We start from the raw sequence: 112,115 nt of genomic DNA on the forward strand, positions 1-112,115 counted from the left end.
GTGGGCCTCATGAGGAACTTGTACGCGCGGATCATCAGCCCACCCCCCTTCGGTCGAGTTCGGAGATCACCTTACCATCTGTCAGACTTGGCGGATGTCACCACGCTGGGAGCCGGACCTCGATATTCGCCGAGGAAACCATGTCATCTACCACCTGCACGTGCACTTGGTGTTCGTCACCAAATACCGCCGTGGCGTCTTCGATGACGAGATGCTGACGCGCTGCGAAGCGATCATGCGGGACGTGTGCCAATCCTTCGAGGCCGAGCTTCGCGAGTTCAACGGGGAGGGCGACCGCGTCCACCTGCTCGTGCACTACCCGCCGAAGGTCGCCCTCTCCAAGCTGGTGAACAGTCTCAAGGGCGTCAGCTCCCGGTACCTGCGGGCGGAGTACACCGGCCGGATCAACCCGATCGGCACCGGGTCCGTCCTCTGGTCGCCCTCGTACTTCGCGGGCTCCTGCGGTGGCGCACCGTTGAGCATCGTCAAGGAGTACATCGAGAACCAGAAGCGCCCGGTCTAGCGCTTCGCGCCAGTCGTCGCAGGGAACTCCGCCGCTTCGCGGCTTCGGGCCAAGGATCGCATTCCCGCCCGGCCTGAAGGCCGGGATTCCCTGCGAAGATCAGGGGATGGACACCGCAACGCGCCGGCTCGGACTGGCGGCAGGCCAGGTGCCGTTCGTCCCGCGTGTGGAAGGGGCCGGCCGCGTCAGCGCACTGGGCGAGGGCGTGACAGAGCTCGCCGTCGGCGACCGGGTCGCCTGGGCGTACGCGGCCACCGTGCCGTTTGCGCCGGCCGGCTGTATTGCGGGGAGACCAACTTCGTCCCCGGCCCATCCGTGCGGCAGTGGACCAGATACCCGGCCAAGGCCGCACGACCAGCCGATAGCGCAGAAGCCGGTGGAGAATGGTCACCGGTCCGGACGACTGAGCCGGCGGCGCGGTGTTCTCAGGCGACCCAGTGCGGTCGTCGGGTAGCGGACGAGAGTGGGAGGCCATCGGCGAGCGCTGCGGCCATCCGGTGCACAGCCTCGCGCAGGGTGTCGGGGGGCGTTGTGTAGGGCATGCGGAGGCGCTGTTCGAAGATGCCCGGGTCGGTGGCGAAGTAGGCACCGCCCTCGATCCGCACGCCGTAGTCCAGTGCCCGCTCGGCCAGCGCCGAGGCGATGGGCTCGCCCAGGTCGACCCACAGTGACAGACCGCCGGGTGGCAGCTGCCAGGTCCACTGCGGGATGCGCTCGGACAGAGCGGCGGCCAGGGCCGCACGCTGCACGCGCATCTGTTCCAGGCGTGGCGGCAACAGTTCTGCGGCCCGAGCCAGGAGGGCGAGGGCCAGGAGTTGGTCGAGGACCGAGCCGCCCAAGTCGGTGGCGATCCGCTGGCCGGCGAGTTCGGTCACGAGCCGCGAGGGGGCGCGGAGCCAGCCAATGCGCAGACCACCCCAGTAGGTCTTGCTCATCGAGCCGATGGTGATGACCTGGCCGGTTCCACCGGGCGTGGCATGGGAGGCGAAGGGCGGCGGGGCGGGGACGTCGAGGGCGAGGTCGGCCAGGGTCTCGTCGATGACCAGCCAGGTGCCGGAGCGTTGAGCGGCGCCCAGGACGCGGACGCGGTCTTGCTCGGGCATGAGGCAGCCGGTCGGATTGTGGAAGTCGGGGATCAGACAGGCTAGTTGGGGCACCACCTGGCGCAAGGTCGATTCGACGATCTCGATATCCCAGCCGGTATCGGTCACGGGGACCGACACGGTGCGCAGCCGGGCGCGGCGCATGGCCTCCAGGGCGTTCGGGTAGGACGGATTCTCCACCATGACCCGGTCGCCGGGGCGGCACAGCAGCCCTATGACAAGCGAGAGTGCGTGCTGAGCGCCGGAGGTCACCAGGATCTGTTCGGGCATGGTGGCCAGTCCCCGCTGGGTGAAACGCTCGGCGATGGCGGCGCGCAGTTCCGGAAGGCCGTAAGGGTGGTAGCCGGGAGTGTGCGCGTGCTCGGCCAGCCGAGGGGTGACCTGGACGAGAGCATCGGTTAGCGTCTGCCCTGGCAGTCCGGGGGCGGCCCTGGCCAGGTCGATCGCGGTGTCCTGGGGCCCGAGGAGCCGCGTGATGCCGCTGGGAGTACGGCCCTCGGGCAGGGCCGTCCAGGTACCGGAACCCTGGCGGCTGTGCGCGTAGCCGCTCTCGCGCAGCAGGTCGTACACGGCGGTGATGGTGGCCCTGCTGGTGTTCAGGGCTGCGGCCAGCTCCCTCTCGGCGGGGAGTCTGACGTGCAACGCGATCCGCCCGTCCAGCACCAGCGCGCTGATCGCCTGGGCCAGGTGGCGGTAGGCCGGTCTCCTTCCCACCGGGTCGGGCAGCAAAGCGGCGAGCTGCCGGCCCCCCAGCGTCCGCTCCGCGCGGTCCACCCTGTCCACGGGCCGGAACGGAATCGAGTAGGCCATACCACTCTCCCGGGATTGGCCATGCTATCGAAGCCAATCACTGTACAGACTCGCTGCCAATGGCATTGAGGCATGAGCACACCGGAGGCGACTGGCATGGAGCCGGAGATCACGGATCGCTACGAGCGCGAACTTCACCACGGCGACGAGGAACGCGCCGCAGCGGCACTGGCACCGATATATGGCGACCGGGTGAAGATCGCGCTCATGGACGCCGGAATCGGACTGCTGGCGGCCGCCGCCGCGGTACGCCGTCTGCGCCCGGACGCCGCTCTCGTCCTCTCCTCGGACCCCGACGGCATGCCCTGGGGACCGCGCACCCCGGAGGACGTCACGGCCCGCGCCCTCGCCGCCGCCGAAGCGGCCGCCGCGCACCGCCCGGACGCGCTGATCGTCGCCTGCAACACCGCCTCCGTGCACGCTCTGCCCGCCCTGCGCGCCCGGCTGGAACCGGACCTGCCGGTCATCGGCACGGTCCCGGCGATCAAGCCGGCCGCCGCGGGCGGCGGACCCGTCGCCATTTGGGCGACCCCCGCCACCACCGGCAGCCCCTACCAGCGCGGTCTCATCCGGGAGTTCGCCGACGGCGTGGCCGTCACCGAGGTGCCGTGCCCCGGCCTGGCCGACGCCGTCGAGTACGCGGACGAGGCGGCCGTCGCCCTAGCGGTCGCCGCCGCAGCGGAGCGCACTCCGGACGATGTAAGGGCCATCGTCCTGGGCTGCACCCATTACGAACTCGTCGCGGAGCGCATCCGCGCGGCCGTGCAGCGGCCCGGTCTGCCGCCGCTCGTGCTGCACGGCTCGGCCGGTGCGGTCGCCGCCCAGGCACTGCGCCGGATCGGCGAGCCGCCCGCCCCCGAGGCACCCGCTGAGGGCACCCTGACCGTGATCCTCAGCGGGCGTGAGGCGCCGCTTCCGGCACCGGCGTTGGCGTACGCCGAGGGCCGGCTGCTGCAGGCCGTCAGCCCCGCGCGCTGAACGTCCGCCGTGGCGGGTGAGGTCGATGTCGGCCGGTGGCCCCCCGCTCCGTACCTCGGCGATGATGCGCGCCTGGCGGATCTCTTCGGGAGTCTCGCCGCCGCTGTCCTGCTCGCACCAGGCGACGGGGCAAGCCAGGTAGGTCCCCTCAGCTGCCCCGGTCGGCCCTTGCTGCGACCATGTCCACACCGACAGGCTCCCCACAAATTGGACACGATCACGGCTGGTCAGCACCTCGCCGCGGCCACCGCCCTGCCGAAGGCCATGGCAAGACGGAGCGGCTGCGCCGAACAGCTTCGCGAGTGCGGCCTGCGGCCGTCCGACACCGCGCTGCATGCCATGTCCGCATCTGTGGGCCACACGACCTTAGGGCTATGGCCAGGCGGGCACCAAGCGGCCGAAACTGGACCCAGTGGCCGGCGGACCTGCGGATCGTCCCCTGCCCATCACCTACAGCGCCTCGCCGCTGTGGACCTGCGCCCGATCGCCGAGTACAAGCCCAAGGCCCCGAGGAAGACCACGTGAGCGACACCGCCGAGATCCCGTACGGCCGCTGCGCCCGCTGCAACCGCGTCGTGCCCCTCCGGGACGGCACCTCCGCCCCGCACGACTCCCAGCCGCCGCTGCGCACCTACTGCTACGGCTCCAACGAGGTTTTCGCGGAGGTAGAGCAACCCGACCCCGGCGGGCAGGGCTGTCCACGACACGGGGACTGGTACCTGGAGACGATGCCCTGCACCTGCACCCCCAGGCCTGCGGCCCAAGCCCCGCAGTCGCCTCTCGCTGAGCCGTGGGTACTGATCGGCTCCACCGAGACCGACAGGGCCGCTTGATCTTGTTCAGTGCATGCCCAGCGCCGACTGGCCCGCCTACATGCAGGGCCTCATCGACCGCGGCGCGATCCGCCCCCAGTAGCTGGCCGTGCACGGCATGACGAGCCTCATGCCGGCACTCCAACTCCCCGCGACAGACTGGGACGGCAAGACCGTCGATGCGCCGCCCCTTCATCGGACGCTCGCGAACGCCCGTTACGACCGGATCGTCGGCGAGGCGGCCCGGTGCGCCTGGGCGCGCACACCAGCAAGGGACTGGGCTCGCTGATGCGCGAGCCGGCGCAGGTCAGTACAGGACAGTGGCGTAGGCCAGTGGCGACGGCAGGTGCGCGAGCCGACGCCAGAGCCACCCCCGGCGACGGCTGCTGCGGTCCGCCGGGCTTGCCCGAAGCCGGTTCACGCGAATCTGACGCTGCGCTCCTGCCAGCCGCTGAAACTGCCGTCGGATGCCAACTGGTTGAAGAGGATCCGTGCGTCGGGGGCCCTGGCGAACAGCAGCAGTCCCTCTCCCTGCCGGGTGGCCGATGGTGCGGCGTCAACGGTGAGTTCTCCCGGTATCTCCTGCCAGCCGCTGAACGACCGATCGGGCGCGACCCGGTTGACGAGGATCCGGCCCTCGGGCGAGGTCGCGAACACCACCGCCTCGTCGCCCAGCGTGGCCGCCGCCGGTGCGGTCCGGGTGAGCAGGCCACCAGGGACCTCCTGCCAGCCGGTGAAGCCGCCGTCGGCCGCCACCTCGTTGAAGACGATCCGGCGGTCCTCCGCCACGGCGAAGACGAAGAGGACCTCCCCGGCCTCCGCAGCCGTCGGCGGGGAGCTGCTCACCAGTGAGAAGGTCTCGACCATCGACACGGACGGCACGGTGCTGGGCAGCGGCCTGACGGCGATGATGTCCCAGTCCCCGAGTGTCAGCGCCTGGACGTCGAACACCACCTCCACGCCGTGCCCCCCGTCGGTCCGCACAAGCTCCTCCTTGCGCAAGGCGATGGCCTCGGCGATGGATGACGCGGCCTCGGTCATGGTCGGGCCAGCGGCCGGCACGATCACGGCGGCTTTGACGACCTTCTCCTGGATCACCGGGACCGGCTCAGCCGCGTCCTTGATCTGCTCCACGTCCGAGTGGGAGAAGTCGACGGCGATTCCGGGATCTTTCGTCGCTCTGATCTGGGCCATGGGAACCCCCGATAGGGAGTCGATGGAGCCATATGTCGATATGGCATCGAAGGCCAGTCCTACCGGACTGGCGTGGTACCGGGCCTGCCTCCGGGGCCGTTCCTCGCGGGCCCCAGGGAAGGCAGGACGCTCGGCTGTTGCAGCCCGGGGGCGTCGTCGTGCCCGCCCGGGCTCCGTGGCTGCGGGTAAGCCCGAGGCATCCCCGGGCCGTCCCCGACCTCGGGCCTGCCCGTCGGCTGTTCTCTGCCCCTCACGGAGGGTGATGACGGTGGTTCGCCTTGTGCTTGCGCCGCATGCGCCTCTTACGTGTGCGTTTGGACATCGGTACTACCCTCCGTCCCGCCGTACCGGCTGGGAAGCCGGGCCCGGGTCGGGCCCGATCTACACCCCTTGTACCCGGGAGTCGCCCGCTGTCACCCCGTGGCGTGCCCCTTGTGCCTGACCGGCCAGGGTCTGGGAGCACTGAGCCATGTCTCCCCGGTCATCTGACTCGTTAGCTCTACCTCGGATCCGGCCCGGCTGGACCTGCGCAGTCGCCAGACAGTGGCATGGAAGGCGGTGGCGATCCGCGTGTGGGCGGCGGGTGGGGGGAGAGCCGCTGACGATGTTGCCCCGACTCGGTCCGGATGCGCCAGGCGTTTGCGCGTGCCGTCGGTGCCCGCCGGAGGCGAACTACATAGCGGTAGTACCTCGCACCCGCACATTCAGTGAGCGCCGGGATAGGACGGGTCCGGGGGAGTCGCCAGGAGGGGCGTCCAGTGGGGATCGCCGACGATGCGCGGGTTGTAGTGCGCACCACCGAGCCGGATGGCCGTGACGGGCCGCCACTGACGGTAGTGGTATTTGGCCTCGTACAGCGCGATCGCGGTGTCGGCGAGGGAGAGGTCGAGGTCGGCGAAGACCTTCACCGTCTTTCCCAGGCTTGCGTTCTGGGAGGTGACCAGGCCCTGCGCGACCTGGTTCCAGACGTTCCAGACGGGGGGCCGCGTACCAGAACTTCGCGGCCGCGCTCTGATCGGAAGCGCGGATGGTACTGGTGTTTGCCCCAACCTCTCGACCTCGTTCAGGGCGGTGGCGTAGGCGGGGCTGCTGACCGGCGGGGGCGCCGGCGGGCGGAACTGCTGTCCGCTTGCCAGGGTGAACGGCGTGACCGAGCCCCAGCGGGTGAACACCGGCGGCGGAAAGCGGGGCGGGGCGGGCCGGTAGTCGCCCGGTTGGGTGCCTGGGACGAACGGCCGGGGCTCGGCCGGGGATCTGTGAGCGGACCGCAGGGCGGTCAGCCGCCGGGCGACGGCGGCTCCCGCTGCGGCCGTCCTGCTTGCCCTGTCCGTCGGGCGATACGCGCAGGGAGGCGGCATGGCTCCGCGAGAGCCGAGGTGATGCGCGACGCGGTCTGTGGTCAGGCGGGCCCGCGGGCGGACGCCGGCCGGTGCGGTCGGGGACGTGCGCCGAAGGGACGGTCGTGGGCGGGATCCTGATCGGTCAGTGCCCCGTGATGGTGCCGGGCCGCAGCCGGCGGGGGGCGTCCTTCTGCGGCCGGGCATGGCGGCGTTGTCGGATCGCGGCTGCCTGCCAGACCACAACGAGCAGCAGGGTGCCGGTCTCGGCCACCATGCTGAGCAGGGCCTGTGGGGCCGGCTGCAGACCGTGTTCGGTAAACCCGAACACGCCGACGGTGCGTGAGGCGGTGAATCCGGCGAGCGCGCCGAGCGCCACGCCGGCGGCAGCGGCCCTCAGCAGCAGCGGTGCGGCGATCAGGATCAGGACGGCGACCGCGAAGGAGGCGCTTGCCTGGAGCAGGAACAGCGCGCCGACGACGTGGACGAAGCGGTACTCATCGAGGTAGAGCCGGGCGTGGATGTACCCGCTTGCGGCGAGCGTGACGGCGATCGCCAGACGCAGCGCCGGGGCGAGAGCCCTGTGAGTGTTCATGCCAGCCTCTCATCCTTGACCGCCAGCGCCCGGGTGCCCCGCCGGTAGCCGACGGTGCGGATGCCGAGTGCGCCCTTGAGCTGCCTGGCGGGCACGACCTGCGGGGTCGGGGCAGGGCCATGACCTGGTTTGGGCAGTGGGTAGGCGGTGGGAGCGGCGGAGTGGAAGGTGATGTTGCCCTCGGTCTTGGTGAACAACTGGTGGACGTGCCCGTTGAGGCAGGTGACCGAGGAGAAGCGGCGCAGGAGCGCGAGGACCTGCAGAGCGTCATCCGTGCTCCAGCCCCACTTCGGATACATGGCGAACAGCGGGATGTGGCTGAACACCACGACGGGGGTGTCGGACGACAGTCCCGCGACGTCCTTGCGGACGAATTCGATCTGTTCCTTGCCCAGGTGTCCGAGCCTCTCCAGGCTCAGGGTGTTGACCAGTGCGATGAAATGCACGCCGTGGGTGTCGAAGCTGTACCAGCCGTCGCCCAGCGTGCCCTCGCCGAACGTCCGCCGGTAGGCGCGGCCGACGTCGCCGATGGAGTCGTGCTCGCCGGGCACGGTGAACACCCGGTCCGTGCGCAGGCCGGTCATCATCTGCCTGACCTGGTCGAACTGGCCCGCCGTGGACAGGTGGGTCAGGTCACCGCTGTGCATGACGAAGTCGGGCCTGAATCCTAGGGAGTTGACCTGGTTGATCGCCTCGGTGAACGACCCGGCCACATCCATGTTCGCCGGACCCTGGAAGCCGATGTGGCTGTCGGAGACCTGCACGAACCGCAGCGCGCCGCTGCCTTCCGCGGCTGCCGCCCCGAAAGCGGCGTTGCGGTTGTCGGCGACATGGCTGATCACCTCTCCCCCGGCCACGGTCAGGACCACGGCCCCGCCGAACCATCCTGCGTGCCTGATGAGTTGACGCCTGGTCATCCCGTGTTCGTCGGTCGCCTGCTCGAAGTCGGCGCCCGGTGCCTCGTCGCGCCCGTCGGGGTGGTCGGTCATCGGGACACCTCCACGGTCGCGGTCATGAACGGATGGATGGTGCAGAGGTAGGCGTAGGTGCCGGGCTTGGTGAACGTGTAGCGGTAGGTGGCGCGGGTGGCCAGCGCGGCGGACTTCAAGGGCCCTCCCGATCCGGTGCTGGTGACGGTGTGGGCATCGGTGTCCTGATTGGTCCAGGTCACCGTCGTGCCCGCCTTGACCTTCAGCACGGCCGGAGAGAACGCGAAGTTCTTGATCGCCACGGCGTCCCCGGCCACCGGCGCGGTCGGCGCACGGGTGGCCGGAGGACTCATGGGCATGCTCATGCTGGGCATCGCCGAGGCGCCCGGGGCGGAGCTCGCCGCACCCCCCGCCCCAGCGGCGCCGGGCGTTCCGGCCAGGCTCTGGCCCGGAGCGGGCGTGATGGCGCCGGCCCCCGTAGCGGCGGGATGCGACGATCCGTCGCACGCGCTCAGGAGCCCCAGCGTGCCGGCGGCGGCGACGGCGAGGCCTGCCACGAGGCGCGACCGCCGGGCCGTCGGACGAAAATGCAGGTACATAGTTCTCGTTCCTTACTGATCAGGTTGCGATTGCGACATGTGCCGACCGGTCAGGGGCGGCTGGAGTGACGCACGGTGGACCTTTTTCGGCCGCCGGCACCTCACCGGGACCCGCCCACGGACCAGAGGTGTTGCCGGCGCCCGGGCCGCTCGTGTGGACGCGTCCCAACGACGCCCGCAAGGACCGCTGCTTCCTCCGGGTGGAGCATCTTGGTCATCTCAGCTCGCTCCCTGCGGGGTGGGTGGGAAGAGGTGGATCCGGTGAATACCAGCGCTTGTCCAGTTCCACGGGTGATGGGCACCGGACGGTTCGGTAGATCCGCACCTTTTGTGAAATTTCTTGCCAGGTGCGCCAATCACCCGGACCCGCCCCTTTCCGGCCCGCGGCGGCACGACCCCGCCGATGACGCGGCGGCGGGTCCGGGACCACACCCGCCACCGGGGCCGCCTTGCTCCCGGGAACCGCTCACAGAGCCCCGCCACGGGCCAGACAGCCCACCCCCGCGCCCGGCATCACCGGCCACCGCAGACCACAGCCATCCCCACGGGCCGTCCGCACCGCAACCCCCGCCCGAGCCGGTGACGTGGCCTACAGGAACGGAGCCGAGGGCAGTGGCGTACGCCGGCCGCCGGCCGTGCCGCGACCTCCCCGGGGACCGCCGCCAGGGCAACGATGGGGCCGCCTTCTTCGCACGTCCGGATCTACGGCGCGTAGCCAGCGACATACGGTAGGTAATGCGACAAAACAATAAAAATGCGGGATGATCGCCCTATGCCATGGAGTTTCCGTAAACGCGGTCCATTGGCTGAGCCGGATCGCTCCGGGCGCCGTGTCTCTGATAAAGAGACTGTTTCGAGTGCAGACGAGGAACTGCTCCGCACGCTCTACGCCGAGCACGCCGGGCCCCTGTTCCACTACGCGCTGCGATTGACCTCAGGAGACCGGCAATGGGCCGAGGACATCGTGCAGGAGACACTGCTACGGGCGTGGCAGCACCCCGCCGCGTTCGAGCCCGCACGCGGTCCGGCCCGGGCTTGGCTGTGTACGGTGGCCCGGCATCTGGTCGTCGACGCCCGCCGGGCCCGGCGGGCCCGGCCGGCCGAGGCCGATGGGGAGGCCCTGGAGCAGATCGCCGAGCGGACGCCCGGCGAGGACGAGATCGAACAGGCGCTGCAGAGCTGGGCGGTGGCCGATGCCATCCGGACACTGTCCCAGGACCACCGCGTCGTGCTGCTGGAGACGTACTACCGGGGCCGGACGATGGCCGAGGCCGCGAAAGTGCTCGGCATCCCGCTGGGCACCGTGAAGTCGCGGACGTACTACGCCCTGCAGGCGCTGCGGCTGGCGCTCCAGGAACGGGGCATCGAGCCGTGACGGCGGCACAGAGGAGGTGCAGACCATGACCGCGGACCGTGAGATCATCCGGCTGTCACTGGGCGGATACGTCCTGGGGACGCTGTCCCCGGCGGAGGCGGAGCACATACGCGCCCACCTCGCGGAATGCGCCCGGTGCCGGGCGGAGTACGCCGAACTGGCAGGACTGCCCGCGCTGCTCGCGACTATCACCGAGGCCGAAGCCGCCGGCCGGGCCGCGCCCGCACCCAGCGAGGACCTGGCCGACCGACTCGTGCAACGGGCCGCGGAAAGCGGGCAACCCAGCCCGCAGCCACCCTCGCGGCCCACTGTGCCGGCTGCGGCGCGGGTACCCCAGGAGGGTCTGCTCGACCGGCTGCTCCAACAGGCCGGGGCCCGACGCCGTACGGCCTGGCGGCGGCAATTGGCCGGCGCCGCCGCCACCCTGACGCTCATGGCCGCAGCGGCCGGCGGCACGTGGCTGGCGGCCAGCGGGTCGGTGGGCAGTCAAGCGGCACGGCCCGGACCGACCTCTCCGGCCCCGGTCCGCACCTTCTCCGGACGCGACCCCACGACCGGTGTCTCCGTCTCGGTGAAGGTCTCGCCCGCCGCCTGGGGCAGCGTCCTGCAGGTCTCGGCCAAGGGGGCGCCCGCCGGAATCACCTGCACCCTGCAAGTGGTCGGGCTGGACGGGGTCAAGGCGGTCGGCGCTAGCTGGCGGGCCGGCGAGTACCCCGGCGGTACCACGATCCCCGGAGCGGTCCCCATGCCCCCCGGGGCCATCGGGCACTTCGACATCTTCGCCGGCAACGGCCAGAAGCTGATCACGATCCCGGCGTGAGGCGGGTGGCGCCCGCCCACGGTGTTCGGACGGGTTCATGCCACCCACCCGGCCAGTGGCCGCCGCGCGGGAGCGGACGGCCGATCAGATGCTCGGCCGCGGAGTCCACGGCTGTGTCCCGGCACCGGCACCGGGCCGGGACGGAGCGTCACCCGAACCACCCGCACGGCATGGCCGCCCGGCAGTGGGGGCAGGCCGCCGTCCCCCGCGCTCGCAAAGCCCCCGGAGGGATGGGGCCTTGCGAGCCGTTGTCACGACCCCGCCCTGCCGGCCTCCGGCAGGGCGGGGTCGCAGCGGTCACGGTCGACAGGGACGATCCTCGTACCGGGCTTGACGCATGCCCTGGGCCTGCCCACCGGGGTCCGCGTCGTCCTCCCCAGACCACCGGTCACGACTGCGCGAGCATCGTGATCGGACGGCGCGCCCACGGACATTCGGCCCGGCGTCGGACGCCACCGCCCCCGCACCACCAGAGCGATGGTGCCGGGCATCGGAGCGCCCAGGCCAGACCGGACACCCTCGGGCGCGAGGAAACCCGCCCACCTCGGACCGGACCACCCGCACGACGGGTGCCACCACCAGGTACGCGAACACGGGCAACCAGCGCACCCAACACCGTTCGGGACGCGCGCACCGAGCCAGGACACACTCCCGCTCAGTGCTGAGGAACGGTTCCTTGGCCTACGTCCACCGCGGTGACCGGGGCGCGTGGGCGCACAGCCGCGGAAACCCCTCTCCTGGCAACGCGGCGCCGCACGCCCAGGAGGTGGGTCCGGCCAATCTGCACATCTTTGAAGAAATCGAGCAAACGGCGCGAATATACCGAACCGCACGGCGTCCGCCACCCGTGGAACTGGATAAGCGCTGGTATTCACCAGATCACCCTCCCTCTCCTCCCACCTCGCAAGGAGTCAACCGAGATGACCGAGATACCCCACCCGCAGGAAACACCCGTGGCGCTCGCGATGCCCGCCTCAACGCCACATGCCGAAGCCTCGACTCCCCGCCCACACGTGCGCCGAGCGAACTACCGCGGCCCATCGGCGGCACCCGTCTCCAGACCGCCCACCGCGTGGGCATCACCAGCTATACGGCGAACACCTACCTGCGCCGTATCCGGTCCACGTTCGGCATCGGCAACAACGCCGGGCTAACCCGGCTCGCCATCAGCCTCGGGCTGTGGCACCCCGGCCGCGCCCCCCGCGTTCTTCTGCGGCCCTCCCCCCGCCTCCGCACCTCCACAGAAGAGCAACAAGACCATGTTTGTAACCGACTCAACCATCGCGAGCTCACTGCTCCCGCGGCCCTGCCGCCACCAGGCACTGCTCACCCTGCCCGCGCAGGAGACACATGTCTCCGCCGCCCGCCACTTCACGGCCGACCTGCTGGAGTGCTGGAGTGTTCCCGAGAACGAGCGGGATTCCGCCGTCCTCATCGTCGACGAACTCACGGCCAACGCCGCCCGGTACGGCCACGAGTGCATGACCCTGCTGCTGGCCCTCGACCGCCACACCCTCCACATCGTGGTCAGCGACTCCGGAACTGCCCTGGAACACCCCCACGATGCCGTCGCCCCGGACGAACACGGCCGCGGCACCGGCATCGTGGAGTACCTCGCGCAATCGACCGAGGTCCACCAGACTCCCGGCGGCCGCGAAGTCCGCGCCTGCCTTCAGTGCCCGGCAGCATGACCGAACCCGGTGAGGCCCCGGTTGCCGGGCGGGGGCTTCACCCGCATGCCGACCCGCGACGGCCGGCACATCCCGGCTTCCTCCGCCCCTGTAGGGCAAGGCCATGGGGTCTGCCAGAAATGAGGCTCCACCCAGGATTCCGGTGGATCCACCACCGGCACGGCATTACTCAGTCCCGGGATGCCTTTGCCCTCAGCTTTCGGCAAGAGTGGGCGTGGAGCCAATTTCTTCGGCCGCCCAGATCACCTCGTCCGGTCTCGGTCAGGCGTCCCCACAGTCTGGGACCTGAGGCGGGAGTGGACCGCGAGGTGGTGAAGAGGCGCCCGGAGGTGGCATGTGCGGTGGAGGCCGTCTCATCCACGCAGCCGTCGCGCTGAGGGCGGTCCTTGAGACGACCTCGTGGTGCGCAGCCGCCTCTGCCGCACTGCACGGGTCTGCGGAGGCGATCACGTTTGCGCCGCGGTCGGCTCCGGCTTCAAGCGGAGAAGGTCCTCGCTGTTCAGGAAGAGAGGGCCGCGTGATCGCACTGCCCATCGATGACGCTGATGCCGCGCCGCCCAAGCCAGTGCCAGCCCCGGCCGTGTGCCCCACCGGGGCGTAGCCCACACGCCCAGGGGCAATGCGCCGCCGCCCCTCGTGATGCCGCGCACGACTGGGCAGAGTCACGGAGCTGGCTCGCAGCGTCCAAGCAGGCTCACCGGACGGACCGGCCTACGTCAGCCGGTGGACGGTCTTTGTCACTCCGCCTCTCCGTCCTCCACCGGGTACGTCTTGGTCCATGTGGCCCCGCATTTGCAGCGGGACTGCTCGACCAGCTGCCCTTCCTCCGACACGCCCATGCCTTGGCTGAGGCGGACGTGAACATGTTCACCCATGAGGAGCCGCTTTCCATAGTCGATAAATCGATCCTCAACGTATGTCGGCAGTGGGTCAATGACCCGCGTCACAACGCCCACCCTGACCCGCGCGTCGCACGGCATCCCGGTCCGGTGCGCGCGGGGATGCGCACGGGGCGCGCTCGGTGGGCACGCTGATCAGGGAGGGTCCAAGCCGCACGAGTTCCTGGCCCGGCTCACCGCGCGCCTCGAAGCGGACGGCGCGGCCGTAATTGGTAGCGCCCGCGACGCGGGAATCGCCCGAAGCTGGATCAGCTGGATCAGCTGGAGGAAAACCGGCTGCTGCTGCGGTTCGCGCCCCGCGAGATCCCGTGATGGTCGCGGAATGGGTTTCCTTCAACCTGATCGGCACCGAAGGGCAGGACTGGGCACGCGGCTACGCCGCGGCACGCAAGTACGCCCAACGCGAGGGGCACCTTCGAGTGCCGTTCGATCACAAGGAAGGCCCGGCGAGGGACACGGTATAGCCGCTGGGGCACTGGATCAGCAAACAGCGCAAGGCCTCGGGGCGGGCGCCATGGACGGCGCCCGCGGACCAGGCCGGGGTCCAGCTTCTCTCCTGTGCGGCGCCTGCGTCACCGCGGTGCGATACAGCGCCAGCGTCCTGCCCGTGCCCACGAGAAGCACGGCGAGCGTTCCGGTGAGGAGCCTGCCGGGGCGGCGGGCTCGGTCTGATCATCATGGCCTCGCCCGTCAGGAACGGTTGTGTTCCCGGGTTGCCGCCGGGCGCGGGAAGGTTGCCGGGTCGGCAAGGTGGGCAGCCTTGGCCAACTCTTCGGCACAGCAAGCCAGTTCGATGAGATACGTTGCCCCATCCGCCCCGCCTCCGAAAGGAACTTGCCCCCGTGTCCTCCACCCCCCTCGCCCTCACCCTGGCCAATCTGCTGCTCCGGCCGGGCTTCGGCTCCCGTCGCATCCCTGACCGGACCTTCGACCGGCTCGTCGCCACGTCCGGGCAGGCAGACGGGGACCAGCGGTTCGTCGATGACTTCCGGTTCCTGCTGCGCCACTGGGCGGGGGACGAGAACCTCACTCCGGTCGGCTGGCTGTCCGCGCGGGGTCACGTCCGCAGGCATCTCACCAACCGGGCCCGGATCCGGCGGCTGATCGCCGAGCACCCCGCGATCGAGCGGGAGCCCGTCGAGAAGCCTGTGTTCGTGGTGGGCCTGCCGCGCACGGCCACCACGCTCACCCACGGCGTGCTGTCCCTCTCGGACGAGCACCGATGTCCCCTGCTGTGGGAGCTGCTCACACCCGACCTGGACTTACCGCCTGAGCAGCGGCAGAAGGCAATCACCGCCGCGCGTCGGATGGTCGGCGGAATCAATCTGTTCGCCCCGGGCTTCCGCGACGTCCACCCGCTGCGCGCCGAGGGCCCCGATGAGTGCACCTTCGCCCTTCCGCACACCGTTATGCCGCTGTCCCAGGCCCGCATGCCCGAGTACCAGGCCCGGCACTACGAACGGGATTTCGTCCCCGACTACCGCCACCTCAAGCAGGTTTTCCAGGTGCTCCAGTACGGCCGTCCCCGCCGCCGCTGGGTGCTGAAGTCCCCCATGCACATCGAGAACCTCGACGCGCTGCGCACCGTCTTCCCCGACGCCACGAGCGTGTGGACCCACCGCGACCCGGTCGCCGTCGTGCCGTCGTTCTGCAGCCTGGTCGAGCACGGCATGGCCATCACCGTCCGCCCCCTGGACCTGCACGGCATCGGCGCCACCTGGCTCGAACTGCTGAGCCGCTCCATGGCGCGGGGCCTCGCGGCCCGTGCCGCGATCCCCCGGGAGGCGCTGGTGGACGTCCCGTACTCCTGGCTCGGGTCCAATCCGGCCACGGGCGCCCCGAAGCTCTACGAGTCCATCGGCGCCCGGTGGACCGACGCCGACGCCGCCCGGCTCCCCGAGGTCGCCGCCCGCCCCAAGGACACCCGCCCCCACAGCTACGATCTGTCCCGCTACGGTCTGACCCGCGCCGACGTCGAGTCGGCCTTCGCCGACTACAACGCCCTGCGGGCCGAGGTCGACCGGGCCTGACGGCACGGGCCGGCCCTGCTGGATCGCGGAGCCGGCCCGGTCACCCGGCCGGCCGGTCAGAAGCCCTCAGGGAGGCAGTGCACGGCTTCCAGGGAGAGAACTGGGTGGCGGAGCAGGAACAGCGCCTCGCTGATCTTCGGGGACTTGCGGCGCCAGGGCGGCAGGATCACCTTCAGCGCGACGGCCAACGTCCGCATGGCGCCCTCGCGGACGTTCAGGCGACGGCGTACCTGAACCTGTTGCGGATCATTTTCTGCAGTGCTTCTCGGTCGGGTGGAACAACGCTGACGGCCGGTTTCCTCTGAAGGATCTTCATCCGGCCATGCGGCCGAGGAAGAGGGCCACATTGTTGCGGATGAACGGTGTGCCGGGAATTACATGACCGCCGGAATGCTCAAGGACGACGGGAGAGGTGAAGTGATCGGAGAGGTCGCGGGAATCTTCGATCGGCACAATCGAATCGGAGCGACCCATGATGTGGAGAGACGGGAGCGTATAGCTGTCCAGGGATGCGTAGAGATTGGCGTGCTTGGAAGAGTCGCTGCGGAATCCGCCGACCATCATCGCGAATTCAAAACTGAGAGGTTTCCGGCCGCCCGCCTGCCCGTCCGAGCCGCGCATCCCTACCAGCAGCGAGACGAGGGCGGCCCCCTGACTGAATCCGAAGACCCCGTCGAAGTGCCGTTGTTGGGCGAACAGGTCGGCCATCCAGTCCCGGGTGCGCTCCCAGCCGCGGAATTCATGGTGCCACCATCCGAAATCACCCGTGGACAGTGACGGGGCATCCACGTAGACGAATTCAACGGTCTCCTCCAGATCTTCGGCGAGCGGTTTCATCTGCTCGCGCAGGATGGGACCACTCCCGTGATAGCCGTGGAGGCACAGCACCCGGATACGACTCATACGAACTCCCCATTCTTATGCGGTGAGTACGGTGACCAGCCGCCCGTTCAGGCCGTTTTTCCCTTACGGATAGCGGTACGCCCGCGAGTGGGAATCCGGATGTGCCGGTCGACTGGGCATAAGCTTGCCCTCAGTTCCGGCATATGTCCAACAAATAGATATTCTCGCAGCGATAAGCTGAGCGCATGCGTGTCGCCCTGCATCGGCTCGAATACTTCGTCGCGGTGGTCGACGAGGGGGTCCTTCACTGCCGCGGCCCAACTGCTCCATGTCGCCCAGGCCCGGATGGCCTGGCGGCCGTGGCAGTGGAGTCCCTCTTCGGCTACCGGGGCGTCGACGGCGCGCGGCGTTCGCGCGATCCGGGCTTCCAGGTCGCGCGAACCCCACTGGGTGTGCCCCCGCCATGCCTACGGTCAGGCCGTCGCCATCGCGAAGACGTGGATCGTCCCGCCGCTCACCGTATCCGGCAGCGTGACGCTCTGAAGCTGCTCGCCGGATGCCAACACGATGGGCGCCGTGGAGAAGAGGTCTGTTTCCACAGTCTGGGTGCCGCCGCCGGAGACGTCGCGATGGTCGGTGCGTACGACGACCGAGTTGCCGTACGAGGGTTGCCGGCTGCCACCGCCGAGGGTCCAGTCGCTGAAGCCGATCTGCTCCTCCTGAGTCGTTCCGTCGGTGTACGTGAGTGTCACGGTGCCGCTGGCGGCGCCGTTACTGGCGCTGCCCAGCAGGCTCAGCCTCGAGGCGCCCGCAGGGGCCGCCGGGGCGTCGAGCACCTGTCCGCCCCCGCCGACCGCGATGTTGTCCGGGTCACCGGCGTTGACCTTCGGCCAGGTGAAACGGAAGTCCCCGGACGACACCGTGCTCCCGGAAGTGACCCCGGCGGCCGCGAGCGCCTTGGCCGAGTAGCTGTAGCCGCCTCCGTCGAAGTTGGCCGCCGGACTGTCGTCGTCGGACGAGACGCCGTTGTTGTTGAGATACCACAGCATGCTGCCCGGCGTTCCGATCGTGACGGCGACGGCTGTCTTCGGCAGCGCCGTGCCGTCCGGCAAGGTCAGCGTCAGCGGAATGGAGTAGAAGCCCGGTTCCGCCCCGGCGGCAGCCGACACCGACAGTTTGTCGGTGCCCGTACCGCTCGCCGGCACGGTGAAGTCGCCGTCGGAGGGAGTCACCGTGACGCCGTCCAGCGGTGCGGCCGTCCAGTGGACCGTGGTTCCCGCGGCCCGCAGGGAGCGTACGGTGACGGTCGCGTCCTGGGCCTCTCCCCCGGGCTGGACCTTGACCCGGCCCGGATCGGTGCTGGTGAAGAACGGTTCCTCCCCCTGGCGGAAGGAGGGCGGGGCGTCGGCGGGAGCGCTGCCCCAGGTGGTGTTGGGGCTGCTGCCCAGGAAGTAGTCGAGCGTGCCACCCTTGGCGACGAAGGACTCCGGAAGCCACGCCCGGTCGCTGGCGCTGCCGTTCACCTTGAGCGACTGCACATAATAGGTGTCGGCAGAGGCGCCGGGGGCCTTGATGGTGATGCTCTGCCCGCTGGCCCGGTGCACAGTGATCTGCGGGAACAGCGGGCTCGCCAGAGCCAGTTCGGCCCGGCCGGGCACCTCCGGATACATGCCCATCGCCGCCCAGACGTACCAGGACGACATCGCGCCCAGGTCGTCATTGCCGACCTCGCCCTCGGGGACGGCGGAGTAGAGGGTGTTGACCGCCCTGTGTACGACGTCCTGGGCGCGATAGGGAGCACCCACGTAGTCGTACTCCCACGGGGTTTCCAGCGAGGGCTCGTTGCCGAGGAAGGCGTACGGATTGTGCGGGCCGCCGTTGAGGTCGGTGAAGAAAGTGTTGAGCCGGTCGAGGGCCTTGGCGTTGCCGCCTATCGCATCGAACAGCCCCGCGAGGTCGTACGGCACCATCCAGCTGTACTGCGCGCCGTTGCCCTCCACATACAGGCTGGAGTCCGCCGGGTCGAAGGGGTAGACGAAGGAACCGTCGCCGTTGCGCGGCTGGATCCACGAGTTGACCGGGTTGAACAGCTTCTGCCAGTTCTGGGCCCGACCCATGAACGTGGCCCGCGTGGAGGTGTCGTCGAGCCGTCCGGCCAGTGCCGCGATGCCGAAGTCCGCGCTGGTGTACTCCAGCGTGGTCGAGACGTCATCGGGCAGGTAGCCGATCGTCTGGTAGTCCGTCAGCCCGGGACGTTCGACATAGCGGGCCTTGGAGGACTGGACGGTGGTCGCGCCCTTGACCATCGAGGCGAGCGCGTTGCCGGCGTCGAATCCGGTGGCGCCGAAGGCGTACATGGTGGCGAGGATCGAGTGGTAGGGGTCGCCGTTCATGACGCCCTCGAAGTCGTTGTTCACCGACCAGCGGTCCCACACATCACCCGCCTGGTGTGCCTGGTTGTACATCGACTGAGCGATATCACCCGCCTCGTCCGGTGCCAGGAGGGCCAGCAGTTGCGCCTCGGAGCGGTAGATGTCCCATCCGGAGAAGTTGGCGTACTGCGCGTGTCCCCTCGCCGCCTTGTGGATCTGCCCGTCGAAGCCGATGTACTCGCCATTCACGTCGCTGAAGACATTCGGCTGGAGCAGCGAGTGGTACAGCGCGGTGTAGAAGGTCGTGCGCTGTGCGGTGGTGCCGCCGCCGACCTGGATCTGGTTCAGCCGCTGGTTCCAGGCTGCGCGGGCGCTTTTGACAACGTTATCGAACGATGAGTGGCCCTGCTCTGCCGAGGCGTTCGCGGCGGCGTTGGCAATGCTCACGTAACTGAGCCCGACCTTCACGCCCACGGCGGCCTGTTTCGCCGTGGGCGTGAAGGTGACGTACGCTCCGGAGCCGGGCCCCGAGACGCTGACCGACGGGTGGGTCGCCCGTGCCGACTTCGTCCCGGACACCGCCGAGGTGGTGGCGCTCGTGGACTTGGCCTGTGCCCGGGTGTCCACCTTGGCGCGGGCTCCGCCGCGCACACTCTGGTCGCCCGGCGTGACGATGTCGTTGTGCCAGGTGCCGACGGAAGCGAAGGGCTGGTCAAAGGTGGCTGAGAAGTACAACCTGTAAAGGTTGTCGCCGCCGCAGAAGTGGCCGCTGGCCACGTAGCCGGTGATGGTGCGGTCGCCGGTAATCGTCGCCTGCGCGTCCGAGGCGCCGCCGATCGAGCCGGAGACGTTCACCAACAGGGAGGCGGTACTGGCCGCCGGAAAGGTGAAGCGCCCGGCGCCGGAACGCTGGGTGGCCGTCAGTTCGACCTTGTTGCCGGAGGCCAGCTTCACGCCGTAGTAGCCGGCGGTGGCCGATTCGTCATTGTGGGAGAAGCTGTCCAGGTAGCGCGCCGGATCGCTGGCGGGCGAGGTGGTCACCGCTCCGGCATAGGGCATGAACGGCAGGTCCTCGTCACCGTCGCAGCCGGCGCCGGACAGATGGGTCAGACTGAAGCCTCTGATCTGGCTGTCGTCGTAGTAGTAGCCGCCGGGCTGGTCGCGTTTGGTGTCCGGGCTCCACTGCACCATGCCGAACGGCACGTCAGCGCCGGGGAAGGTGTTGCCCGCCCCGCCGCCGGTCCCGAAGTCGGGGCCGCCGGGCTTCGTACCGACGAACGGGTTGACGTACTGGGCGAGGTCCTGCGAACCGCCGCCGTCGGCCCTGGCAGATGCCTGAACGGGTCCGGCCGCGGCCAGCGTACTGACAGCCACGACAGCCGCTGACAGGAGTAGTCGGACGCGTCTGCCGGATCGGAGTGCCGCCATGCGTGCCTCCTTGTGTGTTGTGGGGATCACCGGAGGCAGACGTCACGCAACCCCCGGCGCCCGAGAGTTTGGATGTACATGACAGACGGCGTCAACGGTGCCACTGGGAACAGAGGGGCGAAAAGGACGGCCGCGATCACATTCAGGCCACACCGTCAACCGACCGGACGTGCTCCCTTGGACGGCGTCAAGTCCGAAATCCGGGACGTCGGGCGGCAGGCGCAGGGCAGCCCGAGCTACCCGGCGAGTCCGGCCAGCGCCACTACCTTGTCGATACGGGCGCGGACCAGCAACTCACCGGGGACGGCGTTGCGTGCGCCGAACTCCTCCGCGACCTCATCCCCCATATAGCGGGCAGCGATCCTGGTGGCCCAGAGCCGGACCTCGTCCAGATCGCGGCTCAACTCGGCCCGGCCTTGCACGGTGACAAATGAGAACGGCGGCCTGTCGTCGTCGACACAGAGCGCGATCCGGCCGTCCCGCGCGAGATTGCGGCCCTTGACCGTGTTCTCCCCAGTGTTGAACACCAGATGGTCCTCATCGAGCAGGAACCAGATGGGGGCGATGTGCGGGCTGCCGTCCGCCCGCACCGTGGACAGTTTTCCGGTGCGGGTCCCTTCCAGGAGGAACGCCTGCCACTCGTGTTTGCTCATTTTCTGCGCCATGCCCAAATCTTGTACCAGACAGCCGGCCAGGGACGTTCCGACGGGCCGGGCGGGGTCCGACAGCGCCCGCGGCCGATCTGCCGTCCGGCGTCGCCAACGGCCCCCTGCCGTCCGGCCACGGCTCCGGGCGGGGCGCGGGTCGAGAGCCACTACGGTGATCGGGTGAGGAGGCCGTTCCTACGGGGCAGCCGGGTACGCCGACGCCGCCGTGGACCGCCACCTCGATCAGATACGCCGCAAGCTCACCGACTGGCCGGCCGGGACCACCAGCAGCCCGCTCGGGCCTGGGCCGAGCGTCCCTGCCGCGAACTACCGGGCACGCCGGGGGCGACGGGCGGGCGGGGCGGCGGCCCGCAGCGGGAGGGCGAGCAGCGCGCCGACCGCAAAGCCCACCACATGGGCGACGTAGGCCACCGTGCCCGCCTGCGTGGTGCCGTACCCGGCGGAGAAGAACGCCTGCAGCACGAACCATGACCCCAGCACCAGCCAGGCCGGCAGTCGCAGCGGCAGGAAGAACAGCGCCGGTACCAGGCCCCACACCCGCACACGGGGGTAAAGGACCAGGTAGGCCCCGAGTACCCCGGCGATCGCCCCCGACGCCCCGATCAGCGGCTGCGTCGAACCCGGGTCGACGGCCGCGAAACCGTACGCCGCGGCGTACCCGCAGACCAGGTAGAACAGCAGAAAACGCACCCGCCCGAAGCGGTCCTCGACGTTGTCGCCGAAGATCCACAGGAAGAGCATGTTTCCCAGCAGGTGCAGCCAGCTGCCGTGCACGAACATCGCGGTGAGTACCGACAGCACCGGCGTCTTGCTGTATGACGGCGGCCCGAGCAGGCAGCCCGCCCCGCCCGGGCCGACCGCCACCACGCCGGTCGGCACCAGCCGCGGCCGCCAGCCCTCCAACAACTCGCGCGGTACCGCACCCCAGTGCTGCACGAAGGCCTGCAGATCGCACAGCTGCCCCAGCGGGACGCTACCCGTCAGCGAGGACGCCACCACCGGCATCCTCAAGAACACCACCACGTTGGCGGCGATCAGCGCGTACGTCACCCACGGCGTTCTACGCACCGGATTCACGTCATGGACCGGAATCACCACACCCCCCTTTCTGCCCACCCCCGGCGCCACCATCCCCCCGGCCGCCGACCGGGGGCGACAAGCCGCGCAGATATCCCTGAGCCATGGGTATCAGCCATTTATGGGTACTTTTGTTCGGCGGCCGGTCGTGCTCGCACTGACCGTCCTCCTGGCCCTGGCGACCGCGCTGCTCTCGGCCGGCGGCATCCGCGGCAGCGGCCTGCCCGGATAACGGTCCTTGGGCCGGCGGCTACTTCGGCGGATACGGCTCGATCCTGCTGCCCCGGCTGCTGATCGGCACCATGCTGGGCGGATCCATGGATCCCGGCTACAGCGGCGGCGGGGAAGATCTCGTCGGCGGCTTCGGCGGCAACGACGGCGGCGGCGATGGGGGCTTCGGGGGCGGCGGGGACTTCGGGGGCGGTTTCGGCGACGGAGGCGGCGGTTTCTGACCCGCTTGCCCACGCGTGGCTGTGTGGGCGAACCGCCGGACCCCGGTCGTCGCGTCGTCCTGCTTCGCCCTTCACCGGGTCGGAGGAAGCGGCGCCTGCCTCAGCCATGGGTAGGAGGATGGCGAAGTGCCGGTGCCCCGAGCCGGACAACCGACAGCTGGGAGCCGGAAATGGATCGTTGGGCCGTCGTGGGGATCGCGCTTGCCGTAGCGGCTGTGGTCGCCATGCTCATCGGCATAGTGGTCCTGCTGGCCAAGCTGGTGCGGGTGCGTTCGCTCCTGCGGAGCGCCGACGTACCCGGGGCGAGCAAATTGGCTTTCTGGGGCTCTATCATTTATCTGGTCTGCCCGGTCGACCTGTTGCCGGACCCGATTTACCTCGACGACATCGGCTTCCTGCTCCTGGCGCTGCGGTCGCTGAAGAGCACTGCCCGGCAGGCCGGTCTCATCGTCGGCCCGCAGGACGAACTCCTCCGTCCCGAGGGGCCGGGCTCCGGGTCCGTCCGGCGAAAGCACTGACCAACCAGCTCCCGTGGAGCGGCCTTGAGCGGGGCCGCGTCCGGGCGAACGAGGATCCCTATGACAGCAAACACAATCGCCGAACTGGACGAGCAGGTGTGCCACTGCCGCGCCTGCCCGCGTCTGGTCCAATGGCGGGAGGAGGCCGCCCGGGTCAAGCGCAGGGCATACGCCGACCAGGAGTACTGGGCACGGCCGGTGCCCGGCTTCGGGCCGCCGGACGCCGCGATGCTGATCGTGGGGCTGGCCCCAGCCGCGCACGGCGGCAACCGCACGGGCCGGATGTTCACCGGCGACCGGTCCGGCGACTTCCTGTACGCCGCGCTGCACAGCCTCGGCCTGGCCAGTCAGGCGGTCTCCACCCACCGGGGCGACGGCCTGGAGCTGCGCGGTGTCAGAGTCACCCAACCGGTGCGGTGCGCGCCGCCCGCCAACAAGCCCACGCCGGAGGAACGGGACACCTGCCGGCCGTGGCTGGTCCAGGAGTTGCGTCTGCTCCGGCCGACCCTGCGCTCGGTGGTGGTGCTGGGCGCGTTCGGCTGGCAGGCCGCGCTGCCCGCGCTGGCCGCCGCCGGATGGGCCGTGCCCCGGCCACGCCCGGCGTTCGGGCACGGCGCCAGGGTCACGCTGCGCGCCGCCGACGCGGGCGCCCCGCTGGACCTGTTCGGCTGCTACCACGTCAGTCAGCAGAACACCTTCACCGGCCGTCTCACCACGGACATGCTGCGGGAGGTGCTCGCCTCGGCGGCGGAGGCCGCCGGACTGCGGCAGCCCGGGTGGTCAGGCGCGCCGGGGTGAGGCCAGCAGGAACAGGCCGGTCCGGTGGCGGTCGCAGTGGTGGCTCACCTGCCAGCCCGCGCTCTCCAGTGCCGCGCGGCAGGATTCCAGACCGGCGGGCGGCTGCTGCGGGGGGACGGCAGCCGTGGCCCAGATCACCTGGACGGCCTCTGGCTGCCCCGTGGCACTGACTTGGAAGCCGTCGGCCGTGCAGCGTCCTTGTGCGTCGGCCAGCGCTGGGCGGCAGCCTGCGGCTTCCAGTGCGATGGCGGCTGCCGGTACCAGGTGGGCGCGCTCCCAGGGACAGGGCAGTTCGGCGCTGTGGCCCAGCAGCCGGCGCTGCTCTAGCAGGCCCTGCCATGCGGTAAGGACGTCGTGGGCCCGGGCATGGCCGGCGGCGCATGGCGCGCTCTCATGACCCGTCCTGGCCGCGAAGACCCCGGCTTCCGCCGCCGGGACCGCCGGTGCGGGACCGGGCGCCGGGGCGACGGTGAGGCCGGCGCGCAGGGACCGTCCGGCCGGCGTCAGGTAGAAGCGGTGCGGGGGCCGTGGATGCCGTACGGCCAGCCCCAGCCCGGCGAGGGCCTCCAGGACCGCCGGGGAGGCACGGAGCAGCCCGGTCGCGGGGTCCGCGGCGGCGACCGCGCGGCGTTGGGCGGCGGTCGGCTGCTTGCTCATGTCAGTCCCCCGAGGCCGGATCCGCGCACATGACAGGCCCGACGGACGGAAACGAGCACCCGGGCGGCCAGGTACGCGGTGCCGCGCACCGCTGTCACACTCCCACCCTACCGACGCCATGTTCTGTGGCCGGGGGTCTGTGGCCCGGGGCGCTCACCGGTCCGCTACTGGGGCGGCGGCGCGCAGCCGCCGGGACGCTGCGGAGACGGGGCGGGGCCGCCCTCGGTGTCCAGGTGCGGCAGCACGCGGTCCAGCCACCGTGGCGTCCACCAGGCGTGCCTGCCGAGCAGGGTCAGCACCGCCGGGACGAGCAGCAGCCGCACGACGGTGGCGTCGATGAGCACACTGACGGCCAGTCCCAGCCCGACCATCTTGACGACGATGTTGTTGCTGAGGACGAAGGCGGCGAAGACGCTGACCATGATGAGGGCCGCGCAGGTGATGACGAGTGCGGTGATCTCCAGGCCATGGGTGACGCTGCCTCTGCTGTCGTTGGTGCGCAGCCATGCCTCGCGTACCCGGGCGAGCAGGAAGACCTCGTAGTCCATGCTCAGGCCGAAGACGATGGCGAACATCATCATGGGTACGTAGCTCTCGATCGGCACCTTTTCCGATACCCCCAGCGCGGGGCCGCCCCAGCCCCACTGGAAGACCGCGACCACGACGCCGTAGGAGGCCGCGATGGACAGCAGGTTGAGCACGGCCGCCTTGACGGCGATCAGGACGCCGCGGAAGACCGCGAGAATAATCACGGAGGCCAGGCCGACGACCACCGCGATGATCAGCGGGAGCCGGCTCGAGATGATGTCGAGGAAGTCGACCTGCGCGGCGGTTGTCCCGGTGACGTATCCCCTGGCGGCCGTGCCGGCCACGCCCTGCGGCACGACGCTGTCCTTGAGGTGATTGACCAGGCGGGTGGTGTCCGCGGCCTGCGGAACGCCGGCGGGGATGACCGTCGCGATCAGCACCTTCCCGTCGCCGGCGGGCTGCAGCGGGCCGACGCTCGCCGCGCCCGGGACGCCGGCCAGGGATTTCCGGAGCTCGGAGGCGAGCGCCGCGTGATCGGCCGAGGGCACCCGGCTCTGGTCGATGACGATGGTCAGCGGGGCGTTCGCGCCGGGTCCGAAGCCTTTGGCGATGAGGTCGTAGGCGCGCCGGTCGGTGAAGCTGGTGGGGTCGGCGCCGTCGTCGATATGCCCCAGCCGGATGGACAGCAGCGGGATCGCCAGTACCACGGCCACGACCACGCCGGCGGCCAGGAACCACCAGGGACGGTCGTGGACGCGCCGGGCGTAACGGTGCCATGCGCCCGGCTCTGCGCCCGGAGGTCCGGCGGACCTTTCGGCGACGGGAGTACGGACCCGGTAGCGGTCGATGCGCCGCCCGGTCAGGCCCAGGAGCGCGGGGACCAGCGTGAGCGATCCGAGGACCGCGGTGACCACGGTGATAGCGGCGGCGGCGCCCAGCTTGCCGATGAAACCGATCCGCGAGACGTACAGGCCCGCGAGGGCGACGATCACCGTGCAGCCGGAGACCAGGACGGCGCGTCCGCTGGTGGCGACCGCGCGGCCGGCGCTGACGGCCGGGTCCATGCCGTCCATGATCTGCTGCCGGTGCCGGGTGAGCAGGAACAGGGCGTAGTCGATGCCCACCCCGAGCCCGATCATGGTCGCCAGGGTGGGTGAGACGCTCGCGAAAGTGAAGGCGTTGGCGAGCAGGCTCAGGCAGCTCAGCCCGACGATGACACTGAGCAGGGCGGTGATCAGCGGGATGGTGGCGGCGATGACACTTCCGAAGCCGATCAGCAGGACCACGATCGCTACCGCGAAGCCGATCGCCTCGCTCGTCAGGTCGGCCGGCTGGGGCCGGGCGAGCTCGCCGAGCGACCCCCCGTATTCGACCTGTACGCCCGCGGAGCGCAACGGGGCGACCGCCTTGTCGACGCCGCTCAGATAGGCCTGCTCCAGCGAAGCGGGATTGGTGTCGAAGCGCACGGTGATGTACGCCGTTCTGCCGTCCGCCGACACGGGCGTTGGGGACTGCGTCGGGGACCCGGAGGACGACGGGTTCTGCGGGGAGGGAGCGAGCGGGTTGACCGCGGCCAGCACATGCGGGAGGTGCTGGAGCGAGGCGACCGTCCGGCCGATCTGGTCCCGGACTGTCGTCAGCGGCGCCTTGGCGTCATGCAGCACCACTTGGGCGCTCAGTCCTCCCGCCCCGGGCGCGTGCGCGTTGAGTACGTCCAGCCCTTCGTAGGACTGAGTGCCGGAAAGCGAGAAGTCGTCGGAGTAGGTGCCGCCGACGGTGCTCTGGGCCGCGTGCAGTCCCCCGAGCGCGACCAGCCACACCACGATGACGACGGCGTAGTGACGACCGCACCACTCGCCGAGCCTGCTCAGTGCGCCCGCAGGAGCCCTGGGCGCGGGCGGGCCGGACCCGCGCTGGCTCGGCGACGACGTCATGCGCCCTCCTGGGGACATCACTTCAGACAGTAGGTCCCGGGGCGCTGACCTGGTCGCTCATGGGCGTCCGACCGGGTGTCCGGACTGCCGGGAGGTGGCGCCGGGGGCTGGTTCGGCGGCTGCGCGCCGGGTACCCGGGCAATCCGGTACCGGCGGAGCGCGAAGAGGGTGGCCCAGCATTCGGTGGGCCTGCTCCCCCGGCGCAGCGACGAGATCCCTCCGCTGCTGACCCGGCCGGGACCCGCTGGGGGTGGACGGTTTCGCCACCCACTCACCTGCCGCCGGCGGGATGCGTCCCTGACCGGGCAGCGGGGTGGTCAGGCGGCTGCCGGGACGCAGAGGTCCTGGCGCAGCCGGGTGAAGGTGCGTTGGAGGATGCGGCACACCTGCATCTGGGAGACTCCCAGGAGGGTGCCGATCTGCTGCTGGCTGAGGCTCTCGAAGAAGCGCCAGTACAGGACGCGCTTCTCCTGCTCGGGCAGGGCGGCCAGCAGCGGTTTGAGGGATTCGCGGTCCACGACGCGTTCCAGCGCGTCGTCGGGGCCGCCGATGACGTCGGCGAGCAGCAGGTCGTCGCTGCCGCCCAGCGGCCGGTCCAGGGCCAGCGTCTGGTGGACGCCTTCGGCCTGGAGGCCGAGAAGCACCTCGTTCTCGCACAGCCCGGTCTCCGCCGCCAGCTCGCCGGCCGACGGCGGCTCATGCCGTCCGGTCTGCTGCAGACGATCCTGCGCGAAGCGGACCTGTGCCCGCAGTTCCTGGATCCTCCGTGGAATGTGTACGGCCCACGCGTGGTCCCGGATGTGGCGTTTGAGCTCGCCTGTGACGGTGGGGATGGCGAACGCCTCGAACGGGCCGCGGTACGGGTCGTACCGGTCGGCGGCCTTCACCAGGGCCAGGGCCGCGACCTGGCGAAGATCCGCCGCTGATTCGCCGCTGGAGCGGAACCGGCGCGAGATCCGGTGCACGACCGGCAGCCACGCGGAGATCACGTCCGCCCGCAGCCGGTCCCGTTCAGGTCCCGCCGGCATGGCCGCGAGGCGCTCGAATCCGACGGTGGTGTCCGGCGCGTCATGCTCGCGACGCCGCTTCACGGACGGGGTCGGTGTTGTCATGGCTGTCCCCTCGCTCGCGATCAGGGTTGCCTGCCGGCCTGTGCGCACCATTCGTGGCGCCGACATCCGGCCACGCCGCGGGTACCGGCGGCCGGTGTGAACCGCAGCAGATGCCGCGTCACCAGCCTCGCCCACCGGACGGCAACCCGCCATCGGAGGAGACCTGCCACGCCCGGTGGACGTCGTGGCCCTAGGCCGTCACGGCCCGGGCTTCGGGAGCGGCGCGATCAGTTCGACGACAGAGTCGAGGCCTCCGCGGCTCATGGCCTCGCGCTGCAGAGCGGCACCGGTCCCCTGGTCGAGGAGGCGGTGGACGGAGGACGTCACTCTGACGGTGTCGCCGGCCTCGTCCAGCGCGGGGGTGAGGTGTTCCAGCAACGACTCCACGACTTCACGAGCCGGGCGTGGGCGGCCACTGTGCGGGTCGACCAGGACGTCGTTGAGGCCGTGCCGGGCGGCGTGCCAGCCGGCGGCGTGCACCATCTCCTGCTCGGGACTGACGAAGGGGGCAGCGCCCCCGCTCTCGCGCAACGCCGTTACCACCAGCGCGCGCACAATTCCGGCGAACATTACGGCAGTGCCGGCGCTCAGCTGGACGTCGAGCGCGCGGACCTCAAGGGTCGGGTACCGCTCGGAGAGGCGGGCCTGCCAGTACAGCTGGCCGCGGTCGCGGATGACGCCGGTGGCGAGCAGTGCCCGGACGCGCGCCTCGTAGTCGGCGGCGTCCCGGAAGCCGGGGGGCGGCCCGCTCACCGGCCAGCGGCCGAACACCACGGTGCGCCAGCTGGCGAAGCCAGTGTCACCGCCCTCCCAGAGCGGGGAGTTGGCGCCCATGGCGACCAGGACCGGAAGCCACGGCCGGATCCTGCCGAGGGCGAGCACTCCGGCAGCCCGGTCGGGAATGGCGACGTGGATGTGCATACCGCAGATCAGCTGTTCTTCCACGAGGTGGGCCGCATCGGCGAGCATCATCCGGTAACGCGGCTTGTCAGTCACCGGCACCGGACGCCGGCCGGCCACCGGCGCGGCTCCCGCGGCCGCGACCCGGCAGTCGGCCCCGTCCGCCGCGGCGGCCAGGGCCAGCCGGAAGCGGCGCACATGGTCCTCCACCTCGTCCAGCTCCGCGCAGACTGGGGTGGCCACCTCCACCTGCGCCTGGAGGAGCTCGTTCTGGACTTCGTCGCAGCTCAGCATGGGATTCAGACCTGCGGCGGCCAGAATTTGCGGTGCCTTCGGGACCGGCAGGGCCGTCTCCGCGTCGAGCAGCAGATACTCCTCTTCCACGCCCAACGTCACCATACGAGCGACCGGCCCCCGGCCGTCCTCCATTCCCGGTGCGCGGTAAGGCGCTCCCGTGCCGCGTCACCGTGGCAGCGCCGGCGATTCCCCGCCCGCGTCCCGCGCGGTGCGTGGCGTTCGCGCCCGGACGGCCCGGACAATTGGTCGGTCATCAGTTCCTCCGTTGTCACCCGTGAGCCGTGCCGGACCATCAGTCGGTGCTGTAGTCGTCCGGCGGGTGCTCCTCGGGCCTCCCGCCTTCCGCAGGCGGCGCCGGAGGGCGCGGGCTCCGGGACTTTTCGCGTGGCGCCGCACGCGGCGGATCAGGGACCTCGACGCGAGGTGGAAGGTCCGGTGTCAGACGGGTGGGCTTGCGGCTGCTCATGAGGTTCCTCGCAGCTGTCGGAAACTACGGGCCGGAAAGCGCCGGCGTACCGGATAAACGGGTATTGCCATGACTGTCTCCTCGCTGGAAGTGAGGAGTACCCGCGGAGCCGGGCACCGCCATTACGCGGTTGCCCCCGGGCTCCCGCCACAAACCCGCCCGGGCGGCCACGGAGGCCGTCTCCAGTGGGCGGTGCCGCGATTCGCCGGATACCGTACGGCATATGGAGAGCCGGAGTCTGAGCGCTGTGCTGTTCGATGTGGACGGCACCTTGATGGACACCAATTACCTGCACTCCGTTGCCTGGTGGGAAGCCTTCCGCCAAATGGGGCACACGGTGGCAACGGCCTCGATCCACCGGGCCATCGGCATGGGAGCGGACCGCCTCCTGGAGCATCTGCTCGGAAAGAACCGTGACCGGGACGAGGACGCGGCTATCTCAACGGCTCATCAGGTTCTCTACGCCCAGTACTTTTCCCGCCTGACTCCGCTGGAAGGCGCCGCCGACCTTCTTCGGGAGTGCGCCTCCCGGGGCTGGAAGGTCGTACTGGCAAGTTCCGCGCAGAGCAAGGAACTGGGTGCGATGCGCGAGGCCCTCGGGGCTGATGACGCGATCACGGCGGTCACCTGCGCGGACGATGTCAAGGCGAGCAAGCCCGCTCCCGATCTGGTGGAGACCGCCCTGAAGCGGGCCGCGGTCCCGGCGGACCGCGCGGTCTTCATCGGCGACACGGTCTGGGATGTGCAGGCCTGCCGGCTCGGGGCGGGCGCGACCGCGGTGTACCAGGGGCCTTCGGATCTGCCTTCACATATCGACGACAGCCTGCTGGCGTCCCCCGGCCAGTAGCCGGGGGACGCCAGCAGGGGGCCGCCCCGGGGCGGCCCTAAGCGTCCGGATTCCGGTGGGAGCGGGCCGGGCGGGTGGGGCGTCAGTCCTTGGCACGGCTGGGCTGCACGCGCTTGGGCTCGCCGGCCATCTTGGGATGGTCGGGCGGGTACGGGAGATCACCGAGGGCGTGATCTCGTTCGTCGCGGTCGGCGGCTTCGAGGGCGGCCCGCAGGCTCCCGGCGCTGGTGCCCATACCGGCATGCAGGTCTCCGACCGCGGCGTAGCGCCCGGGCATGGTCGCGAGGTCGAAGTCCTCCGGGCGGGCCTCGCCGAGCTCCTCCCAGCGCAGCGGCGCGGAGACTGGGGCGCGCGGGTGCGGCCGCACCGAGTAGGCGGAGGCGATGGTGCGGTCGCGCGCGGTCTGGTTGTAGTCGAAAAAGATCTTGGCGCCGCGTTCTTCCTTCCACCAGGAGGTGGTGACCTGGTCCGGCATCCGCCGCTCCAGCTCGCGGCCGATGGCGATGGCGCAGCGGCGGACCTGGGTGAAGGTCCACTGCGGCTCGATGGGTACGAAGACATGCAGTCCGCGTCCGCCGGAGGTCTTGGGCCAGCCCTCGAGGCCCAGCTCTTCCAGCAGCGGCCGCAGTTCGCGTGCCGCGCGGACGGCGTCGTCGTAGTCCGTGCCCGGCTGGGGATCGAGGTCGATGCGCAGCTCGTCGGGACGGTCCACGTCGGAGCGGCGGACCGGCCAGGGGTGGAAGGTCAGGCAGCCGAGGTTGGCGGCCCAGATGACCGCGCCGGTCTCGGTGGGGCAGATCTCGTCGGCGTAGCGTCCGCTGGGGAATGCGATGCGGGCGGTGGGGATCCAGTCGGGGTGGTTCTTCGGCGCCCGTTTCTGGAAGAACGATTCTCCGGTCACCCCGTCGGGGTAGCGCTCCAGGGTCGTCGGCCGCTCCCGCAGGGCGCGGAGAATACCGTCGCCGACGGTGAGGTAGTACCGGGCGACGTCCAGCTTGGTGAAGCCGCGCTCGGGGAAGTACACCTTGTCGGGGTTGGACAGCCGTACCGTCCGCTCCCCCACCGTGAGCTGGAGTGCCTCTCCCATGCCGCCACCGTAGGACGAGCTGGGCACCACCGCCTCCCGGCGCGCGCCGGCGAGCGCCGGGCCGCACCATCGGGAGCATGGACCTCCCGGTGATGCCACCCGTGAAGCCGATGCTCGCCAGGACAGCGGCGAGGATTCCGCCGGGCATGCTCTACGAGGCCAAGTGGGACGGCTTCCGGGCCATCGTGCACCGTGACGGCGACGAGATATACATCGGCAGCCGTAATACGAAACCGCTCGGCCGCTATTTCCCCGAACTCGTTGACGCCCTGCTGGCCAATCTGCCCGAGCGCTGTGTGGTGGACGGCGAGATCGTCATCGCCCGGGAGGGCCGGCTGGACTTCGACGCACTGCTGGAACGCATTCATCCGGCCGCGTCACGGGTGCGGATGCTGGCGGAGAGCACCCCGGCGTCCTTTGTCGCCTTCGACATCCTGGCCCTGGAAGACTCCTCGCTGGTGGACACCCCGATGCTCCGGCGGCGCGAGTTGCTGGTCCAGGCGCTGGGGACCGCGTCCGCCCCGGTCCATGTGGCGCCCGCGACCACGGACACCGGCCGAGCCCAGCAGTGGTTCAGCCAGTTCGAGGGGGCGGGGCTGGACGGCGTGGTGGCCAAGCCCCTCGACATCCCCTACCGGCCCGACGAGCGGCTGATGGTCAAGGTCAAGCACGAGCGCACCGCCGACTGTGTGCTGGCGGGGTTCCGCTTCCACAGCAGCGGTCCGGTCGTCGGATCGCTGCTGCTCGGTCTGTACGACCCGGCCGGCCGTCTCCAGCATGTCGGGGTCTGCGCCTCCTTCCCGATGCGGCGCCGGCAGGAGCTGCTCACCGAGCTGGAGCCGCTGCGGATGCCCTCCGCCGAGGGCCATCCCTGGGCCGAGTGGGCCAGCGAGGAAGCACACGCGACCGACCGCATGCCGGGGGCGCCCAGCAGATGGACGGGGAAGAAGGACCTGTCCTGGGTACCGCTCCGCCCCGAGCTGGTGTGCGAAGTGGCCTATGACCACATGCAGAGCGGCCGTTTCCGGCACACCGCGCAATTCCGCCGCTGGCGCCCGGACCGGGACCCGCTGAGCTGTACGTACGCCCAGCTGGAGGAGCCTGTCGGCTATGACCTCGGCCAGGTCCTGGCTCCGCCGGGCGCTTGACCCGGGGGCCTGTCGCCTGACGGGCCGCCGGGGGCTCAGCGGCCGCCGTGTCCGGGCTGGTGGTGGTCGAACTTCAGGACCTGGGGCGGCATGACGGCGAAGGGCCGCATCATCCCCATGTCCTCGTGCTCCAGCAGATGGCTGGTACATGAACCGCCCGTAGGCGCCGGCGAACTGGCCTGCCGCTGAGGATCTGACCGGACGGCCGTAGGCGACCGCGTTCTCCGGGTAGTCGCCGGTGATGCGGTGTCGGCGGCATCTGCGAGCGCAGACGGCACCGCGTCGCGGACCGGTTGACCACGATGCCCTCGCGGGCGGCGTCGCGGGCCGGGCGGAGCGTCGGCGGGATACGCAGCGGGTCGGGCTACGCGGTGAGTCCGCGCACTGTCTCCTGGTTTTCGGCCGGGACAGCTTCGACGGCCCTTTCAACGATGATGTCGGACAAGATCGTGCCCCCGGGATGTTCCCCCGTGCCACCGCATCACGAATGACTGAGAATCTTCCCGTCAGCGCCCGGCCACGCCCGCCTGCGGCCGTACGGCCGACCGGGTGCGCGCCTGGCCTCCGGGGTGGCATGCTCACAGCTGTCATACACCCGTGAGTGCGGGGAGACAGCGTGGACTCGGCAGGTATCTACCGTTCCTGGACCACCGCTGTCGCGGTGCGGTGGACCGGGGGCAACCTTCCCGAGCTACGCGCGGCCGTAGGGCGCGGCATCGCGGTGAGCCAGGCGCCGGATCTGACGAGTGTGCTGCTGCTGATCTTTCTTGGCCGTGGCGCCGTGGCGCAGGTGGCGGTCGGGCAGTGGATTGTCCGGAGCAGTGACTTCGTACAGATCCTTGACCCGGGTGACTTCTCCACGGCCTGGGAGCTGCTCAGCTGAGCGCGGCGGACACGACCGCCCTGGCCTCCTCCTGGACGCGGCGCAGATGGTCGGGGCCGAGGAAGGACTCGGCGTAGATCTTGTAGACGTCCTCGGTGCCCGAGGGGCGGGCGGCGAACCAGGCGTTCTCGGTGGTCACCTTGATCCCGCCGATCGGGGCGCCATTGCCGGGCGCCTCGGTGAGGACGGCGGTGACCGGATCACCGGCGAGCTCCCGCGTGGTCACCTGGTCCGGGGAGAGCCTGGCGAGTACGGCCTTCTCTTCCCGGGAGGCGGGGGCGTCGATCCGGGCGTAGGCGGGGTCGCCGAAGCGGCCGGTGAGCGCGGCATAGTGCTCGGACGGCGAGGAGCCGGTGACCGCGGTGATCTCGGAGGCCAGCAGGGCCAGGACGATGCCGTCCTTGTCGGTGGTCCACACGGAGCCGTCGCGGCGGAGGAAGGACGCCCCCGCGGACTCCTCGCCGCCGAAGCCGAGCGAGCCGTCGAGCAGGCCGTCCACGAACCACTTGAAGCCGACGGGGACCTCGACCAGCCTGCGGCCCAGGTCCGCCGCCACCCGGTCGATCACGGCCGATGAGACGAGTGTCTTGCCGACGGCGGCATCCGGTGGCCAGCCGTCGCGGTGCGTGTAGAGGTAGGAGATGGCTACGGCGAGATAGTGATTGGGATTCATCAGGCCGGCGTCCGGGGTGACGATGCCGTGCCGGTCGGCGTCGGCGTCGTTTCCGGTGGCGATCTGGTAGGAGTCCCGCTGCGCGATCAGTGAGGCCATCGCGTACGGCGAGGAGCAGTCCATCCGGATCTTGCCGTCCCAGTCGAGCGTCATGAACCGCCAGGTGGGATCGGTATGCGGGTTGACGACGGTGAGGTCCAGGCGGTACTGCTCGGCGATACGGCCCCAGTAGCCGACCGAGGCGCCACCGAGCGGGTCCGCGCCGATGCGCACTCCGGCGGAGCGTACGGCGTCGAGGTCGAGTACCGCGGGCAGGTCGTCGACGTAACGGCCCAGGAAGTCGTACCGCCCGGTCGTCGCGGCGGCCAGGGCGCGGGTGTACGGCAGCCGTTGGACGCCTTTCAGGCCGGCGGTGATGAGTTCGTTGGCGCGGTCCTGGATCCAGCTGGTCACCGAGGCGGCCGCCGGGCCGCCGGTGGGCGGGTTGTACTTGAAGCCGCCGTCGGCGGGCGGGTTGTGGGACGGGGTGACCACCACGCCGTCCGCAATTCCGGTCGTACGACCGCGGTTATGGGCGAGGATGGCGTGGGAAACGGCCGGGGTGGGGGTGTAGCCGTCCGTGCTGTCGATCAGGACGGTGACGTCGTTCGCCGCGAAGACCTCCAGCGCGGTCGCCCGGGCCGGTTCGGACAGCGCGTGGGTGTCGGCGCCCATGAACAGCGGCCCGTCGGTTCCCTGGTCGGCCCGGTAGTCGCAGATGGCCTGGCTGGTCGCGGCGATGTGATCCTCGTTGAACGACACGGCCAGCGAGGAACCCCGGTGCCCGGAGGTGCCGAAGGAGACACGCTGGTCCGGTTCCGCCGGGTCGGGACGCAGCGTGTAGTACGCGGTCACCAGCCGGGCGACATCGACCAAATCCGCCGGTTGCGCCGGCTGTCCTGCCCGTTCGTGCACCATCTCCGACTCCTCGTCACTCCTCGTGCGTGCGCAGTCCAACAAGGTCATCATGCACCCCCGCGCACGGGTCCGCCCGCGTGCCACCGCCAGGTCCCGGGACCTGGCTTCAGGACGCCAACAGCGGAGTGCGGATGTGCTAGTGTCCGGCACCACTTCCCTGGCCCCGGCCCGGCGAACCCAGCGCCGCACCGGGCGCGGGCCGATCCGGGCCACGGCCCCCCCACCTTCACTGCCTCGCTCCTGACGCCCCACCAGTACGATCGAACACCAGAACGCCGGGACCTACCGGAACCCCCGCAGCGGGCCGCCTCAACGGCTCCCCGACTGCCCCGGGACCGTCCCAAGCGCACCCCGAAAGGATCCGACCCTGATGCGCCATGCCAGAGCCGCCCAACTGCGGACCACCACGGCAGTTGTTACCGTCCTCGTCCTGGCCGCCACCGCCACCGCCTGCGGTGGATCCAGCAGCAGCAGCAGCGCCGGCGGCAAAGGCTCCACCATCGGTATCGACCTCCCGACAAAGACCTCCGACCGGTGGATCGTCGATGGCAATGCCATGGTCAAGGGGTTCACGGCCAAGGGGTATAAAACCGACCTGCGTTTCGGCAACAACGACGTAGACACCCAGGTCTCGCAGATCCACAAAATGATAGCCCAGGGCGACAAAGTCCTGATCATTGCGTCGATCGACGGCGAGGCCCTGGGCGAGGTCCTGCTGGAAGCCAGGGACGCGGGGGTCAAGGTCATCGCCTATGACCGCTTAATTCTGGCCAGCAATGACGTGAGCTACTACGCGAGTTTCGACAACTTCAAGGTCGGCCAGCTCCAGGCCGAGTACATTGTCGACAAGCTCGGCCTCAAGAACGGTAACAGGGGCCCGTTCAACATCGAGCTGTTCGCCGGCTCCCCCGATGACAACAACACCCAGTACTTCTACAACGGTTCGCTGAGCATCCTCCAGAAGTACATCGACAGTCACGAGCTGGTGGTCGGGAGCGGCCAGAAGCGTCTCACCCAAGTCAACACCCTCCGCTGGGACGGCGCCATCGCCGAGGCCCGTACGAAGGATATTCTCAGCACCTCCTACGGCTCCGGGCGCATCGATGCCATCCTGTCTCCTTACGACGGCATCTCCCGTGGCGTCATCACCGCTCTCAAGCACGCCGGTTACGGCACCGCGGCCAAGCCGCTTCCGGTCATCACCGGCCAGGACGCCGAGGCTGCCTCGGTCAAATTGATCCTCTCCGGCGAACAGTCCGAGACCGTCTACAAGGACACCCGTATGCTCGCCCGCGTCGCGGTGCAGATGGGCGACGCGATCCTCACCGGCGGCAAGGTGAAGATCAACGACACCAAGCAGTACGACAACGGCAACAAGATCGTGCCCGCCTATCTGCTGCCGCCGGTCAGCGTCGACAAGACCAACTACAAGCAAAAGCTCATCGACACCGGCTACCTCACGGAAGCCGATCTGAGGTAGCCCCGTCGGAGTCGAGCAGCACGGGCGGCCGGCGGACGGTCACCGGCGGCGGGTCGCCCTCGTACCGTTCGACCTCGACGAGCGCGTGCTGGCCGACGCATCCCTGGGAGAGCCGCGAGCTGGGGATGTCGGCGGTCAGCACGTTGGGGTTGCCGTGCGCGCACAGCGGCGGCTCATGGCCGGGTACGGGGTCGAACCAGGCGCCGGTCGGCAGCCGGACGACCCCGGGCCGGACCCGGCCGGTGAGAACGGCACCGGCCAGGCAGGCGCCACGGTCGTTGAAGACCCGCACCAGGTCGCCGTCGGAGATGGAACGCGCGGCGGCGTCGGCGGGGTGGAGCTGCAACGCCTCACGGCCCGCGACCTTGGCGGCCAGGCTGACGGCTCCGGTGTCGAGCTGGCTGTGCAGACGAGTGGCGGGCTGATTGGCGATCAGCAGCAGCGGCAGCCGGGCGGCGTCGGGCGCACCGGGCCATTCATCGGGTTCGAGCCAGGCCGGGTGGCCGGGGCAGTCGGGCAGGCCCAGGGCGGCGATGCGCGCGCTGGCGAGCTCGATACGGCCGCTGGGGGTGGTCAGCGGCGCGGCGCCCGGGTCGGCGCGGAAGTCCGCGAGCAGGGTGCGGGTCTGCTGAGCGGGCTGTTCGGGCAACTGCCACTCCCCCGCCGCCCAGAAGTCCTCGAAGGACGGTGCCCCCTCGGTCCGCGCCGCCCACTCCCCGTACAGATGCTCCAGCCACTGACGCGGGGTGCGGCCCTCGGTGAAGCGCTCCCCGAAGCCGAGCCGGCCGGCGAGAGCGGCGAGCACCGCGTGGTCGTCGCGGGCCTCACCGACCGGGTCGGCCGATCGGTGCATGGCGATCAGATGGGTGTCGTGCCGCCCGCCCCCGAAGTCCTCGCGCTCCAGCGCCGTGGTCGCCGGAAAAACGATGTCCGCGTGCCGGGCGGTGGCCGTCCAGTGCGTCTCGTGGACGATGACGGTGTCGGGGCGGCCGAAGGCGCGGCGCAGCCGTCCCAGGTCCTGGTGGTGGTGGAAGGGGTTGCCGCCGGCCCAGTGCACCAGGCGGATGTCGGGATAGCGCAGCCGGGCGCCGTCGTAGTCGTAACTCTCACCGGGGTGCAGCAGCAGGTCGGCGATCCGGGCGCAGGGGATGAAGTCCGGGACCGGGTTGGGCCCCTGCGGAAGGTGCGGCAGGCGGGTCTGGGGGCCGGTGTCGCCGGTGTCGCCCATCGAGCCGTAGCCGTGGCCGAAGCCGCCGCCGGGCAGGCCGATCTGGCCGAGCAGTGCGGCGAGCGCGAGGCCGGCCCATACGGGCTGCTCGCCGTGCTGTGCCCGCTGCAGGGACCAGGTGACGGTGACCAGGGTGCGGGCGTCCGCCATCCGGCGGGCGAGGGCGCGGATGCGGTCGGCGGGTATGCCGCAGATGGCGGAGGCCCAGTCGGCGTCCTTGGCGGTGCCGTCGGTCTTGCCCAGGACGTAGGCGGCGAAGACATCGGATCCGGCGGTGTACCGGTCGAGGAACGCCTGGTCGTGCAGACCCTCGTGCAGCAGGGTATGGGCGAGGCCGAGCATGAGGGCGGTGTCGGTGGCGGGGCGTACGGGGTACCAGTCCGTGGCGGGGCCGTCGGGCAGGTCGTCACGCAGCGGGCTGACGAGCGCCACGCGGGTGCCCCGGGCGGCGAGCGCCGCCAGGTGTCCGGGGGTGGTGTGGCGGGTGACTCCGCCGGGTGTGACATGCACGTTCTTGGCCGGGATGCCGCCGAAGGCGACGATCAGCTCGGTGTGCGCGGTGATGGTGGGCCAGGAGGAGGCGCCCCGCAGCACCATTTCCGGGTCGCCGACGATGTACGGCAGCAAAACGTAGGAAGTGCCGTTGCTGTAGGAGTTCCGGGAGGAGGTAAAGCCGCCGAACTGCCCCAGGAAGCGGTGCAGCTGACTCTGGGCGTGGTGGAAGCGGCCCGCGCTGGCCCAGCCGTACGAGCCGCCGAAGACCGCCCGGTTTCCGTGCTCCCGGCGGACCCGGTCCAGCTCGGCGGCGGCCAGGTCGAGTGCTTCGTCCCAGGGGACCTCGACGAAGGGTTCGTCCGCGCGCCGCTCCCTCGGCCCGGAGCCGTGTTCCAGCCAGCCGCGTCGCACAGCGGGCCGGTGGATCCGGGTGACGTGCCGCAGGGCGCCCGGCACGCCCCCCAGCAGCGGCGACGGGGACGGATCGGCCGGGTGCGGCACGGGCTCGATGCCCCCGCCGGGCAGATGTCGCACGCCGAACGCGCCCCAGTGCGAGGTCGTCGGTGAGGCATCGGCATAGGAATCCGCATCGGCGGGAGGGGAGGCGGGGGCGGACGGTATCCAGGGGACCGGCATGAGGTGGGCCACCTTTCCCGGCCTCGGACCGCACGCCGCGATGGACGGCTTGGGAGCGGGGCCGTACAGCGCACGGGCGAGGACACGGCGGGACACCGGGACGGAGACAGTCAGGACTGGACTGGACTGCTCAGGCAGGCTCTCTCGGCACCGTCTGACACATCCCGCCTGCCCCGCGACAGCCGGCACGCGCCGGCCGCCGCCGGGCCCGCCCTCCCGGGCGGCCGGCGCTATTCGTCAGACAGTGCCCAGCGACAGAGCGCGCCCGGAGTACACCGGCAGGCCGTGTATCGGCACCGGGACCGGGAACGTGTCGGGACCATGCCCACATCGTCGCGGCGCGGTTGATCGCGTGTCAATGGACACCCCGGGGTGTCTCGCTCCCCGGGATGCGGTGCGTGCCGGACGGCTTGTTCCGGCGCCCCGTCCGGGCAAGCCCGGTTCAGCCCAGGCGGCGGCGCCAGGCAATGGCGGCGATGGTGACCGCGGCGGCGATCAGCACCACACCGCCGACCGCGAGGACCGGGGCGCTGGAGCTGTTGCTTTCTGCGGCCACCGGCTGCGGCTGCAACGGCGATCCGGAAGCGTCGGCGGCGCTGGGCGTGGGGGTGCCCGGGACGGCGGAGGACGGGGCGGGGGTGAGCGAGGCTGGTGCGCTCGTGGTGGCCGGGGCGGCGGTGGCGGGCAGCGGCGTGGCCGCGGCGGGAGCGGTCCGCTGCGCCGCGGCGGTGGGGGTCCGGGTGGGGAAGACGACGTCGGAGCAGGAGTAGTAGGTGTCCTGAACGAAGTTCTGCCAGATCGTGTAGATCAGTTGGCGGCCGGTCCGGTCGGACGGCAGTCGGCCGGTGAGGTGGTAGGCGCCGTTCGTCAGCTTCGGGTTCACGACCGTCAGGAACGGCTTCTCCGGCAGGTCGGACCAGGTCAGCGGCTGGGACGGGTCATAGTCACGCTTCGTCAGATAGACCTTGAAGGTGCCCTCATGAGCGATGGTCGACCGGTAGGTGAGGGTGAAGGCCGCACCGGGGGTCAGCGCGGTCGCGGGCCAGTCGGTGCGCGCCAGGTCCAGGCCCTTGAAGGTGTCGAGGCCTCCGCTGCACAGCTTGCCGTCGGGGATCATCTGACGGTCCCGGCCCGCGACGCCGGCGACCCGCAGGTTGTCCCAGTCGGTGAACTGCCTGTTGTCGTTCGCCGCGACAGCCGCCCGGCAGACCGCTGTCCCGGTGAACTGCCCGAACCCCTGGGAACACGCCACCACCCGGCTCACCGGATCTGTGGGCGCGCCGTGGGCGGCGGCCGGGCCTGCCGTGAGCCAGGTGAGCGCGAGCGCGGCGCCGAGGGCCTTTCGCAGTGACGTCATCCGGTGGTCTCCCTCGTGGTACCGGCGGCGCGCGCCGCCCGACTGGTACTACGGGCGGTTCGCCCGGGACGTTCACGGCTTCCCAGTTCTTACGCATGCATGACACGACACCCAAGTCGGTGGCCCACCATGGCCTGCCGGGATCAGTGTGGGTGCGCCGGACATCCCCTGGTTCCGAAAAGTGAGAGCCCACCATGCAGACTCAGACTCAGACTCAGCACAGGCGCAATCGCACACGACGCAACGGCATTCTGGTGGTCATGGCCCTGGTCGTGGGCGGCGGCAGCGCGGCCCTGATCAATGCCGCCGCGAACGCCGCGAATTCCAGTCCCGGCGCCGGGGCCGGGACCGCCATCAGCTGCCCGGATGTGAAGGGCAGCCTGCCGGCCGTACCGTCGCAGGCCCAGGCCGAGATCGACCGCGATCTGCGGTTGTTGCAGACCCAGATCGACGAGGCCACCCAGCGTCTCGCCGCGGCCCAGGGCCAGGGGGGTACCGGCTTCGTGAACAACTCGGTCCTCGGCCCGCTCAAGGACAAGCGGACCGCCACCCTCGACCGCATCGCGACCGCCACCGGCCGCAACGCGGCCCGCCCGCAGGGCCTCGACGCGTTCGCCGCCTGCACGCTCTCCGGCTCCGGCGCGGGGCAGCAGTCCGGGGCATCCGCATCCGCATCCGCATCCGCATCCGCCGGCAGCGGCGGGAGCGCCGCCGCTGCCGCGAACGGGCCATCGCCCGACGACTTCGTCGACATCACCAAGGTGCAGCCCAACGTGAAGAAGGTGCGCAACCAGACCGGGGCCTCCACCGGGACCTTCGCCTCCCGCTGTGGCGTCAACAAGGAAGGCCAGCACAACTCCGACAACGTCATCGTGGCTCCCGGCGTCGTCGACGGCGCCCACCATGTCCACGACTACGTCGGCAACAAGCAGGTCGACGGCAACTCCACCAACGAGTCCCTCGCCGCCCAGGGCACCACCTGCACCAACGGCGACCAGTCCGCCTACTACTGGCCCGTGCTGCGCGACCTGACCAAGCAGGGCCCGGACGCCGGCGCCCAGGGCGGTGGCGCGGAGGGCAACGTAGGCGCGATCCTCGTGCCCAGGACCTCCAGCATCGTCTTCGCGGGCAGCCCCACCGGCAAGGTCGTGGCCATGCCGCGCTTCCTGCGGATCATCACCGGCGACGCCAAGGCGGTCACCAACGGCACCGCCAACGCCAACGCACACTGGAGCTGCACCGGATTCGAGAACAAGGTGCAGCTGACCGACAAGTACCCGCTCTGCCCCAGCGGAAGCAAGGTGGTGCGCAGCTTCGCCTTCCAGAGCTGCTGGGACGGTGTCAACACCGACAGTGCCAACCACCGCGACCACGTGGCCTTCGCCGATGCGAGCGGCAACTGCCCGAGCGGCTTCAAGGCCATCCCGCAGCTGACCGCGCGGCTCACCTACTCCGTGCCGGCCGGGACAACCTACGCCGTCGACGGCTTCCAGGACCAGCAGCACAAGGCGATCACCGACCACGACGACTTCATCAACGCGATGACCGACCAGCTCATGGCCCAGGCTGTGGACTGCATCAACAGCGGCCGCCGCTGCGGCTGACCTGCGCGCTCGAGCGGACCGCTCATGTGTACCAGGGTAGCCCCAAAAGAGCAGCCCGACCGGAATTGGCTGGTGGTGCGCCTCCGCCGGGTTTAGGGTTGGGTGGGAGAGACGGCCCCGTGGGGAAGCACCAAGCCCCTGCGAGTCCAAGCCCGTCCCGGGAAGCGCCAGCCACCATGGCCGCCGGCCCGGTTCCGCATTCGGCGCCACCGCGTCCGCAGAGCCCATTCCACCAGCCCCACCGGGCGCCCGGCGTCCGGTTGAGCCGTGGCACCGGTCGTACGGCTCACCCGACACCGAAGGAGCGCGCGGTGACACCCGAGAAGACCAAGCTGAACGATCTCCCGCAGGAGCCCGCCGAACAGCCCGCCCCAGCACAGCCGGAGGTGCGTAATCTGGACGTCTGGGCCAGGTCCGCACCGATCCGGCTAGCCGGCTACGAGGACGACCCCGCCGAGACCCACATCCTGCGCGGAATCGACTGACCACAGCCGACCGCTGTGACGGTCCGGGCGCTACGCCCCCGTAGGGCCCGGACCGGCGTCATCCCGCCAGCGTGATCCGTACCCCGACCGTGCCCTCGCGGCCACGCCTCAGCCGGCTGCCGAGCAGCCCCAGCCGCGCGAGGATGCCGTACTTGCGGGCGAGCAGCGCCCGGTAGCGCGCGGTGTCCCGGGGACCGAGGATTTCAGCGTGGCCCGGCACCTCTTCGCCGGAAGGATTGCCGCGGACATCGCACTCGGACAGCAGTACGTCGCCCCGGTTGCGGATCCGCTTGACCTTGCCGGAACCGGCCACCGTCCAAATCCCCAGGGCGTCCCCGTCGCGGAACCCCCAAACGGGGGTGGGGACCGCACGACCGTCCCGTCGGAAGGTGGTCACCAACAGGTACTTCGCAGCGGCGAGCCGTTCTATGGCACTGTCGTCAGCTGTCACCGGACCAGACTACGCGCCGCCGACCAGCGGCTTGCCGAGGCACACGCTGAGCGGGTCCTCGCGGTAGAGGCCGAACTTGGGTATCGGCGTGTATCCGCAGGAGGAGTACAACGCGATCGCCTCGGGCTGCAGGGTGCCGGTCTCCAGGACCATCCGGATCCGGCCCTCGGCGGCAGCAGTGGCCTCCAGCTCGGCGAGGATGCGGCGGGCGAGACCGCGGCCGCGGGCCTGCGGTACGACATACATCCGCTTCAGCTCGGCGTCGCCGTCGCTGAAGCCTTCGGGTGAGGTCTCCCGGGCCCGCCAGCCGCCGGTCACCACGGGACCCCCGTCGAGGTAGCCGATGAGGAAGCGGCCCCTCGGCGGGTCGAAGTGCGCGGGGTCCATCGGGGTGGCGTCGCCGTCGCCGTATCGCTCTGCGTACTCCTGCTGGACCTGCGCGGTCAGCTTGGCGGCGTGCGGGTGGTCGTAGCCGGTGTTCCGTATTTCCACCCCTACACCGTACTGGCCTGCGAGAACCGGTCCGATCCCAGGCCCGTTCCGGGACAGGTATCGTCCCGGGCATGCTCACCGTGACTTCCGTGAACGTGAACGGGCTGCGTGCCGCCGCCAAGAAAGGCTTCGTGCCGTGGCTGGCGGCGACCGCCGCCGATGTGGTGTGCCTGCAAGAGGTGCGGGCGGAACCCGGGCAGCTGCCTGGGGAGGTCCGGGAGCCGGAGGGGTGGCACGCGGTGCACGCCCCCGCCGCCGCGAAGGGCCGGGCGGGCGTATCGATCCTCACCCGGCAGAAGCCAGAGGAGGTGCGGATCGGCTTCGGCTCGGAGGAGTTCGACACCTCTGGACGGTATGTGGAGGCCGACCTGCCAGGGGTCACGATCGCCAGCCTGTATCTGCCCTCCGGGGAGGTCGGCACTCAGCGGCAGGAGGAGAAGCTCCGCTTCATGGGCGAGTTCCTGATCCACCTGGACAAGCTGCGGGTCCAGGCCGGCGCGGCCGGCCGGGAGGTGCTGGTGTGCGGCGACTGGAACATCGCGCACCATGAGGCGGACCTGAAGAACTGGAAGGCCAACACCCGCAGCGCCGGCTTCCTGCCGGAGGAACGCGCCTGGCTGTCAAGGGTGTTCGACGAGAGCGGGTACACCGACGTGGTGCGCGAGCTCCACCCGGACGTGACAGGGCCGTACTCATGGTGGTCCTACCGCGGCAGGGCCTTCGACGCGGACACGGGGTGGCGTATCGACTACCACGTGGCGACGCGCGGGCTGGCCCGGCGGGCGGTGTCGGCGGTGGTAGAACGCGCCGAGACCCACGACCTGCGCTGGTCGGACCACGCGCCGGTGACGGTCCGGTACGACTACGAGGAATACGGGGCCTGACCGACCGCCGCCGTGGTCCCTGCGCTCAGCCGGGGCCCAGTCGCCGGGTGAGGGGGTTGGTGCCGCTGGCATTGCGGACGCTGAAGGCGACGGTGCCGGAGCGGTAGCGGTCGTCGGACCATTCCACGGGGCGGCCGTCACGGGTGGTGGTGACGCGCTGGATCCGCAGGAGGGGGCTGCCGCGGCGGATGTCGAGCAGGCCGGCGTCGCGGGTGCCGGCGGCGACGGCGTCGAGGACGTGCTCGCCGTAGGCGAAGACCAGCCCGACGTCGTCGTAAAGGCGTTGGGTGACGGATTCGCAGTCGGGCTCTATGTGCTCGACGGCCTCGGCGATCCAGTCGGCGTAGACGGTGCGCTCGACGAGTACGGGGGCGCCGTCGAGGCTGCGTACCCGCAGGACGTAGAGCACTTCGGTGCCCGGGGGGAGCTGGAGCCGCAGGACGTCCTCGGCGGTGGCGGGACGGCGGGCGGTGGAGATGACGTGGCCGGTCGGGCGGCGGCCCTCGGCGCGGGCCCACTGGGCGAAGCTGCGCAGCTCCTCGAAGCTCTGCCGGGCTCCGCTGCCGATCACCACCCGGCGGGCGCCCTGACGGGAGCCGATGAGCCCTTCTGCGCCAAGGGCGGCGACCGCCTGCCGGACGGTGCCGCGCGCGACGCCGTAGCGGGCCGCCAGCTCACTCTCCGAGGGCAGCCGGGACCCGGCCGGGAACTGCCCGCGGTTGATGCCGTCCCTCAGCTCGTCGGCGATCTGCTCATGCCGTGCGGCCACTTCGCCTGACCCTCCCCCTGTGCACACTTCGGTTTCCGACGCGATTCTAGGCGAACGCCGGTCGCACTGTGCCGCAGGTCTTGCGCAACGCGGCGCACGGACCTTGAATGCCTTGGTGAAACCCTGTGCTTACGCTTGCCGGATCGCACTTCAGGGTTTGCACGCCGTTCACACGGCCGACACGAACGTCGGGCGTACTGGGCGCAACTTGTTCGGACAAGTCTTCAGGAGATCCAGTGCCCGTGCTCCCCTCCAGAGCGGTTGGCCTCGCCGGCTGTATCGCTGCCGCCTCCCTCCTCCTCAGCGCCTGCGGCGCGGCTCCCACCGCCTCCAGCAGCGCCAAGAGCGCTGCCGCCGCCACCTCTGCCAAGGGATTCGGCGGAATGGCCGCCCTGGTCACCGCCGCGAAGAAGGAGGGCACGCTCAACGCGATCGCGCTCCCCCGCGACTGGGCCAACTACGGCGCCCTCATCGACGGTTTCACCAAGAAGTACGGCATCAAGGTCAAGGACGAGACGCCGGACGCCGCCAGCCAGGACGAGATCAACGCCATCACCTCGCGCAAGGGCCAGGACCGCGCCCCTGACGTGGTCGACCTCGGCGCCTCCTTCGCCGTCTCCGGCGCCCAGCAGGCCCTGTTCGCCCCGTACAAGGTCGCCTCGTACACCGACATCCCCTCGGGCATGACCGACCCCAAGGCGAGCTGGTACTACGACTACGGCGGTTACATCTCCATCGGCTGCGACGCCAAGCGGGTGACGGTGTGCCCGACGACCTTCGCCGACCTGCTGAAGCCCGAGTACAAGGGGAAGGTCGCGCTCAACGGCAACCCGACGAAGTCCGGTTCGGCCTTCGGCGGGGTGTACGCGGCGGCGCTCGCAGGCGGAGGCTCCTTCGACAACATCCAGCCGGGCCTGGACTTCTTCGCCAAGCTGAAGAAGAGCGGCAACTACAACCCCGTCGAGTCCACCCCGGCCACGGTCGAGAAGGGCGAGACACCGATCAGCATCGACTGGGACTACCTCAACGCGGGCTACGCCGCCGAGTTCAAGACCAAGGGTGTGAACTGGACGGTCGCCGTGCCCTCGGACGGCAAGTACGCCCAGTACTACGCGCAGGCGATCAACAAGGACGCCCCGCACCCGGCCGCGGCCCGGCTGTGGGAGGAGTACCTGTACAGCGCCGAGGGCCAGAACCTGTGGCTCAAGGGGTTTGCCCGTCCGGTCCTGATGGCCGCCATGGAAACGGCGGGCACCATTGACAAGACGGCCGCCGCCAAGCTGCCCTCGGTCTCCGGTACCCCGACCTTCCCCACCGACGCCCAGCAGGCCAAGGCCAAGACGGCGCTGGCCTCGGGCTGGAGCAAGGCCGTGGGTGGGTGACCACACCATGACCACGGTTCCCGCCGTCTCCCCCGCGCCCAGTGCGGCGCCGGCTGCGGGCAGCCCGGCGGAAGCGGCGGCGCCCCGGCGCCGCCGCTTCCCCGCCTGGCTCGCGGTCGTACCGCTGCTCGCGTTCACCGCTCTGTCCTTCGGCGTACCGGCCCTGGCCATGCTGAACGGTGCCTTCACCGCCAAGGACCCGTCCGGAGGGGCGTCCCACTACACCACCGCCAACATGACCGCGTCCCTGGGCGGCGCCTACCTCACCGCCCTGACCGGCAGCGTCAAGCTCTCGGCGGTGTCCGCCGTCATCGCGGCCGTGCTCGGGCTGCTGCTCGGCCAGGCAGTCGTCACCTCCCGGCACCAGACACTGCGCGAGGCCGTGCTCACCGCTTCCGGAGTGCTGGCCAACTTCGGCGGCGTACCGCTCGCCTTCGCCTTCGTGGCCACCCTGGGCAATGCCGGTGTCCTCACCACGCATCTGCACCTGGCCGACCACGGCTGGAGCCTCTACAGCTTCTGGGGGCTGGTGATCACCTATCTGTACTTCCTCATCCCCCTCATGGTGCTGACGGTGGTCCCGGCACTGGACGGCCTGCGCGCGCAGTGGCGCGAGGCCGCGCAGAACAACGGCGCCACCACCTTCCAGTACTGGCGCCATGTGGCCCTGCCGGTGCTCACCCCGTCGCTGCTGGGCGGCTTTGTGCTGCTGTTCGGCAGCGCCTTCGCCGCCTACGCGACGGCGGCGGCCATGGTGGGCAGCTCGGTGCCGCTGGTCACCCTGCAGATCGCGGACGCGATCTCCGGGAACGTCCTGATCGGCCAGGAGAACGTGGCGCTGGCCCTCAGCCTCGACATGGTCCTGGTGGCCGGCCTGGTGATGGCCGTGTACCTGCCCCTGCAACGACGGAGCGCCCGATGGCTGGACTGACCACGGCCGGTACGGGCCGGCGCCGCCCCCGCCTGTGGCGCGGGACCGTACTCGCCGGCGCGGCGGTGTACTTCCTGGTTCCGCTGCTGGCGTCGCTGCTGTTCACCGTAGACGTCCCGGGCCAGGGGCTGACCGCGGACTCGTACACGCAGATCCTGGGCTCCCCCGGATTCACCTCCAGTCTGCTGCTCTCCCTGGAGATGTCCGCCGCGACCATCGTGCTCGTGCTGCTGCTGATGGTGCCCGCGCTGGTCGCGGTGCGGCTGGCGGTGCCCCGGCTGGGGCCGGTGGTCGAAGTGATCTGCTCGCTGCCGCTGGTGGTGCCCGCCATCGCGTTCGCGGCCGGACTGCGCACGGTGCTGCTGTGGGGGCCGGAGTACCTCTCCACCACGCCGTTCTTCGAGACGTTCGTGGCGTTGCAGAACCAGTCCTTCCCGGTGGTGCTGGTCCTGGCGTACGTGGTGATGGCGCTGCCGTTCGCACACCGGGTGCTGGACACGGGGCTGCGCGCCATCGACGTCCGAACCCTCATGGAGGCGGCCCGCAACTGCGGGGCGAGCTGGCCGAAGGCGCTGTGGCGGGTGCTGCTCCCCAATCTGCGGGTGCCGCTGCTCAACGCCGCTTTCCTCACCCTGGCGCTGGTGCTCGGCGAGTTCACGGTCGCCTCGCTGCTGGGCTTCGCGCCGTTCGCCGTGTGGATCTACACCATCGGCGGTTCCCAGGCGCAGCTCTCGGTCGCCGTCTCGGTGCTGAGCCTGGTCCTCACCTGGCTGCTGCTGGTGCTGCTGACCCGCACCGCCGGCCGCGGCCCCGCTTCCCGTACCTCTTCCCGGAAGGGATGAACGCATGACGATTACGGCCACTGACGCGGCCACCATCGAATTCCGCGGCCTGCGCCGTGCCTTCGGTGCCACCGTCGCCCTGGACGGCCTGGACCTTACGGTCCGCCCCGGCGAGCTGCTCGCCCTGCTGGGCCCCTCGGGGTGCGGCAAGACCACCGCGCTGCGCATGCTGGCCGGCTTCGAGCATCCCGACTCCGGCCAGGTCCTGGTGGACGGCGAGGACGTCACCGGAGTTCCGGCGCACCGCCGGGACGCCGGGATGGTCTTCCAGTCGTACAGCCTCTTCCCGCATCTGAGCGCCCGCGACAATGTGGCCTTCGGCCTGCGGATGCGTGGTAGGGGCACAGCCGAGCGGCGGGAGCGCGCCGCCGAGCTGCTGGAGCTGGTGGGTCTGCCGGAGCACGGCGACCGTTATCCGCACCAGCTGTCGGGCGGGCAGCAGCAGCGGATCGCTCTGGCGCGGGCGCTGGCGTTGCGGCCGAGGGTGCTGCTGCTGGACGAGCCGCTGTCGGCGCTGGACGCGAAGGTGCGGCTCTCACTGCGGGAGGAGATCCGGCGGCTCCAGCAGGAGCTGGGCATCACGACGCTGTTCGTCACGCACGACCAGGAGGAGGCGTTGTCCATGGCCGACCGGGTCGCGGTGATGCACGGCGGGCGGCTGGAGCAGTGCGCGCCGCCGGCCGAGCTGTACGCGCGCCCGGCCACGGCCTTCGTCGCGGAGTTCGTCGGCACCATGAACCGGCTGGGCGGGCGGATGACCGGGGCGGGCACGGTGGAGGTGCTGGGGCGGCGGATGGCTGTCCTCGAGGACGCGCCGCAGGGCGCCGGTGAGGTGGACGTACTGGTGCGGCCGGAGGCGGTGGTGGTGACGGCGGACGCCGAAGGAGCAGGGCAGGTCATCGCCACGAGCTTCCTGGGCGCCGTCACCCGGCTGACCGTGCGGCTGGCGGACGGCAGCGAGGCCAAGGCGGATGTCGCGACCCATGACGCCGCCGCTCTCGGGGCGGGCGCCAGGGTGACCCTGACGCTCCCGGACCGGCCGGTGCTCGTCGACGCCCGTACCGCGTGAGCCGGGATCCGTACGGCCTGGCTGCCGTGCTGTTCGACATGGACGGCACCCTCGTGGATACCGAGGGGCTGTGGTGGCAGGCCGCCGAGTCCGTCGCCGCCGGGCTCGGGTACCGGCTGGGCGAGGCCGACGTCGACGATGTGCTGGGGCGTCCGGTGCCGCACACCGCCGCCCATCTGCACGCCGTCACCGGCGCCGACCGGTCGCCGGGCGCCCTCTGCGTCGAACTCGACCGCCGGTTCGCGGAGCTGGTCGGCAGGGACAGCAGCGGCGACGGGGGCGGCGGGATCAGGCCGCAGCCGGGGGCGTTGCGGCTGCTCGACGGGCTGAACGAGGCCGGGGTGCCGCTCGCGCTGGTGTCGGCGTCGCCCCGGGGGGTGGTGGACATGGTGCTGCGTTCACTCGGCGGATGGCGGTTCGCGCTCTCCGTCTCGGCGGACGACACCCTACGCAGCAAGCCCGCCCCTGACCCCTATCTGGCCGCGGTCGGCGCTCTGGAAGCGCCGGCGGCCGCCTGTGTGGCGGTGGAGGACACGCCCACGGGGGTGTCCTCTGCCGAGGCGGCGGGCTGTGCGGTGCTCGCCGTACCGTCACGGCTGCCCATTCAGCAAGGACCGGGCCGTACCGTCGTGGCGAGCCTGGAAGAGGTGGACGTCGCGCTGCTGCGCTCCCTCGCCTGATGCGGGGAGATCAGACGTGCGCGGGAGCCTCGTCCTTGAGGAAACGGCGAATGTCCTCGCGGAGCTGCGGGCTGTCGGTGTGGCCGTGCACGGAGATGGCGTGCTCGGTGGCGGCCCGCAGCACTTCGTCCTCTTCGCCGGAGATGGTGAGCGTGCAGTTCATTTCGCTGGGGAACTGACGGCAGTCTGCGACCTTGCGCATGAGACCTCCTGGTCCAGGACGGCTCTTCCGAGTCGTTACTGCCCTGATTCTACGCTTTTCTACCCATCGGCCCCGAAGAGCTTCAGCAGCTCTTCCTTGCCGAACATGCGTGCGGTTTCAATGGCGGAGGGGGTGCCGGCCGCCGGGTTGGCACCGCCGTCGAGGAGAGCCCGGATGACAGCGTCCTCGCCCTTGAAAACGGCACCGGCGAGCGGGGTCTGGCCTTTGTCGTTGGCCCGGTCGGGGTCGGCGCCCCGGCTCAGGAGGGCGGTGACCGCCTCGGCGTGGCCGTGGTAGGCCGCGAGCATCACCAGGGAGTCACCACGGTCGTTGGTGAGGTTGGCCGGGACGCCCGCATCGACATACGCGGCGAGCGTCGAGGTGCCGCCCTGACGGGCGAGGTCGAAGACCTTGGCGGCGAGTTGCAGCACTTCGGGGTCGTGCGCGGGCTCGGTTTCCGGGGTCGGCTCGCTCATCGTTCCTCACTCCGTCGGCCATGCACTGGAATCATACGGTTCCACCTTACGCAGCGTCAGCGGGGCGCGCCGCACGCGGGGACAATCAGGGCATTAATCAGCCAATCGGGTTAAATTATCGACTTTTCACCCATTTGCCACTATCCACGATCTATCACCTTCTGTGAGCCTGGAAGAACTCATGGTGACCGTCCCCATCACACAGGAGTACCCCCATGATTCTCTCCTGCTCAGCCATCGTCCTGCTCGCCACCATCGTCCTGCTCTTCAACCGAAAGGACGGCCTCAAGGGACACCACAGCCTTGTCTGCATCCTCCTGGGCTTCTATCTCGCCGGTACCGCGATCGCCCCGAGCATCAAGGCCGGCGGCGCCAGCCTGGCCAGCCTGCTCGGCGGGATCAGGTTCTAGTCCGGGAGCCCGGCCGTATGGCCGTCACCGCTGGGCCCGGACGCGGCCTCACCGCTCCGGGCCCATCCCGTCGTCCAACGATCGATCTCCTGGAGCACCTGTGGCCCGGCGCCCCCTCCCCAGAGTTGTGAGCAGTCACCCCTCGTTCGTCCGCGGCCGCGACTTCACCCGGACCGTCACCGACGGCGCCGCCGACGTCCTCTACCCGCTCATCAACATCGTGCGCGGACTGCGCCGGCAGGCCGCCTGGGCGCGCGGCTGGTGGGCGAAGACCCCCAAGGACCGGCGCAACCCCGCGCTGTTGCTGGTCGCGACCGCGGTACTGGTGATCGCGCTGCTCCCGTACGGGCCGGTGCTCGGCGTGATCGCCGTCATGGGCTCCGCCGCCTGGGCGGGGCGCGACCGCGCACCGGCAACGAAGGGCCCCAGTGAGCCGGAGACCGGCCGGCTCCAGTCGCTCTACGAGGCGCTGGTCCCCTACTTGTCCGACCCGGACGACCCGCGGCCGCTCTACGCCCACGACAGCAGCTGGGAGGGCGCCTTCAGCGAGTACGAGTTCGACGACGGGCGGTTGGTCCGGCTGCACCTGAAGTACCCCGCGTACTTCACCGACGGCGAGCCGGAGTCCAGGGCCCGCGTCGAACAGGTGCTGCACACCAAAGCCGGGCGGGGTCGCGAGTACCGGTTCGACTGGAACGAGGAGGAGAACCATCTCACCCTCACCGCGCTGCCGCCGCTCGCCACCGGCATCGCCGCCCAGCGCTTCGTCGCCTCCCCCGGAGAGACCGTGCTCGGCTTCACCGACGCCGGAGCCGTCCAGCGCACCGTCCCCGTCGCCGACGGCGAGGAGGTCCGCGATGCCCCGCCCATCGTCTGGCGCACCGGTCCCCGCTCCACCGAGCCGCATCTGCTGGCCCTGGGCCAGCCCGGCACCGGCATCACCACCCTGCTTCGCTGCTTCGCCCTGCAGGCACTCGCCCACGGAGATGTGCTGGTCGTCGACGGCAGCGGTACCGGCGAGTACGCCTGCCTCACCGGGCACCCCGGCGTGCTGGCCGTCGAGAGCGGGCTCGCCGGGACGCTCGCCACCCTGGAGTGGGCGGCGCACGAGACCGAACGGCGGCTCATCGCCGTCAACCGCGCCCGCCAGGCCGGGCGCCCGGCGCCGGAGGACGTCCGCCGCCCGCTGTGGATCCTGGTCGACCGGCCCACCGCCCTCACACAGCTCGCGCACGCCGAGGGCCGGACGGACCCGCAGTCGCTTCTCGACGTACCGCTGCGGCACGGGCGGGCCGCGAGCGTCACCGTCGCCGTCGGCGACCAGCTCGACGCCGCCGACACCCTCGCCCCCGCCGTCATCGCCCACACCCGGGCCCGCGTCGTACTCGGCCCCCTCTCTCCCGAGCACACGAGTGCTGTCCTCGGTGCCCCCCCGTGCACCACCCAGAGCGACCACATGCCGCCCGGCCGCGGCTATGCCCGGCTCGGCTCCGGCCCGGTCCTCCGGGTCCAGGTGCCGGCCACGCCCGATCCGTACGACGAGGAGACCAGCGAGATCCACCGGCAGGCGGTGCTGGCGCTGCTGCCCGCGGCAGGCGGCAGCGCCTGTGACGGCGATCGCCCCGAGCCTGTTCGCCTGGCCAAGTGCGGCCCGGTGGCAGCCACCGCCCCCGCGCCCGCGGCCCGGGAGGTCTTCCTCCCGCCCACCCGCTGAGCCCCGGGACCGCCCGCCCCTGGTCAAGCCACGAAGAGGCCGGCGCCCTCCCCTTCGGTGCCGCCCCCGGAGCGGACGGCCCGGGCGGCGGCGGCCAGCCGCGTGACGGCATCGAGGGCGGTGGGGCCGCCGACAGTGAAGGGGAGGCGGACGTAGGACTCGAAGGCGCCGTCGACGCCGAAGCGGGGGCCGGAGGGAACACGGACGCCGAGGCGTTCACCGGCCACGGCGAGGCGGGAACCGGAGATGTCGCCGGTGCGTACCCACATGGTCATACCGCCGGACGGGACGGCGAACTCCCAGTCGGGGAGCTGGTCGCGGAGGGCGCCCGCGAGGTCGTCACGGTGGTCGCGGGCGCGTTCGCAGCGGGCGGCGACGGCTTCGTCCCACCCGGTGTCGCGGAGCAGCCAGGCGACCGCGAGCTGGTCGACCACGGGTGAGCCGAGGTCCAGGTAGGCGCGGGCGGTGACCAGGCGGCGTACGACGTCCGGGGCGGCCCGCACCCAGCCGATGCGCAGGCCCCCCCAGATGGCCTTGCTGGCGGAGCCGATGCTGATGACGGTGCCGCCGCCGGGGTCGAAGGCGGCCATGGGGCGGGGCAGGACGGGCTGTGGATCGAGGACGAGTTCGGCCATGGTCTCGTCGGCGACGACCACCGTCCCGGCGGCGCGGGCCGCCTCGACCAGCGCTCGGCGCTGGTCGTCGCCGATGAGGGTGCCTGTGGGGTTCTGGAAGTCGGGCATGACGTAGGCCATGCGGGGCGCGGCGTCGCGCAGGACGCGCCGCCAGGCGTCGAGATCCCAGCCGGCGAGTCCTTCGCGCATGGCGACGGGGACGAGCCGGGAGCCGCACTCGCGGAAGAGTTCGAGGACATTGGCGTAGCTGGGGGATTCGACGGCGACGCGCTCGCCGGGCCCTACGAGCCGCCGGGCGGCGGAGCCGATGGCGCCCATCGCGCCGGCGGTCACCATGATCTGCTCGGGCATGGTGGGTATGCCGCGGGCGGTGTAGCGCTCGGCGATGGCGTGCCGCAGGACGGGGAGTCCGGCCGGGAAGTCGCCGTGGGTGCCGGCATAGGCCGGCAGGTCGGCGAGCCCGCCGTGCATGGCGCGGGAGAGCCAGGGTTCCGGGGCGGGGAGGGAGGCGGTGCCGAGATCGATGACGGTGCCGGAGGCCTCGGGTGGCAGGGGTACGAGGCTGCCGGTGGGGAGGGTGTGGCCGTCGGGGATGGCGGTCCAGCTGCCGGCGCCGCGCCGGGAGTGGGCGTAGCCCTCGGCGCGCAGCGCCTCGTAGGCGGCGGCGACGGTGGTACGGCTGACCCCGAGGGCGACGGCGAGTTCCCGTTCCGCGGGGAGCCGGGCGGCGACCGGTACCCGGCCCTCCAGGACGAGGAGGCGTACTCCGTCGGCGAGTCCGCGGTAGGCGGGCACCCGGCGTCCGTCGCCGGACCTGCGATCGCGCGGCTCCAGCAGCCGGGCGAGACGCGAGGCTCCTACGGTGGCAGTCCACTGGCTCATCGTTTACGGTCCACCTTTCGGAGATTGGCCATGTATCCAGCATAGGACCGGGCCACACCGTAGCGCGTACGCCGTCCACTCGGTGGTTCAGCCCGCTCGGCGGCGCGTGGGGATCGGCACGGTGGCGTAGCCGCCGGCGCAGTTCTTCCCGCGGTTCCTCGCCATTCGCCGGCCGTTGTCCGGGCGGAGCGGGGAGCCCGTCATAATCCGGTAGGTGAGCGCAGCCCGTCATCCCTATCTGGACCACCCGGCACCGCTGCCTTTCGCCCATCGCGGCGGTGCGTCGGCAGGCATCGAGAACACCCTGACGGCCTTCCGCAGGGCGGTGGAACTCGGCTACCGCTATCTGGAGACGGATGTGCACCTCACCTCCGACGGTGTGCTGGTCGCCTTCCACGACGAGACCCTGGACCGGGTGACCGACGCGGCCGGGGCCATCGCGGAACTGCCCTGGAGCGTGGTGCGACAGGCGCGGGTGGCGGGCCGGGAGCCGGTGGCGCGGTTCGAGGAGCTGCTGGAGGCGTTCCCGCAGGCGCGCTGGAATGTGGACGTGAAGGCGGAGCCCACGGTGCGGCCGCTGGTGGAGGCGGTCCGCCGGGCGGGCGCCTGGGACCGGGTGTGCGTCGGCTCGTTCTCCGAGGCGCGGGTGGCCCGCGCCCAGCGGCTCGCGGGCCGGCGGCTGGCGACGTCGCTGGGCACCCGGGGCGTGGCCGGGCTGCGCCTGCTGTCGTACGGCGGGCCGGTGGCGGAGCGGCTGCTGGGAGCCGCGGTGCGGCGGAGCGCGGTGTGTGTGCAGGTGCCGGAGCGTTCGTCCGGTATCCGGGTGGTGGACCGGGTGTTCATCGGTGCCGCGCACCGGCGGGGGCTGCAGGTGCACGTATGGACGGTGAATGACGAGCGGCGCATGAACGCGCTGCTGGACCTGGGCGTGGACGGGATCATGACCGACGACCTGGAGACGCTGCGGGCGGTGCTGGCCGCCCGCGGCGCCTGGGTATGACAGCCGGTCACTCGCCGTTCACCAGGCGGGCGAAGACCACGACGTTGCCGGAGTAGCCGCGGGCCTTTGTGTAGACACCGCCGCAGGTGATGACCCGCAGCTCGGCGCGGCCGGTGCCGCCGTAGACGCGCTGGGCCGGGAAGGCGTCCTTGGCGAACACCTGGATGCCGTAGACGGTGAAGACGGCGGTGGTGCCGTCCCGGCGCCGGACTTCCAGGGCGTTACCCTTCTTCAGCGCGCCAAGGCCGTAGAAGACCGCGGGGCCGGCCTTGTTGTCGACGTGTCCGACGATGACGGAGGTGCCCAGGGCGCCGGGGACGGCCGACCCCCGGTACCAGGCGGCCAGGTTCTTGTCCTCCGGTGGCGGGGCCTGGACCCAGCCGTTCTTGTCCAGGCCGACGTTCGTGAGCGGGGCGTCGACGCCGATGGAGCGGATACGGATGCGGACGGGCCCGGGGACCGGAACGGCGGGCGGCATCAACGGGCGGACGACCGCCGCCGCCGGGCGGGGGGACGGCTTGCCCGACGGCTTGGCGGCCGAGGGCACCGGCTCCGCCGCGGTCACCGCGGCGGCGGGCTGCGGGGGGCCGGCGCTGCCGCGCAGGCCGTCGGCGAGCAGCCCCGCGCCGGTGAGCACGACCCCTGTCATGCCACCGGCGACGACCCGGCGGCCACGGCGGGTCAGCCTTACCGGGGGCCTCTGCTGCCGTGCTGTGCGCTTCATGGCTGTCCTTCAGGTGCGGCCGGGTGCGACGTGGAGGTGAGGGCCCCTCACCCACCGGTCATCCTGACCCGGCCGGGTACGGACGGCTCGCCGTGGGCGGCAATCGGAGGACACCAGCACCGGGGTGGGGGTACGCGATGCGGCCGTCCCGGCAGCTCCACAGTACGGCGTGGGACTCCGCTCTCTGACGTTCCGTCACCCATTCGTCGATCCGCCCGGAATTTTCCTACCGGCCTGTCAGAACCATCCTGACCTGGGAAAACGCCACCGGAAAAGCAGCTGTGGCGGCGTGCGGGGAGCGTCCCCGAGATGCGCGGCCGGTAGGAGCCGCGTGCGATGGATCATGAGGACGCGGTCGCAGTCCGCCTCGAGGGAAGCAATCCCGCCTGCCCCGTCCGCAAGGAGGTACACCACATGCGTGCTGCACGCATCCTGACCGGCGCGGTGCTGGCCACGGCCGCCGTCGCGCTGCCTGCCGCTTCCGCCGCCGCGGCGCCGGGCGATGTGCGAGTCCTGCCGGGCCGCGTCCACCAGTACCAGCAGGTGGACGTCGTCGTCACCGGTTGCGCCGGCAGGGCCGCGCGGGGCACGTCCGACGCCGACGGGCCGTTCACGCTGTCCCAGGAGGACGGTCCGGGGACGCTGCTCGGGCACTTCACCGTGGCGGGCTGGGCCGAGCCGGGCGTGCACGAGGTGACTGTCATGTGTGACGGTCAGACCCGGACCGGCAGGTTCGTCGTGGCGGCGCGCCACCAGACCAAGCAGCACGAGGACCAGCAGGGCAAACAGGGGGACAAGCCCCAGGACAGCACCGAGGAGAAAGCCCAGGACAAGACCCGGCCCAGCCTCCAGCCCAAGCCTGAGGAGAAGAGCCAGCCCAGCCTCCAGCCCAAACCTGAGGAGAAGAGCCAGCCCAGCCTCCAGCCCAAACCTGAGGAGAAGAGCCAGCCCAAGAGCGATCCCAAGCCTCAGGAAAACCGGCAGAAGAACCCCCAGGACAGCCGCCAGCAGCTCTCGCCCGGCCTCCCGCACCAGCCCCGCTACCCGAAAGGTGGCTCCCAGACAGGCATCGGCGGCTCCGCCGGGATGGACACCGCCGAGACCACGACCGGCGCGGCACTGCTCACCGCCGCCGCGGGTGCCGGGATGTACATGCTGCGCCGCCGCACGAGCAGCGCGAAGGCCTGACCGTCCGCCGGCCGTACGCCGCCGCTCCCGGGCCCCGGGGGCAGCGGCGTACGCACGTCCGCCAGCGTGATCACGGTCTTCCTCGGGCCGTATCTCACCGATGTCGCGAAGGCCGCGGCGGACTCCGGCGGCTATGTGCGCCCGCTGGGCATCCCGGTGCGGGCCGGCTCCTACTTCGCGTACACGATCTCGGCCTCGGTGCTGTTGTCGGTGCTGGTGATACCGCTGGCGGACCGTACCGGCCGCAAGAAGCCGCTGCTGGGGGCCTTCGCCTATCTGGGGGCCGCGGCGACGGCGGGGTTGTTCTTCCTGAGCGGCGACCGGTATCTGCTCGGCGGTGCGCTGCTGATCGTCGCGTACGAGGCGTCGATGGTGCTCTTCAACGCCTTCCTGCCGCAGATCGCCGAGCCGGACGAGCGGGACGCGGTGTCCTCGCGTAGCGAACCTGGGGCTGTTCCTGGGCCACGACTCGTTCGGGGTCTCCGAGGGGATGGCGGTGCGGATCTGCCTGGCCTCGGCGGGGGCTGTGGTGGGGAGCGTTCACGATCGTGCCGCTGCGGCGGCTGCGCGAGCGCGGCAGGACGGTCCCGGGGGTGCCGGACCGGCGCCTGGGCTCCCCGCGCCACAGGCCGCGGGCGGTTGGGCGCAGCCGGCCGCGACGGTGCGGGACATGCGCCGTTTTCCGCTGACGCTGGCATTCCTGGGGGCGTACCTGGTCCACAACGACGGGGTGCAGACGGTGATCTCCCAGGCCTCACTGTACGGCTCGCAGGAGCTGGGCCTCGGGCAGGGGACGCTGATCGGCGCCGTACTGCAGGTGCAGGTGCAGGTGCAGGTGCTGGCGGTGGCCGGCGCACTGCTGCTCGGCCGGCTGGCGGCCCGCCACGGGGCGCGGCGTACGGTGCTGGGCTCGCTGGTGGCGTGGGCGGTGACGATCGGCGCGGGTTATTTTGCGCCGGCGGGCGAGCCGTTGTGGTTCTTCGCGCTGGCTGCGGGGATCGGCCTGGTGCTGGGTGGCAGCCAGGCGCTGTCGCGGTCGCCCTTCTCACATCTGGTGCCGGCCGGCAAGGAAGCCGAGTACTACTCGGTGTACGAGGTGAGCGACCGGGGCACGAGTTGGCTGGGGCCGCTGCTCTTCGGCCTCACCTACCAGCTGACAGGGGACTACAGGGACGCGATCATCTCACTCCTGGTGTTCTTCGCGGTCGGTTTCGCGCTGCTGACGAGGGTGCCGATGCGCAGGGCAGTGGCGGAGGCAGGCAATCCGGTTCCCGAGATGATTTAGGCGATACGCGTGAGGGCCGGTAGTGTACGCCGTTGGCTCGCCGGATGGACCGTTACTGCGCGCTAGAGATATCGAAACGCAGGGTGACATCTCTCCTCGGATGTGACAAAAGGGGCACCGGTGGGTACAAACAGGGGCGGCACGACGGGCGACGCATGTCCCGCAAACGGGAATCTTCACCGCCGACCGGACGTTGACCGGATGACGACGACAGCGACACCTGTCCTGTGGGCGACAAAGCCCGGGAGGCACGATTCATGAGTGAGCGAGCTCTCCGCGGCACGCGACTCGGGGCGACGAGCTACGAGACCGACCGCGGCATCGATCTGGCACCGCGCCAGACCGTGGAGTACGCATGCCGGAACGGACATCGATTCGAGATGCCGTTTTCGGTTGAGGCCGAGATTCCGCCGGAGTGGGAATGCCGATCCTGCGGTGTGACCGCGCTCCTGGTGAACGGAGAGGGCCCGGAGGAGAAGACGACCAAACCCGCGCGCACGCACTGGGACATGCTCATGGAGCGGCGCACTCTGGAGGAGCTGGAGGAGGTTCTGGCCGAACGGCTGGCCGTCCTGCGCTCCGGCGCCATGAACATCGCGGTGCATCCACGCGACAACCGCAAGAGCGCCTGACATCCAGGCGCCGGGCCCGCTGACCGCGCGGGCCCGCACACGACTCCGCCCCGGGCCGCGGCGCTATGTCAGCGCCGCGGCCTGGGGTCTTCGCGCTCCGGGTGGTGGACGACCTCGCCCTGGACGATCTTGCCGTCCGGGCGGTGGATCCTGACCTGCTCGTCGGCGGTGCGGGCCTGCTGGAGCAGATCACCGAGCGACCCCGGATCGTAGGGCCTGCGACGGCTCAGCGCCCGGGCCGCCGCCCTGCGCAGCAGTGACCTGGTGGGCGGGAAGAGACACAGCAGTCCGGCGGCGTCGGAGACCAGGCCCGGCACCATGAGCAGCAGGCCGCCGAGCATGGCCAGCGCGGCACCGTGCGTCCCCGCCTCCGCCGCCGTCGGGTCGGCGGCGGGCTGAGTGGCAGCGGCCAGGCTCCGCCAGGCGCTGCGCCCGGCCCGCTTGACCGCCGCTCCGCCCAGCACGAAGCCCGCCACGAGCAGCAGCAGGACGGTGAACCCGCCCGCCGCCCGCGCCACCACGGTCAGCAGCCAGATCTCCAGCACCGCCCAGGCGGCCAGCGCCAGGGGCAGGATGGTGCGGGCGCGCGAGCGCCGCTGCTGCGGGCGGTCCGGGGGCGGAGTGCTGGTTGTCATACGATCAATTGTGCCTGCGGCCCGAGATCCGGTTGACGCGGGAGCCCACACCCCAGGCGCCGACCCGCCAGAACGCCTCGAAGACGATGTTCTGGCTCATCTTACTGTCACCGCGCTCGCGCTCGACGAAGGTGATGGGCACCTCGACGACATGGAAGCCGGCCTTGACCGCGCGCCAGGCGAGGTCCACCTGGAAGCAGTAGCCCTGCGAGGCCACCTCGTCCATGCCGAGGCCGAGCAGGGTCTCCTTGCGGAAGGCCCGGTAGCCGCCGGTGACATCGCGGATCGGGACATCGAGCAGGAGGCGGGAGTAGGTGCTGCCGCCGCGCGAGATGAATTCCCGGTACTTGGGCCAGTTCACCACCCGGCCGCCGGGGATCCAGCGCGAGCCCAGGACCACGTCGGCGCTCTTGAGCGCGGTCAGCAGCCGGGGCAGCTCCTCGGGCTGGTGGGAGCCGTCGGCGTCCATCTCGACCAGGACGCCGTAGCCGTTCTCGATTCCCCAGCGGAAGCCCGCGAGGTAAGCGGCGCCCAGGCCCTCCTTGCCCTGCCGGTGCAGGACCCGCACCGACTCGTCGCCGGAGGCGAGCTCATCGCCGATCTTGCCGGTGCCGTCCGGGCTGTTGTCATCGGCGATGAGGATGTGCGCCTCGGGCACGGCGGACCGGACCCGGGCGACGATCGGCCTGATGTTCTCGGCCTCGTTGTAGGTCGGGATGATGACCAGTACCCTACCGAGCGGTCCGAAGGTCCGCTGCCCGCCGTCGTTCACTACTGCCCCTTTGCTTTCGTGGCTCCCCGCCTGCCGAGCACGAAGGCCCCGGCGCAGGACAGGAGCCCCACCATAGCGAGGGTCCACTCGGGAGCGGCACCGACTCGGTCGGCGACGGTGATCTCGTCACGCAGAGGGATCTTGGCGCTCAGCACGGACCGGGTGAATTCCTTGGTCCGCTGCTCGATTGTGCCGTCCGGGGCGACCACCGCGCTGATTCCGCTGGTGGCGGCGATGACGACCGCCCGTCCGTGTTCGATGGCGCGCAGCCGGGACATGGCCAGCTGCTGCTCGGGCTGGCCGGTACGGCCGTAGGTGGCGTTGTTGGTCTGGACGACGATGGCGCGGGCGCCGGCGTTGACGGTGTCGCGCACGATCTCGTCGTAGGCGACCTCGAAGCAGATGACGTCCCCGATCCTGGCCGGCCCGATCTTCATGACGCCCGTGGTCTTGCCGGCGTAGAAGTCGCGCGGGATCTCGTCGAGCCGCTTGATGACCTTGGTGAGTTCAGCGCGGTACGGCACATACTCGCCGAACGGCACCGGGTGCTGCTTGGTGTAGGAAGCGCCGGGCCCGGTCGTCGGGTCCCACACGATGCCCTCGTTCTGGACATGCTTGGCGTCGGGGCCGTCGACCAGGGCACCGACGAGCACCGGCACACCGATGGCGCGGACAGCTTCGGTGATCTTGTCGTACGCCTGGGGATCGCTGAAGGGGTCGACGTCGGAGGAGTTCTCCGGCCAGATGACGATGTCGGGCTTGGAGACCTTGCCCGCCTTGACGTCCTTCGCCAGCTGCAGGGTCGCGGCCACATGGTTGTTGAGGATCTGCATGGGGCGGCCCAGGAAGTGCATGCCCGGCTGCTGCACATTGCCCTGGACGAGGGCCACCTGCACGCTGTCCTTCGCCCCGGTGGGGACCGGGACCGTATAGCCGCAGGCGAGGACCGCACCGGCCAGGGCCGTCGCCCCGGCCGCCGGCAGGACGGCCCGCAGAGCGCGGTTGCCCTTCTCCCGCAGCAGCGGCCACACGGCGAGGGCTGCCGCTCCGAGCAGCGAGCCGCTCAGCGCCACGGCGAAGGTGACCAGAGGGGCGCCGCCGAGTGCGGCGAGCGGAGTGAACGGGGAGCCGGTGTTGGCGAACGCCAGACGCCCCCACGGGAAGCCGCCGAATGGCAGCCGGTCCCGGGCAAGCTCCTGGGCGACCCACAGGCAGGCGCCCCACAGTGGCCAACCTGGCAGCCGCGAGCTGATCGCCAAGCCCGCGCCCATCAGGGCTATGAACAGCGCCTCGATGACGGACAGACCCACCACCGCGTCCCATCCGACGACATGCAGCCACTGCAGCAGCCACACGAAGAACGGGAAGCCGAACGCGAAACCCGTCCACGCGCCCTGGCGGGCGGTCCGGCCCCGGGTGAGCACCACGAGTCCCGCCACTGCGGCCAGCGACAGCGGCCACACATCGTACGGCGGGAACGCCGCCGCGAGCGCGAGGCCGCAGACGGCCGCCGCGGCCGAGCGCGGACCTTCCCGGCGGGCGGTCTCCCGCCAGCGCCGGAGCCGGCCGGGGCGGCGCTGCGGCGCGGCCTTGTCGGGGCCCGCCGCGGCGGGCTCACCGGTGGCCGCTTCAGCGGGGGCGGGACCGCTCGGATCCGCGGCGGTCTCGGGTCGCGTGCGCAATGTCGCGGCCTTCCTGCAGGTGGTGACTGTGTGCAGTGACCGTACCTCGTACCGGGGGCGCCGCGGGTCGAGGGTGAGCAAAGCGTCCGGGCCTGCGGCGGGCAGCCCTGCAGCGTCAGGTGTGCCGGCCCCCGCCCCCTGCCGGCTCACGCCCCTGCCGGGCGCGGACGGGGCGGCCGGCGCCTCCGGCATCGCGGGTGGCACAGGCCGGTATCTGTCCGTCGTCGCGGCGGGATGCGGGCCCGGCGCCCGGCAACCGCCCCAGGCGGGGCGGGGATTGCTGCGGGTGGGGCCCGGACGCCCTTCGGGCCGACCTGGGACCCGCTGGCTGCGGGCCGGCGACAAGGCCGTTGTCTACTGGGCGTCCGGGCCCCTCCCGGGTCACACCTGCCCGGCCGGGCGGCGCCTCACCGAAGGGCGAACCGCGTGCGGTGCCGCGGACGCTGGACCTGGCTGCCAGCGGCGGCCGCCGGATACGCGGAGGATTCCGGCCGGACGTCCCATGGTGGACCCGGCCGAACCTACTCGCCTACGACCGTCAGCTGTCAACACCCGTTTGACCTGCGCCGATTGCGCAAATCAGCAGGTCAGTGCGGGGCCGCCGACGGCGGATCGACGGTACTGCGGCACACCGTTCGGCGGCATGGGGCCGCGTGGCGTCACTCGTTCGGCCGCTCGTAGACCGTGTGTCCGGCCACGACGGTGCGCAGAGCGGTGGGCAGGGCCAGGCCCGGGGTGAGGTCGGGGAGGCCGGGGGTGCCGGAGCGGGGATCGGTGGACCAGTTGGCGACCCGGTCGTCGGGGGCCTGGACCACCAGTTCACCGGCGCGCCAGAGTACGTAGTCGGCGGGAGCGCCCGGGACGAGCACGCCCCCGTCGTCCCGGCCGACGGCGCGCCAGCCGCCACGGGTGTGGGCGGTGAAGGCCGCACGGACGGAGATACGGTGGGCCGGCGTTCGGTGAAAGGCGGCGGCGCGGACCGTGCCCCAGGGGTCGAGGGGAGTGACGGGGCTGTCGGACCCCAGCGCCAACGGCACGCCCGCCCTCACCATGGCCGCGTACGGGTTGAGGGTGCGGGCGCGCTCATCGCCGAGGCGCTGGGCGTACATGCCGTCCACGCCGCCCCACACGGCGTCGAAGGCGGGCTGGACGGAGGCGACCAGGCCGAACTCGGCGAACGCGGCGATGGTGGCGGGGCTGAGCATCTCGGCGTGCTCCACACGGTGCCGCAGGGCACGGACCCGGGCGGGACCGACCCGTTCGGCGGCTTTGCGGACGCCCTCCGCGACCGAGGCGACGGCGCCGTCGCCGATGGCATGGAAGCCGGCCTGCATCCCGGCTTCGGTGCACACGGCGACATGGTCGGCGACAGCCGCGGCATCGAGGTACGCGATGCCGGTGTGCGGGGCGTCGGCGTACGGGTGGTGCAGGCACGCGGTGCGGGAGCCGATCGAACCGTCGACGAAGAGATCGCCACCGGCGCCGATCGCGCCGAGTGCGCGGACCCGGTCGAGGTCGCCCGCCTTCGTGGCCGCCTCGGCCCAGTAGCCGAAGACCCGCGGGCCGGGCCTGCCGCCGGCCAGCCGCAGCAGGGCGGTGAGGTCGTCCTCGGAGGAGATGTCGGGGCCGGCGCACTCGTGGAGGGCGCCGATGCCGAGCGAGACGGCATGGCGCAGGGCCGCGAGCTGGGCCGCTTCGCGCTCGCCGGGGGTGACGGCGGCGTGCGCGGCGCGGCGTACGGCGTGGTGGGCGTCCCGGGTCAGCGGGCCGTCCGGGTGGTAGCCGGTGAGGCCGGCCGCATCCGGCACCTGCTTGCGCAAAGCGGTGCTCACCACCGCGGAGTGCACATCGGCGCGGGTGAGGTAGACCGGGCGGCCACCGGCGGCGGCATCGAGCTCGGCGCGGGACGGCGGGCGCTGCTCCGGCCAGCGGGCCTCGTCCCAGCCGTGGCCCAGCAGCACGCTCCTGCCGGGGTGCGCGGCGGCGTACTCGCTCGTACGGGACAGGGCCTCGGCAAGCGTACGGGCTGTGCTCAGGTCCAGTCCGGTGAGGGCGAGACCGGTCGCGGTGGTGTGGACGTGCGCGTCGGTGAAGGCGGGGGTGACCAGCGCTCCCGCCAGGTCCATCACCTCGTCCACGCCTGAGGCGAAGGAGTCGGCGGCGCCTTCGGAGCCGATCCAGGCGACGGTGTCGCCGTCCACGACCATCGCCGTGGCGAAGGGATCGGCCGGGCTGTAGACGGTGCCGCCGCGCAGCAGCACGGTACGGCTGCCGCTCCGCTCGGGGGCGCGCTGATTCACTTGGGGTTCGCCTCGCGGTTTCGTAGGTGTGCGGTACGCGCACCAGTCTCCCCCGTACCGCCCGGGCCGCACGCTGGGGCCCGGCTCCGGGTGGGGCGCAGCCGCCCGGAGGCCGCGGGATTCACACGCGCGGCGGGCGGCCTTCGTACGGGGTGGAGAGTACGACCGTGGTGCGGGTGGAGACCCCGGCGAGGGTGCGGATCCGGGCCAGGAGGTGCTCCAGCTCGCCCGGGGTGGCGACGCGGACCTTGAGGATGTAGTTCTCCTCGCCCGCGACACTGTGGCAGGCCTCGATCTCGGGGACCTCGGCGAGCCGTTCGGCGATGTCGTCCGGGGCGCTGGGGTCGAAGGGTTTGACGGAGATGAACGCCGTCAGCGACAGCCCGACCGCCTCGGGCTCGACGATCGCCGCGTAGCCGCGGATGACCCCGCGCTGTTCGAGCCGGCGCACGCGCTGGTGCGCCGCCGAGGTTGACAGGCCGGTGGCTTTGCCCAGGTCTGTGTAGCTCATGCGCCCATCGGCGACGAGAAGTTCCACGATTTGCCGGTCCAGCTCCTCCACAGCGCAGAACCTACCCCGACCTGCGTCCCTTGGGACAACCGGGATCTTTGGCGTCTTGCCCACTGGGCAGCGGCAGCCGGCACGGGCCGGAGGGCAGAGAGCCGGGCAGCCCCGTTGCCTCCGGGGCACTGCCTTCCCGGTCCGCGCCGGGAGCCCGGTACGTATGTCCAGGAACTGCCGAATGCCGGCCTCTCGGGTCATGGCGGCGCTGCCGATCAGCAGCGGTTCAACCCACCTGCCAACGAAGGGGTTCCGGCACTTCGGGAGGGCGCACGAGAGGCGCAGAGCATCTCCGGCAGGGGCGCGTGAACCCCTACCGGCACCTGGTGTGACGAAGGCCACATGGCGCGCCTCCGGTCGCGGCGGCAGCCGCGATTACCCGCGGCCGGCAACGGGAAGTGCTCGCTATGGCCGTGGCCGAGGCGCCCGGCAGGCCCGTGGAGGGCATCCGTCCCAGGGGGAGAAGCAGCCTATGCGCACCCATGCACGGCACAGTCGCGGCGAACGTACCCAGAGCTCATTGGAGGAGGGGGACGAACGCGCGAGGACGTATCAGCTTGCTCTGGTCGAGGACATCGAGGAGGCGTTCGAGGAGGAGGCCGAGGAGATCTGCCGGGTGCGCTGCCCCGACTGCTCGCGGCCGATCGCACTGCTCGTGGACGATGACGTCCTCCCGGAGCACGCGGTGTGCCCCACCCTGTGGAACCCCTTCGGTCTGACGGTCTGCCCCGGCTCGGGGCGCCTGGCGCAGGACGCCGCTCCGGCCGACGGGCCGCTGGAGGACATCCCGCAGGACGGGGCGGCGCTGCTGACGCTGCCGGCCGGACTGGACTGGCGCACCCAGCCGTTCTCACACGTGGGCGGCCCCGGCTCGCAGCCGGTGCGGGCCGTTCCGTACCAGCGCGCGGCCTGAGCCGGCTCGCAGCCTCCCGGCCCCGGTAGGGGGCGCATTCTGGCACACGTGCGCCCTCCGCGTGCGGGGAATGTTAGGGACCGGCGGACGGACTGCCCTTGAGGATACGGTCAGCGGGCGAACGCGTCCGTAGGTCAGGGGCAGGGAAGGTGATTCGGTGTCCGCAGCCCGTTCTTCAGTTGTGCGGTGGCTGGCGGTGGCGGCCGTAATGGTGCTCGGTGCGGGATGCGGGTCGTCCGCGGCCTCCAAGCACGCGGCGTCCGGCTCGTCGTCCGCTTCTCCCTCCTCCTCCGCCGCGCAGCCGAAGGCCAAGGCGGTGGGCCTGGAGCGGATCGCGTCGGCGATCGGCTGCAAGGCGTCGGTGCAGACCGACAGCCAGGAACTGCGGCAGGGCAACTGCGCCACGAAGAAGGGCCCTTACGTGGTGGTCACGTTCACCACGGAGGCCGGCAAGAAGGCGTGGCTGAAGGGCGCGGAGGAGTACGGCGGTTCCTATCTGGTGGGCACCCGCTGGGTGGTCCAGGCGAAGCCGGCGGCGCTGCTGCCGGTGCAGCAGGAGCTGGGCGGGTCCTTCGTGGCCGGAGTCGACCACTCGGCCCACAGCGGCTGACCACCCGCCGGGCACGCACGCCCATACGTGCGCGCCCGGCGGCCGGGTCAGACGTCGAGGTCGCCTTCGACGCGTTTGAGCTGATGGCGCGCCATGGCGAGGTTGGCCCGGGCACGGTCCAGGCAGAGGTACAGGAAGAGGCCCTTCCCGGCGCGTCCGGTGACGGGCCTGATCAGGTGGTATTGGGTGCCCAGGGTGATGAGGATGTCCTCGATGCCCTCCTTGAGGTTGAGCATTTCCATGGTGCGCATCTTGGCCCGGACGACGTCGGTGTTGCCCGCGGCCGCGACGGTGAGGTCGAGATCCTTGCCTCCGCCGAGGGTGCCCAGCGCCATGCCGCTGCTGTAGTCGACGAGGGCGACGCCGATGACGCCTTCGATCGAGGTCATCGCGTCCTTCAACGCGGTTTCGGTAGTGACCATGAGAGTCATGTTTCCTTTCCGTGGTGGTTTTGCCGGTTGCCTCGCGCCGGCCGCGGGTCGTCCGCGGCCGGCGCCGGTGGGTTGTGAAGTCATTTCCGCTCCTGAAGGTCGGGCGCGCCGGCGACCAGATCCCCGATGCGCCCGCTGGATCGGCGGGCCTCCAGGTGCAGGCGGCCCACGTTGGTGTCGGGTCCCGCCACGACGGTGAGGATCGCGGTGCCGCCGGCGGCGTACGTAGCCACATAGCCGTGCTCGCCGCGGGCGAGCAGCTCGCGGAACGCGCCCTGTCCGGTGGCGTCGGTGAGCCGCGCGCCCACGCCCAGCGCCGCAGCGGCCAGGGCCGCCATGCCCTCCGGCTCGGTGCCGCTGGTGTCGTGGGCGATCACCAGCCCGTCGGTGCTCGCGACGAGGCCGCCCGTGAGGTGCGGCACTCGGGCCCGCAGACTCCGGAGTTCCGCGAGTACCCCGGGCTCCATGGTCATCAGCTCTCTCCTTCCGGCGAGCTGCCGAAGCGCGCGCCTCCAGGGTCGGTCGGGGAGCGCCGCACGTTCGGGCAGTGCGGTCACAGGCGGGCCTCCAATGCGGCGCGGATCCGGATGAGCAGGGAGACGTCGGGGTCGGGGTCCGGATCCTCGCCCCCGGGACGGGCCGGGAGCGGGCGGTGCCCCCCGCCGGCCGGCTGCCGGGGTGTGTCGATGAGTCCCGCCGCGGCCAGCCGGCGTACATCCAGCACCGTGTTGAAGGCGGACCGCCCCAGCCGCCAGGCGATCTCCCCCGGGGTACGGGTTCCGTCGGCCGACTCAAGTACGGTGCGCTGGCTGGGCGTCGGACCGGTGCCGGGGCCGCTGTACGCCGAGCCGCCGGGCCGTGGCACCACCGGCGACACGTCCACCGCCGGCCAGGGCCAGACCCGGTCGAGCAGCGCGCGCCTGCGGCAGGCCTCGCGGCGCAGTACCTCGGCCGGTACCGGTCTGACCGGCCCGAGCCAGTGGGTGACGTCCGGCAGGAACCGCAGCCGGTCCGGCCCGGGGTCCGGCAGCAGGGCGAAGTAGGCGGCGTCGAACAGGGCACCCAAGTGGCAGAGTTCCAGTTCTCCGCGGGTCAGCCGGCCGTCTTCGACGAGATGGCTGCCCACCCGGCGGTCCGGTCCCGCCACGGCGACCGCCTTGCTCCAGTCCGCCACGGACAGCCGTCCGCAGGCGGTGAGCCTGGCTCCCATGTCGGGTGCCCAGGGGCTCTCGGCGTGGACCACCACGCCTTCGCTGAGGTAGACGGCTGCGCAGTGTCCGTGCAGCGCGCCGGTCGCCCGCTCTGCGGCGAGCCGGGCCAGGGCGGCGCCGAAGGCCTGGCTCTGGCTCTGAATATGACCTGTCACACCAGCACCAGCTTGTCGGCCAGGGCCCGCAGCCGGAACTGGGCCACCGCCAGATTGCCCTCGGCGCGGTCGAGCCACAGATACAGGAAGACGCTGCTGTCGAATGCCGTATCCAGGAACCGCATCAGGTGGTAGCGGCCGCGGGCGGTGATGATGATGTCCTCGACGGGGGCCCTCCCCCCGTTGTCGGCGGTGAAGGTGCCGCTCTCCACTGCGGCCCGGGCGACCTCGGTGGTCTCCGCCGCGGCCGCCTCATGGTCGTCGTCCGGCCCCTTCCCCATCGCGCCCAGGACGAGCCCGCTGCTCCAGTCGACCAGGCTCGCCCCGAGCACACCGGGTATCTCCATGGCCTCGGACAGGCATTCGTCTATTCCTGGCACGCGCCACCCCCTGGCATCCCCACCGCCACTTTCGGTAGAACCGATAACAACGGAAGGTAGTCCAACGGCCAGACGAACCAGACGAGTTGTGGCATTTTCCAGCGGCACATGCGGGCATCTGCACTATGCTCCGCCCTCATCCGCACCCCTGGACCGACACATCGAAAATGGGCGAATGCCTCCCCCATTACACCGGATTGCGACAGTATCGGCGCAGTCGGTAGCGACCGCATTCCAACCCTTTTGGGAGGCCTCGTGGCACCTGTGAAACGAGCAGTATCGGCAGCAACCGCCCTGGCGGCGCTGGCCGGACTGACCGCCTACGCCCCGTCAGCGGCCACCGCTCAGGTGCCCGGGCCGCCCAGGCGGCCTCCCGCCGCGCCCGTGTGGAAGTCATGCCACAGCGCGGCGTTCCCCAAGCTGTGGTGCGCCTCGGTCGAAGTGCCGCTGGACTACGCGCACCCGGACGGCCGGAAGATCACGCTCGCGCTGTCCCAGGTACCGCACACGGCCAAGGAGTCCCTCGGCCCGCTGCTGGTCAACCCCGGCGGGCCGGGCGGCAGCGGGCTCGCCCTTCCCGGGTTGGTCGCCGAGGCACTGCCGGCCGCGGTCTCCGCGCGGTACGACATCATCGGCTTCGACCCGCGCGGTGTCGGCAAGAGCGAGCCCGCGCTGAACTGCGAGCCCGGGCACTTCAAGTCCGTACGCCCCGATCCCGTACCGCACAGCGGCGCCGAGGAGAACGCGAACATCGAGCGGGCCGCGTCCTTCGCCAAGGCGTGCGGCAGCGGGAAGTACGGCAAACTGCTGGAACACATCGACACCGTTGACGCCGTCAAGGACATCGACGCTGTCCGGGCCGCGCTGCGTGCCATGCGAATCAGCTACTTCGGGTACTCCTACGGGACCTATCTCGGGGCGGTCTACGCCAAGCTCTTCCCACAGCGCGTCAGGCGGCTGGTGCTCGACAGCATCGTCGACCCAACCGGCGTCTGGTACGACAACAACCTCAATCAGGACTACGCCTTCGACGCCCGCTTCAAGGCCTTCACGGCCTGGATCGCCAAGGCGGACTCCGTCTACCACCTGGGCAGCGACCCGGGAAAGGTCGAGGCCGCCTGGTACGCGGTCCACGATGCGCTGCGCACCAGGCCGGCCGGCGGGAAGGTCGGGCCCGGAGAGTTCGAGGACACCTTCGTCCCGGGCGGGTACTACAACGGCTACTGGCCCGATCTCGCCACCGCGCTCGCCGCCTACGTCAACAAGGGCAACGAAAAGCCGCTCGTCACGCTGTACGGGAACAATGTCACGGTCGACGCGGCCGGGGACAACGGCTACAGCGTCTACACCGCGGTGCAGTGCCGCGACGCCCAGTGGCCCCGGAGCTGGCAGACCTGGCACCGGGATACCCAGGAGGTCTACGAAAAGGCACCCTTCCTGGCCTGGAACAACACCTGGTACAACGCTCCCTGCGCGTTCTGGCCGACCGGTTCGCGCAGGCCGGTCGACGTGTCCAACAGCCAACTGCCGGCCACGCTGCTCTTCCAGGCCACCGAGGACGCGGCCACTCCGTACTCCGGCGGCGTCATCATGCACAGCCTGCTGAAGAAATCCAGCCTGGTCGTCGAGGAGGGCGGCGGCAACCACGGCATCACACTCAGCGGCAGCAAGTGCCTGGACGGTTATCTGTCGGCGTACCTGGCCACCGGCAAGGTGCCGCGCGGCCACGGCGGCACGGCCGACGCGATCTGCCAGAAGCTGCCCGACCCGGTAGCTGCGGCGGCGGCGGCCGTCCCCGCCAAGGCCGCGGCGGCCGCTTCGGGCCCCGCGCCCGCCACCGGGGACAAGGGGCTGCACAAGCTGCTCGGCACGCGAGGCTAGGACGTGCGCGGCGGCTGATCTCCGCACGCCAGCCCCCGGGGGAAGCGGGGGTTAGTGCCGCGACCGGGAATGTTCGCCCGTCGAGGAGCGGTGTCCGCTGCGAGCGTGCGTGCCGCCCGCACGGCGCATGGCCAAGACGTCGAGGCACTTGCCGAGGACCCGGATGGTGCCGTCGGTGCCCACCGTCCAGCTTTGCGCGGATGTTCCGTTGCAGCCGGGACTAGCCGGCCGGGACCTCCTGCTCGGCCCAGATCGTCTTGCCGGTCTGGGTCTGGCAGGTGCCCCAGCCCTGGGTGAGCCGGGCCACCAGGAGGAGGCCACGCCCACCCTCGTCGAAGGCGCGGGCGCGGCGCGGGTGCGGGGCGGTGTTGCTGGCGTCGGAGACCTCACAGATGAGGGTACGGTCGAAGATCAGCCGCAGCCGGATGGGGGCCTGGGCGTGGCGGATGGCGTTGGTAACCAGTTCGCTGACGACCAGCACGCGCCCGTTTCCCAGATGCCCGGCTCAGGAATCCATCGCACATAAGGTACATATTAGATAAGACCGCACAGGCCCCACAGAGAGAAGGCCCTGCATGAACGGGCCGAACGAAGATCAGCGCTCCGCGGCGGCCCGGGCATTCGCCGAGGGCGGCCCGGTGGGCGCACTCATGTCCGGCGTCGACTGGGCGGCGGGGCCGCTCGGCCCTCCCGGGAAGTGGCCGCAGCGCCTGGTCGAAACCGTGCGGATCATGCTCTCGGCGGAGCAGCCGATGGCGCTGTTCTGGGGACCGGAATTCGTGCTGCTCTACAACGAGGGGTACGCGGCCGTCATCGGCTCCAAGCACCCACGGGGAGTCGGCGCCCGCGCACGCGACATCTTCCCCGAGGCCTGGGACGACACCACCGGCCAGCTGTTCCGGCGGCTGGTCGCCCAACGGCGGGCTCTGCTGACCAACGACTGGGAGTTCAGGCTCGAGCGGTACGGCTTCCTGGAGCAGGCGTATTTCGACACCTCCTTCCAGCCGGTGCTGATGGACGACGGCACCGTCGGCGGTGTGCTGTGCATTGTGACCGAAACGACCGACCGGGTGCTGGGCGAGCGGCGGCTGCGGCTGCTCACCGAGATCGGTTCCCGGACTGCGGGGCTGCCGACGCCGCAGGACGTCGCGCGGGCGGTGGCGGAGGTGCTGGCCGCGCATGCGGAGGATGTCCCGTTCGGCTGCGTCTATCTGGCCTCCGAACAGGGTGAGCTTCGGTTGGCGGGCACGGCCGGGTCCCCGGGAGTGGCGCCGGAGATCGTCCGGCCGGACAGCTACGGCGACCAGGTCGCGGGCCACCTGGCCAGAGTGCTGCGGAAGGGCGTACCGGTCGAGCTGCCCGCGGCGGGGTTCAGCGAGGAGGCTTCCGGGGAACAGCGAGTGCTCGCGCTGCCGCTGCCGTGCGCGGGGCGGCCGGCCGGGGTCCTGGTCGCGGGCGTCAACCCGCACCTCCCGGCCAGCGGCGCCTACCGGGACTTCTTCGATGTGCTCGTCTCGGGCATCGCGGCGGCGCTGTCGGCCGCGCTCGCTCAGGAGGAGCAGCGCAGACGGGCCGAGGAGCTGGATCGGGCGAAGACCGCGTTCTTCTCCAACGTCAGCCATGAGTTCCGCACCCCGCTCACCCTCTTCCTGGGCCCGGTCCAGGAGGCTCTGGCGGAGGAGGACCGCCCGGAGCGCCGGGCGCGGCTGGAGCTGGCCGAGCGCAACGCCCTGCGGCTGCTGAAGCTGGTCAACGCTCTGCTGGACGTGACGGATTCGGTCGACCTGGTGCTGACCGATGCGACGATGCCCGGTCTGGACGGCTTCGGTCTCGTCAAGGCGCTACGAGCCGATCACCGCACCGCCGGACTCCCGGTGATCATGCTCACCGCCCAGGCCGGCGAGGAGGCGGCCGTACAGGGCCTGCGGGCCGGCGCGGACAACTACCTCGCCAAGCCGTTCTCGGCGCGGCAGTTGCGGGCGCGGGTGCACGCCAACCTCGAACTGACCCGGATGCGCGAGCGGGTACTGGAGGAGTCCCGGCAGCACCTGGGCATGCTGGCCTCGCTCACCGAGGCGGGACTGCGGCTGGCCGCCACGCTGGATCCGGGCGAGGTACTGGAGACCGCCGGAGACCTGCTGATACCGGCGCTGGCCGACTGGATGGAGATCCGCCTGGACGACCAAGGGCCTTCGTACACCGCCGGAACGCGGAAGCCCGAGGAGACCGTCCTGTCCCTGCCGCTGGTCTCCCAGGACCAGGCGCTGGGCACCCTCACAGTCGCCCGGCACGAGGGCGGCCACTCGCGGTCCGAGCGCAGATACCTGGAGGACCTGGCGGCCCGGCTCGCGCTCGCCTACGACAACGCCGTCCGCTATCAGAACGAGCGCCGTCTCGCGCTGACCCTGCAACGCGCTCTGCTGCCCCAGCAGCTCCCGCAGGCACCCGGTCTCCGGATCGCCACGTACTACCGGGCCAGCTCGCACGGCACCGAGATCGGCGGTGACTGGTACGACGTCATCGCGCTGCCCGGCGGCTGTGTCGGGCTCGCGATCGGCGATGTCATGGGCCACGATGTCGACGCCGCCACGGTGATGGGCCGGCTCAGGCCGGCCCTGCACGGCTTCGCGCTCGACACCCCGGACCCGGCGCGGGTGCTCGCCAGGCTGGACACGTACCTGCGCTCGCTCGATGTGGAGCCCTTCGCCACCTGCCTGTACGCCCGGTACGACGCGGCGACCCACCGGCTGCAGTACGCCTCCAGCGGCCACCTCCCGCCGCTCCTGGTGGCAGGCGCCCGCACCTGCTTCCTGAAGCTCTCCCCCGGGCCGCCGCTGGGCGTGGGGTTGGGGGCGGCCGTGAACCACGAGACGGATCTGCCGCCCGGCGCGGGGCTGCTGCTGTTCACCGACGGTCTGGTGGAGAGCCGGACCCTGCCGATCAGCACCGGGCTCGCCGCGCTGCGGCGGACCTGCCGCAAACTGGCCGTCGCCACGCCCGACGACCCGCAACGGATCATCGACCGGGCACTGGAGCTGCTGGACGCCCCCGGCAGGGTGGAGGACGACACGGCGCTGCTCGCCGCGACGGCCCGATCCTGCGGCGAAGCGGAGCACGGCTGAATGCCCCGGTCGGATCCCGCGTCACCCGAGGATCATGTCCCGGCGAGGCCGCAGGTCAGGGCGGCGCCGCAGGCTTACGTGGCGTCGACCAGCGACAGCGCGTGAAGTCGTTCGGGCGGCCCCGGCCGGGCGTAGTACCAGCCCTGGGCGGTGTCACAGCCCAGGCCGCGCAGATGTTCGGCCTGGGTGCCGGTCTCGACGCCTTCGACGGTGACGGACATGCCGAGGGTGTGGGCGAGCGAGACAATGCCTTCCACGATCTTGAGGTCGACGGGGTCGACCGGCCGGTGCTGCATGCCGTGGGTGAAGGAGCGGTCGAGCTTGAGGGTGGTGACGGGCAGCCGGCGCAGTGCCGCGAGGTTGCAGTAGCCGGTGCCGAAGTCGTCGAGGGCTATGTCGACGCCGAGGTCGGCGAACTGCCGCAGCGGGCGGAGCGCCTCCTCACCGGCACCGACAAGGGCGGTCTCGGTCAGTTCCAAGCAGATGGCGGTGGGTTCGATCCCGGCTTCCTCCAGCACTGCGACGAAGTCGGTTACCAGGCCGGGCTGTTCGAGCTGGCAGGGCGAGAGATTGACGTTGACCCGCACCGGAGGGCCGTCGTCGCGCGGCAGTTGCCACGCGCGGGCCTGCCTGGCCGCCTGCACGAGCACCCAGCGGCCGAGCGGGACGATCAGCCCGGTGCTCTCGGCGAGCGGGATGAAATGGTCCGGGCCGAGGACGCCGTGCACCGGGTGGAGCCAGCGGACCAACGCTTCGGCGCCGCGTACGCTGCCGTCGCTGAGCCGGACCAGCGGCTGGTACTCCACGAAGAACTCGCCGCGCTCCAGCGCGGTGGGCAGACGATTGGTCAGACCGTGCCTGGTGATGGCGCGGGCGTCGGAGTCGGGGTCGGCGAGCGCGAAGCGGTTGCCGCCGGCCTCCTTGGCCCGGTACATGGTGATGTCGGCGCTGCGGAGCACCTCGGCCGGGCAGAGGGAGCCGACGGGGCCCTCGACGATCCCGATGCTGCACCGTACGGAGAGTTCACGGCCGTCGAGCCGGACCGGGGAGGAGAGAGCGGCGAGGATCCGGTCGGCGAGGCCGGTGACGTCCGCCCGCCCGGCGGGGTCGGTAATCAGGGCGACGAACTCGTCGCCGCCGATCCGGGCCACCATCTCGTCCTCCGAGGTGACGCAGGCCCGCAGCCGCTCTGCGACGGTGACGAGCAGGCGGTCACCGACGGAGTGGCCGAGGCTGTCGTTGACCGCCGTGAAGCCGTCGAGGTCGAGATAGCACAGGCCGACGCGGGTTGTACTGGTGCCGGGGGCCAAAGCATGTTCGAGGCGCTCGAAGAAGAGGGAGCGGTTGGGGAGTCCGGTGAGGGCGTCGTGGGTGGCCTCGTGGCGCAGCCGTTCATGGAGCAGCCGGCCTTCGGTGACGTCCTCCACGACTCCCAGCATGTACTGCGAGGTGCCGGCGGAGTCCCGCAGCAGGGAGACGGTGAGATTGGTCCACAGGACGGTGCCGTCGGGGCGCGGGTAGGACTTCTCGACGCTGTAGTGGTCGCGTTCGCCGCGGGCCAGTTCGGCCTGGAGCTCCCGCACGTGGGGGGTGTCGTCGGGGTGCACCCATTCGTTGGTGTGACGGGGGCGCGGCTGGTCCTCCACGCCGCCGAACATCCGGGTCAGCGCGGCATTCACGTCCAGGACCCGGCCGTTCATGTCGGCGATGCCGATGCCGACGGGCGCCCCTTCGAACACCGCCCGGAAGCGGGCTTCGCTCTCGTGCAGCGCCGCTTGGGCCTCGGTCCGGGCGGCGAGGGCGGCACGGGAGATGTCCTCCTGCTCGGCGAGGACGCGGGTCCGCAGGGCGCGGGTGAAGCCGGCGGCGATCCAGTGCTGGAGCCGGGCGCAGCGGGTACGGCTGTCCGGTACCGGTGGCCGGCCCTCGGGCGTGCAGTACGGCACCAGGCAGTCGTCGACAACCTCCAGGACGCGTGGCAGCGCCTCGGGGTCGGTGCAGTGGGCCGCTACGAGGGCGGCGCCGACCTCGGCGGCCGGCCGGGGGTCAAAGGGGTCCGCGGTGAGGGCCTCGCTCAGCAGGCGGGCCAGCGGGAGCAGGTATTCCTCGAATTCGGGGCAGGTCATCGAGGTGGCGGTGACCGGGTGGATCGCACGGCTCCAGACCGTCGCGAAGCGACGGATTCTGTCGTCCGGCCCGGAGTTCACGCCTCGCGCCCCACTGCGGCGAAGCCGCCGAGGACAGCCGGGCCGGAGCGGTTGCCGGCGTTGCCGCCCGGCCCGTCCGGACAGTGGTCGTGGATGCGGGACGTGTTCGGCACCGGCAGGTCGATGCCCCGGGATGCCCAGGAGGCCGGACGCTCCATCAGTGTCTCCAGCTCGTCTGCCGATCGGGGCTCGCCGCGCACAAAACGGCGTGCCTGTCCGAGGCTACTGATCGTCCGATGGAGAGGGAAGGAAAATAGAAATCTGCGGTCCGTTTCGGTCACGGTCCAAAGACATGTGCCTGCCCCCGCCTTCGGTTGGCGGGGGCAGGCACATGCCTTTCCTCAGAAGGTTCTGAGGGTCGTTCAGATGATCACACCGTGCTCGCGCAGGTAGGCGAGCGGGCTGATGTCGGAGCCGTAGTAGGGGGTGGTCCGGATCTCGAAGTGCAGGTGCGGGCCGGTGACATTGCCGGTGGCGCCGGAAAGGCCTATCTGCTGGCCTTCGGAGACGCTCTGGCCGGCCGAGACGGACAGCACGGACAGGTGGGCGTACTGCGAGTACCTGCCGTCGGCGTGCCTGATGACGACCTGGTTGCCGTACGCGCCGCCCCAGCCCGCGGTGACCACGGTGCCGGCGGCGATGGACTGCACCCTGGTGCCGGTGGCGACGATGAAGTCCTGCCCGGTGTGGTAGCCGCTGGACCACATGGCCCCGGCGGTGTGGTAGGCGGTGCCGAGGACGACGTAGTTCACCGGGGTGGTGTAGCCGGAGATGGTGCTGACCGAGGACACCGGGGCCGCGGAGGACGCGGCCTTGATCCGGGCGGCCTTGGTCTGCGCGGGCGCCGAGGCCGGCTTGGCGGCGGGCTTCGCGGCCGTCTTGCCGCCGAGCGACAGGACCTGGTCGGGGTGGATCAGGTTCGGGTCGGAACCGATGACGGTCTTGTTGTCGCTGTAGAGCTGGTGCCAGCCGCCGCTGACGCCGTGGGAGCCGGCGATCTTGGAGAGGCTGTCACCGTCGGCGACCTTGTACGTCCCGCCGCCGGTGGTCCTGGCCTGCGAAGCGGCGGGGGCGGACTGGGTCTTGGCCGCCGGGGCCCTCTTGACCGGCGCGCTCTTCGTGGCGGCCGCCGGCGCGGCGGAGGTGTCGGCGGCCTGGGTCAGGCCGGCCTTCGGACCGCAGACCGGCCACGCCTGGGGGCCCTGTCCGGCGAGGACCTTCTCGGCGATGGCTATCTGCTGCCCCTTGGTCGCCAGGTCGGCACGCGCGGCGTAGGCAGTGCCGCCGAATGCCGCCCAGGTGCTCTGCGTGAACTGCAGGCCGCCGTAGAACCCGTTGCCGGTGTTGATGCTCCAGTTGTCGGTGCTCTCGCACGCGGCGACCTTGTCCCAGGTGCTGGGGGCCGCCGCGTGGGCGCCGGTCGCGCTCACCAGCGGCAGGGCTATAGCGGCACCGGTCGTACCGGCGGCAGCGCCGATGCGGGTGAAGCGGCTGAAGCGCGGACGACGGTGCTTTCCCTTTGCGGGCATGCCGAATTCCTCTCCGACGCCTGCGAGGTAAGCTGTCGGGTTCGGGCTGGAGATGCCCGGCCGCAGGGCGCACCGATTCCGGTGCTCCACATGCGACTTCACCCCTAGCCGTACCGAACTTCCGGTAACGGCAACTGACCTGGGTCCCCCGCTCCTGCCGTAAGCGCTCTGGTTTCCGATTGCCGTGCGGCGGCAGGATTCGGCGTTCCGCCCGGCAGATTCCCGCAAGCATTTGACCTGCGGGACTGTGAAGCTAGACGACTGCCTCGGAGAAGGGCAAGAGCACTAAACATCTAGCTGGAAAATCCGTGAGGTGTCCATGAAGAACAGTAACTTTGCGTAGCCTGTGCCCGCTCCACGTGCACAGGCCACTGACCCTCTGTAATTCGATCAATTTCCCGCGTTACGATTAAGGAAAACAATCGACGCACAGTCGCGATGTCATTCCGCTGGGTGCTTCATGAGTGACAACGCTCACCTTCTCATTAATCCCCGGCCCGGCGATGTGCATTCAGTCGGGCGGAGTCCACCAACGCCTGGCCGCACCGTTATTGAACCGAGACCGACAGCTCGAACCAGACCGCCTTGCCCTCGTCCACCGGATGGCTGCCCCAGCGGCCGGCCAGGGCTTCGACCAGACGCAGGCCGCGGCCGCTCTCGTCCTGGACGTCCGCCCGGCCCGGCCGGGGTCGGGTCCGGTGCCCGTCCAGGACCTCGCAGTGCAGGATGCCGTTCTCCAGGAAGAGGTTGAGCCGCACCGGACCGGGAGCGTGACACAGCGCGTTGGTGACCAGTTCGTTCACCAGCAGCACCACGGTGTCGGCCTGTTCGACGATCCCCCAGGCGGCCAGTTGACCGCGGGTACGGTCCCTGGCCTGCCGCAGCGACGGCAGTCCCGGCCCGAGGGCGATGCCGCAGTGGACGCCGCCCGTGGAATGGCCCAGTGAAACGGTTTCGCGCATGAGCGTGACAATCCTTCGAACGCCTGTCGGCCGGTAGGCCGTGCCCGGACCCGCTCCACCCTGGACTCCCCGCCCGCCCGCGCGGACGGGGAGAAATACCTGTTCCGGTACCCGCTTCGCAGAGTGATCATTTGCCGTCACCTTCGAGCGGCGCCGGTCACCTTCCGCCCATGTGTTGGTATTTGTGGTTGATGTGCCTATAGCGCCCGGCACATCCCATAGCCTCTGGAACGGGATGAGATGAATGGGATAGGAGGAGATGCCCACAGTGCCCGAATGGACGGCAGACGGCTCACGGACCGTACCGGTGGACCGGCTGGAGCCGGGCGACCACTCGTGCATGGCCTTCACCGACAGCAGATCCCAGTGGCAGGTACTCACTGCCTACACCCGGACCAGCCTGGCCCGGAAGGAGAAGGTGCTGCTGGGGCGCGACCGGCCGGAGGACAGGACCTGGGTCCTGGAACCCGGGGTGCACGGCCGGCTGGTGGTGGACTACGAGGCTCCCTGGCGCCGCTGTTCGCCGACCGCCGGTTCACCGCGATCTGCTGGTACGACCGGACCCGGTTCGGCAACGAGCTGCTCACCTCCATGGACCGGGTCCACCCGATACGGGTCCTGAGAATGCCTCGACGCGCTCCATGTCAGTGACACCCCGGCGGGCCGGCGGATCGCCGGAACCGCCGATCCGGGCACCCGGGAGAAGTTCGTCGCCGCGCTGCGCCACGCGCTGCGGCAGCCCGAGCTGTGCAGCCCGTTCCACTTCGAACTCGACCTGAGGAACCTGTGCTTCATGGAAGCGCACTCGGCGTGGCAGTTGATCAGCGCCGCGGCGGCACTCCCGGAGGACAGCCGGGTCACCATCCGCTGCGGCCCGCTGCTGGAAGTCGTCGTGCGGGGCCTCGGCTCGGGCGCCGTGCCCCAGCCGATCCTCGAGGTGGAGCGGCAGCACCCATGACCGGCGAACGCCTCACGCGGAGGGACTTCGCCCGGGGCGACGCGGGGAACGCTCCGGCACACGGGGGCGGGGCGGGGCGGACCGTGGTGCGCTCGCGTCCCGGGGAGCTGTACGGGGAGATCACGGACCGCGGACCGGGCTGTCAGCCGTCCGTGCGCTCCGGGGCGGCCGGTGCCGCCGGCGGCAGGAGACTACGCCGACGGTGACGATCGCTCGGGAACCACTCCGGACGCGATCCACGCTGCCACCTGGCTGCGGCAGCCGAACCCCAGCTTGTTGAGGATACGTTCCACATGGCCCTCGGCCGTGCGCCGCGCGATCACGAGTGTCTCGGCGATCTGTTTGTTCGTCAGCCCCCGGGCGATCAGCTCCGCCACCTGGGTCTCGCGCCGGGTAAGCCCGGGAGCGGCCGGCTCGGCCGTATTCGCCGAGCCGGTATTCCGCGGGCCGGGATCCACGGCCGGCGGCGGCGCCTCCTCCAACGCATAGGCGACGGCCTCGGCCTGGGATAACCCGGCCCCGTACCGGAAAGCCCGTCGGAAAACACACTCGCCGAGCGCCTGCCGGGTCTGCCGCTCAGCCCGGCTGCCGGACTCATCCGCGCTGCGGCCGGTCTCCCTGCGGAGCCGGGCGACCGCGCCGAGCAGGACGGCGGAACGCTCCACCGCGCCCAGTTCCACGGCGATCAGCGCCAGGATGTCCAGGACCCTGCCGAGGCCGTGGGTGTCACGGATCAGGTGCTTGAGCCGTAGGGCTGCACGCGCGTGCCCGGCGGCGCTCTCCGGATCGCCCAGGGCCCACTGGGCCAGGGCGAGGATCCGCAGAACGTAGGAGAGGGCCCACTGTTCACCGTGCGCCTCGCAGACCGCCCGTGCCTGCGCGCACAGCGGTACCGCGCGTTCGGGCCGCCCGTGGAAGACGAGGGTGCAGGCGAGTTCGACCCTGGTGAGGATCGCGAATGTCATCATCTCACCGCCGTCCCGCGACCGGGCGGGGGCCAGGTCCAACGGCGCCACGGCCACCGGCAGGTCGTCGCCGGGCTGCCGTTCGCGTCCGGCGGCCTCCTCCAGGGCGAGCAGAGCGGTCGAACGGCCGTTGATCAGGGCCAGCAGCCCGCCGAGCCACAGTGCCTTGGCACGGGCCCCGGTCGGCTGGGCCCCGGCTCGGATGGCCTGGTCCAGCCAGTACCGTCCCTCCCCCCAGGCCCCTTTGACGGACCAGTAGAACCAGAGGGTCCCGGCCAGGTGCAGCGCCGACTGGGCCTCACCCTCGGTGGACAGGCAGAAGTCCAGGGCACCTCGGAGGTTGTCCTGCTCCGCCCGGAGCCGCGCCACCGCCTCCGACTGCCCCGGGCCGAACCACCGCTTCTCGTAACCCCCGGCCAGACGCAGGAAGTAGTCACAGTGCCGGCGCCGGGCCATGGCCGCCTCACCGAGCCCGGACAGCTTCTCCAGGCCGTAGTCCCGCAGCGATCCCAGCAGCCGGTAGCGGACCGGGCGGCCATCGGTCCCGGCCTCCCTGATCAGGACCGACTTGTCCACCAGACCCGCCACGGCCTCGAAGACGCCACAGCGGCCCAGCCGCTCGTCCGCGCAGACCGCTTCGGCCGCGTCGAGGTCGAAGCCTCCGACGAGCACGGACAGCCGGGCCCACACCAACTGCTCCTGCGGTGTGCACAGCCCATGGCTCCAGTCCACCGTCGAGCGCAGTGTCTGGTGCCTGGGCGGTACGGCCGGACTGCCGCCGGTGAGCAGCCGATAGCGGTCGTCCAGCCGCTCCAGGAGCTGGTCGACCCCCAGCGCCCGCATCCGGACGGCGGCGAGCTCGATCGCCAGCGGCAGGCCGTCCAACCGGCGGCAGAGCCGTGCGACGGCCTGCTGGTTCTCGGCGGTGATGGTGAATCCGGGGACCACCGCCGCCGCGCGGTCGGCGAAGAGATCGAGCGCCGGGTACCGCCCGCCCGGTACACCGGGGCCGGCCAGCTCCTCCGGGTCGGGCGACGGCAACGGCGGTACGTCGAGCAGGTGTTCCTCGGTCAGCCCCAGCCGGTGCCTGCTGGTGGCCAGAATCCGTACCCCCCGGGCGGCTGCCAGCACGGCGGCGACCAGCACGGCGCAGGCCTGCGGCAGGTGTTCGCAGTTGTCCAGCACCAGGAGCAGCCGCCGGTCGCGCAGATACTCGATCAACGCCTCCATGGGGCGGCCGCCGCGCTCGTCACGGATGCCCAGGGCGGCGGCCACGGTATGCGGCACCAGTCCCTCGTCCTGGAGCGCGGCCAGTGGCACCAGCCACACGCCGTCGGGAAACGCACGCGACAGCTGAGCCGCGACCCGCGCCGCCAGCCGGGTCTTGCCCACCCCGCCGGGCCCGGTCAGCGTCAGCAGCCGGGAGACGGACAGCAACCGCTTCGCCTCCGCCGCTTCATGCCGCCGGTCCACAAAACTGGTCGTTTCCGCCGGGAAGCCGACAGCGCGTCGCGACTCGTATCCGCCCACGATCGGTCACGCCTTCTGGGGAGTTTTCGTCTGCTGTGCCTTCCCCGAAGGTAGGCGGCAGGTCAGGAGACGGATACGTTTTCCCAGCTTTCCGCACCTATCGGGTGAACTCCGGCCCGACGTGGTTCATAGGCCGGACTGTGGACGGCAGCCTTGGGAAGGTAGCCTCACATTCGCGCACATTTTCCTACTGGACCCACCAGGAGCCACCGCGTGAACTATCTCGCCGCCGACGACCGTTACGACTCCATGGACTACCGGCGCTGCGGCCGCAGCGGTGTGCGGCTGCCCGCGGTCTCCCTCGGCCTGTGGCACAACTTCGGCGACACCGCTCCGCTGGAGACCCAGCGCGCCATCCTGCGCCGGGCCTTCGACTGCGGAGTGACCCACTTCGACCTGGCCAACAACTACGGCCCGCCCCCCGGCTCGGCCGAGGCCAACTTCGGCACCCACTTCCGCAACGACTTCCGGCCCTACCGCGACGAGCTGTTCATCGCCACCAAGGCGGGCTACGACATGTGGCCCGGCCCGTACGGCGAGTTCGGCAGCCGCAAGTACATGCTGGCCAGTCTCGACCAGTCGCTGGGCCGCATGGGCCTGGACTACGTCGACGTCTTCTACTCCCACCGCTACGACCCCGACACGCCCCTGGAGGAGACCATGGGCGCGCTGGACACGGCCGTACGCCAGGGCAAGGCCCTCTACGCCGGGATCTCCAACTACCCTGCCGAGCAGCACCGGCAGGCCACCGACATCCTGCGCGGGCTCGGCACTCCGCTTCTGATCCACCAGGCCGCGTACAGCATGCTCCACCGCGCCCCGGAGAACGGGGTCCTGGACGCGGTCGGCGAGACCGGCACCAGCCTGATCGCCTTCTCCCCGCTCGCCCAGGGCCAGCTCACCGACCGCTACCTGAACGGCGTGCCGGCCGACTCACGGATGGCGGTCGGGCACTTCCTGAGGCGCGACGCGCTGACCGAGGAGAAGCTCACCCTGTTGCACGCCCTGAACAAGCTCGCGGGCGAGCGCGGCCAGACACTGGCCCAGCTGGCGCTGGCGTGGGTGCTGCGCGACCCGCGCGTGGTCTCCGTGCTGCTCGGCGCGAGCAGCGTGGCGCAGCTCGACCAGAACCTCGCCGTCCTGGAGTCGGCTCCGCTGACCGAGGGCGAGCTCGCTGAGATCGACCGGATCTCGGCGGCCGGCGGAGTCACGGTCCCCGGCGCCGGGCGGGACTGACCGAGGTTGCCGCTGACGGCGTGCCGCCGCGTGCGGACCGCCGTCAGCGGTAGCTGCGGCCGTTGCGGGAGGCGATCCGGCCGGCCAGGCCGCGGGGGACGATTTTGCTGAGCCCTACCAGCGCCTTGTACTTCGCGTCGGGGACGCTGACGATCGCGCCGCGCCGGAAGTCGCGCACGGCCGCCGCCACCAGGTCGTCGGCGTTCAGCCACATGAAGTCGGGGACGGCGGACTTGTCCATGTTGGAGCGCGCGTGGAACTCGGTGTGCACCCATCCCGGGCAGAGGGCCATCACATGGACGCCGCTGCCGCTGCCCCCGATGTCCTGGAGCACGCTCTCGCTGAAGTTGACGACCCAGGCCTTGGTCGCGCTGTACGTGCCTCGGGCGAAGAAGGCGGCCACCGAGGCGACGTTGATGACCCCGCCGCGACGGCGCTCGATCATCCCGGGCAGCGCGGCGTGGGTGAGCCGCAGCACGGCCTCGCAGTGGACCTTGAGCATGGCGAGCTCGTCGGCGAGCGGGGCCTTGAGGAAGCGGTCGTGCTGGCCGAATCCGGCGTTGTTGACCAGCAGGTCGACGCCTTCGGCGGCGCGGCGTTCGGCGGCGGCGATTCCCTCGTCGGTGGAGAGGTCGGCCGGCAGTACTTCGACGCCGACGCCGTAGGCGGTGCGGTAACGTTCGGCGGTCTGCGCCAGCCGGGGCGCGTCGCGCGCCAGCAGGACCAGGTCGAAGCCGTCCGCCGCGAGCTGCCGGGCGAATTCCGCGCCGATTCCAGCGGTGGCGCCGGTGATGAGGGCCGTGGGCATGCCGGGAGCGTACACGGAGGAGTGTGCTCATCCGAAGGCGAACCGCCTGCCGGCACCGGGTGAGTCGGCTCAACTAAAATGATCACGAGCGGAGGAACAGATTCCGCGCCCCGACCCGAGAATCCCCTCACAAATGTCAAACGACTCGCACCGCCCGCCCGCTCCCCGTGCCCCCGCCCCCCGCGCGATGTTCATGCTGCGCGCCTCCGCCCCGCGGACGCCGGCCGCGCTGCGGGCCGCGCTCGGTCTCGGGCTGCCGATCGCCATCGGTCTGGCCACCGGGCACGTCCAGCACGGGTTCATCGCCACCCTGGGCGCGTTCACCGGTCTCTACGGGGCCGGTGAGCCGTATGCGCGGCGGGCCGTACGAATGGCGGCTGTGGGGGCCGGGCTGACGACCGCGCTGGTGGCCGGGCAGCTGGCCGCGCACCCGGCCTGGCTCGGGGTTCTGGTCGTCGCGGTGGTCGCCGGGGCGGCCGGATTCTGCTGTCTGGCCGTGCAGATCCCCCCGCCGGGCGTGGTGATGTTCGTACTGCTGTGCGCGACCGGGACCAGCATGCCGTCCGGCCATGTGCTGCGGAACGCCGCGCTGGTCGCAAGCGCGGCAGCCATGTGCTGGCTTATCTCGATGTCGGGCGCTTTGATCGCGCCGCTGGGCCCGCAGCGGGCTGCCGTACGAGGGGCGCGGCGGGCGGTGGCGGGGTTCCTGGAGGCCGTCGGCACACCCGGGGAAGACGCCGCGCGGCACCAGGCGGGGCTGGCACTGCACCGCGCGTGGACCGCGCTGGCCGACACCGGGCGCACCGATGAGGCCGCCACTTTGCTGCGGGCGCGGGCCCACCACACGCACCAGAGGTTCGCCGCCTCCCTGCGCGGTGACCCGGTGCCGCCGCAGGAGGAGTCGCCCGCTCCCCCGCCCGACGCCCGGATCCCGTTCGGCCTGCCCGCCACCCGTACGCTCCTGGCCGCCGCGGCCTCGCGCACCTCACAGGTGCCCGGCGACGCGCTCCGTATCGCGGGCGCCGTGCTGGTGGCCGACGCGGTCACCCATGCCATCGGCATTCCGCAGCCGGGCTGGGGCGCGGTGACCGCCGCCGCCGTACTGGGCGGTGTGGCGGGGCACGGCACCGAGGCGCTCCACCGCGGTCTGCAACGGTCGGCCGGTACGGCGGTCGGGGTGCTGCTCACCGCCGCGATCACCGCGGCCCGCCCGGGCGGCGTCGCGCTGCTGCTGATCCTGATGGCGCTGCAGTACATCATGGAAGTGCTGGTCACCCGCAACTACGCACTCGCGAGCTGCTTCATCACGCCGCTGGCACTGCTGGTGATCGAGCAGACCGGCAATCCCCTGGCGCCCTCCAAGCTGCTGGGCGCACGGCTGCTCGACACGCTGGTGGGCAGCGCGGTGGCGATCACCGTCGGGATGTTCGCCCGCCGTGGCGGTGCGGTGGAACGGCTGCGGTCCCGGCTGGCGGCGGTGCTGCGGGACAGCGCCGAGGTGTTCGGACACGCGGGCCGGGGCGTCCAGTGGGACGGCGACGCCCTGCGCGCCCGGCGGGAGCTCCAGCGCGGGCTGATCGCGTTGCGCGCCGCCTACGACGCGGCGGCCGGCGAGCTCCCCTCGGTGCGCAGACGGGCCGAGGAGCTCTGGCTGGCGGTCGCCGCCACTCAGCGGATCGGCTATCTCGCGCTCTCCTCCTCCTGGCGGTCCGAACCCGGCGCCGTCCGTGCAGCACCTTCTCCGGCAGGTTTCGCGGCCTACCGCGCGGCGTTGTACGGCGTCGCCGACGCGGCGGAGTCGGGCGGCCCGCCGGCGCCGCCGGCCCTGCCGCCGGACGGCCCGCCGGCGCTGGACCGCGAGCTCATCGAGGTGTCCGAGGCGCTGGGCCTGCCGGCGCGAATTCGGGAGCATCGCGCGCCCTGAGCCGGCGCAGCATCCGGGCGTCCTGGAAGCCGACCGCCCGGGCCGCCGACTCGACCGTCGTGCCCTGGCCGATCAGGTGCTCGGCACGCTCCACCCGGAGCAGCTGCTGGTAGCGCAACGGGGTCATCCCGGTCACCTCGCCGAACCGCCGGGTCAGGGTCCGTTCGCTGACCCCGGAGGCGGCGGCGAGGTCCGCCAGGTGCAGACTGTCACCGAACCGTGCGTCGATCAGGTCCTGGACCCGGTGCACCGAGTCGCTGAGGTGGGCCCGGTGCCGCAGCATGGCGCTGGCCTGCTGCTCGTCGCCGTTGCGACGGGCGTAGACCACCATCGAGCGGGCGACGCGGCCCGCGGCGGCAGGCCCGTGCCGGACCGCGACGAGGTGCAGGGTCATATCGATGCCGCTGGCGATACCGGCGGACGTCACCACCCGGTCGTCCACGACATACAGCACGTCGGGCACCAGCCGGGCGCGCGGGAAGCGCCGCGCCAGTTCGTCCTGCACCTCGTGGTGGGTGGTGCAGCGCCGCCCGTCGAGCAGCCCGGCCCGGCCCAGCGCTTCGGCGCCCGCGCACACGCTGGCGACCGTCCCGCCACCGGCGTGGTGCTCGCGGATCCGCTGGAGGGATGCCTCGCCGATCCGGCCTCCGGCCCCCGGCCCCTGAGCCCGCCAGCCCGGCACGATCACCAGATCGTCGGGCTCCAGTCGCGGCCAGTCGGTACGGGCCCGTAGCGGCAGGCCCTGCGCCGTGGGGACGTCCTCCTGCTCGGCGACGTAACCCATCTCGTATCCGTACCCGAAGTCGTCCGCGGTGGAGAACACCTGGGCGGGACCGGCGAGATCGAGAATGTGCAGTTGCGGCACGAGCAGGAAGACGACGTGGGTCACGATCCGGTCAGCTCCTTGACGGTGGTGACCGTGGCGAAGCGGCCGGCGAGCGCGTATTCGGTGCGGGTGATGAGGTCGTCGGTGGACAGCGTACGAGGATCGGCGAGGATCTCGGCGACGCTGCGGCCCGCCGGAGAATCCCGGTGTTCGAGCGGGGTGGTCGCGGTCGCGTCGGTCACGAAGGTGATGGCGTAACCGAGGTCGGAGCCGACCCGGGCGGTGGTCTCCACGCACTGCTCGGTGCGAATGCCGCAGACGACCAGTTCGCGTATGCCGCGCTCGGTGAGGATCTGCTGGAGGTTGGTGGTGGTGAAGGCGTTGTGCGAGGTCTTGGTGAGCTGTGGCTCGGCCTTGGCGGCGGCCAGTCCGTCCATGAGACGCACATGGCCGCTCGCCGGGTCGAAGACGGTGTCACTGCCCGGCTCGGAGTGCAGGACCCAGACGACGAGGTCGCCGCGGTCCCGTGAGGCCTCCACCAGCCGGCTCACCTGCCCTGCGATGCCGGGATCGGAGACCGCCTGCCACAGGGGCAGCCGGCGGAAGGACTCCTGGACGTCGATGACGATCAGTGCTGTTGTCATGCCTCGATCCTGCGGCCTGGACGGCGCCCGGCTGAAGGCACCATCATGCCCCGATGCGGACCGATCCGGTCACCGTCCTGCCCCACCGGACCCGGACAACGCTGCCGGCCTGCGCTCTCCAGACAGAGGCCGCTGCCGGAGGCCGGTCCCGTCGGCGGTGCCGCGGGCTCTCACATGGCCACCGTCGCAGGCCGGCTGCGGGACACCGGCGGCCGCACCGGTACCGGTCGCTGTCGCCGATGCCCAGCGGCAGCGTCAGCGGTGGGCGTGCTGGGCGGCCATGCGGATGAAGGCGTTCTGGGCACCGTAGCCGCGGTAGCCGCCTGTGCGTTGGACGATCTCGAAGAAGACCCGCCCGACGGTGACCGTGTAGAGGTGGAAGAACTCGCCGTGCTCGTCACGGTCGTAGAGGATGCCGAGCGAGCGGAGCGTGCGGTGCGTCTGCGGGCCCAGGTCGTAGCGGGCTTCCAGGTCGTCGTAGTAGTTGCCCGGAATCGGCAGCAGCGGGGCCCCGAGATCACGCAGCCGGCGCGCGGTGGCGACGATGTCGCCGGTGGCCAGGGTGACGTGCTGCCAGGGAAGGTCGTGTTCGCCGGGGCCGGGAGCCACGTTGAGGGCGATGCGGACCGCGCCGTCGGGGGCGGTCACGGCGCGGCTGCGGATGAGGCCGTAGGGGTCGGCGAGTTCGAGGCTCTCGTCCGGCTGGAGGCCCAGGACGCTGCGGTAGAACAGCGAGGCCTCGTCGAAGTGGTGCCAGGGCTGGGTGAGTGCCAGATGGTCGATCCGGGTGATACCGGCGGATGCCGCCGGCTCGGGCGGGGCGGCGGCCGGGGCGAAGTCCGCGGTCCAGCTCGGGTGGTCCGGGTGTCCGGTACGGCAGAAGAAGAGTTCGGTGCCGTCGGGCGCGGCGACGGCGTCCAGCGGCGCGTCGTTGTCGGCACGGCGACGCGGCAGGACGGGGGCGAGCAGTGATTCGGCGCGCTTGACGGAGTCCGCGGGAGCCGGGGTCTCCAGACCGACGGCGGCGAGTGCCGGGCCCTCCCGCCGGGTACGGCCGCCGGTGTTGAGCAGGATCCGCGCGTGCCCCTGCTCCCAGAGCTCCACGGGCTTTCCGGTATGCCGTCCCGTACGGGCGAAGCCGAGCGATCCGAGCAGTCCGCTGAGCCGGTCGGTCTCGGGGGTGGCGAGTTCGGCGAAGGCGAATCCGGCGGGTACCACCGGCGCGGGCGGCCGGGCGAGGCCTACGGCCTCCTCCAGGGTGATCAGCGAGCGCATCGCGTCGACTGCGGTGCGGTGGGCGTCGGACTGCCGGAATACATCGTTGAAGATCTCCAGTGACAGCGGCCCGTCGTACCCGGCCCCGACTGCCCGGCGCGCCAGACCGGCGACGTCGAGGCCACCCTGGCCGGGGAAGCAGCGGTAGTGGCGGCTCCACTGCAGCACGTCCATCGCCATCAGGGGCGCGTCGGCGAGCTGGAGGAAGAAGATCTTCTCGCCGGGGATCTCCTGGATGCCGCTCGGGTCGGAGCCCCTCGACAGGATGTGGAAACTGTCCAGGCAGACGCCGAGCGCGGGGTGGTCCGCCTGCTCGACGATGCGCCAGGAGTGGTCGTACGTATTGACGTGGCGGCCCCAGGCGAGGGCCTCGTACGCGACCCGGATGCCGTACGCCGACGCGCGGTCGGCGAGCTGGTGCAGCTGCTCCGCCGCCAGGGCGTCATCGGAGACGGTGTCCTCGGAGACGCTGGAGCAGACCAGCAACTGGTTGGCCCCGAGCCGTTCCATAACCCGGAACTTGTGCTCGGCCCGGCGCAGATTGCGGGCGAGGACGTCGGCCGGGACGGCCTCGAAGTCGCGGAAGGGCTGGTAGATCTCCATGGCGAGACCGAGGTCCGCGGCCCGGAGACGGACCTCCTCGGGACTCATCGGGCTGGCGAGCAGGTCGTTCTCGAAGATCTCGACGCCGTCGAAGCCCGCGGCCGCGGCGGCGGCGAGCTTTTCGGCGAGCGAGCCGCTGAGCGACACCGTGGCGATGGACTTACGCATTTCGTCCTCCGGCGGGGGGCGGTCATGGGATCACCGAGGCGCATCGTTCACACCCGGACAATGTACGAACCAGAACGTTAAGCAATACGGGGCCCCGCGGCCCAGCGGAGCCCCCCGGACCGGACCGGTCACCTGCGCGCCCCCGCGACACGGGCGCGCCCTAGACTTGGTGCGAGCCGTACCCGCAGCCCGCGAGGAGTCGTATGACCGCCGTCCCGCCCCCGCCCCGTACGCCCGCAAGGGTGCGTGACGCGGCGCGGACCCAGGCGGAGATCCTTGATGTCGCCACCGAGGAATTCGCCCGGATCGGTTACACGGGCGCCCGGGTGGACGAGATCGCCGCCCGCACCCGTACCACCAAGCGGATGATCTACTACTACTTCGGCGGGAAGGAGCAGCTCTTCACCGCCGTCCTGGAGCGGGCCTACTCCGAGATCCGCGGCCTGGAGCAGCAACTCGACGTCGAGCATCTCGACCCGGTCGCCGCGATCCGCAGGCTCGCCGAGCTTACTTTCGACCACCACCAGGCGCATCCGGACTTCATCCGTCTGGTGAGCATCGAGAACATCCACGACGCGGAGCACATGCTCGCGTCGCCCACGCTCAGCAAGCTCAACACGCCCGCGATCGACATCACCGCGCGCATCCTGGAGGCGGGCCGCGCCGAGGGCGTCTTCACCGGCGGGATCGACGCCGTCGACCTGCATCTGATGATCAGCTCGTTCTGCTTCTTCCGGGTGGCCAACCGCCATACGTTCTGCGCGCTGTTCGGCCGCGACATGCTCGATCCGGGCCTGCGGGACCGCTATCGAACGATGCTCGGCGACATGGTCGTCTCGTATCTGACCGAGGGCACCAGGAAGGAGTGACCCTCCGGGTGCTGGAGGGTCACTGGCCGGGTCACCGGCCGGACACGGCCTACGCCGCAGGATCGAGGTGGCGGTGCAGGAAGGCCACCGCGCGCTGCCAGGCCAGCTCGGCGGAGGCCGGGTGGTAGCTGGGGCGCTGGTCGTTGACGAAGGCGTGCCCGGCCGGGTAGAGGTGGAATTCCGGCGCCTGCCCCGAGCCCTTCTCGATCGCTTCGGCGAGCGGGGCGAGGGACTCCACCGGGACGGTCGGGTCGTCCTGCCCGTAGTGGCCCTGTACGGCAGCCCGGAGGCCGGAGAAGTCCGGCAGCTCGCCCTGGATCACACCATAGAAGGGGACGGCCGCCGCGATGCGGTCGCCCTCCCGCGCGGCGAGGAGCAGGACGAAGCCACCGCCCATGCAGAAGCCGATGGCACCTACCTTGTCGCTGGTGACGGCCGGGTGGGCGAGGAGGTAGTCAACCGCGCCCGAGAGCCGGCGGACGCCCTCCTCGACGGGCAGTTCCTGCATCATGCGCAGGGCGTCGTCCGACTCATGGGCGACCCGGCCGCCGTAGAGGTCCGGGGCGAAGGCGACGAAGCCCTCGGCTGCCAGCCGCTCGGTGAGGTCGGCGATATGGTCGTCCAGGCCCCACCATTCCTGGATCACGATCACACCCGGCCCCTGCCCGGACGGGGGCAGCGCCAGATAGCCGTAGGCCTCGCGGCCGTCGGTGGTGAAAGTAGTGTTGTGACGGGAGCTCTGTTCGGTCATGACGGGGGTTCGCCTCTCCTACACGTGGTTGAGAGTTCAAGAACACCCTATAACCCGGAGGCCGGCAACGCTCGCCGGCCTCCGTCGGCGCACCGCTAGGCGTAGAAGCGCGAGACGCTCTGCAGCACCGCGGCCGGCTTCGCGCCGCCCTCGATCTCGATGGTGCCGTCCACTGTGACCTGGAGGCCGCCGGGGACCTCCTCGACGTCGGCGAGCCCGGCGACGAGCCGGATCCGCGAGCCGGCCTTGACCGGTGCGGGGAAGCGCACCTTGTTGAGGCCGTAATTGACCTTGGTGGTGACACCGTCGACGTCGAGCAGCTCGGTGAAGAGCGGGATGAATAGGGAGAGCGTCAGACAGCCGTGGGCGATGGGCGCGCCGAAGGGGCCCTCCTTCGCCTTCTCGACGTCGACGTGGATCCACTGGTGGTCGCCGGTGGCGTCGGCGAAGGTGTTGATGCGCTCCTGGGTCACCTCGATCCAGTCGCTGGTGCCCAGGTCGCTGCCGGCCAGCTTCTTCAGCTCGTCCAGGCCGTTGACGGTGATGCCCATGGGGTCTCCTGTTGCGATGCGTTGAGGATGTGCGGATGTGCGGATCAGGCCGAGCCGTGCAGGGTGCGCACCCGGGCCTTGAGCAGCTTGCCGGAGGCCGTACGCGGCAGGGCCTCCACCACCACGACGGACTTCGGGATCTTGTACTTGGCGAGCCGTCCGGCCAGCGAGGCCAGGACCTCCTCGGGGTCGAGCGACGCGCCCTGGCGCGCCACGACGACGGCGCGGCAGACCTCGCCCCACTTCTCGTCGGCCATCCCGATGACGGCGCACTCAACGATGTCCGGGTGGGCCAGCAGGGCTTCCTCGACCTCGGCGGGGTAGATGTTCTCGCCACCCGAGATGATCATGTCTTTGAGGCGGTCGACGATGGTGACATAGCCGTCGGAGTCGGTACGCGCGGCGTCCCCGGTACGGAACCAGCCGTCGGAGAACGCCGCCGCGGTCTCCTCCGGCAGCCCCCAGTACCCGGGCATGACGTGCGGACCGCGCACGATGACCTCCCCTGTCTCTCCGACCCCGGCCGGGCTGAGGTCGGGCCGGACCACCCGTACGTCGCTGAAGAAGTGCGGAACCCCGGCCGAACCCGCCTTGCTGACGCTGTGTTCGGCATCGAGGAAGAGCACACCCGGAGCGGCCTCGGTCATCCCGTACCCCTGCAGGAAGGTGAGTCCCCGGGCCTGGTACGCGGCGATCAGGGGGGCCGGGACCGGGGATCCGCCGCAGCTGAGCATGCGCAGGGATGACAGATCGGCCTCCGCCCAGCGCGGGTGCCGGGACACCTGGTCAAACATCGCCGGCACACCGAACATGAAGGTGATCCGGTACCGCTCGATCAGGTCCAAGGTCGCGCCCGGATCGAAGGCCTCGACCAGGACGCAGGTGCCGCCCTTGAGCAGGACCGGCAGCGTCAGCATGTTGAGCCCGGCCGTGTGGAACAGCGGCGCCGAGACGAGGGCCGTCTCGTCAGTGGCCACGTCCTGGTCGACCAGGACGTTGAAAGCGTTCCAGGTGAGGTTGGAGTGCGAGAGCATCGCTCCCTTGGGGCGGCCGGTGGTCCCGGAGGTGTACATGACGATGCAGGTGTCGTCGAGCCCGATCTGTTCGTCGATCGGCTCGTCGGAGGCGGCTGCGAGGCGCTCCTCGTAGTCACCGTCCACCACGATGCGGACGCGCACGTCCGTCTCGCCGCGGATGCCGTCGACCAGGACGGCGTGCGAGGACGGGTGGATGAGGGCCTTCGCCCCGGAGTCGGCCAGCTGGTAGGCGATCTCCGGCCCGGCGAGGCGGGCGTTGAGGGGTACGAAGACGGCGCCCAGTACCCCGGTGGCGAAGAGCGTCTCCAGGTAGGAGGGGTGGTTCGGGCCGAGATAGGCGACCCGGTCGCCGCGCCGGATTCCGGCCGCGCGCAGCGCGTGGGCGAGCCGGGTGGTGCGCTCGTGCAGAGCGGCGTAGCTGGTGGCCCGGTCCTGGTGGATCAGGGCAGTGCGGTGCGGGGTCTTACGGGCCCGGCGTGCGGGCCACGACCCCAGTCCCTCGTTGCGCATCGGAGGGCCCCTTACGGTTTCGTGAGGCCGAGCAGCCGGGCGGCGTTCGCCTTGAGGATCTTCGGCCGTACCTCGTCCTTGATGGGCAGCTTCTCGAAGTCGGCGAGCCACCGGTCGGGAGTGAGGAGGGGGAAGTCGGAGCCGAAGAGCACCTTGTCCTTGAGCAGGGTGTTGGCGTACTGCACCAGCTGCGGCGGGAAGTACTTCGGCGACCATCCGGAGAGGTCGATGTGCACGCCGGGCTTGTGGGTGGCGACGGCCAGAGCCTCGTCCTGCCAGGGGAAGGAGGGGTGGGCCAGGATGATCTGCAGATGCGGGAAGTCGGCGGCGACGTCGTCGATGTGCAGCGGGTTGGAGTACTTCAGCCGGATGCCGCCACCGCCCGGGACCCCGGCGCCGATTCCGGTCTGGCCGGTGTGGAAGAGGGCGATCGCGCCGAGTTCCTCGATGATGGCGTAGAGCTCGTAGGCGAACCGGTCGTTGGGGAAGAATCCCTGGACACTGGGGTGGAACTTGAACCCCTTGACGCCGTACTCCTCCACCAGCCGGCGGGCCTGCTTCACCCCGGCCCGGCCCCGGAAGGGGTCGATGCTCGCGAAGGGGATCAGCACATCCGCGTTGGCGGCGGCGGCCTCCGCGACCTCCTCGTTCGGCACGGGCTCGGTGCCGGTGGCGGACTCGGCGTCCACGGTGAAGATCACCGCGGCCATCCGGCGCTCTCGGTAGTACGCGGCGGTCTCCTCCAGGGTGGGCTTGCGGTTGCCCTCGGTTTTGAAATACGCGCCGGAGGCTTCGCTCAGATCGTCGGATAGGGAGGCATGGCCCTTGGAGGACACCTCCGCGTGGGTGTGCACATCGATCGCGACAAGGTTCTCCACGTTGATACCCACATCGATACCGGTCATACGGGACTCACTCCCCCGGGATCTTCGGGGCCGGGATGCCGACGGACTGCGGCTCGCTGCCCACAGAGGTGTGCCAGGTGGCGGCGATGGTCTCCGGGGTCCAGCCGCCGTCGGCGTACGCGAGCGAGACCTCCTGCGGGTGCGACCACAGGGCGAGCTTGTCGCCGCCGATGCCGATGCACTGGCCGGTGACATCGCGGGCGGCCTGGGAGGCGAGGAAGGGGATCAGGGCGGCGCAGTCCTCGGGGGTGCCGAAGCCCTCGCCCTTACGGAGGAAGTCCGGCAGCGGCTCGCCGCGGTGCATGGCCTCGATGTACGGGGCGAAGGCCGGGATGGTCTCGGTCATGGCGGTGGCGGCGACCGGCACGATCGCGTTGACGGTGATGCCGGCCCGGCCGAGCTCCATCGACCACGTACGCACGAAGGCGGCGATGCCTGCCTTGGCGGCGGCGTAGTTGGTCTGGCCGAAGTTGCCGCGCTGGCCCGCCGGGGACCCCACGAGGATCAGGCTGCCACCTTCGCCCTGCTCGCGCAGCTGAACCGCCGCGGCGCGGGCGAGGGTGAAGGTGCCCTTCAGGTGGACGCCGATGACGGCGTCGAAGTCCTCGTCGGTCATCTTCCACAGGACGCGGTCGCGCAGGATTCCGGCGTTGGTGACCAGGATGTCCAGGCGGCCGAATGCCTCGACGGCTCGGGCGACCAGGCGTTCGGCGGCCTCGGTGGTGCCGACCGCGACGGCCTCGGCCACGGCGCGGCCGCCTGCCTCGGTGATGGTCTTGGCGGCCTGCTCGGCGACCGCCTCGTCGATGTCATTGACCACGACAGCGGCACCGGCCCTGGCCAGGGCGGTGGCGTAGGCGAGGCCGAGGCCGCGCCCGCTGCCGGTGACAACGGCCGCCTTGCCGGTCAGGTCGATGGCGGAAGCGGCGCTGGGAGGTGTCACGGGCGACACGTCGGTGTGTCCCTTCGTCGGGAGGAGGACGGCACGATCGAAGCTATGACCAATCATTGTTCTCGTCAATAGTTGTTCTTACCCTCGATGTGCTCCATGCTGGATACTCACATCACACAACACCGCCCTGCCAAGGGCCCGGACCAGGGAGCCCGCCATCGCCACCGCGCGACCCCGCCCCGCCGCCAGAGCCGCCGACGCAGCGGCGGACGCGCCCTGGATGCGCGGCCTGCACGCCGACACCGGCTACCTCCTCTACCGCCTCGGCCTGCGGTCGGGACGGCTCTTCAACGCGACCCTGGAGGAGTCGGGCCTGCGGCTGCGGCACTACGCGCTCATCCGCTATCTGGCGACCGTCGACGGTGCCCTCCAGCGGGAGCTGAGCACCCAGCTCGGGTACGACCCCAGCGCGATAGTGAGCCTTGTCGACGATCTTGAGAAGCTCGGCCTCGTAGAGCGCCGGCCCGCCCCCGGTGACCGGCGCAGCCGCATCGTCGTCCTGACCGGGGACGGCCTGGACGTGCTGCGTCACACCGACAGGGCCGGCAGCCGGGTCACCGACGAGCTGCTGGCCACGCTGGACGAAGCCGAGCGGGACACGCTGCACGCACTGCTGCTGCGGGTCGCCGAGCCCGACGGGCACTGAGCGGTGGCCAAGCCCGGCGAACGCACCGCGGCGAACCGCCTCCTCGCCGTCCTGGACGCCTTCGACCTGCGCAGTCCGTCGCTGTCCCTCACCGACATCAGCCGCCGGGCCGATCTGCCGCTCGCCACCGCCCACCGGCTGGTCGGCACCCTCACGGGGTGGGGCGCGCTGGAGCGCGACGAGTCCGGGAGCTACCACATCGGGCTGCGGCTGTGGGAACTCGCCGCGCTCGCCCCGCGCGGCCTCGGGCTGCGGCAGGCCGCGATGCCGTTCCTGGAGGACCTGTACGAGGCCACACACGAGAATGTGCACCTCGCGGTGCGGGACGGTCTCGAGGTCGTCTACACCGAGCGTATATCCGGCCGTTCGGCGGTCGGCGTACGCAGCCAGGTCGGCGCCCGCTGGCCACTGCACGCCACCGGCGTCGGTCTCGCGCTCCTCGCCCACTGCGATGCCGGCTTCCAGGAACGGGTCTGCGGCGGCACCCTCACCTCCTTCACCCCGCACACGGTGACCGCACCGGCCCGCCTGCGGCGGATGCTCGCCGAAGTACGGCGCACCGGCTGCGCGGTCAGCGACCGCCAGATCACCGACGACGCCCTGTCGGTCGCCGCGCCCGTGCAGGGACCGCGCGGCGACGTGGTGGCGGCCGTGTCCGTCGTCGTTCACGTCAAGGACGCTCAGACCCCCGCCCTGATCCCGGCCGTACGGCTCGCTGCGCGAGGCATCTCCCGGGCGCTGGGCTGGCAGCCCGGCTCCGCGCCGGGGGCGTAGGGGAGGTTCTCCCCGGCCTGCGGCCGGGCGACATCGCGATGCGGCGCGCGACGCGCGCCGGCCTTCCCCGGCCGGGCTCCGCGACCGCGCAAGCTGCCCGCCTGTTGTCCGGTGTCGCGGCCCCGTGCGGCCTGCTCCAGCTGTCGGCCGCCTGCCTGACGCTGCTCGCTCCCAGGCCGGCGAACGCCGTGGCGGCGCTGCCGGCCGTACCCGCGCTGAGCGCGCCCACCGCCGAACCGCTCCGCCGGTTGATCGCCCGCACCTTCACGCACTGCCTGCGGCCGGGGCCGGGCGAGGGGCTGGCTCTGCGCCCCGACCGAGTCGGCGACCACCTGATGGTGACCGCGCTCCACCGCGATCTGACCGCGCACGAAACCCCCGCGGAATCCCTGCTGGAGCGAGCGCTCAACCGCACCGACGGCCCCGGCGTCACCGCCGCGCTCGGCCGGCTCGACCGCGCGGGCCAGGACGGGCCCGCGCGGGCCGTGCGCGTCATCAAGACGGCGGTCACCACCGTCCCCGGACGGTGGCGCGGCCCTCGACGTCGCCGCACGTCAGCGCGGGCCGGCCGCTCCGCGCTGGAGAACCTGGTCGACGCACCGGACAGCCCGGTGCCGCTGGCGGAGCTGTCCCGCGAGCTGCCTGCACTCGCCGGTCAGCCCGCGGGCCATGAGGTCGATCATGGCGCGGGCGGCGGGCGGCGGGCGGCGTGCCGAAATGGGGACCTGCAGCTCCCTCTGCCCCGGACCTCGCGGCGGTCCGGGGCAGAGGGCGTAAGGCCGTCAGCCCGGCATGAGATAGCAGTCCTTCACCGTGCCCTGCAGGGGATCGCCGAACACCGCGTTGGTGCAGGCGGTCCCGCTGGTGAGCGACTTGGTGGTGAAGGTTCCGCCGGCGCCGTAGGCGACCGTACGGGTTCCGCTGAAGGCGCACAGCCCGGTCTCCGGGGCGCAGTACGCCGATCCGCTGGGACCGCTCTTGACGGGCCCGACGTAGCAGGACTTGACGAAGCCGTAGTCGGCGTCGACGAGCCCCGTGTCGTCACAGGTGGTGCCGCCGGTGAGTGTGCTGTAGCTGTAGATGCCGTTGGCCCCGTACGCCACCGACTGGGTGCCGGTGAACGCGCAGGTGCCATTCTGCTGCGCGCACAGGGTGTAGCCGGCCGGCGCCGCTCCGCCCGGGTTCGCGGCGACCAGGAAGGTGCCGGGCTGGACGCCGGTGAGGTAGACGTAGTTGGCGTCCTGGTGGGCACCGCCGATACCGGTGGCCGCCGTGAACGAACCGCCGCTCCAGACCACCTGCCCGTTGACCGCGACGACGGGGTTGGCGGCGCCGTAGGTGGGAACCGCGATCGTGCCGCTGGTGCCGGAGGGCGCAGTCACGCTCATCGCGAACTGGTTGACCCCGCTCTCCCCTGCCCAGGACACCTGCACGGCGCCGTGCGGGGTCGGGGCTTTCCCTTGGGCCCAGGTCAGATCGCCGGGGTGGGGTTGAACCGACCAGGTGCCGTAGCCCGGGGACGTCGGCTGGATCCCCAGCACGTAGCCCGACAGGACGCTGGTCGGCGCGGTGGACCAGCCGTGTGCCAGGCTGGTGGTGGACCCCAGCCCCGGGGTCCCGTCGGCGGCGGAGACGTTCTCCCACATGGTCCCGGTGGAGTTGGCGCTCGGGGCGATCATGTGACCCCACACGTTGGAGAGCAGCTGCTCGGCGTTGGCCGTGTCGTTGTTCGCCAGCCGGGCCTCGAGTTCGTAGCCACTGACGAACGGGCTGACCAGTGCTCTGTTGCCGGAGTCGGAGGAGAAGGGGAGCGGACCATAGGCGCTGGTCCACAGCTTGGTCTTGAGCGACGCCAGGATCGAAGCGCTGTTCGCCGCGGGCGCGACCCCGTACAGGACGGCGAGCGCGTTGGCATCCTGCGCGACCGCGGAGGTCTGCGTGTTGCTGGTGTAGTAGAGCCCGGTCGAGCTGTTGAACAGTTGGGCGTTGATGGCCGTCTTCAGTGCGGCGGCCTGCTGGGTGTACGTAGCGGCCTGCGCGGTCTGGCCCGCCGCGGTGGCGATCTGCGCGCCGTCGAGCAGCGCCTTGTAGTACAGGACGTTGTACTCGGTTACCTCGCCGGTCTTGTTGGCGTCGTAGAAGTCCCAGTCGGCGCCGTCGTCATTGGTAGTGGTGAGCAGCCCGTTCGCGTCGAGCTGGGAGGCGTTCCAGGCCAGTTCGTATCGGACGATCGGCCATTCCTGCTGCGCGAACGCGGTGTCGCCGGTGTAGAGGTAGTAGGCCCCGAGGCCCAGGACCCAGTACATCGAGTACGAGGCGGAGTAGGTGCCGGTGGTCCCCGTTATCGGGGTGCCGGTGTGCAGGGGCACCTGCGGCGGCTCGGCGCCGGTCACAAAGCCGCTGGAGAGCTGGTAGGTCCCCAGGAGTTGCAACGCACCCTTGAGGTAGGCGGAGTTGCCGGTGGAGTAGTAGGTGGTGGGACCCTCGACGTTCAGGTCCCCGCTCCAGATGGCGCGGTCGCGCGCAGCGCCGTCGAGGATGGACGCCACGGCGTTGGTGCCGCCGGGGACGTTGAAGTCCGACAGCGCCGTGGCGCTGCTGAGGGTGTTGCTGTAGAGCGTGGTGCCGGAGCTGTTCACCACGCTCAGGTTGCGGAAGTCGGCCTCCTCGCCCGCGTATTCCCGGAAGCCCACCGTTCCGGTCGAAAAGGCGGTGGCGCCGGACGGGAAGGACGACGAGTCGGTGGTGGCGACCTTCACCGTGTCGACCGTGACCGTCACACCGGTGCCGGACGCAGTCGTGGTGACGGTGTGCCAGGTGCCCGGTGCCAGGCCGGAGGGCAGGGTGACGCTGCCGATGTTGGTGTACGTCCCGCCGTGCAGGTCGAACGCCTGGAGGGTGTTCGGCGTGCCCGCGGTGTCGTTGGCGGCGTTGAGGATGAACAGATAGCCGTTGTTCGCGTCCTGTCCGCGGACCATCCAGCCGGCCTGGTTGGTCACGATCCTGGTCTCGAACGTGGTCGTGTAGTCGCCCCAGGACGTGCCCTGCTTGAGCAGACCGGCGTTGCCCCCGGCCGCGTCGAGCGCGCCGCCGGTGACCGTCCAGTTGCCTGGCAGCGAACCCGCCGGGGCGGATTCCAGCTGCGCGGTGTAGGCGCCGTCGTACCAGATCTTGTTCAGCTGGTCCGAGCTGGAGACGAAGTTGCCCTGGTAGCCGTCGGCGGTGGTGCGGTCGGCGATGTAGTTGATGCCCGCCCCGCTCAGGGTGAGGGTGCCCGGGGAGGTGAGGGTGATCTCCTCGTAGCGCTCGCCGCCCTGCTCGAAGTGGTTGGTGATGGTCCCCGGAGCGGAGACGGTGTAGCTGTCGTGGCGGGCGGTGTCGCCCTCGCCCCACGGGATGGCGGCGTCGCCCGTCGCGGTCAGGTACTGCAGGGCCTGGCTGTAGCCGGCCTGGAGCGTCGGCGAGCCGGACTCGGCGCTGACGTCGAAGTACGGCAGGCCGCCGACGTTCTTGCCGTAGTCGAGCACGATGGTGGGGGTGGCGCCGCCCGAGGCCAGGGTCAGCGTCGTGGTGCCCGATCCGCCGCACACGAGGTTCTGTGCGCCGGCGACGCTCCCCGACGTGCTCACCACCGCGGTCGGGCACACCGTCGCGCTCGACGGCGTCTGGACGTAGCTCTGCCAGTTGGGGGCCGAGGGCCACGGCGTGGTCGACGCCAGAGCGGCGGCGGAGGCGGGTTGGGCGGGCGTCCAGGCGAAGAGGGCGAGTGCGCAACTCAAGGCTGCGGCAGCGCGGCGGCGCGTGCGGGCACGCCGTTCAGTGATCATGGTTTGCTCCAGGGGGAAGGAGAGAACATGCATGAACCACCTGAGCGGCCGACCGTGCCGCTGGCAGGGCGAAGACGTCCGTGACGGACGGTGCAGCCCCGAGGTGAGTGAAACGATTCATCACACTTCACTCGGTGAGGGTATTGACTGGCATGTGGCGGGTCAATGACTTCCGGGTTATCGGCACGGACATGTTTTCCGTTGCACGGACGGGTAGTTGAGGCCCCCGGCAACGGCGGCGCGGCTCGGCTATGTCCTCAACGGAGCCAAGACCTTCATCATCGTCAGACCGCTCGCCGACCTGGTGATCGTGGTGGCGCGGACGTCGACCGATCCCGGCGACCGTCGGGCGGGCCTCACCTTGCTGGTCGTCGAAGACGGCACGCCCGGGTTCACGCGCGGCCGGGTCCTGAACAAGATGGGCATCAAGACCGTGCGGTGCGCGACCTCGTCGATGGCGAGCTGTCCGGCGCCGACGCGGCAAAGGTTAAGAGGCCGCCCGAATAGGTGGGGCGGCGTCGCGTGCCGATGGGCAGCGCCTGGCGGCGTTGTCGTCGGTCGACGACGCTCCGCGTCGCCTCCTCCCCCAGCTACCGCTGGGAGGTGCCCCCACCTCCGCCTTGCCAGACTTGGGCCCTCGCCCCGCTCCTTAACCCGCCCCACCTATTCGCGCGGCCTCTAAGTTGTTCTGCACCGGGATGCAGCCTCGGGCTGTCGATCATTGCCTGCAACTGTTCGGAGGCCACGGTTACATGCTGGAGTACCTTATCGCGCGGCTGTACACCGATGCGCGCGTCGCCCGCATCTACGCCGGCACCAGCGAGGTCATAAAGGTCATCGTCGCCAAATCCCTGGGACTGTGAGGCAACGCGATGTCGGACTTCTCCAGCAGGGCGGGTGCCGCGTTCGTCGCGGGTGGCACCGGTGGCATCGGCGCGGCGATCGTCCGGACGCTGGCCCGGCGGGGCAGCGACGTGGCGTTCACGTATCGCGCCAACCAGGCCGCGGCCGACGGTCTCGCCGGCGACGTCAGGGAACACGGGCGTCAAGTCCTCGCGCTGCGGCTTGACTTGACCGACGAGTCGGCCACGGCGAGGGCCGTCTCCGAGGCCGCCGAAACCTTTGGCGGCATCCACACCCTCGTCCACGCGGCGGGCCCGCACGTGCCGATGGTGCACCTGAGCAAGGTGTCGCCAAGTCAGTACCGTGCCCAACTCGACGCGGACGCGGTGGCGTTCTTCAACCTGGTCCATCCGGCGCTGCCGCGGCTGCGCGAAAGCCGGGGGAACATCGTCGCCGTCACCACCGTGGCCACGCGTCGGTTCCCGGTCCGCGACGGGCTCTCGTCGGGCACGAAAGGGGCGGTCGAGGCAGTCGCACGGGCGCTGGCCGCCGAGGAAGGGCGGTACGGCGTACGCGTGAACTGCGTCGGCCCGGGCATGCTGACCGACGGCATAGCCGCACGCCTGGTCACCTCCGGCGACCTCGACGAGGCGGCGCTGGAGATTACCCGGCGCAACATCCCGCTCCGCCGCTTCGGCGACGCGATGGACATCGCCGAAGCGGTCGCGTTCCTGGCCTCGGACCGCGCCGGTTTCATCACCGGCCAGGCGCTGGGCGTCGACGGCGGGTACAGCGTCTGAGGCGATCGGTGCCGGTGACGGAGGCCGCGTCCGGACCGAGCAGGAAGACAGCGTCCGCGGCGATGCCGTCGGGCGTGCCCGGACGACAGCGGATGCTGAGCAGACCGATGCCGCGGGAGCGCGGCGCGCGGTGGAGAGCGCTGGCGGACCAACCGCCGTTCTGAGCAGGTAAGTTGGCGTGATGGAGACGCCTGCAGCCTCCCGGAGCCAGGCGTACGAAAGCCTCCGGAACTGCCGTCCTGGAGGCTTCGATGGCATCGGCTGGAGGTCGGTTCCGGACACCACCGCTGGTTTTGGCGGGCCTCGGTGGCGTCCACGTTCTTGCGGGAGAACCCCACGATGCCACACGGCACCCACCCAGCAGACCGCCGTAGGACGATGATGTGGTGAAGCGCTGTTGAGCCGCGCTCCGCCGCGATCCCGGGTCGCGGCGGAGCGCACAGAACGGCCCGGCGCCACGGGGCGCGCGGTGATGTACCTGATGAGCCGTCAGGCAGGACAGCCGGAATCAGCGATCACGTAGTAACCGGCGGAGGTCTCCTCCAACGTATGCGTAACGTAGGTGTTGTACAGGCCCATGTTCTGGTTGGAGCCGTTGGCGTAGGTGTAGCCGCCGCTGGTGTGGGCCCGGCCCGCCGCTACCTGGTTGTAGTTGTTGGTGGTGAAGCACTGGGGCGCGTATCCGGTGGTCGTCGCCGTGACCGCCGTGGAGGAGGCGCCCACCCTGCCGGAGGAGTCGACCGCCGCGACGGTATAGCTGTAGGCGGTGCCGGAGGCGAGCCCGGTGTCGGTGTACGACGTCGACGTGGTCGACGCTGCCTTGGTGCCCTCGCGGTAGACGGAGTAGGAGGCAGCGCCGCTGACGGCGTTCCAGGACAAGGACACTGATGTGTTCGTGGTGCCGGTGACCGCCACCCCAGTCGGTGCGGTCAGGGATCCTGTGCCACCGGACGACCCGGCGTCCAGCCCCCAGAACTTCGCGGTGTAGTAGCTGGAGCAGATGTAGTTGAGGTAGTACGTGCCAGTGCTACCACACTGGTCGGTGTTCGATCCGGGGCTGACGGCGAGGCCGTGGGCCATTCCCGAGATGGAGTAGAGCTCGACTGCCGGTTTGCCGCCGCCGTCGTTGTAGATGCTCTCGGTGGTGCCTCCGGGCAGGCTCTGCGTGCTCGACGGCGTCTGGCTGATGCCCCAGGCGTTGGTCCACTGGCCGGCCAGCTCGGTGGCGTTGACCGGGTAGACAGTGGTGTCGGCCGTGCCCTGCCAGATGGCGACGCGCGGCCACGGTCCGGAGTAGCCGGGGTCGGAGTTGCGGACCTTGTCACCCCACTGCGCGGGAGTGAGGTTCTGGTTGCTGGTCTGGCAGCTGGAGGCCTGCGTCTGGGCGGTGGCGCACTGGGCGGGCAGACCGGAGTCGACCGAGCCGCCGGCGAACACGTCAGGATAATCGGCGAGCAGGTCAGCGGTCATACCGGCGCCCGCTGAGAGGCCTGTGACGAAGACGCGATGGGTGTCCGAGCCGTACTGGGATTCGGCGTGCGTGACCATCTGGATGACCGACGCCGCTTCGCCGTTGCCCCGGGTGTCCTTGGTGGAGTCGAACCAGCTGAAGCACGAGAACGAGTTGTTCGCCGAGGTGGTCTGCGGGAAGACCAGCGCGAAACCGTACATGTCGGCGTACTTCTGCCACCCGGAGTTCGAGTAGTAGTCGGTGGCGCTCTGGGTGCAGCCGTGCAGGGCGACGACGACAGGCGCGCCCGCCGGGAGGTTCGCCGGCGCGTATTCGTACATCTGCAGATTGCCTGGATTCGAACCGAAGCTGGTGACCTGCTGGAACGTCCCGGTGGCCGCCGCGGCGGTCGGTACGGTGGGCGAGAGGACGCTCAGGTAAGCCGCGACGACACAGAGCACGACTGTCGTCGTGAGGCGGCTGAAGTACCTGCGCATGGTGGGTAGGGGCATGAAGGCTCCCGGGCTGGACGAGGGGCAGAGCGGCGCGCGGCCTGGCACCACACCGGTTCCGCCTCGGTGGAGTGCCTCCACGACCGCCAACTCAGCTGTTGCCAAAGGACGTTATGACCCGGCGGTTACCGTCGGACATGTGCTGGACCGATACCGCAGCACGGGCGACCATGGCGTCCTCGCCCATGGCACCGACGCCGTCCCTCTGGCAACAGGGCACCGCCGGGCGCTCGGCCCTTCGACCGCTCGCGCCGCTGCGACACCGGTCCGGTCAAGCCGGTTGCGGAGCAGGCCGTGGCCCGATCGACGAGGGGCTGCCTTCACCAGGTGTGCGACCGGACCTGCCGCCCCTCGCGACATACGGCGTCTCAGGGCGATTGCCGTACAGCCGCAGTCATCATCGTCGAGCGGCGAAATATGTGATCCGGTCACGTGTGCCGCGTGTCGCGCCATTCCTACCGTGTCGTTCATGGAGAGCAGCCAGAGCAGCCAGAGTCCCGGTAAGGGCTCGGTCGAGCACACCGATCCGCACGACGCCGCCGAAGAGAGGCAGGCCGGCGCCTGTGGTGCCGCCCGGGTGGCCGGACAGCTGATGGGCGCCCCGTGCCACCCGGGTGACTGGCACGGGGCATCCCCGCGTTGGCTGATGTGGGGGACCTTCCGGCATTGGCTGGAGAGGTCAGACGCCGCCCGTCGCTTCGGGGACGAGCAGTTCGGTGTCCGTGGCCCTCTGGACCTCTTCGGCGGTGATGCCGGGAGCCGTTTCGACCAGCCGCAGACCGCCCGGCGTGACGTCGATGACAGCCATGTCGGTAATGATGCGGTCGACGACTCCCTGCCCAGTGAGTGGTAGGGTGCACTCCCGCACGATCTTCGGCGACCCGTCGTGGGCGGTGTGTTCCATCACCACGATGACCCGGCGGGCCCCGTGGACCAGGTCCATGGCTCCGCCCATACCCTTGACCATTTTCCCCGGGATCATCCAGTTGGCCAGGTCCCCGGAGGCGGACACCTGCATGGCACCGAGGATCGAGATGTCGATCCGGCCGGCGCGGATCATGCCGAAGGAGGCCGCCGAGTCGAAATAGGCAGCGCCCGGCCGCACGGTGACGGTCTCCTTGCCGGCGTTGATCAGGTCGGGATGCTCCTCGCCCGCAAGGGGAAAGGGGCCGACCCCGAGGATGCCGTTCTCCGAATGCAGCACCACCTCGATGCCTTCGGGGAGGTGGTTGGGGATCAGCGTCGGCAGTCCGATGCCCAGGTTGACGTACTGGCCGTCACTGAGCTCCCGGGCGGCGCGAGCTGCCAGTTGGTCACGCGTCAGGGCCATGATCACTTCTCCGGCGAGGTGCGGGCGGGCTGGAGGGTGCGGCGCTCGATGCGCTTGTCGGCGGGGTCCGCGGCGACCACCCGGTCGACGTAGACGCCGGGCAGGTGAATCGCGTCCGGCGGGATCTCGCCGGGCTCGACGATGCGTTCGGCCTCCACGAGGGTGATCCGGCCGGCCATCGCGCACAACGGGTTGAAGTTGCGGGCGGCGGCGTTGAAGACCGCGTTGCCGTGGCGGTCGGCGACTTCGGCCCGGACGAGAGCGAAGTCGGCGGTGATGGCCTCCTCCAGCAGATAGCGGCGGCCGCCGAACTCCCGTACCTCCTTGGGCGGGGAGGCATGGGCGATGCTGCCGTCGGAGGCGTACCGCCAGGGTAGGCCGCCCTCCTCGACCTGGGTGCCTACCCCCGCCGGGGTGAAGAAGGCCGGGATGCCTGCGCCGCCGGCACGCAGCCGCTCGGCCAGGGTGCCCTGCGGAGTGAGCTCCACCTCCAGCTCCCCGCTGAGGTACTGCCGGGCGAACTCCTTGTTCTCGCCGACGTACGAGGACGTCATCCGGGCGATCCGCCCGGCCCGCAGCAGCAGCCCCAGGCCCCAGTCGTCCACGCCACAGTTGTTGGAGACCACGCGCAGTCCCGCCGTACCCGCCTCGGCGAGGGCGGCGATGAGCGTCGAGGGGATGCCGCAGAGCCCGAAGCCCCCGACAGCCAGGACCGCACCGCGGGGAATGTCCTCGACGGCTCGCGTAGCCGAGTCCACCACCTTGTCCATACCGTTGCCTCTCAGACCGACCGGCGAATGGGGAGCGGCGTCGCGGGCCGAAGGCTCTCGCCTGGCGGCGTTGTCCTCAGTCGCCGCAGCTCCGCCACGTCTCCTTCGTCCGCCTTTCCACGCACTGCCCTCGACCCGCTCCTTCACCCACCCCCATTTGCCGGTCGGTCTCGGGTGGGATCCATTTGGATCGATGCCGATGCCGCGGGCCCGCTGCTGGCCGAGGCGCCGGCATCCTCACTCTCCCCGGCACACTCCGGCACTGTCCATGTCGGCTGCCCACATCCACCGACGGAGCGAAGTGGAACGCACCCACATACCGATCGAGCCTGGCGGCTCCTACGGTCGGGCAAACCACCACAGCGGGAAACCGCCGCGCCCGCGGCGACCACCCGGAGAGCGGCTCACACGGGACACGCCGCCTCCTCGTCGCCGATAGCGACAGACCCTCAGGAGCCGGCCAGCATGCCTTCGAATCAGACAGACGCCAGAACGAAATCCGCCGTCGCGCTCGCCGCGATCGCCACGATCACCCTGCTGGCCGGCTGCGCCGCCGCCGGGACCGCGGGCTCCAGCAGCGCGGGCTCCGCCGGCAGTTCGGCGAGCGCTCCGGTGAAGGTGGGGCTGGTCTACTCCCGCAGTGGGCTGCTCGCTGCCTACGGCGCGCAGTACGAGCAGGGCTTCAAGGCAGGCCTGGACTACGCCACGCATGGCACCGGAAAGGCCGGCGGCCACACCATCGAGCTCACCGAACAGGACGACGCGGGTGACCCGGCGAAGGCCGTCGCCGACGCGAAGGGCCTGATCGGAAAGGGCTACAAGATCCTCGCGGGGACCACCGACTCCGGAGTCGCCCTGCAGATGGCCCCGTTGGCCGCGCAGAACCAGGTGCTCTACATCGACGGTGCGGCGGCCAGTGACGGGATCACCGGCATCAACAAGTACACCTTCCGCTCGGGGCGGCAGTCCTACCAGGACATCCTCACCGCCGCCGCGATGCTGGGCGACGCCAAGGGCAAGAAGGTCACGGTGGTGGCCCAGGACACGGCCTTCGGACAGGCCAACGTGGCGGCGGTGAAGGCGGTGCTCGGGGCGAAGGGCGCGAGTGTGGGATCCGTGCTGGCCCCGCCCAGCGCCACCGATCTCACTCCCTTCGCCCAGCAGGTCAAGTCGGCCAAGCCCAGCCTGGTCTTTGTCGCCTGGGCCGGGGCCACCGCTCCCGCGCTGTGGACGGCGATGAACCAGCAGGGAGTCCTCGACTCCACGAAGGTGGTCACAGGGATGGCCGGCACCGCCTCCTACCCGGTCTTCGGGGCCGGCGGGAGCAAACTGTCGTTCCTCGCCCACTACTTCCCGGGTGCGGGCGGGGGCAATCCGGTCGAGACGGCGATGATCAAGGGCATCACCAAGGCGGGCGGCACACCCGACCTGTTCAGCCCGGACGGCTTCACCGCGGCGCAGATGATCGTGCACGCCATCGAGTCCGGCAGCGCCACCGACACCTCGGCGATGGTCAAGTCGCTGGAGGGCTGGAGCTTCAACGGTGTCAAGGGCGCCGAGCAGGTCCGCGCTCAGGACCACGCCCTGCTCCAGCCGATGTTCGAGGCCCAGCTGACCGGCTCCGGCGCGACGGCCAGGCCGAAGCTGCTCAAGTCTCTCCCGATGTCAGCGGTCGCGCCGCCGTTGAAGAAGATGGCGGGCTGACCATGGCTCCCCGGAACGCAACGGCACCCGCCGTCGCCGGGGGCGCGGCGACAGGGGCGACGACCGCCGCCCCTGTCCTGCGTCTGAGCGGTGTCGGCTGGGCGGTGGGCGGCGCCACCATCCTGCAGGGCGTCTCCCTGGACGTCCATGAAGGCGAGTTCCTGGCCTTCATCGGCCCCAACGGCGCCGGCAAGACCTCCCTGTTCAACCTGATCAGCGGGCTCAGCCCGGTCACCAGCGGCACGGTCGAACTGGACGGCACCGATGTCACGGCCGAGTCCGTGTCCACGCGTGCCCGGAGGGGACTTGGCCGCACCTTCCAGACCTCCAGCCTCTGGCCCGGGATGACCGTGGCCGAGCACATCCGGCTGGCCGCGCAGGCAGCGACGGGCGGCTCGTACCGGTTCTGGCGCCGGGCCGGGCGGTACTCGGAACAGGTGCACCGGACCCTGGAGCGCACCGGACTCACCCACCGCGCCGACACGCCTGCCGGATCGCTGTCGCACGGTGAGAAGCGCAAGCTCGAACTGGCCGTCCTGCTGGTCGGCGAGCCTCGGCTGATGCTGCTGGACGAGCCGATGGCCGGCGTGAGCGCCGAAGAGGTGCCTGCCCTGACCGAGCTCATCCGCTCACTGCACCGGGACGAGGGCCGCACCGTGCTCATGGTCGAGCACCACATGGACGTCCTGCTGGGCCTGGCCGACCGGCTCGCCGTGATGCACCACGGCACCCTGCTGGCCCTGGACACCCCCCAGGCCGTGATGGCCGACACCACCGTCCAGCAGGCATACCTCGGGGAGGCACTGTGACATCCGAGCTGACCGAGCCGTTGCTGACCGTGCGCGGACTGCGGGTCGTCATCGGCGGCCGGCACATCCTGCACGGCGTGGACCTGGACGTCGCCGCGAGCGGCGTCACCGCCCTGCTCGGCCGCAACGGCGCGGGCAAGACCACCACCGTACGGGGCATCCTCGGGCTCGTCCCCCGGACCGGCAGCGTGCTGCTCGGAGCCGAGGAAACCGTCCGGCTGGCCACCCACAACCTGGTCCGCCGTGGCATCGGGTACGCCCCCGAGGACCGCGGGGTATTCGCCTCGCTCACCGTCGCGGAAAACCTGCGGCTGGCCGAGCGAGCAGGGGCTGGGGAACCCGACTACCCGCTCGTCCACGAGCTTTTCCCCGAGCTGAGAACACGCGCCCGGCAAGCCGCAGGAACCCTCTCGGGCGGGCAGCAGCAGATGGTGGCCATCGCCCGCACCCTGCTGAACGGCAACCGGCTGATCATCGCGGACGAGCCCACCAAGGGCCTCGCCCCCAAGGTGGTCACCGAGGTCGCCCAGGTCCTGGAGCGGGCCGCCGAGGCCGTGCCCGTCCTGCTGGTCGAGCAGAACCTCGCCCTGGTACGCCGCCTCGCCGCACACTGCGCCGTCCTCGCGGACGGCCGGACCGTGCATCGCGGCCCCGCCGCCGCACTGCTCGCGGACGCCGACGCGCTGCGCCGCTTGCTCGGAGTGGGCCGCCACGACGCCGGCGCCCCGGCAGAAGCTCAGCCACGAACAGCGCTCGAACCCATGGCGCCACGACCGTCCGCAGCAGATGAGGACCGGCCGGCTGCCGCGGGCGCGGGGAACGCCGCAGGCACAGCGAACAAGGAGGCAACACCCTGATGGCCACGATCGTGCTGCTCACTTGCACCGGACTGGGACTGGGCGCTCTGTACTTCCTGGTGGCCTCCGGCCTATCGCTGATCTTCGGTCTGATGGACGTGCTGAACTTCGCCCATGGCGCCCTGCTCTCCATCGGCGCGTACGGCGCCTGGTGGGCCGCCGGCGGGAACCTGCCCGGAGCCGGCCGGAGCGGATTCGGCTTCGTCCTGGCGGTGGCCTTCGGCACGGCGGTCGGCACCCTGGCCGCGGTCCTCCTCGAACTGGCCGTCATCCGCCCCCTCTACACCCGGCCTCGCGAACAGATCCTCGCCACCGTAGGCGTGGGCCTGGCCACGCCGGCACTGCTCTCGGCGATCTGGGGCTCCGACGCCCGCACCTTCCCCGGCCCCGCAGCGCTCTCCGGTACCTTTCCGCTGCTCGGCGCGGCGATACCGGTCAACCGACTGGTGCTCGTCGCCGCCGCGCTGGTGGTGCTGGTGGCCCTCAGGCTCTTCCTCGGCCGGACCCGCCACGGCCTCGTTGTCCGCGCCGGCGTCGAGGACCGGGCCATGGTCACCGCCCTCGGCATCGACGTACGCAAGGCGTTCACCCTGGTCTTCGCCATCGGCGGTGCCGCTGCCGCCCTCGCCGGCGCGCTCGGCGGCCTGTACTTCGGCTCGGTCGACCCCGGGCAGGGCACCTCGCTGCTCATCTTCGCGTTCGTCGTCGTCGTGATGGGCGGCATGGGCTCGATCACGGGAGCCGCAGTGGCCGCCGTCGGCGTCGGCCTCGTCCAGCAGTTCGCCAACTACTACACCGCCGCCGGCCTCGGCGACCTCGCGGTCGTCGTCATGCTCGCCGCACTGCTGCTCATCCGGCCGCGCGGACTCACCGGGAGGCTCGCATGAGCACCACCACGTCCACTGCTGAGCCGACCCGGCAGGAGGCCCCCGACCAGGCGAGGCCGCCGTCCTCGCCCGGCTGGCTGCGCCGTGCCGGTCACTGGTGGCCCGGCGTGCTCCTGCTCGTCCTGTTCATCGCCCCGTACAGCGCGCTGCAGGTGCCGGGCCTCTTCGACGGGCCGGTCGGCAGCCCGGGGACCCTGCAACTGCTGGCGCTCTGCCTGGTCTTCGGCGCCCTCGCCACCGGATACGACCTCCTGGTGGGCCGCCTCGGGCTGCTCTCCTTCGGCCATGCTCTGTACTTCGCCGCCGGCACCTACGCCACCAACACGATCATGCTCGAGGCGGGCCTGCCGTTCGTCGCGTCCGCCCTACTCGGGCTACTCGTCGGGGCCGTGCTGGCCGCGCTGCTGGGCTCGGTCAGCCTCCGGGTCACCGGTATCGGCTTCTCCATGGTCACGCTGGCCTTCGCCCAAGCCGGGTCCATCCTCGTCCAACGGGATCCAGGTGGCATCACCGGCGGCGAGGAGGGCCGCGCCGCGCCGGCGCAGCAGCTGCCCGCCTCCCTGGTCGGCATCCAGCACACCGCCAACCTTTACTGGATCGCCCTGGCCTACCTGGTGGTCACCCTCGTGGCCGTGCACTGGGCGGTCCGCTCGCCCACCGGACGGGTCTGGGAGGGCATCAAGGAAAACGAGCGCCGGGTCGAGGTACTGGGTCTGCGGCCGTACGGCTTCAAGCTGCTCGCCTTCGTCCTGGCCGGGACCCTGGCGGCGCTCGGCGGCATCGTCTACCTGCTGCTCACCGGCGGCGCCACCCCGCAGACAACCACCTCGGACTTCACCCTGTCGCTCCTGGTGATGGTGGTTCTGGGCGGCTCCGGCAGCCGCTGGGGACCGCTGATCGGCGGCGTCCTCTACACCTGGGCCGACCACCGGCTGGGCGACCTGGCCGGCTCCGGAACCGTGGCCGGGCTCCCGGCGGTGTTGCGGGTACCTCTCTCGCAGCCGCTCTTCCTGCTCGGCACGATCTTCGTCGTCATGGTCTACGTACTGCCGGGCGGGGTGGTACGGCTGCCCGGGCGCCTGCGCGAGGCGCGGACGAGCAAGAGGTCGCTCGGACAGGCGGGATAGCGCGAAAGAAGCCCGGTGCGGCCCTGACTCCTGCCTCCGTTACCCCGCGCGGACGCGCGGGGTAACGGAGGCAGATCAGTGGCGGCCCGCGAACAGCCTCAGGCGCAGGGCGAGTTGGAGTTCCAGGGCCCGGTCCGGGTCGTCCCAGCCCTTTCCCAGCAGGGCTTCCACCCGCTCCAGCCGCTGTACGACGGTGTTGACGTGCAGGTGCAGCTGGTCTTTGGCCCGGGTAAGGCTGCCGCCGCAGGCGAAGTAGACGTCCAGGGTGTGGACGAGTTCGGTGCCGCGGCGGGCGTCGTAATCCAGGAGGGGACCGAGCGCGGTGGTGATGAAGCCGTCGACGTCGTGTGCGTTACCGAGCAGTACGCCGAGGAAGCCGAGGTCGGCGGCGTCGGCGCCATCGCCGGTGCGGCCCAGTACATGGAGGGCGCGAAGACAGCGGACGGCCTCGGCGTGACCGGCGGCGAGGGCCAGCGGCCCGGCGGCGGGGCCGGCGGCGGCCACCGTGACCGGCGCGGCCATGAGGTGGGTGAGCTGCGCCGCGGCGGCCCGGGCGGCCTCGCCGGGCGTCGTCCCGTCGTATGGCAGCAGCATGACGACGATCTCGGCGTGCTCGGTGCTGATACCTTCCCGGCCGAAGAG

The 112,115-nt window shown here is 70.9% G+C and carries 103 protein-coding genes, 4 pseudogenes and 1 riboswitch (1 of these 108 running past the window's edge); of the genes and pseudogenes, 50 read left to right on the forward strand and 57 right to left on the reverse strand.

Annotation, left to right across the window (positions count from 1 at the left end):
* Positions 1–94: 94 nt before the first annotated feature.
* A complete protein-coding gene (gene tnpA / locus FCI23_RS23075) occupies positions 95–523 on the forward strand; it encodes an IS200/IS605 family transposase (RefSeq protein ID WP_136725846.1) in 429 nt (142 codons plus the stop codon).
* A gap of 106 nt (positions 524–629) precedes the next feature.
* A complete protein-coding gene (locus FCI23_RS63835) occupies positions 630–977 on the forward strand; it encodes an alcohol dehydrogenase catalytic domain-containing protein (protein WP_136725847.1) in 348 nt (115 codons plus the stop codon).
* Here the strand turns inward: FCI23_RS63835 and yczR (FCI23_RS23085) are convergent.
* Complete coding sequence (gene yczR / locus FCI23_RS23085) at positions 949–2,436, reverse strand: MocR-like transcription factor YczR (protein WP_136725848.1); 1,488 nt, start codon at positions 2,434–2,436, stop codon at positions 949–951. The two genes, FCI23_RS63835 and yczR (FCI23_RS23085), sit on opposite strands and share 29 nt — an antisense overlap.
* A 207-nt stretch (positions 2,437–2,643) precedes the next feature.
* On the opposite strand from yczR (FCI23_RS23085), the gene FCI23_RS23090 reads away from it, so the two are divergent.
* From FCI23_RS23090 to FCI23_RS56560, 3 genes are all read left to right on the forward strand, one after another.
* Positions 2,644–3,414, forward strand: coding sequence for a glutamate racemase (locus FCI23_RS23090; protein WP_136725940.1), 771 nt, complete (start codon positions 2,644–2,646; stop codon positions 3,412–3,414).
* Positions 3,415–3,935: 521 nt separating this feature from the next.
* The gene (locus FCI23_RS23095) at positions 3,936–4,247 is read left to right on the forward strand and encodes a hypothetical protein (protein ID WP_136725849.1); all 312 of its coding nucleotides are present in this window, start codon (positions 3,936–3,938) and stop codon (positions 4,245–4,247) included.
* A 97-nt stretch (positions 4,248–4,344) separates the two neighbouring features.
* Positions 4,345–4,515, forward strand: a complete 171-nt coding sequence (locus FCI23_RS56560) for a hypothetical protein (protein WP_169316901.1) — start codon at positions 4,345–4,347, stop codon at positions 4,513–4,515.
* A 128-nt stretch (positions 4,516–4,643) separates the two neighbouring features.
* Here FCI23_RS56560 and FCI23_RS23100 read toward each other — a convergent pair whose 3' ends face one another.
* The 5 genes from FCI23_RS23100 to FCI23_RS59965 all read right to left on the reverse strand — a co-directional run bounded on the left by FCI23_RS23100 (position 4,644) and on the right by FCI23_RS59965 (position 8,880).
* A complete protein-coding gene (locus FCI23_RS23100) occupies positions 4,644–5,420 on the reverse strand; it encodes a hypothetical protein (protein WP_136725850.1) in 777 nt (258 codons plus the stop codon).
* A 704-nt stretch (positions 5,421–6,124) separates the two neighbouring features.
* A complete protein-coding gene (locus FCI23_RS23105; RefSeq protein ID WP_136725851.1) occupies positions 6,125–6,778 on the reverse strand; it encodes a phosphatase PAP2 family protein in 654 nt (217 codons plus the stop codon).
* Positions 6,779–6,902: 124 nt separating this feature from the next.
* On the reverse strand, positions 6,903–7,352 hold the full coding sequence (locus FCI23_RS23110; protein WP_246143918.1) for a hypothetical protein: 450 nt from the start codon (positions 7,350–7,352) through the stop codon (positions 6,903–6,905).
* Entirely contained in the window at positions 7,349–8,341 is a 993-nt protein-coding gene (locus FCI23_RS23115) for a metallophosphoesterase family protein (RefSeq protein WP_136725852.1), read from the reverse strand. The genes FCI23_RS23110 and FCI23_RS23115 overlap by 4 nt, the downstream gene beginning before the upstream one ends.
* Complete coding sequence (locus FCI23_RS59965) at positions 8,338–8,880, reverse strand: cupredoxin domain-containing protein (protein WP_246143919.1); 543 nt, start codon at positions 8,878–8,880, stop codon at positions 8,338–8,340. The genes FCI23_RS23115 and FCI23_RS59965 overlap by 4 nt, the downstream gene beginning before the upstream one ends.
* Before the next feature lie 754 nt (positions 8,881–9,634).
* Here FCI23_RS59965 and FCI23_RS23125 point away from each other — a divergent pair.
* The 3 genes from FCI23_RS23125 (at position 9,635) to FCI23_RS23135 (ending at position 12,766) form a co-directional block, all read left to right on the forward strand.
* Positions 9,635–10,255: a sigma-70 family RNA polymerase sigma factor gene (locus FCI23_RS23125; RefSeq protein WP_407646013.1), complete on the forward strand. Its 621-nt coding sequence runs from the start codon at positions 9,635–9,637 to the stop codon at positions 10,253–10,255.
* Positions 10,256–10,280: 25 nt separating this feature from the next.
* A complete protein-coding gene (locus FCI23_RS23130; RefSeq protein WP_136725854.1) occupies positions 10,281–11,075 on the forward strand; it encodes a zf-HC2 domain-containing protein in 795 nt (264 codons plus the stop codon).
* Positions 11,076–12,334: 1,259 nt separating this feature from the next.
* Complete coding sequence (locus FCI23_RS23135; protein WP_136725855.1) at positions 12,335–12,766, forward strand: ATP-binding protein; 432 nt, start codon at positions 12,335–12,337, stop codon at positions 12,764–12,766.
* 737 nt (positions 12,767–13,503) lie between these two features.
* Here the strand turns inward: FCI23_RS23135 and FCI23_RS56565 are convergent.
* Positions 13,504–13,641 carry a hypothetical protein gene (locus FCI23_RS56565; RefSeq protein ID WP_169316903.1) on the reverse strand — a complete coding sequence of 46 codons (138 nt, stop codon included), beginning with the start codon at positions 13,639–13,641 and terminating at the stop codon, positions 13,504–13,506.
* 335 nt (positions 13,642–13,976) lie between these two features.
* Between FCI23_RS56565 and FCI23_RS23140 the strand changes: the two genes are divergently transcribed.
* Entirely contained in the window at positions 13,977–14,129 is a 153-nt protein-coding gene (locus FCI23_RS23140; RefSeq protein WP_211265444.1) for a helicase associated domain-containing protein, read from the forward strand.
* A 378-nt stretch (positions 14,130–14,507) separates the two neighbouring features.
* Positions 14,508–15,695 carry a sulfotransferase family protein gene (locus FCI23_RS23145; protein WP_136725856.1) on the forward strand — a complete coding sequence of 396 codons (1,188 nt, stop codon included), beginning with the start codon at positions 14,508–14,510 and terminating at the stop codon, positions 15,693–15,695.
* 56 nt (positions 15,696–15,751) lie between these two features.
* Here FCI23_RS23145 and FCI23_RS56570 read toward each other — a convergent pair whose 3' ends face one another.
* The 5 genes from FCI23_RS56570 to FCI23_RS23165 all read right to left on the reverse strand — a co-directional run bounded on the left by FCI23_RS56570 (position 15,752) and on the right by FCI23_RS23165 (position 22,104).
* Positions 15,752–15,892 (reverse strand): hypothetical protein, encoded by a 141-nt coding sequence (locus FCI23_RS56570; protein WP_169316904.1) that lies wholly within the window; start codon positions 15,890–15,892, stop codon positions 15,752–15,754.
* 115 nt (positions 15,893–16,007) lie between these two features.
* Positions 16,008–16,598, reverse strand: coding sequence for an alpha/beta hydrolase family protein (locus FCI23_RS23150; RefSeq protein ID WP_136725857.1), 591 nt, complete (start codon positions 16,596–16,598; stop codon positions 16,008–16,010).
* A 413-nt stretch (positions 16,599–17,011) separates the two neighbouring features.
* Complete coding sequence (locus FCI23_RS23155) at positions 17,012–20,338, reverse strand: GH92 family glycosyl hydrolase (RefSeq protein WP_136725858.1); 3,327 nt, start codon at positions 20,336–20,338, stop codon at positions 17,012–17,014.
* Between the two features lie 236 nt (positions 20,339–20,574).
* Positions 20,575–21,003, reverse strand: a complete 429-nt coding sequence (locus FCI23_RS23160; protein ID WP_136725859.1) for a PPOX class F420-dependent oxidoreductase — start codon at positions 21,001–21,003, stop codon at positions 20,575–20,577.
* Between the two features lie 309 nt (positions 21,004–21,312).
* Positions 21,313–22,104, reverse strand: a complete 792-nt coding sequence (locus FCI23_RS23165) for a rhomboid family intramembrane serine protease (RefSeq protein WP_136725860.1) — start codon at positions 22,102–22,104, stop codon at positions 21,313–21,315.
* Positions 22,105–22,385: 281 nt separating this feature from the next.
* On the opposite strand from FCI23_RS23165, the gene FCI23_RS23170 reads away from it, so the two are divergent.
* The 3 genes from FCI23_RS23170 (at position 22,386) to FCI23_RS23180 (ending at position 23,851) form a co-directional block, all read left to right on the forward strand.
* Positions 22,386–22,535 carry a hypothetical protein gene (locus tag FCI23_RS23170; protein WP_265737766.1) on the forward strand — a complete coding sequence of 50 codons (150 nt, stop codon included), beginning with the start codon at positions 22,386–22,388 and terminating at the stop codon, positions 22,533–22,535.
* 170 nt (positions 22,536–22,705) lie between these two features.
* Entirely contained in the window at positions 22,706–23,053 is a 348-nt protein-coding gene (locus FCI23_RS23175) for a YkvA family protein (protein WP_136725861.1), read from the forward strand.
* 60 nt (positions 23,054–23,113) lie between these two features.
* Complete coding sequence (locus tag FCI23_RS23180) at positions 23,114–23,851, forward strand: uracil-DNA glycosylase (RefSeq protein WP_136725862.1); 738 nt, start codon at positions 23,114–23,116, stop codon at positions 23,849–23,851.
* On the opposite strand, the gene FCI23_RS23185 is transcribed toward FCI23_RS23180, so the two are convergent.
* The 4 genes from FCI23_RS23185 to FCI23_RS23200 form a co-directional block, all read right to left on the reverse strand.
* Positions 23,834–24,508, reverse strand: a complete 675-nt coding sequence (locus FCI23_RS23185; RefSeq protein WP_136725863.1) for a hypothetical protein — start codon at positions 24,506–24,508, stop codon at positions 23,834–23,836. The genes FCI23_RS23180 and FCI23_RS23185 overlap by 18 nt on opposite strands.
* A 164-nt stretch (positions 24,509–24,672) precedes the next feature.
* Positions 24,673–26,970 (reverse strand): MMPL family transporter, encoded by a 2,298-nt coding sequence (locus FCI23_RS23190; RefSeq protein WP_136725864.1) that lies wholly within the window; start codon positions 26,968–26,970, stop codon positions 24,673–24,675.
* 317 nt (positions 26,971–27,287) lie between these two features.
* A complete protein-coding gene (locus FCI23_RS23195) occupies positions 27,288–28,082 on the reverse strand; it encodes a sigma-70 family RNA polymerase sigma factor (protein ID WP_211265445.1) in 795 nt (264 codons plus the stop codon).
* 198 nt (positions 28,083–28,280) lie between these two features.
* Complete coding sequence (locus FCI23_RS23200) at positions 28,281–29,381, reverse strand: carboxylate-amine ligase (RefSeq protein WP_136725866.1); 1,101 nt, start codon at positions 29,379–29,381, stop codon at positions 28,281–28,283.
* Between the two features lie 587 nt (positions 29,382–29,968).
* On the opposite strand from FCI23_RS23200, the gene FCI23_RS23205 reads away from it, so the two are divergent.
* The gene (locus FCI23_RS23205; protein ID WP_136725867.1) at positions 29,969–30,592 is read left to right on the forward strand and encodes an HAD family hydrolase; all 624 of its coding nucleotides are present in this window, start codon (positions 29,969–29,971) and stop codon (positions 30,590–30,592) included.
* 82 nt (positions 30,593–30,674) lie between these two features.
* Here the strand turns inward: FCI23_RS23205 and ligD are convergent, their stop codons facing one another.
* Entirely contained in the window at positions 30,675–31,679 is a 1,005-nt protein-coding gene (ligD, locus tag FCI23_RS23210) for a non-homologous end-joining DNA ligase (protein ID WP_136725868.1), read from the reverse strand.
* Positions 31,680–31,756: 77 nt separating this feature from the next.
* Here ligD and FCI23_RS23215 point away from each other — a divergent pair, with 77 nt between their 5' ends.
* A complete protein-coding gene (locus FCI23_RS23215; RefSeq protein WP_136725869.1) occupies positions 31,757–32,827 on the forward strand; it encodes an ATP-dependent DNA ligase in 1,071 nt (356 codons plus the stop codon).
* A 35-nt stretch (positions 32,828–32,862) separates the two neighbouring features.
* Here the strand turns inward: FCI23_RS23215 and FCI23_RS59975 are convergent.
* Positions 32,863–33,007: pseudogene (locus FCI23_RS59975) on the reverse strand (multicopper oxidase domain-containing protein); the annotation flags it as partial.
* 436 nt (positions 33,008–33,443) lie between these two features.
* Here FCI23_RS59975 and FCI23_RS23220 point away from each other — a divergent pair.
* Positions 33,444–33,710 carry a hypothetical protein gene (locus FCI23_RS23220; RefSeq protein ID WP_136725870.1) on the forward strand — a complete coding sequence of 89 codons (267 nt, stop codon included), beginning with the start codon at positions 33,444–33,446 and terminating at the stop codon, positions 33,708–33,710.
* On the opposite strand, the gene pgm is transcribed toward FCI23_RS23220, so the two are convergent.
* The gene (gene pgm / locus FCI23_RS23225) at positions 33,703–35,340 is read right to left on the reverse strand and encodes a phosphoglucomutase (alpha-D-glucose-1,6-bisphosphate-dependent) (RefSeq protein ID WP_136725871.1); all 1,638 of its coding nucleotides are present in this window, start codon (positions 35,338–35,340) and stop codon (positions 33,703–33,705) included. The genes FCI23_RS23220 and pgm overlap by 8 nt on opposite strands.
* Before the next feature lie 370 nt (positions 35,341–35,710).
* Here pgm and chvE point away from each other — a divergent pair, with 370 nt between their 5' ends.
* Positions 35,711–36,820: a multiple monosaccharide ABC transporter substrate-binding protein gene (gene chvE / locus FCI23_RS23230; RefSeq protein WP_136725872.1), complete on the forward strand. Its 1,110-nt coding sequence runs from the start codon at positions 35,711–35,713 to the stop codon at positions 36,818–36,820.
* Here the strand turns inward: chvE and FCI23_RS23235 are convergent.
* A complete protein-coding gene (locus FCI23_RS23235; RefSeq protein ID WP_136725873.1) occupies positions 36,798–39,179 on the reverse strand; it encodes a molybdopterin-dependent oxidoreductase in 2,382 nt (793 codons plus the stop codon). The genes chvE and FCI23_RS23235 overlap by 23 nt on opposite strands.
* A 442-nt stretch (positions 39,180–39,621) precedes the next feature.
* Positions 39,622–40,536: a lytic polysaccharide monooxygenase auxiliary activity family 9 protein gene (locus FCI23_RS23240; protein ID WP_136725874.1), complete on the reverse strand. Its 915-nt coding sequence runs from the start codon at positions 40,534–40,536 to the stop codon at positions 39,622–39,624.
* A 260-nt stretch (positions 40,537–40,796) separates the two neighbouring features.
* Here FCI23_RS23240 and FCI23_RS23245 point away from each other — a divergent pair, with 260 nt between their 5' ends.
* Both FCI23_RS23245 and FCI23_RS56580 read left to right on the forward strand, forming a co-directional pair.
* Positions 40,797–42,140 (forward strand): DUF1996 domain-containing protein, encoded by a 1,344-nt coding sequence (locus FCI23_RS23245; protein WP_246143920.1) that lies wholly within the window; start codon positions 40,797–40,799, stop codon positions 42,138–42,140.
* A 311-nt stretch (positions 42,141–42,451) separates the two neighbouring features.
* A complete protein-coding gene (locus FCI23_RS56580; protein ID WP_169316905.1) occupies positions 42,452–42,625 on the forward strand; it encodes a hypothetical protein in 174 nt (57 codons plus the stop codon).
* Between the two features lie 58 nt (positions 42,626–42,683).
* Here FCI23_RS56580 and FCI23_RS23250 read toward each other — a convergent pair whose 3' ends face one another.
* Both FCI23_RS23250 and FCI23_RS23255 read right to left on the reverse strand, forming a co-directional pair.
* The gene (locus FCI23_RS23250; protein WP_136725876.1) at positions 42,684–43,076 is read right to left on the reverse strand and encodes a PPOX class F420-dependent oxidoreductase; all 393 of its coding nucleotides are present in this window, start codon (positions 43,074–43,076) and stop codon (positions 42,684–42,686) included.
* A 9-nt stretch (positions 43,077–43,085) separates the two neighbouring features.
* The gene (locus FCI23_RS23255; protein WP_211265446.1) at positions 43,086–43,568 is read right to left on the reverse strand and encodes a GNAT family N-acetyltransferase; all 483 of its coding nucleotides are present in this window, start codon (positions 43,566–43,568) and stop codon (positions 43,086–43,088) included.
* A 71-nt stretch (positions 43,569–43,639) separates the two neighbouring features.
* On the opposite strand from FCI23_RS23255, the gene FCI23_RS23260 reads away from it, so the two are divergent.
* The gene (locus FCI23_RS23260; protein WP_136725877.1) at positions 43,640–44,452 is read left to right on the forward strand and encodes an exodeoxyribonuclease III; all 813 of its coding nucleotides are present in this window, start codon (positions 43,640–43,642) and stop codon (positions 44,450–44,452) included.
* A gap of 25 nt (positions 44,453–44,477) precedes the next feature.
* On the opposite strand, the gene FCI23_RS23265 is transcribed toward FCI23_RS23260, so the two are convergent.
* Positions 44,478–45,221: a GntR family transcriptional regulator gene (locus FCI23_RS23265; protein ID WP_136725878.1), complete on the reverse strand. Its 744-nt coding sequence runs from the start codon at positions 45,219–45,221 to the stop codon at positions 44,478–44,480.
* A gap of 242 nt (positions 45,222–45,463) precedes the next feature.
* On the opposite strand from FCI23_RS23265, the gene FCI23_RS23270 reads away from it, so the two are divergent.
* The 5 genes from FCI23_RS23270 to FCI23_RS23290 are packed head-to-tail and all read left to right on the forward strand — an operon-like array spanning position 45,464 to position 50,125.
* Complete coding sequence (locus FCI23_RS23270) at positions 45,464–46,603, forward strand: ABC transporter substrate-binding protein (RefSeq protein WP_407646014.1); 1,140 nt, start codon at positions 45,464–45,466, stop codon at positions 46,601–46,603.
* A 7-nt stretch (positions 46,604–46,610) separates the two neighbouring features.
* Entirely contained in the window at positions 46,611–47,534 is a 924-nt protein-coding gene (locus tag FCI23_RS23275; RefSeq protein WP_136725880.1) for an ABC transporter permease, read from the forward strand.
* Positions 47,522–48,376, forward strand: coding sequence for an ABC transporter permease (locus tag FCI23_RS23280; RefSeq protein WP_136725881.1), 855 nt, complete (start codon positions 47,522–47,524; stop codon positions 48,374–48,376). The genes FCI23_RS23275 and FCI23_RS23280 overlap by 13 nt, the downstream gene beginning before the upstream one ends.
* 4 nt (positions 48,377–48,380) lie before the next feature.
* Positions 48,381–49,445, forward strand: coding sequence for an ABC transporter ATP-binding protein (locus FCI23_RS23285; RefSeq protein WP_136725882.1), 1,065 nt, complete (start codon positions 48,381–48,383; stop codon positions 49,443–49,445).
* Positions 49,442–50,125: an HAD family hydrolase gene (locus FCI23_RS23290; RefSeq protein WP_136725883.1), complete on the forward strand. Its 684-nt coding sequence runs from the start codon at positions 49,442–49,444 to the stop codon at positions 50,123–50,125. The genes FCI23_RS23285 and FCI23_RS23290 overlap by 4 nt, the downstream gene beginning before the upstream one ends.
* Before the next feature lie 10 nt (positions 50,126–50,135).
* Here the strand turns inward: FCI23_RS23290 and FCI23_RS23295 are convergent, their stop codons facing one another.
* Both FCI23_RS23295 and FCI23_RS23300 read right to left on the reverse strand, forming a co-directional pair.
* The gene (locus FCI23_RS23295) at positions 50,136–50,327 is read right to left on the reverse strand and encodes a DUF1059 domain-containing protein (protein ID WP_136725884.1); all 192 of its coding nucleotides are present in this window, start codon (positions 50,325–50,327) and stop codon (positions 50,136–50,138) included.
* 59 nt (positions 50,328–50,386) lie between these two features.
* Complete coding sequence (locus tag FCI23_RS23300; protein ID WP_136725885.1) at positions 50,387–50,803, reverse strand: ankyrin repeat domain-containing protein; 417 nt, start codon at positions 50,801–50,803, stop codon at positions 50,387–50,389.
* Positions 50,804–51,018: 215 nt separating this feature from the next.
* Between FCI23_RS23300 and FCI23_RS23305 the strand changes: the two genes are divergently transcribed.
* Positions 51,019–51,213: a hypothetical protein gene (locus FCI23_RS23305; RefSeq protein WP_136725886.1), complete on the forward strand. Its 195-nt coding sequence runs from the start codon at positions 51,019–51,021 to the stop codon at positions 51,211–51,213.
* Positions 51,214–51,313: 100 nt separating this feature from the next.
* The gene (locus tag FCI23_RS23310) at positions 51,314–52,927 is read left to right on the forward strand and encodes an RraA family protein (protein WP_246143921.1); all 1,614 of its coding nucleotides are present in this window, start codon (positions 51,314–51,316) and stop codon (positions 52,925–52,927) included.
* 23 nt (positions 52,928–52,950) lie between these two features.
* Here FCI23_RS23310 and yczR (FCI23_RS23315) read toward each other — a convergent pair whose 3' ends face one another.
* Positions 52,951–54,444: a MocR-like transcription factor YczR gene (yczR, locus tag FCI23_RS23315; protein WP_136725887.1), complete on the reverse strand. Its 1,494-nt coding sequence runs from the start codon at positions 54,442–54,444 to the stop codon at positions 52,951–52,953.
* 214 nt (positions 54,445–54,658) lie between these two features.
* On the opposite strand from yczR (FCI23_RS23315), the gene FCI23_RS23320 reads away from it, so the two are divergent.
* Positions 54,659–55,444, forward strand: coding sequence for a glycerophosphodiester phosphodiesterase (locus FCI23_RS23320; protein ID WP_136725888.1), 786 nt, complete (start codon positions 54,659–54,661; stop codon positions 55,442–55,444).
* A gap of 7 nt (positions 55,445–55,451) precedes the next feature.
* Here the strand turns inward: FCI23_RS23320 and FCI23_RS23325 are convergent, their stop codons facing one another.
* On the reverse strand, positions 55,452–56,168 hold the full coding sequence (locus FCI23_RS23325; RefSeq protein ID WP_136725889.1) for a class F sortase: 717 nt from the start codon (positions 56,166–56,168) through the stop codon (positions 55,452–55,454).
* 414 nt (positions 56,169–56,582) lie between these two features.
* Here FCI23_RS23325 and FCI23_RS23330 point away from each other — a divergent pair, with 414 nt between their 5' ends.
* The 3 genes and pseudogenes from FCI23_RS23330 (at position 56,583) to FCI23_RS23340 (ending at position 59,273) form a co-directional block, all read left to right on the forward strand.
* The gene (locus tag FCI23_RS23330) at positions 56,583–57,356 is read left to right on the forward strand and encodes a hypothetical protein (protein WP_136725890.1); all 774 of its coding nucleotides are present in this window, start codon (positions 56,583–56,585) and stop codon (positions 57,354–57,356) included.
* A gap of 57 nt (positions 57,357–57,413) precedes the next feature.
* Positions 57,414–58,641 (forward strand): annotated as a pseudogene (locus tag FCI23_RS23335) (MFS transporter); the annotation flags it as partial.
* Positions 58,642–58,898: 257 nt separating this feature from the next.
* Complete coding sequence (locus FCI23_RS23340; RefSeq protein WP_136725891.1) at positions 58,899–59,273, forward strand: RNA polymerase-binding protein RbpA; 375 nt, start codon at positions 58,899–58,901, stop codon at positions 59,271–59,273.
* Positions 59,274–59,341: 68 nt separating this feature from the next.
* On the opposite strand, the gene fxsA is transcribed toward FCI23_RS23340, so the two are convergent.
* From fxsA to FCI23_RS23365, 5 genes are all read right to left on the reverse strand, one after another.
* The gene (gene fxsA, locus FCI23_RS23345; RefSeq protein ID WP_136725892.1) at positions 59,342–59,908 is read right to left on the reverse strand and encodes an FxsA family membrane protein; all 567 of its coding nucleotides are present in this window, start codon (positions 59,906–59,908) and stop codon (positions 59,342–59,344) included.
* 4 nt (positions 59,909–59,912) lie between these two features.
* Positions 59,913–60,680 carry a polyprenol monophosphomannose synthase gene (locus FCI23_RS23350; RefSeq protein ID WP_136725893.1) on the reverse strand — a complete coding sequence of 256 codons (768 nt, stop codon included), beginning with the start codon at positions 60,678–60,680 and terminating at the stop codon, positions 59,913–59,915.
* Positions 60,680–62,362: an apolipoprotein N-acyltransferase gene (gene lnt, locus FCI23_RS23355; RefSeq protein ID WP_246143922.1), complete on the reverse strand. Its 1,683-nt coding sequence runs from the start codon at positions 62,360–62,362 to the stop codon at positions 60,680–60,682. The genes FCI23_RS23350 and lnt overlap by 1 nt, the downstream gene beginning before the upstream one ends.
* Before the next feature lie 659 nt (positions 62,363–63,021).
* On the reverse strand, positions 63,022–64,569 hold the full coding sequence (locus FCI23_RS23360) for an amidohydrolase (protein WP_136725943.1): 1,548 nt from the start codon (positions 64,567–64,569) through the stop codon (positions 63,022–63,024).
* A 214-nt stretch (positions 64,570–64,783) separates the two neighbouring features.
* On the reverse strand, positions 64,784–65,224 hold the full coding sequence (locus FCI23_RS23365) for an Lrp/AsnC family transcriptional regulator (RefSeq protein ID WP_136725895.1): 441 nt from the start codon (positions 65,222–65,224) through the stop codon (positions 64,784–64,786).
* Between the two features lie 472 nt (positions 65,225–65,696).
* Here FCI23_RS23365 and FCI23_RS23370 point away from each other — a divergent pair, with 472 nt between their 5' ends.
* Positions 65,697–66,137, forward strand: a complete 441-nt coding sequence (locus tag FCI23_RS23370) for a hypothetical protein (RefSeq protein ID WP_136725896.1) — start codon at positions 65,697–65,699, stop codon at positions 66,135–66,137.
* 157 nt (positions 66,138–66,294) lie between these two features.
* The gene (locus FCI23_RS56585) at positions 66,295–66,747 is read left to right on the forward strand and encodes a hypothetical protein (protein ID WP_169316906.1); all 453 of its coding nucleotides are present in this window, start codon (positions 66,295–66,297) and stop codon (positions 66,745–66,747) included.
* Positions 66,748–66,794: 47 nt separating this feature from the next.
* Here FCI23_RS56585 and FCI23_RS23385 read toward each other — a convergent pair whose 3' ends face one another.
* The 4 genes from FCI23_RS23385 to FCI23_RS23400 all read right to left on the reverse strand — a co-directional run bounded on the left by FCI23_RS23385 (position 66,795) and on the right by FCI23_RS23400 (position 68,924).
* Positions 66,795–67,169 carry a hypothetical protein gene (locus FCI23_RS23385; RefSeq protein WP_136725899.1) on the reverse strand — a complete coding sequence of 125 codons (375 nt, stop codon included), beginning with the start codon at positions 67,167–67,169 and terminating at the stop codon, positions 66,795–66,797.
* A gap of 89 nt (positions 67,170–67,258) precedes the next feature.
* Positions 67,259–67,651 (reverse strand): roadblock/LC7 domain-containing protein, encoded by a 393-nt coding sequence (locus FCI23_RS23390; RefSeq protein WP_136725900.1) that lies wholly within the window; start codon positions 67,649–67,651, stop codon positions 67,259–67,261.
* An 80-nt stretch (positions 67,652–67,731) separates the two neighbouring features.
* Positions 67,732–68,544, reverse strand: a complete 813-nt coding sequence (locus tag FCI23_RS23395) for a transcriptional regulator (RefSeq protein ID WP_246143923.1) — start codon at positions 68,542–68,544, stop codon at positions 67,732–67,734.
* Positions 68,541–68,924, reverse strand: coding sequence for a hypothetical protein (locus tag FCI23_RS23400; RefSeq protein ID WP_136725901.1), 384 nt, complete (start codon positions 68,922–68,924; stop codon positions 68,541–68,543). Before FCI23_RS23400 ends, FCI23_RS23395 begins: the two co-directional genes overlap by 4 nt.
* A 264-nt stretch (positions 68,925–69,188) precedes the next feature.
* Here FCI23_RS23400 and FCI23_RS23405 point away from each other — a divergent pair, with 264 nt between their 5' ends.
* Entirely contained in the window at positions 69,189–70,805 is a 1,617-nt protein-coding gene (locus FCI23_RS23405; protein ID WP_246143924.1) for an alpha/beta hydrolase, read from the forward strand.
* A 220-nt stretch (positions 70,806–71,025) separates the two neighbouring features.
* On the opposite strand, the pseudogene FCI23_RS23415 reads toward FCI23_RS23405, so the two are convergent.
* Positions 71,026–71,283, reverse strand: a pseudogene (locus tag FCI23_RS23415) (ATP-binding protein); the annotation flags it as partial.
* A 97-nt stretch (positions 71,284–71,380) separates the two neighbouring features.
* On the opposite strand from FCI23_RS23415, the gene FCI23_RS23420 reads away from it, so the two are divergent.
* The gene (locus tag FCI23_RS23420) at positions 71,381–73,927 is read left to right on the forward strand and encodes a SpoIIE family protein phosphatase (RefSeq protein WP_136725904.1); all 2,547 of its coding nucleotides are present in this window, start codon (positions 71,381–71,383) and stop codon (positions 73,925–73,927) included.
* 74 nt (positions 73,928–74,001) lie between these two features.
* Here the strand turns inward: FCI23_RS23420 and FCI23_RS23425 are convergent, their stop codons facing one another.
* From FCI23_RS23425 to FCI23_RS23435, 4 genes are all read right to left on the reverse strand, one after another.
* Complete coding sequence (locus FCI23_RS23425) at positions 74,002–76,134, reverse strand: putative bifunctional diguanylate cyclase/phosphodiesterase (protein ID WP_246143925.1); 2,133 nt, start codon at positions 76,132–76,134, stop codon at positions 74,002–74,004.
* Positions 76,131–76,292, reverse strand: a complete 162-nt coding sequence (locus tag FCI23_RS56590) for a hypothetical protein (protein WP_169316907.1) — start codon at positions 76,290–76,292, stop codon at positions 76,131–76,133. Before FCI23_RS56590 ends, FCI23_RS23425 begins: the two co-directional genes overlap by 4 nt.
* A gap of 204 nt (positions 76,293–76,496) precedes the next feature.
* Positions 76,497–77,663 (reverse strand): transglycosylase family protein, encoded by a 1,167-nt coding sequence (locus FCI23_RS23430; RefSeq protein ID WP_136725905.1) that lies wholly within the window; start codon positions 77,661–77,663, stop codon positions 76,497–76,499.
* 2 nt (positions 77,664–77,665) lie between these two features.
* Positions 77,666–77,839, reverse strand: a riboswitch (cyclic di-AMP (ydaO/yuaA leader).
* 372 nt (positions 77,840–78,211) lie between these two features.
* On the reverse strand, positions 78,212–78,625 hold the full coding sequence (locus FCI23_RS23435) for an ATP-binding protein (RefSeq protein ID WP_246143926.1): 414 nt from the start codon (positions 78,623–78,625) through the stop codon (positions 78,212–78,214).
* Positions 78,626–78,884: 259 nt separating this feature from the next.
* Between FCI23_RS23435 and FCI23_RS59980 the strand changes: the two genes are divergently transcribed.
* Both FCI23_RS59980 and FCI23_RS59985 read left to right on the forward strand, forming a co-directional pair.
* Positions 78,885–79,247: a hypothetical protein gene (locus FCI23_RS59980; protein ID WP_246143927.1), complete on the forward strand. Its 363-nt coding sequence runs from the start codon at positions 78,885–78,887 to the stop codon at positions 79,245–79,247.
* A 171-nt stretch (positions 79,248–79,418) separates the two neighbouring features.
* Entirely contained in the window at positions 79,419–79,583 is a 165-nt protein-coding gene (locus tag FCI23_RS59985; protein WP_246143928.1) for a hypothetical protein, read from the forward strand.
* Between the two features lie 191 nt (positions 79,584–79,774).
* On the opposite strand, the gene FCI23_RS23445 is transcribed toward FCI23_RS59985, so the two are convergent.
* Complete coding sequence (locus FCI23_RS23445) at positions 79,775–82,078, reverse strand: ATP-binding protein (RefSeq protein ID WP_136725906.1); 2,304 nt, start codon at positions 82,076–82,078, stop codon at positions 79,775–79,777.
* 213 nt (positions 82,079–82,291) lie between these two features.
* On the opposite strand from FCI23_RS23445, the gene FCI23_RS23450 reads away from it, so the two are divergent.
* On the forward strand, positions 82,292–83,314 hold the full coding sequence (locus FCI23_RS23450) for an aldo/keto reductase (RefSeq protein WP_136725907.1): 1,023 nt from the start codon (positions 82,292–82,294) through the stop codon (positions 83,312–83,314).
* 43 nt (positions 83,315–83,357) lie between these two features.
* Here FCI23_RS23450 and FCI23_RS23455 read toward each other — a convergent pair whose 3' ends face one another.
* A complete protein-coding gene (locus FCI23_RS23455; RefSeq protein ID WP_136725908.1) occupies positions 83,358–84,122 on the reverse strand; it encodes an SDR family NAD(P)-dependent oxidoreductase in 765 nt (254 codons plus the stop codon).
* Between the two features lie 133 nt (positions 84,123–84,255).
* Here FCI23_RS23455 and FCI23_RS23460 point away from each other — a divergent pair, with 133 nt between their 5' ends.
* Positions 84,256–86,046 (forward strand): FUSC family protein, encoded by a 1,791-nt coding sequence (locus tag FCI23_RS23460; protein WP_136725909.1) that lies wholly within the window; start codon positions 84,256–84,258, stop codon positions 86,044–86,046.
* On the opposite strand, the gene FCI23_RS23465 is transcribed toward FCI23_RS23460, so the two are convergent.
* From FCI23_RS23465 to FCI23_RS23475, 3 genes are all read right to left on the reverse strand, one after another.
* Positions 85,985–86,935, reverse strand: coding sequence for a GlxA family transcriptional regulator (locus FCI23_RS23465; protein ID WP_136725910.1), 951 nt, complete (start codon positions 86,933–86,935; stop codon positions 85,985–85,987). The genes FCI23_RS23460 and FCI23_RS23465 overlap by 62 nt on opposite strands.
* Positions 86,932–87,516 carry a cysteine hydrolase family protein gene (locus tag FCI23_RS23470; RefSeq protein ID WP_136725911.1) on the reverse strand — a complete coding sequence of 195 codons (585 nt, stop codon included), beginning with the start codon at positions 87,514–87,516 and terminating at the stop codon, positions 86,932–86,934. Before FCI23_RS23470 ends, FCI23_RS23465 begins: the two co-directional genes overlap by 4 nt.
* 255 nt (positions 87,517–87,771) lie before the next feature.
* Positions 87,772–89,562, reverse strand: coding sequence for a bifunctional sugar phosphate isomerase/epimerase/4-hydroxyphenylpyruvate dioxygenase family protein (locus FCI23_RS23475; RefSeq protein ID WP_136725912.1), 1,791 nt, complete (start codon positions 89,560–89,562; stop codon positions 87,772–87,774).
* 203 nt (positions 89,563–89,765) lie between these two features.
* Between FCI23_RS23475 and FCI23_RS23480 the strand changes: the two genes are divergently transcribed.
* Positions 89,766–90,431, forward strand: a complete 666-nt coding sequence (locus tag FCI23_RS23480) for a TetR/AcrR family transcriptional regulator (protein ID WP_136725913.1) — start codon at positions 89,766–89,768, stop codon at positions 90,429–90,431.
* Positions 90,432–90,480: 49 nt separating this feature from the next.
* Here FCI23_RS23480 and FCI23_RS23485 read toward each other — a convergent pair whose 3' ends face one another.
* From FCI23_RS23485 to FCI23_RS23505, 5 genes are all read right to left on the reverse strand, one after another.
* Positions 90,481–91,182, reverse strand: a complete 702-nt coding sequence (locus FCI23_RS23485) for a dienelactone hydrolase family protein (protein WP_136725914.1) — start codon at positions 91,180–91,182, stop codon at positions 90,481–90,483.
* A 95-nt stretch (positions 91,183–91,277) separates the two neighbouring features.
* On the reverse strand, positions 91,278–91,733 hold the full coding sequence (locus FCI23_RS23490; RefSeq protein ID WP_136725915.1) for a MaoC family dehydratase: 456 nt from the start codon (positions 91,731–91,733) through the stop codon (positions 91,278–91,280).
* 44 nt (positions 91,734–91,777) lie between these two features.
* Positions 91,778–93,280: an acyl-CoA synthetase gene (locus FCI23_RS23495; RefSeq protein ID WP_136725916.1), complete on the reverse strand. Its 1,503-nt coding sequence runs from the start codon at positions 93,278–93,280 to the stop codon at positions 91,778–91,780.
* Between the two features lie 11 nt (positions 93,281–93,291).
* A complete protein-coding gene (locus FCI23_RS23500) occupies positions 93,292–94,185 on the reverse strand; it encodes an amidohydrolase family protein (RefSeq protein WP_211265448.1) in 894 nt (297 codons plus the stop codon).
* 7 nt (positions 94,186–94,192) lie between these two features.
* On the reverse strand, positions 94,193–95,128 hold the full coding sequence (locus tag FCI23_RS23505) for an SDR family NAD(P)-dependent oxidoreductase (RefSeq protein WP_322973885.1): 936 nt from the start codon (positions 95,126–95,128) through the stop codon (positions 94,193–94,195).
* A gap of 229 nt (positions 95,129–95,357) precedes the next feature.
* Between FCI23_RS23505 and FCI23_RS23510 the strand changes: the two genes are divergently transcribed.
* Both FCI23_RS23510 and FCI23_RS23515 read left to right on the forward strand, forming a co-directional pair.
* Positions 95,358–95,783 (forward strand): MarR family winged helix-turn-helix transcriptional regulator, encoded by a 426-nt coding sequence (locus FCI23_RS23510; RefSeq protein ID WP_136725918.1) that lies wholly within the window; start codon positions 95,358–95,360, stop codon positions 95,781–95,783.
* Between the two features lie 3 nt (positions 95,784–95,786).
* Positions 95,787–96,557 (forward strand): IclR family transcriptional regulator, encoded by a 771-nt coding sequence (locus FCI23_RS23515; RefSeq protein ID WP_136725919.1) that lies wholly within the window; start codon positions 95,787–95,789, stop codon positions 96,555–96,557.
* Positions 96,558–97,339: 782 nt separating this feature from the next.
* Here FCI23_RS23515 and FCI23_RS23520 read toward each other — a convergent pair.
* Positions 97,340–100,384: an alpha-L-rhamnosidase-related protein gene (locus FCI23_RS23520; protein WP_136725920.1), complete on the reverse strand. Its 3,045-nt coding sequence runs from the start codon at positions 100,382–100,384 to the stop codon at positions 97,340–97,342.
* A gap of 304 nt (positions 100,385–100,688) precedes the next feature.
* On the opposite strand from FCI23_RS23520, the gene FCI23_RS63105 reads away from it, so the two are divergent.
* The 3 genes and pseudogenes from FCI23_RS63105 (at position 100,689) to FCI23_RS23535 (ending at position 102,027) form a co-directional block, all read left to right on the forward strand.
* Positions 100,689–101,066, forward strand: a complete 378-nt coding sequence (locus tag FCI23_RS63105) for a hypothetical protein (protein ID WP_407646015.1) — start codon at positions 100,689–100,691, stop codon at positions 101,064–101,066.
* Positions 101,056–101,247 (forward strand): annotated as a pseudogene (locus FCI23_RS23530) (acyl-CoA dehydrogenase family protein); the annotation flags it as partial. The gene FCI23_RS63105 and the pseudogene FCI23_RS23530, both read left to right, overlap by 11 nt.
* Before the next feature lie 9 nt (positions 101,248–101,256).
* Positions 101,257–102,027 carry an SDR family NAD(P)-dependent oxidoreductase gene (locus FCI23_RS23535; RefSeq protein ID WP_136725921.1) on the forward strand — a complete coding sequence of 257 codons (771 nt, stop codon included), beginning with the start codon at positions 101,257–101,259 and terminating at the stop codon, positions 102,025–102,027.
* 489 nt (positions 102,028–102,516) lie between these two features.
* Here the strand turns inward: FCI23_RS23535 and FCI23_RS23540 are convergent, their stop codons facing one another.
* The 3 genes from FCI23_RS23540 to FCI23_RS23550 all read right to left on the reverse strand — a co-directional run bounded on the left by FCI23_RS23540 (position 102,517) and on the right by FCI23_RS23550 (position 106,089).
* Positions 102,517–103,989 carry an extracellular catalytic domain type 1 short-chain-length polyhydroxyalkanoate depolymerase gene (locus tag FCI23_RS23540; protein ID WP_136725922.1) on the reverse strand — a complete coding sequence of 491 codons (1,473 nt, stop codon included), beginning with the start codon at positions 103,987–103,989 and terminating at the stop codon, positions 102,517–102,519.
* Between the two features lie 679 nt (positions 103,990–104,668).
* Positions 104,669–105,319: a CoA transferase subunit B gene (locus tag FCI23_RS23545; RefSeq protein ID WP_136725923.1), complete on the reverse strand. Its 651-nt coding sequence runs from the start codon at positions 105,317–105,319 to the stop codon at positions 104,669–104,671.
* Between the two features lie 2 nt (positions 105,320–105,321).
* Positions 105,322–106,089 carry a CoA transferase subunit A gene (locus FCI23_RS23550; RefSeq protein ID WP_136725924.1) on the reverse strand — a complete coding sequence of 256 codons (768 nt, stop codon included), beginning with the start codon at positions 106,087–106,089 and terminating at the stop codon, positions 105,322–105,324.
* 465 nt (positions 106,090–106,554) lie between these two features.
* Between FCI23_RS23550 and FCI23_RS23555 the strand changes: the two genes are divergently transcribed.
* Genes FCI23_RS23555 through FCI23_RS23575 form a run of 5 tightly spaced genes read left to right on the forward strand, consistent with a single transcriptional unit; the run spans position 106,555 to position 111,473 of the window.
* Complete coding sequence (locus tag FCI23_RS23555) at positions 106,555–107,793, forward strand: substrate-binding domain-containing protein (protein WP_136725925.1); 1,239 nt, start codon at positions 106,555–106,557, stop codon at positions 107,791–107,793.
* A 2-nt stretch (positions 107,794–107,795) separates the two neighbouring features.
* Positions 107,796–108,602 (forward strand): ABC transporter ATP-binding protein, encoded by an 807-nt coding sequence (locus FCI23_RS23560; RefSeq protein ID WP_136725926.1) that lies wholly within the window; start codon positions 107,796–107,798, stop codon positions 108,600–108,602.
* 8 nt (positions 108,603–108,610) lie between these two features.
* A complete protein-coding gene (locus FCI23_RS23565; protein ID WP_136725948.1) occupies positions 108,611–109,459 on the forward strand; it encodes an ABC transporter ATP-binding protein in 849 nt (282 codons plus the stop codon).
* Positions 109,459–110,346 carry a branched-chain amino acid ABC transporter permease gene (locus FCI23_RS23570; protein ID WP_136725927.1) on the forward strand — a complete coding sequence of 296 codons (888 nt, stop codon included), beginning with the start codon at positions 109,459–109,461 and terminating at the stop codon, positions 110,344–110,346. Before FCI23_RS23565 ends, FCI23_RS23570 begins: the two co-directional genes overlap by 1 nt.
* Entirely contained in the window at positions 110,343–111,473 is a 1,131-nt protein-coding gene (locus FCI23_RS23575) for a branched-chain amino acid ABC transporter permease (RefSeq protein WP_136725928.1), read from the forward strand. Before FCI23_RS23570 ends, FCI23_RS23575 begins: the two co-directional genes overlap by 4 nt.
* Before the next feature lie 75 nt (positions 111,474–111,548).
* Here the strand turns inward: FCI23_RS23575 and FCI23_RS23580 are convergent, their stop codons facing one another.
* On the reverse strand, positions 111,549–112,115 hold the end of the coding sequence (locus tag FCI23_RS23580; protein WP_136725929.1) for a helix-turn-helix domain-containing protein. Its footprint extends 1,347 nt past the window's final position; the window shows 567 of its 1,914 coding nt (coding positions 1,348–1,914); its start codon lies beyond the right edge, outside the window; its stop codon occupies positions 111,549–111,551.

The sequence above is a fragment of the Actinacidiphila oryziradicis genome (assembly GCF_005047355.1).
GTDB lineage: Bacteria > Actinomycetota > Actinomycetes > Streptomycetales > Streptomycetaceae > Actinacidiphila > Actinacidiphila oryziradicis.

Excerpts from the sequence above, each read along its gene's own strand:
- FCI23_RS23475 (WP_136725912.1), bottom strand. The coding sequence starts at position 89,562 with ATGCGTAAGTCCATCGCCACGGTGTCGCTCAGCGGCTCGCTCGCCGAA.
- FCI23_RS23155 (WP_136725858.1), bottom strand. The coding sequence starts at position 20,338 with ATGGCGGCACTCCGATCCGGCAGACGCGTCCGACTACTCCTGTCAGCG.
- FCI23_RS23105 (WP_136725851.1), bottom strand. The coding sequence starts at position 6,778 with ATGCCGCCTCCCTGCGCGTATCGCCCGACGGACAGGGCAAGCAGGACG.
- FCI23_RS23090 (WP_136725940.1), top strand. The coding sequence starts at position 2,644 with ATGGACGCCGGAATCGGACTGCTGGCGGCCGCCGCCGCGGTACGCCGT.
- FCI23_RS23200 (WP_136725866.1), bottom strand. The coding sequence starts at position 29,381 with ATGGTGACGTTGGGCGTGGAAGAGGAGTATCTGCTGCTCGACGCGGAG.
- FCI23_RS23150 (WP_136725857.1), bottom strand. The coding sequence starts at position 16,598 with ATGAGTCGTATCCGGGTGCTGTGCCTCCACGGCTATCACGGGAGTGGT.
- FCI23_RS23140 (WP_211265444.1), top strand. The coding sequence starts at position 13,977 with ATGGTCGCGGAATGGGTTTCCTTCAACCTGATCGGCACCGAAGGGCAG.
- FCI23_RS23500 (WP_211265448.1), bottom strand. The coding sequence starts at position 94,185 with ATGACCGGTATCGATGTGGGTATCAACGTGGAGAACCTTGTCGCGATC.
- FCI23_RS23470 (WP_136725911.1), bottom strand. The coding sequence starts at position 87,516 with ATGACAACAGCACTGATCGTCATCGACGTCCAGGAGTCCTTCCGCCGG.
- fxsA (WP_136725892.1), bottom strand. The coding sequence starts at position 59,908 with ATGACAACCAGCACTCCGCCCCCGGACCGCCCGCAGCAGCGGCGCTCG.
- FCI23_RS23520 (WP_136725920.1), bottom strand. The coding sequence starts at position 100,384 with ATGATCACTGAACGGCGTGCCCGCACGCGCCGCCGCGCTGCCGCAGCC.
- FCI23_RS23460 (WP_136725909.1), top strand. The coding sequence starts at position 84,256 with ATGTCAAACGACTCGCACCGCCCGCCCGCTCCCCGTGCCCCCGCCCCC.
- pgm (WP_136725871.1), bottom strand. The coding sequence starts at position 35,340 with ATGGTGCACGAACGGGCAGGACAGCCGGCGCAACCGGCGGATTTGGTC.
- FCI23_RS23435 (WP_246143926.1), bottom strand. The coding sequence starts at position 78,625 with ATGCGCGAAACCGTTTCACTGGGCCATTCCACGGGCGGCGTCCACTGC.
- FCI23_RS23545 (WP_136725923.1), bottom strand. The coding sequence starts at position 105,319 with ATGGCCCTGACGCGTGACCAACTGGCAGCTCGCGCCGCCCGGGAGCTC.
- FCI23_RS23330 (WP_136725890.1), top strand. The coding sequence starts at position 56,583 with ATGCGTGCTGCACGCATCCTGACCGGCGCGGTGCTGGCCACGGCCGCC.
- FCI23_RS59965 (WP_246143919.1), bottom strand. The coding sequence starts at position 8,880 with ATGTACCTGCATTTTCGTCCGACGGCCCGGCGGTCGCGCCTCGTGGCA.
- FCI23_RS23385 (WP_136725899.1), bottom strand. The coding sequence starts at position 67,169 with ATGGTCACTACCGAAACCGCGTTGAAGGACGCGATGACCTCGATCGAA.
- FCI23_RS23540 (WP_136725922.1), bottom strand. The coding sequence starts at position 103,989 with ATGCCCCTACCCACCATGCGCAGGTACTTCAGCCGCCTCACGACGACA.
- FCI23_RS23295 (WP_136725884.1), bottom strand. The coding sequence starts at position 50,327 with ATGCGCAAGGTCGCAGACTGCCGTCAGTTCCCCAGCGAAATGAACTGC.
- FCI23_RS23370 (WP_136725896.1), top strand. The coding sequence starts at position 65,697 with ATGCGCACCCATGCACGGCACAGTCGCGGCGAACGTACCCAGAGCTCA.
- FCI23_RS23555 (WP_136725925.1), top strand. The coding sequence starts at position 106,555 with ATGCCTTCGAATCAGACAGACGCCAGAACGAAATCCGCCGTCGCGCTC.
- FCI23_RS56570 (WP_169316904.1), bottom strand. The coding sequence starts at position 15,892 with ATGCGGACGTTGGCCGTCGCGCTGAAGGTGATCCTGCCGCCCTGGCGC.
- FCI23_RS23485 (WP_136725914.1), bottom strand. The coding sequence starts at position 91,182 with ATGACCGAACAGAGCTCCCGTCACAACACTACTTTCACCACCGACGGC.
- FCI23_RS23510 (WP_136725918.1), top strand. The coding sequence starts at position 95,358 with ATGCGCGGCCTGCACGCCGACACCGGCTACCTCCTCTACCGCCTCGGC.
- FCI23_RS23285 (WP_136725882.1), top strand. The coding sequence starts at position 48,381 with ATGACGATTACGGCCACTGACGCGGCCACCATCGAATTCCGCGGCCTG.
- FCI23_RS23235 (WP_136725873.1), bottom strand. The coding sequence starts at position 39,179 with ATGCCGGTCCCCTGGATACCGTCCGCCCCCGCCTCCCCTCCCGCCGAT.
- FCI23_RS23175 (WP_136725861.1), top strand. The coding sequence starts at position 22,706 with ATGGATCGTTGGGCCGTCGTGGGGATCGCGCTTGCCGTAGCGGCTGTG.
- yczR (WP_136725848.1), bottom strand. The coding sequence starts at position 2,436 with ATGGCCTACTCGATTCCGTTCCGGCCCGTGGACAGGGTGGACCGCGCG.
- FCI23_RS23455 (WP_136725908.1), bottom strand. The coding sequence starts at position 84,122 with ATGCCCACGGCCCTCATCACCGGCGCCACCGCTGGAATCGGCGCGGAA.
- FCI23_RS23550 (WP_136725924.1), bottom strand. The coding sequence starts at position 106,089 with ATGGACAAGGTGGTGGACTCGGCTACGCGAGCCGTCGAGGACATTCCC.
- FCI23_RS23180 (WP_136725862.1), top strand. The coding sequence starts at position 23,114 with ATGACAGCAAACACAATCGCCGAACTGGACGAGCAGGTGTGCCACTGC.
- FCI23_RS23535 (WP_136725921.1), top strand. The coding sequence starts at position 101,257 with ATGTCGGACTTCTCCAGCAGGGCGGGTGCCGCGTTCGTCGCGGGTGGC.
- FCI23_RS23195 (WP_211265445.1), bottom strand. The coding sequence starts at position 28,082 with ATGACAACACCGACCCCGTCCGTGAAGCGGCGTCGCGAGCATGACGCG.
- FCI23_RS23215 (WP_136725869.1), top strand. The coding sequence starts at position 31,757 with ATGGACCTCCCGGTGATGCCACCCGTGAAGCCGATGCTCGCCAGGACA.
- FCI23_RS23560 (WP_136725926.1), top strand. The coding sequence starts at position 107,796 with ATGGCTCCCCGGAACGCAACGGCACCCGCCGTCGCCGGGGGCGCGGCG.
- FCI23_RS56560 (WP_169316901.1), top strand. The coding sequence starts at position 4,345 with ATGACGAGCCTCATGCCGGCACTCCAACTCCCCGCGACAGACTGGGAC.
- FCI23_RS23190 (WP_136725864.1), bottom strand. The coding sequence starts at position 26,970 with ATGACGTCGTCGCCGAGCCAGCGCGGGTCCGGCCCGCCCGCGCCCAGG.
- FCI23_RS23130 (WP_136725854.1), top strand. The coding sequence starts at position 10,281 with ATGACCGCGGACCGTGAGATCATCCGGCTGTCACTGGGCGGATACGTC.
- FCI23_RS23125 (WP_407646013.1), top strand. The coding sequence starts at position 9,635 with ATGCGGGATGATCGCCCTATGCCATGGAGTTTCCGTAAACGCGGTCCA.
- FCI23_RS23170 (WP_265737766.1), top strand. The coding sequence starts at position 22,386 with ATGCTGGGCGGATCCATGGATCCCGGCTACAGCGGCGGCGGGGAAGAT.
- FCI23_RS23245 (WP_246143920.1), top strand. The coding sequence starts at position 40,797 with ATGGCCCTGGTCGTGGGCGGCGGCAGCGCGGCCCTGATCAATGCCGCC.
- FCI23_RS23100 (WP_136725850.1), bottom strand. The coding sequence starts at position 5,420 with ATGGCCCAGATCAGAGCGACGAAAGATCCCGGAATCGCCGTCGACTTC.
- tnpA (WP_136725846.1), top strand. The coding sequence starts at position 95 with ATGTCACCACGCTGGGAGCCGGACCTCGATATTCGCCGAGGAAACCAT.
- chvE (WP_136725872.1), top strand. The coding sequence starts at position 35,711 with ATGCGCCATGCCAGAGCCGCCCAACTGCGGACCACCACGGCAGTTGTT.
- FCI23_RS23360 (WP_136725943.1), bottom strand. The coding sequence starts at position 64,569 with ATGGTCGTGGACGGCGACACCGTCGCCTGGATCGGCTCCGAAGGCGCC.
- FCI23_RS23260 (WP_136725877.1), top strand. The coding sequence starts at position 43,640 with ATGCTCACCGTGACTTCCGTGAACGTGAACGGGCTGCGTGCCGCCGCC.
- FCI23_RS23240 (WP_136725874.1), bottom strand. The coding sequence starts at position 40,536 with ATGACGTCACTGCGAAAGGCCCTCGGCGCCGCGCTCGCGCTCACCTGG.
- FCI23_RS23160 (WP_136725859.1), bottom strand. The coding sequence starts at position 21,003 with ATGGCGCAGAAAATGAGCAAACACGAGTGGCAGGCGTTCCTCCTGGAA.
- FCI23_RS23280 (WP_136725881.1), top strand. The coding sequence starts at position 47,522 with ATGGCTGGACTGACCACGGCCGGTACGGGCCGGCGCCGCCCCCGCCTG.
- ligD (WP_136725868.1), bottom strand. The coding sequence starts at position 31,679 with ATGGGAGAGGCACTCCAGCTCACGGTGGGGGAGCGGACGGTACGGCTG.
- FCI23_RS23390 (WP_136725900.1), bottom strand. The coding sequence starts at position 67,651 with ATGACCATGGAGCCCGGGGTACTCGCGGAACTCCGGAGTCTGCGGGCC.
- FCI23_RS56590 (WP_169316907.1), bottom strand. The coding sequence starts at position 76,292 with ATGGAGCGTCCGGCCTCCTGGGCATCCCGGGGCATCGACCTGCCGGTG.
- FCI23_RS23490 (WP_136725915.1), bottom strand. The coding sequence starts at position 91,733 with ATGGGCATCACCGTCAACGGCCTGGACGAGCTGAAGAAGCTGGCCGGC.
- FCI23_RS23185 (WP_136725863.1), bottom strand. The coding sequence starts at position 24,508 with ATGAGCAAGCAGCCGACCGCCGCCCAACGCCGCGCGGTCGCCGCCGCG.
- FCI23_RS23305 (WP_136725886.1), top strand. The coding sequence starts at position 51,019 with ATGATTCTCTCCTGCTCAGCCATCGTCCTGCTCGCCACCATCGTCCTG.
- FCI23_RS23570 (WP_136725927.1), top strand. The coding sequence starts at position 109,459 with ATGGCCACGATCGTGCTGCTCACTTGCACCGGACTGGGACTGGGCGCT.
- FCI23_RS23340 (WP_136725891.1), top strand. The coding sequence starts at position 58,899 with ATGAGTGAGCGAGCTCTCCGCGGCACGCGACTCGGGGCGACGAGCTAC.
- FCI23_RS23575 (WP_136725928.1), top strand. The coding sequence starts at position 110,343 with ATGAGCACCACCACGTCCACTGCTGAGCCGACCCGGCAGGAGGCCCCC.
- FCI23_RS23135 (WP_136725855.1), top strand. The coding sequence starts at position 12,335 with ATGTTTGTAACCGACTCAACCATCGCGAGCTCACTGCTCCCGCGGCCC.
- FCI23_RS23495 (WP_136725916.1), bottom strand. The coding sequence starts at position 93,280 with ATGCGCAACGAGGGACTGGGGTCGTGGCCCGCACGCCGGGCCCGTAAG.
- FCI23_RS23115 (WP_136725852.1), bottom strand. The coding sequence starts at position 8,341 with ATGACCGACCACCCCGACGGGCGCGACGAGGCACCGGGCGCCGACTTC.
- FCI23_RS59985 (WP_246143928.1), top strand. The coding sequence starts at position 79,419 with ATGGAAGCGCACTCGGCGTGGCAGTTGATCAGCGCCGCGGCGGCACTC.
- yczR (WP_136725887.1), bottom strand. The coding sequence starts at position 54,444 with ATGAGCCAGTGGACTGCCACCGTAGGAGCCTCGCGTCTCGCCCGGCTG.
- FCI23_RS23110 (WP_246143918.1), bottom strand. The coding sequence starts at position 7,352 with ATGAACACTCACAGGGCTCTCGCCCCGGCGCTGCGTCTGGCGATCGCC.
- FCI23_RS23205 (WP_136725867.1), top strand. The coding sequence starts at position 29,969 with ATGGAGAGCCGGAGTCTGAGCGCTGTGCTGTTCGATGTGGACGGCACC.
- FCI23_RS23300 (WP_136725885.1), bottom strand. The coding sequence starts at position 50,803 with ATGAGCGAGCCGACCCCGGAAACCGAGCCCGCGCACGACCCCGAAGTG.
- FCI23_RS59980 (WP_246143927.1), top strand. The coding sequence starts at position 78,885 with ATGCCCACAGTGCCCGAATGGACGGCAGACGGCTCACGGACCGTACCG.
- FCI23_RS63835 (WP_136725847.1), top strand. The coding sequence starts at position 630 with ATGGACACCGCAACGCGCCGGCTCGGACTGGCGGCAGGCCAGGTGCCG.
- FCI23_RS23325 (WP_136725889.1), bottom strand. The coding sequence starts at position 56,168 with ATGAAGCGCACAGCACGGCAGCAGAGGCCCCCGGTAAGGCTGACCCGC.
- FCI23_RS23480 (WP_136725913.1), top strand. The coding sequence starts at position 89,766 with ATGACCGCCGTCCCGCCCCCGCCCCGTACGCCCGCAAGGGTGCGTGAC.
- FCI23_RS23420 (WP_136725904.1), top strand. The coding sequence starts at position 71,381 with ATGAACGGGCCGAACGAAGATCAGCGCTCCGCGGCGGCCCGGGCATTC.
- FCI23_RS23275 (WP_136725880.1), top strand. The coding sequence starts at position 46,611 with ATGACCACGGTTCCCGCCGTCTCCCCCGCGCCCAGTGCGGCGCCGGCT.
- FCI23_RS56565 (WP_169316903.1), bottom strand. The coding sequence starts at position 13,641 with ATGGGTGAACATGTTCACGTCCGCCTCAGCCAAGGCATGGGCGTGTCG.
- FCI23_RS23430 (WP_136725905.1), bottom strand. The coding sequence starts at position 77,663 with ATGCCCGCAAAGGGAAAGCACCGTCGTCCGCGCTTCAGCCGCTTCACC.